General features: G+C 64.4%; 112 protein-coding genes, 2 tRNA genes and 1 pseudogene (2 of these 115 only partly in view). 53 read left to right on the plus strand and 62 right to left on the minus strand.

Annotated elements, in window-relative coordinates:
- Positions 1–668, plus strand: partial view of an MBL fold metallo-hydrolase gene (locus tag FJW06_RS01070; RefSeq protein ID WP_140746694.1) — the 3' portion only. Its footprint begins 238 nt before the window's first position; 668 of the gene's 906 nt are visible here — the last part of the coding sequence; its start codon lies beyond the left edge, outside the window; it ends in the stop codon at positions 666–668.
- Here FJW06_RS01070 and FJW06_RS01075 read toward each other — a convergent pair.
- Positions 665–1,416 (minus strand): annotated as a pseudogene (locus tag FJW06_RS01075) (sulfite exporter TauE/SafE family protein). The gene FJW06_RS01070 and the pseudogene FJW06_RS01075 overlap by 4 nt on opposite strands.
- Before the next feature lie 135 nt (positions 1,417–1,551).
- A complete protein-coding gene (locus FJW06_RS01080; protein ID WP_040997220.1) occupies positions 1,552–2,019 on the minus strand; it encodes an Hsp20 family protein in 468 nt (155 codons plus the stop codon).
- A 516-nt stretch (positions 2,020–2,535) separates the two neighbouring features.
- Here FJW06_RS01080 and FJW06_RS01085 point away from each other — a divergent pair.
- Positions 2,536–3,492 carry an alpha/beta hydrolase gene (locus FJW06_RS01085; protein WP_140746698.1) on the plus strand — a complete coding sequence of 319 codons (957 nt, stop codon included), beginning with the start codon at positions 2,536–2,538 and terminating at the stop codon, positions 3,490–3,492.
- Between the two features lie 45 nt (positions 3,493–3,537).
- Here the strand turns inward: FJW06_RS01085 and hisN are convergent, their stop codons facing one another.
- The gene (hisN, locus tag FJW06_RS01090; protein WP_140746701.1) at positions 3,538–4,311 is read right to left on the minus strand and encodes a histidinol-phosphatase; all 774 of its coding nucleotides are present in this window, start codon (positions 4,309–4,311) and stop codon (positions 3,538–3,540) included.
- 356 nt (positions 4,312–4,667) lie between these two features.
- Positions 4,668–5,561 carry an N-formylglutamate amidohydrolase gene (locus tag FJW06_RS01095; protein ID WP_181178102.1) on the minus strand — a complete coding sequence of 298 codons (894 nt, stop codon included), beginning with the start codon at positions 5,559–5,561 and terminating at the stop codon, positions 4,668–4,670.
- A 213-nt stretch (positions 5,562–5,774) separates the two neighbouring features.
- On the opposite strand from FJW06_RS01095, the gene FJW06_RS01100 reads away from it, so the two are divergent.
- Together FJW06_RS01100 and FJW06_RS01105 are read left to right on the plus strand one after the other, a co-directional pair.
- Positions 5,775–6,137 carry a response regulator gene (locus tag FJW06_RS01100; protein ID WP_006199474.1) on the plus strand — a complete coding sequence of 121 codons (363 nt, stop codon included), beginning with the start codon at positions 5,775–5,777 and terminating at the stop codon, positions 6,135–6,137.
- 118 nt (positions 6,138–6,255) lie between these two features.
- Positions 6,256–6,330 (plus strand) — tRNA-Val (locus FJW06_RS01105).
- Here FJW06_RS01105 and FJW06_RS01110 read toward each other — a convergent pair.
- Entirely contained in the window at positions 6,309–6,647 is a 339-nt protein-coding gene (locus FJW06_RS01110; protein ID WP_140746704.1) for a DUF1330 domain-containing protein, read from the minus strand. The genes FJW06_RS01105 and FJW06_RS01110 overlap by 22 nt on opposite strands.
- 232 nt (positions 6,648–6,879) lie before the next feature.
- Complete coding sequence (locus tag FJW06_RS01115; protein ID WP_140746707.1) at positions 6,880–8,034, minus strand: dihydrodipicolinate synthase family protein; 1,155 nt, start codon at positions 8,032–8,034, stop codon at positions 6,880–6,882.
- Between the two features lie 241 nt (positions 8,035–8,275).
- On the opposite strand from FJW06_RS01115, the gene FJW06_RS01120 reads away from it, so the two are divergent.
- The 14 genes from FJW06_RS01120 to FJW06_RS01185 all read left to right on the plus strand — a co-directional run bounded on the left by FJW06_RS01120 (position 8,276) and on the right by FJW06_RS01185 (position 24,240).
- Positions 8,276–9,319: a LacI family DNA-binding transcriptional regulator gene (locus FJW06_RS01120; protein WP_140746710.1), complete on the plus strand. Its 1,044-nt coding sequence runs from the start codon at positions 8,276–8,278 to the stop codon at positions 9,317–9,319.
- Positions 9,316–10,332 carry a Gfo/Idh/MocA family oxidoreductase gene (locus FJW06_RS01125; RefSeq protein WP_140746713.1) on the plus strand — a complete coding sequence of 339 codons (1,017 nt, stop codon included), beginning with the start codon at positions 9,316–9,318 and terminating at the stop codon, positions 10,330–10,332. Before FJW06_RS01120 ends, FJW06_RS01125 begins: the two co-directional genes overlap by 4 nt.
- A complete protein-coding gene (locus tag FJW06_RS01130; protein ID WP_140746716.1) occupies positions 10,329–11,930 on the plus strand; it encodes an acyl CoA:acetate/3-ketoacid CoA transferase in 1,602 nt (533 codons plus the stop codon). The genes FJW06_RS01125 and FJW06_RS01130 overlap by 4 nt, the downstream gene beginning before the upstream one ends.
- Positions 11,923–12,699, plus strand: a complete 777-nt coding sequence (locus FJW06_RS01135; RefSeq protein WP_140746719.1) for an enoyl-CoA hydratase/isomerase family protein — start codon at positions 11,923–11,925, stop codon at positions 12,697–12,699. Before FJW06_RS01130 ends, FJW06_RS01135 begins: the two co-directional genes overlap by 8 nt.
- 10 nt (positions 12,700–12,709) lie before the next feature.
- Complete coding sequence (locus tag FJW06_RS01140) at positions 12,710–14,221, plus strand: aldehyde dehydrogenase family protein (protein ID WP_140747670.1); 1,512 nt, start codon at positions 12,710–12,712, stop codon at positions 14,219–14,221.
- 57 nt (positions 14,222–14,278) lie between these two features.
- Positions 14,279–15,532 carry an ABC transporter substrate-binding protein gene (locus FJW06_RS01145; RefSeq protein WP_140746722.1) on the plus strand — a complete coding sequence of 418 codons (1,254 nt, stop codon included), beginning with the start codon at positions 14,279–14,281 and terminating at the stop codon, positions 15,530–15,532.
- A gap of 126 nt (positions 15,533–15,658) precedes the next feature.
- Positions 15,659–16,618 (plus strand): sugar ABC transporter permease, encoded by a 960-nt coding sequence (locus FJW06_RS01150; protein ID WP_140746725.1) that lies wholly within the window; start codon positions 15,659–15,661, stop codon positions 16,616–16,618.
- Positions 16,615–17,559: a carbohydrate ABC transporter permease gene (locus tag FJW06_RS01155; RefSeq protein ID WP_140746728.1), complete on the plus strand. Its 945-nt coding sequence runs from the start codon at positions 16,615–16,617 to the stop codon at positions 17,557–17,559. Before FJW06_RS01150 ends, FJW06_RS01155 begins: the two co-directional genes overlap by 4 nt.
- A gap of 24 nt (positions 17,560–17,583) precedes the next feature.
- Complete coding sequence (locus tag FJW06_RS01160) at positions 17,584–18,699, plus strand: ABC transporter ATP-binding protein (RefSeq protein WP_140746731.1); 1,116 nt, start codon at positions 17,584–17,586, stop codon at positions 18,697–18,699.
- A gap of 6 nt (positions 18,700–18,705) precedes the next feature.
- Positions 18,706–20,208: a GMC family oxidoreductase gene (locus FJW06_RS01165; protein ID WP_140746734.1), complete on the plus strand. Its 1,503-nt coding sequence runs from the start codon at positions 18,706–18,708 to the stop codon at positions 20,206–20,208.
- Complete coding sequence (locus tag FJW06_RS01170) at positions 20,205–20,966, plus strand: 3-ketoacyl-ACP reductase (RefSeq protein WP_140746737.1); 762 nt, start codon at positions 20,205–20,207, stop codon at positions 20,964–20,966. The genes FJW06_RS01165 and FJW06_RS01170 overlap by 4 nt, the downstream gene beginning before the upstream one ends.
- A gap of 6 nt (positions 20,967–20,972) precedes the next feature.
- Complete coding sequence (locus tag FJW06_RS01175; RefSeq protein WP_140746740.1) at positions 20,973–22,658, plus strand: GMC family oxidoreductase N-terminal domain-containing protein; 1,686 nt, start codon at positions 20,973–20,975, stop codon at positions 22,656–22,658.
- A complete protein-coding gene (locus tag FJW06_RS01180; protein WP_140746743.1) occupies positions 22,612–22,929 on the plus strand; it encodes a Dabb family protein in 318 nt (105 codons plus the stop codon). The genes FJW06_RS01175 and FJW06_RS01180 overlap by 47 nt, the downstream gene beginning before the upstream one ends.
- A gap of 93 nt (positions 22,930–23,022) precedes the next feature.
- Positions 23,023–24,240 carry an MFS transporter gene (locus FJW06_RS01185; protein ID WP_140746746.1) on the plus strand — a complete coding sequence of 406 codons (1,218 nt, stop codon included), beginning with the start codon at positions 23,023–23,025 and terminating at the stop codon, positions 24,238–24,240.
- Here the strand turns inward: FJW06_RS01185 and FJW06_RS01190 are convergent, their stop codons facing one another.
- From FJW06_RS01190 to FJW06_RS01255, 14 genes are all read right to left on the minus strand, one after another.
- Positions 24,241–25,086: an EamA family transporter gene (locus FJW06_RS01190; protein ID WP_140746749.1), complete on the minus strand. Its 846-nt coding sequence runs from the start codon at positions 25,084–25,086 to the stop codon at positions 24,241–24,243.
- Between the two features lie 6 nt (positions 25,087–25,092).
- The gene (locus tag FJW06_RS01195; RefSeq protein WP_140746752.1) at positions 25,093–26,010 is read right to left on the minus strand and encodes an endonuclease/exonuclease/phosphatase family protein; all 918 of its coding nucleotides are present in this window, start codon (positions 26,008–26,010) and stop codon (positions 25,093–25,095) included.
- A 109-nt stretch (positions 26,011–26,119) separates the two neighbouring features.
- Complete coding sequence (locus FJW06_RS01200; RefSeq protein WP_140746755.1) at positions 26,120–27,670, minus strand: sodium:proton antiporter; 1,551 nt, start codon at positions 27,668–27,670, stop codon at positions 26,120–26,122.
- Positions 27,671–27,794: 124 nt separating this feature from the next.
- The gene (locus tag FJW06_RS01205) at positions 27,795–28,859 is read right to left on the minus strand and encodes an ABC transporter ATP-binding protein (RefSeq protein ID WP_140746758.1); all 1,065 of its coding nucleotides are present in this window, start codon (positions 28,857–28,859) and stop codon (positions 27,795–27,797) included.
- Between the two features lie 29 nt (positions 28,860–28,888).
- Entirely contained in the window at positions 28,889–29,680 is a 792-nt protein-coding gene (locus FJW06_RS01210; protein ID WP_140746761.1) for an ABC transporter permease, read from the minus strand.
- A complete protein-coding gene (locus tag FJW06_RS01215; RefSeq protein ID WP_140746764.1) occupies positions 29,677–30,585 on the minus strand; it encodes an ABC transporter permease subunit in 909 nt (302 codons plus the stop codon). Before FJW06_RS01215 ends, FJW06_RS01210 begins: the two co-directional genes overlap by 4 nt.
- A gap of 61 nt (positions 30,586–30,646) precedes the next feature.
- A complete protein-coding gene (locus FJW06_RS01220) occupies positions 30,647–31,753 on the minus strand; it encodes an ABC transporter substrate-binding protein (RefSeq protein WP_140746767.1) in 1,107 nt (368 codons plus the stop codon).
- Between the two features lie 245 nt (positions 31,754–31,998).
- On the minus strand, positions 31,999–33,171 hold the full coding sequence (locus tag FJW06_RS01225; RefSeq protein ID WP_140746770.1) for an iron-containing alcohol dehydrogenase: 1,173 nt from the start codon (positions 33,169–33,171) through the stop codon (positions 31,999–32,001).
- A gap of 17 nt (positions 33,172–33,188) precedes the next feature.
- Positions 33,189–34,607, minus strand: a complete 1,419-nt coding sequence (locus tag FJW06_RS01230) for an aldehyde dehydrogenase family protein (protein WP_140746776.1) — start codon at positions 34,605–34,607, stop codon at positions 33,189–33,191.
- A gap of 14 nt (positions 34,608–34,621) precedes the next feature.
- Positions 34,622–35,038: a type II toxin-antitoxin system VapC family toxin gene (locus FJW06_RS01235; protein WP_140746779.1), complete on the minus strand. Its 417-nt coding sequence runs from the start codon at positions 35,036–35,038 to the stop codon at positions 34,622–34,624.
- Positions 35,035–35,517, minus strand: coding sequence for a hypothetical protein (locus tag FJW06_RS01240; RefSeq protein WP_140746782.1), 483 nt, complete (start codon positions 35,515–35,517; stop codon positions 35,035–35,037). Before FJW06_RS01240 ends, FJW06_RS01235 begins: the two co-directional genes overlap by 4 nt.
- 55 nt (positions 35,518–35,572) lie before the next feature.
- On the minus strand, positions 35,573–36,943 hold the full coding sequence (locus tag FJW06_RS01245; protein WP_140746785.1) for a glutamine synthetase family protein: 1,371 nt from the start codon (positions 36,941–36,943) through the stop codon (positions 35,573–35,575).
- Positions 36,944–37,029: 86 nt separating this feature from the next.
- Positions 37,030–38,586 carry an amino acid permease gene (locus tag FJW06_RS01250; protein WP_140746788.1) on the minus strand — a complete coding sequence of 519 codons (1,557 nt, stop codon included), beginning with the start codon at positions 38,584–38,586 and terminating at the stop codon, positions 37,030–37,032.
- Positions 38,587–38,606: 20 nt separating this feature from the next.
- Positions 38,607–39,425, minus strand: coding sequence for an N-formylglutamate amidohydrolase (locus tag FJW06_RS01255; RefSeq protein ID WP_140746791.1), 819 nt, complete (start codon positions 39,423–39,425; stop codon positions 38,607–38,609).
- Between the two features lie 146 nt (positions 39,426–39,571).
- Between FJW06_RS01255 and FJW06_RS01260 the strand changes: the two genes are divergently transcribed.
- A complete protein-coding gene (locus FJW06_RS01260; RefSeq protein ID WP_140746794.1) occupies positions 39,572–40,396 on the plus strand; it encodes a MurR/RpiR family transcriptional regulator in 825 nt (274 codons plus the stop codon).
- Positions 40,397–40,543: 147 nt separating this feature from the next.
- Here FJW06_RS01260 and FJW06_RS29985 read toward each other — a convergent pair whose 3' ends face one another.
- The 7 genes from FJW06_RS29985 to FJW06_RS01295 all read right to left on the minus strand — a co-directional run bounded on the left by FJW06_RS29985 (position 40,544) and on the right by FJW06_RS01295 (position 46,630).
- Positions 40,544–40,705, minus strand: a complete 162-nt coding sequence (locus tag FJW06_RS29985) for a hypothetical protein (protein WP_181178103.1) — start codon at positions 40,703–40,705, stop codon at positions 40,544–40,546.
- Positions 40,706–40,772: 67 nt separating this feature from the next.
- Positions 40,773–41,180 carry a GtrA family protein gene (locus tag FJW06_RS01270; protein ID WP_140746800.1) on the minus strand — a complete coding sequence of 136 codons (408 nt, stop codon included), beginning with the start codon at positions 41,178–41,180 and terminating at the stop codon, positions 40,773–40,775.
- On the minus strand, positions 41,177–41,998 hold the full coding sequence (locus FJW06_RS01275) for a ChbG/HpnK family deacetylase (RefSeq protein WP_140746803.1): 822 nt from the start codon (positions 41,996–41,998) through the stop codon (positions 41,177–41,179). Before FJW06_RS01275 ends, FJW06_RS01270 begins: the two co-directional genes overlap by 4 nt.
- Positions 41,995–42,963 (minus strand): glycosyltransferase family 2 protein, encoded by a 969-nt coding sequence (locus FJW06_RS01280; protein ID WP_140746806.1) that lies wholly within the window; start codon positions 42,961–42,963, stop codon positions 41,995–41,997. The genes FJW06_RS01275 and FJW06_RS01280 overlap by 4 nt, the downstream gene beginning before the upstream one ends.
- Positions 42,956–44,122, minus strand: a complete 1,167-nt coding sequence (locus tag FJW06_RS01285) for a glycosyltransferase family 87 protein (RefSeq protein ID WP_140746809.1) — start codon at positions 44,120–44,122, stop codon at positions 42,956–42,958. Before FJW06_RS01285 ends, FJW06_RS01280 begins: the two co-directional genes overlap by 8 nt.
- 223 nt (positions 44,123–44,345) lie before the next feature.
- Positions 44,346–45,383 (minus strand): zinc-binding dehydrogenase, encoded by a 1,038-nt coding sequence (locus FJW06_RS01290; RefSeq protein WP_140746812.1) that lies wholly within the window; start codon positions 45,381–45,383, stop codon positions 44,346–44,348.
- Between the two features lie 5 nt (positions 45,384–45,388).
- Positions 45,389–46,630, minus strand: coding sequence for an acyl-CoA dehydrogenase family protein (locus FJW06_RS01295; protein ID WP_140746815.1), 1,242 nt, complete (start codon positions 46,628–46,630; stop codon positions 45,389–45,391).
- A 115-nt stretch (positions 46,631–46,745) separates the two neighbouring features.
- On the opposite strand from FJW06_RS01295, the gene FJW06_RS01300 reads away from it, so the two are divergent.
- From FJW06_RS01300 to FJW06_RS01325, 6 genes are all read left to right on the plus strand, one after another.
- Positions 46,746–47,561, plus strand: a complete 816-nt coding sequence (locus FJW06_RS01300) for an SDR family oxidoreductase (RefSeq protein WP_140746818.1) — start codon at positions 46,746–46,748, stop codon at positions 47,559–47,561.
- 85 nt (positions 47,562–47,646) lie between these two features.
- Positions 47,647–48,132 (plus strand): MaoC family dehydratase, encoded by a 486-nt coding sequence (locus FJW06_RS01305; protein ID WP_281404875.1) that lies wholly within the window; start codon positions 47,647–47,649, stop codon positions 48,130–48,132.
- Positions 48,129–49,166: a phosphotransferase gene (locus FJW06_RS01310; protein ID WP_140746821.1), complete on the plus strand. Its 1,038-nt coding sequence runs from the start codon at positions 48,129–48,131 to the stop codon at positions 49,164–49,166. The genes FJW06_RS01305 and FJW06_RS01310 overlap by 4 nt, the downstream gene beginning before the upstream one ends.
- Positions 49,167–49,183: 17 nt before the next feature.
- Complete coding sequence (locus FJW06_RS01315; protein WP_140746823.1) at positions 49,184–49,960, plus strand: SDR family oxidoreductase; 777 nt, start codon at positions 49,184–49,186, stop codon at positions 49,958–49,960.
- Between the two features lie 140 nt (positions 49,961–50,100).
- A complete protein-coding gene (locus tag FJW06_RS01320; RefSeq protein WP_140746826.1) occupies positions 50,101–50,745 on the plus strand; it encodes a TetR/AcrR family transcriptional regulator in 645 nt (214 codons plus the stop codon).
- A 167-nt stretch (positions 50,746–50,912) separates the two neighbouring features.
- Complete coding sequence (locus FJW06_RS01325) at positions 50,913–51,146, plus strand: DUF680 domain-containing protein (protein WP_140746829.1); 234 nt, start codon at positions 50,913–50,915, stop codon at positions 51,144–51,146.
- Between the two features lie 181 nt (positions 51,147–51,327).
- Here FJW06_RS01325 and FJW06_RS01330 read toward each other — a convergent pair whose 3' ends face one another.
- The 6 genes from FJW06_RS01330 to FJW06_RS29990 all read right to left on the minus strand — a co-directional run bounded on the left by FJW06_RS01330 (position 51,328) and on the right by FJW06_RS29990 (position 57,124).
- On the minus strand, positions 51,328–51,552 hold the full coding sequence (locus FJW06_RS01330) for a hypothetical protein (protein WP_140746832.1): 225 nt from the start codon (positions 51,550–51,552) through the stop codon (positions 51,328–51,330).
- An 85-nt stretch (positions 51,553–51,637) separates the two neighbouring features.
- A complete protein-coding gene (locus FJW06_RS01335; protein WP_140746835.1) occupies positions 51,638–52,216 on the minus strand; it encodes a sarcosine oxidase subunit gamma in 579 nt (192 codons plus the stop codon).
- Positions 52,209–55,202 carry a sarcosine oxidase subunit alpha gene (locus FJW06_RS01340; RefSeq protein ID WP_140746838.1) on the minus strand — a complete coding sequence of 998 codons (2,994 nt, stop codon included), beginning with the start codon at positions 55,200–55,202 and terminating at the stop codon, positions 52,209–52,211. Before FJW06_RS01340 ends, FJW06_RS01335 begins: the two co-directional genes overlap by 8 nt.
- Entirely contained in the window at positions 55,199–55,495 is a 297-nt protein-coding gene (locus FJW06_RS01345; RefSeq protein WP_140746841.1) for a sarcosine oxidase subunit delta, read from the minus strand. The genes FJW06_RS01340 and FJW06_RS01345 overlap by 4 nt, the downstream gene beginning before the upstream one ends.
- A 72-nt stretch (positions 55,496–55,567) precedes the next feature.
- Positions 55,568–56,821, minus strand: coding sequence for a sarcosine oxidase subunit beta (locus FJW06_RS01350; protein ID WP_040990174.1), 1,254 nt, complete (start codon positions 56,819–56,821; stop codon positions 55,568–55,570).
- A 48-nt stretch (positions 56,822–56,869) separates the two neighbouring features.
- On the minus strand, positions 56,870–57,124 hold the full coding sequence (locus FJW06_RS29990) for a hypothetical protein (RefSeq protein WP_181178104.1): 255 nt from the start codon (positions 57,122–57,124) through the stop codon (positions 56,870–56,872).
- A 46-nt stretch (positions 57,125–57,170) separates the two neighbouring features.
- Between FJW06_RS29990 and FJW06_RS01355 the strand changes: the two genes are divergently transcribed.
- The 6 genes from FJW06_RS01355 (at position 57,171) to FJW06_RS01380 (ending at position 62,222) form a co-directional block, all read left to right on the plus strand.
- Positions 57,171–57,929, plus strand: a complete 759-nt coding sequence (locus tag FJW06_RS01355) for an SDR family oxidoreductase (protein WP_140746844.1) — start codon at positions 57,171–57,173, stop codon at positions 57,927–57,929.
- Positions 57,930–58,037: 108 nt separating this feature from the next.
- A complete protein-coding gene (locus tag FJW06_RS01360) occupies positions 58,038–58,424 on the plus strand; it encodes an SET domain-containing protein-lysine N-methyltransferase (protein WP_140746847.1) in 387 nt (128 codons plus the stop codon).
- 178 nt (positions 58,425–58,602) lie between these two features.
- Positions 58,603–58,869, plus strand: coding sequence for a 30S ribosomal protein S21 (rpsU, locus tag FJW06_RS01365; protein WP_027165252.1), 267 nt, complete (start codon positions 58,603–58,605; stop codon positions 58,867–58,869).
- Between the two features lie 132 nt (positions 58,870–59,001).
- On the plus strand, positions 59,002–59,853 hold the full coding sequence (locus tag FJW06_RS01370) for a tetratricopeptide repeat protein (RefSeq protein WP_140746850.1): 852 nt from the start codon (positions 59,002–59,004) through the stop codon (positions 59,851–59,853).
- Positions 59,854–60,066: 213 nt separating this feature from the next.
- Positions 60,067–60,543, plus strand: coding sequence for a DUF992 domain-containing protein (locus tag FJW06_RS01375; protein ID WP_140746853.1), 477 nt, complete (start codon positions 60,067–60,069; stop codon positions 60,541–60,543).
- Between the two features lie 227 nt (positions 60,544–60,770).
- Positions 60,771–62,222: an MFS transporter gene (locus tag FJW06_RS01380; protein WP_181178105.1), complete on the plus strand. Its 1,452-nt coding sequence runs from the start codon at positions 60,771–60,773 to the stop codon at positions 62,220–62,222.
- A gap of 102 nt (positions 62,223–62,324) precedes the next feature.
- On the opposite strand, the gene coaBC is transcribed toward FJW06_RS01380, so the two are convergent.
- The 3 genes from coaBC to ubiE form a co-directional block, all read right to left on the minus strand.
- Positions 62,325–63,800: a bifunctional phosphopantothenoylcysteine decarboxylase/phosphopantothenate--cysteine ligase CoaBC gene (coaBC, locus tag FJW06_RS01385; RefSeq protein ID WP_210238946.1), complete on the minus strand. Its 1,476-nt coding sequence runs from the start codon at positions 63,798–63,800 to the stop codon at positions 62,325–62,327.
- Positions 63,801–63,874: 74 nt separating this feature from the next.
- Positions 63,875–65,449: a 2-polyprenylphenol 6-hydroxylase gene (gene ubiB, locus FJW06_RS01390; RefSeq protein ID WP_140746856.1), complete on the minus strand. Its 1,575-nt coding sequence runs from the start codon at positions 65,447–65,449 to the stop codon at positions 63,875–63,877.
- Positions 65,450–65,507: 58 nt separating this feature from the next.
- Positions 65,508–66,284 carry a bifunctional demethylmenaquinone methyltransferase/2-methoxy-6-polyprenyl-1,4-benzoquinol methylase UbiE gene (gene ubiE, locus FJW06_RS01395; protein ID WP_140746859.1) on the minus strand — a complete coding sequence of 259 codons (777 nt, stop codon included), beginning with the start codon at positions 66,282–66,284 and terminating at the stop codon, positions 65,508–65,510.
- A gap of 168 nt (positions 66,285–66,452) precedes the next feature.
- On the opposite strand from ubiE, the gene FJW06_RS01400 reads away from it, so the two are divergent.
- The 3 genes from FJW06_RS01400 (at position 66,453) to FJW06_RS01410 (ending at position 68,951) form a co-directional block, all read left to right on the plus strand.
- A complete protein-coding gene (locus FJW06_RS01400) occupies positions 66,453–67,427 on the plus strand; it encodes an adenosine deaminase (RefSeq protein ID WP_140746862.1) in 975 nt (324 codons plus the stop codon).
- A 123-nt stretch (positions 67,428–67,550) separates the two neighbouring features.
- Positions 67,551–68,180, plus strand: a complete 630-nt coding sequence (upp, locus tag FJW06_RS01405) for a uracil phosphoribosyltransferase (protein ID WP_140746865.1) — start codon at positions 67,551–67,553, stop codon at positions 68,178–68,180.
- Positions 68,181–68,384: 204 nt separating this feature from the next.
- Positions 68,385–68,951, plus strand: a complete 567-nt coding sequence (locus tag FJW06_RS01410) for a TIGR02281 family clan AA aspartic protease (RefSeq protein WP_140746868.1) — start codon at positions 68,385–68,387, stop codon at positions 68,949–68,951.
- A 106-nt stretch (positions 68,952–69,057) separates the two neighbouring features.
- On the opposite strand, the gene deoA is transcribed toward FJW06_RS01410, so the two are convergent.
- From deoA to FJW06_RS01440, 6 genes are all read right to left on the minus strand, one after another.
- Positions 69,058–70,374, minus strand: a complete 1,317-nt coding sequence (gene deoA, locus FJW06_RS01415; RefSeq protein ID WP_140746872.1) for a thymidine phosphorylase — start codon at positions 70,372–70,374, stop codon at positions 69,058–69,060.
- A complete protein-coding gene (locus FJW06_RS01420; RefSeq protein WP_140746877.1) occupies positions 70,374–71,177 on the minus strand; it encodes a purine-nucleoside phosphorylase in 804 nt (267 codons plus the stop codon). The genes deoA and FJW06_RS01420 overlap by 1 nt, the downstream gene beginning before the upstream one ends.
- Entirely contained in the window at positions 71,174–71,566 is a 393-nt protein-coding gene (cdd, locus tag FJW06_RS01425; RefSeq protein ID WP_140746882.1) for a cytidine deaminase, read from the minus strand. Before cdd ends, FJW06_RS01420 begins: the two co-directional genes overlap by 4 nt.
- 61 nt (positions 71,567–71,627) lie before the next feature.
- The gene (locus FJW06_RS01430) at positions 71,628–72,599 is read right to left on the minus strand and encodes an ABC transporter permease (protein WP_140746885.1); all 972 of its coding nucleotides are present in this window, start codon (positions 72,597–72,599) and stop codon (positions 71,628–71,630) included.
- Position 72,600: 1 nt separating this feature from the next.
- The gene (locus FJW06_RS01435) at positions 72,601–73,740 is read right to left on the minus strand and encodes an ABC transporter permease (RefSeq protein WP_140746888.1); all 1,140 of its coding nucleotides are present in this window, start codon (positions 73,738–73,740) and stop codon (positions 72,601–72,603) included.
- A complete protein-coding gene (locus FJW06_RS01440) occupies positions 73,737–75,269 on the minus strand; it encodes an ABC transporter ATP-binding protein (protein WP_140746891.1) in 1,533 nt (510 codons plus the stop codon). The genes FJW06_RS01435 and FJW06_RS01440 overlap by 4 nt, the downstream gene beginning before the upstream one ends.
- A gap of 359 nt (positions 75,270–75,628) precedes the next feature.
- Between FJW06_RS01440 and FJW06_RS01445 the strand changes: the two genes are divergently transcribed.
- From FJW06_RS01445 to FJW06_RS30765, 3 genes are read left to right on the plus strand one after another with little or no spacing between them, the layout of a single operon-like run.
- Positions 75,629–75,838, plus strand: coding sequence for a SlyX family protein (locus tag FJW06_RS01445; protein ID WP_040990189.1), 210 nt, complete (start codon positions 75,629–75,631; stop codon positions 75,836–75,838).
- A gap of 22 nt (positions 75,839–75,860) precedes the next feature.
- On the plus strand, positions 75,861–76,142 hold the full coding sequence (locus FJW06_RS01450) for a hypothetical protein (RefSeq protein ID WP_246674490.1): 282 nt from the start codon (positions 75,861–75,863) through the stop codon (positions 76,140–76,142).
- Positions 76,139–76,267, plus strand: coding sequence for a hypothetical protein (locus FJW06_RS30765; protein WP_281404874.1), 129 nt, complete (start codon positions 76,139–76,141; stop codon positions 76,265–76,267). The genes FJW06_RS01450 and FJW06_RS30765 overlap by 4 nt, the downstream gene beginning before the upstream one ends.
- Before the next feature lie 45 nt (positions 76,268–76,312).
- Here FJW06_RS30765 and FJW06_RS30425 read toward each other — a convergent pair whose 3' ends face one another.
- From FJW06_RS30425 to FJW06_RS01470, 5 genes are all read right to left on the minus strand, one after another.
- A complete protein-coding gene (locus FJW06_RS30425; protein WP_246674491.1) occupies positions 76,313–76,531 on the minus strand; it encodes a GNAT family N-acetyltransferase in 219 nt (72 codons plus the stop codon).
- An 8-nt stretch (positions 76,532–76,539) separates the two neighbouring features.
- Positions 76,540–76,770 carry a hypothetical protein gene (locus FJW06_RS30430; RefSeq protein ID WP_246674492.1) on the minus strand — a complete coding sequence of 77 codons (231 nt, stop codon included), beginning with the start codon at positions 76,768–76,770 and terminating at the stop codon, positions 76,540–76,542.
- A 67-nt stretch (positions 76,771–76,837) separates the two neighbouring features.
- A complete protein-coding gene (locus tag FJW06_RS01460; RefSeq protein WP_140746894.1) occupies positions 76,838–77,827 on the minus strand; it encodes a BMP family ABC transporter substrate-binding protein in 990 nt (329 codons plus the stop codon).
- Between the two features lie 239 nt (positions 77,828–78,066).
- Positions 78,067–78,393 (minus strand): hypothetical protein, encoded by a 327-nt coding sequence (locus FJW06_RS01465; RefSeq protein WP_140746897.1) that lies wholly within the window; start codon positions 78,391–78,393, stop codon positions 78,067–78,069.
- Positions 78,394–78,476: 83 nt separating this feature from the next.
- Positions 78,477–79,172 (minus strand): DUF2569 family protein, encoded by a 696-nt coding sequence (locus FJW06_RS01470; protein WP_140746900.1) that lies wholly within the window; start codon positions 79,170–79,172, stop codon positions 78,477–78,479.
- A 463-nt stretch (positions 79,173–79,635) separates the two neighbouring features.
- Here FJW06_RS01470 and FJW06_RS01475 point away from each other — a divergent pair.
- Positions 79,636–79,725: transfer RNA gene (locus FJW06_RS01475), tRNA-Ser, on the plus strand.
- 120 nt (positions 79,726–79,845) lie between these two features.
- Here FJW06_RS01475 and FJW06_RS01480 read toward each other — a convergent pair.
- Positions 79,846–80,055 carry a KTSC domain-containing protein gene (locus FJW06_RS01480; RefSeq protein WP_040997358.1) on the minus strand — a complete coding sequence of 70 codons (210 nt, stop codon included), beginning with the start codon at positions 80,053–80,055 and terminating at the stop codon, positions 79,846–79,848.
- Between FJW06_RS01480 and FJW06_RS01485 the strand changes: the two genes are divergently transcribed.
- The 3 genes from FJW06_RS01485 (at position 80,030) to FJW06_RS01495 (ending at position 82,614) form a co-directional block, all read left to right on the plus strand.
- Positions 80,030–80,770 carry an alpha-ketoglutarate-dependent dioxygenase AlkB gene (locus tag FJW06_RS01485; RefSeq protein ID WP_348644018.1) on the plus strand — a complete coding sequence of 247 codons (741 nt, stop codon included), beginning with the start codon at positions 80,030–80,032 and terminating at the stop codon, positions 80,768–80,770. The genes FJW06_RS01480 and FJW06_RS01485 overlap by 26 nt on opposite strands.
- Positions 80,771–80,852: 82 nt before the next feature.
- Positions 80,853–81,248, plus strand: a complete 396-nt coding sequence (locus FJW06_RS01490) for a hypothetical protein (protein ID WP_140746903.1) — start codon at positions 80,853–80,855, stop codon at positions 81,246–81,248.
- Positions 81,249–81,423: 175 nt separating this feature from the next.
- The gene (locus FJW06_RS01495) at positions 81,424–82,614 is read left to right on the plus strand and encodes an NADH-quinone oxidoreductase subunit D (RefSeq protein ID WP_140746906.1); all 1,191 of its coding nucleotides are present in this window, start codon (positions 81,424–81,426) and stop codon (positions 82,612–82,614) included.
- 185 nt (positions 82,615–82,799) lie between these two features.
- On the opposite strand, the gene FJW06_RS01500 is transcribed toward FJW06_RS01495, so the two are convergent.
- Positions 82,800–83,234, minus strand: a complete 435-nt coding sequence (locus tag FJW06_RS01500; protein ID WP_140747682.1) for a hypothetical protein — start codon at positions 83,232–83,234, stop codon at positions 82,800–82,802.
- Between the two features lie 301 nt (positions 83,235–83,535).
- Here FJW06_RS01500 and FJW06_RS01505 point away from each other — a divergent pair, with 301 nt between their 5' ends.
- The gene (locus tag FJW06_RS01505; RefSeq protein WP_140746909.1) at positions 83,536–83,718 is read left to right on the plus strand and encodes a hypothetical protein; all 183 of its coding nucleotides are present in this window, start codon (positions 83,536–83,538) and stop codon (positions 83,716–83,718) included.
- Between the two features lie 40 nt (positions 83,719–83,758).
- Here FJW06_RS01505 and FJW06_RS01510 read toward each other — a convergent pair whose 3' ends face one another.
- The 7 genes from FJW06_RS01510 to FJW06_RS01540 form a co-directional block, all read right to left on the minus strand.
- A complete protein-coding gene (locus FJW06_RS01510) occupies positions 83,759–84,550 on the minus strand; it encodes a sugar isomerase domain-containing protein (protein WP_140746912.1) in 792 nt (263 codons plus the stop codon).
- 23 nt (positions 84,551–84,573) lie between these two features.
- Complete coding sequence (locus FJW06_RS01515; protein WP_140746915.1) at positions 84,574–85,341, minus strand: GntR family transcriptional regulator; 768 nt, start codon at positions 85,339–85,341, stop codon at positions 84,574–84,576.
- Positions 85,338–86,210: an ROK family protein gene (locus tag FJW06_RS01520; protein WP_140746918.1), complete on the minus strand. Its 873-nt coding sequence runs from the start codon at positions 86,208–86,210 to the stop codon at positions 85,338–85,340. The genes FJW06_RS01515 and FJW06_RS01520 overlap by 4 nt, the downstream gene beginning before the upstream one ends.
- Positions 86,207–86,947 carry a PIG-L family deacetylase gene (locus tag FJW06_RS01525; protein WP_140746921.1) on the minus strand — a complete coding sequence of 247 codons (741 nt, stop codon included), beginning with the start codon at positions 86,945–86,947 and terminating at the stop codon, positions 86,207–86,209. Before FJW06_RS01525 ends, FJW06_RS01520 begins: the two co-directional genes overlap by 4 nt.
- Entirely contained in the window at positions 86,944–87,783 is an 840-nt protein-coding gene (locus tag FJW06_RS01530) for a carbohydrate ABC transporter permease (RefSeq protein WP_140746924.1), read from the minus strand. The genes FJW06_RS01525 and FJW06_RS01530 overlap by 4 nt, the downstream gene beginning before the upstream one ends.
- Entirely contained in the window at positions 87,780–88,712 is a 933-nt protein-coding gene (locus FJW06_RS01535) for a sugar ABC transporter permease (RefSeq protein WP_140746927.1), read from the minus strand. The genes FJW06_RS01530 and FJW06_RS01535 overlap by 4 nt, the downstream gene beginning before the upstream one ends.
- A 115-nt stretch (positions 88,713–88,827) precedes the next feature.
- A complete protein-coding gene (locus FJW06_RS01540) occupies positions 88,828–90,099 on the minus strand; it encodes an extracellular solute-binding protein (RefSeq protein ID WP_140746930.1) in 1,272 nt (423 codons plus the stop codon).
- Positions 90,100–90,409: 310 nt separating this feature from the next.
- Here FJW06_RS01540 and FJW06_RS01545 point away from each other — a divergent pair, with 310 nt between their 5' ends.
- Genes FJW06_RS01545 through FJW06_RS01555 form a run of 3 tightly spaced genes read left to right on the plus strand, consistent with a single transcriptional unit; the run spans position 90,410 to position 93,478 of the window.
- On the plus strand, positions 90,410–91,702 hold the full coding sequence (locus tag FJW06_RS01545) for an extracellular solute-binding protein (protein WP_140746933.1): 1,293 nt from the start codon (positions 90,410–90,412) through the stop codon (positions 91,700–91,702).
- A 28-nt stretch (positions 91,703–91,730) separates the two neighbouring features.
- On the plus strand, positions 91,731–92,621 hold the full coding sequence (locus tag FJW06_RS01550) for a sugar ABC transporter permease (RefSeq protein WP_140746936.1): 891 nt from the start codon (positions 91,731–91,733) through the stop codon (positions 92,619–92,621).
- Entirely contained in the window at positions 92,618–93,478 is an 861-nt protein-coding gene (locus tag FJW06_RS01555; RefSeq protein WP_140746939.1) for a carbohydrate ABC transporter permease, read from the plus strand. The genes FJW06_RS01550 and FJW06_RS01555 overlap by 4 nt, the downstream gene beginning before the upstream one ends.
- 15 nt (positions 93,479–93,493) lie before the next feature.
- On the opposite strand, the gene FJW06_RS01560 is transcribed toward FJW06_RS01555, so the two are convergent.
- Together FJW06_RS01560 and FJW06_RS01565 are read right to left on the minus strand one after the other, a co-directional pair.
- Entirely contained in the window at positions 93,494–93,730 is a 237-nt protein-coding gene (locus FJW06_RS01560) for a hypothetical protein (RefSeq protein ID WP_140746942.1), read from the minus strand.
- A gap of 54 nt (positions 93,731–93,784) precedes the next feature.
- A complete protein-coding gene (locus FJW06_RS01565) occupies positions 93,785–94,978 on the minus strand; it encodes a Gfo/Idh/MocA family oxidoreductase (RefSeq protein WP_140746945.1) in 1,194 nt (397 codons plus the stop codon).
- Positions 94,979–95,190: 212 nt separating this feature from the next.
- Here FJW06_RS01565 and FJW06_RS01570 point away from each other — a divergent pair, with 212 nt between their 5' ends.
- From FJW06_RS01570 to FJW06_RS01605, 8 genes are all read left to right on the plus strand, one after another.
- Positions 95,191–96,090, plus strand: coding sequence for a MurR/RpiR family transcriptional regulator (locus FJW06_RS01570; protein ID WP_140746948.1), 900 nt, complete (start codon positions 95,191–95,193; stop codon positions 96,088–96,090).
- A gap of 165 nt (positions 96,091–96,255) precedes the next feature.
- Entirely contained in the window at positions 96,256–97,038 is a 783-nt protein-coding gene (locus FJW06_RS01575; protein ID WP_140746951.1) for an SDR family oxidoreductase, read from the plus strand.
- Positions 97,035–98,561, plus strand: coding sequence for a mannitol dehydrogenase family protein (locus FJW06_RS01580; protein ID WP_246674493.1), 1,527 nt, complete (start codon positions 97,035–97,037; stop codon positions 98,559–98,561). Before FJW06_RS01575 ends, FJW06_RS01580 begins: the two co-directional genes overlap by 4 nt.
- A gap of 19 nt (positions 98,562–98,580) precedes the next feature.
- The gene (locus tag FJW06_RS01585; protein ID WP_140746957.1) at positions 98,581–99,492 is read left to right on the plus strand and encodes a sugar phosphate isomerase/epimerase; all 912 of its coding nucleotides are present in this window, start codon (positions 98,581–98,583) and stop codon (positions 99,490–99,492) included.
- Between the two features lie 72 nt (positions 99,493–99,564).
- Positions 99,565–100,599 carry an ABC transporter substrate-binding protein gene (locus FJW06_RS01590; protein WP_140746960.1) on the plus strand — a complete coding sequence of 345 codons (1,035 nt, stop codon included), beginning with the start codon at positions 99,565–99,567 and terminating at the stop codon, positions 100,597–100,599.
- A gap of 101 nt (positions 100,600–100,700) precedes the next feature.
- The gene (locus FJW06_RS01595) at positions 100,701–102,245 is read left to right on the plus strand and encodes a sugar ABC transporter ATP-binding protein (RefSeq protein WP_140746963.1); all 1,545 of its coding nucleotides are present in this window, start codon (positions 100,701–100,703) and stop codon (positions 102,243–102,245) included.
- Positions 102,242–103,228, plus strand: coding sequence for an ABC transporter permease (locus FJW06_RS01600; protein WP_140746966.1), 987 nt, complete (start codon positions 102,242–102,244; stop codon positions 103,226–103,228). The genes FJW06_RS01595 and FJW06_RS01600 overlap by 4 nt, the downstream gene beginning before the upstream one ends.
- A complete protein-coding gene (locus tag FJW06_RS01605) occupies positions 103,225–104,211 on the plus strand; it encodes an ABC transporter permease (RefSeq protein ID WP_140746969.1) in 987 nt (328 codons plus the stop codon). Before FJW06_RS01600 ends, FJW06_RS01605 begins: the two co-directional genes overlap by 4 nt.
- A gap of 14 nt (positions 104,212–104,225) precedes the next feature.
- Here FJW06_RS01605 and FJW06_RS01610 read toward each other — a convergent pair whose 3' ends face one another.
- The 4 genes in view from FJW06_RS01610 to FJW06_RS01625 are tightly spaced (at most 17 nt apart) and all read right to left on the minus strand, a layout consistent with a single transcriptional unit that may run on beyond the window.
- Positions 104,226–106,895 (minus strand): nitrate reductase, encoded by a 2,670-nt coding sequence (locus tag FJW06_RS01610; RefSeq protein ID WP_140746972.1) that lies wholly within the window; start codon positions 106,893–106,895, stop codon positions 104,226–104,228.
- A gap of 3 nt (positions 106,896–106,898) precedes the next feature.
- Complete coding sequence (gene nirD, locus FJW06_RS01615; RefSeq protein ID WP_140746975.1) at positions 106,899–107,228, minus strand: nitrite reductase small subunit NirD; 330 nt, start codon at positions 107,226–107,228, stop codon at positions 106,899–106,901.
- A gap of 5 nt (positions 107,229–107,233) precedes the next feature.
- Positions 107,234–109,684, minus strand: a complete 2,451-nt coding sequence (nirB, locus tag FJW06_RS01620; protein ID WP_140746979.1) for a nitrite reductase large subunit NirB — start codon at positions 109,682–109,684, stop codon at positions 107,234–107,236.
- Between the two features lie 17 nt (positions 109,685–109,701).
- A protein-coding gene (locus FJW06_RS01625; protein ID WP_140746982.1) for a nitrate/nitrite transporter crosses the window boundary here: on the minus strand, positions 109,702–110,899 show its 3' portion. The gene runs 104 nt beyond the window's last position; only the last 1,198 of its 1,302 coding nucleotides appear in the window; its start codon lies off the right edge, out of view; it ends in the stop codon at positions 109,702–109,704.

Genomic DNA, 110,899 nt, shown 5'->3' on the forward strand with positions numbered 1-110,899 from the left:
AGGAGGCGGGCGTGACCTCGATACGCGTCGTGCTCAGCCACTGGCATGACGACCATATCGCCGGCAACGAGGTATTTAAGGATTGCGAGATCGTTGCCAACAGCCTCACCGCCGCGGCGCTCGAACGCGGCCGCGCCGGGATCGAAAGCGGCAACCCGCCGATCAAGCCGCTCGTCCTGCCCGACAGGATGTTCGAGGACAGTCTCAGCCTGACGGTCGGAGCCATCCCGATCGAACTGCGCCAGGTCGAAATCCACAGCCACGACGGCACGGTGCTGCTGATGCCCGACGCCGGCCTGCTTCTGGCAGGCGACACGCTCGAAGACTCGGTCACCTATGTCTCGGAGCCGGAGCGTCTGGCGGAACATCTGGTCGACCTCGAGCGCATGGCCGGTTGGCACTTTGACCGGATCCTGCCCAACCACGGTTCCTTCGAGGCGATCGAAGCCGGCGGCTACGACAGGAGCTTCATCGACGCCACACAGGCCTATATTCGCAAGCTGCTCGCCTGTCGGCATGACCCGGACCTGGCAATGCAGGACCTGAAAACTTTCGGCGCCGACATGTTTGCGGCGACGGCAGCCGAATATTTCGCGCCATACGAAGCCGTTCATCGGCAAAACGTCGAGGCTGTCGTCGCGGCAAGTCGCCGACAAGGTTGCGGTTAGGCCAGGAATGCACGCAGCAGCAGCTCGACGCCAAGCAGGATCAGAAAAATCAGGAACCAGCGGCGAAAACTTGCCGGGCTGATTTTCTGGCGCAGAATTTGCCCCAGCCATTGCCGAGCACAGCCGGCAGCACGGCAAGCGAGGACATCGCCAGATGTCCGGCATCGAACGCGCCATGCGAGGCAAGACCCAGCGCTAGGGCTATCGTCGACACGGTGAAGGAAAGGCCGAGCGCCTGGATCAGGTCGTCGCGGCTCAAGCCGAGCGCCTGGATATAGGGGACGGCAGGCACCACGAAGACGCCGGTGCCGCCGGTGACCAAGCCGGTGAGGAGGCCCACGGCCGGAGAAAACCAGCGCTCTGTCCTCGCTGGAACCGACGGCTGCCGCGCCAGCAATGTATAAGCGGCGTAAAGAATGAGCGCGGCGCCGAGGCCGGCGGTCGTCCATCTGACGTCGTCGCTGGCAAGCAGCCGGGCGCCGATGATCGTGCCTGCCAGGATGCCGGCCATCATCAGCCAGAGCCGGCGCAGGACTGCCGAAAAGCTCGGCCCGGCGAAAAGCTGCCAGATATTGGTGACGAAGGACGGGACGATGAGCAGCGAGGCAGCGGTCACCGGCGGCATGATCGTGCCCAAGAGACCCATCGCCAGCGTCGGCAGGCCCATGCCGGTCACGCCCTTGACGATGCCGGCGAGCAGGAAAGTGATTGCGACGGTGAGTGTCGGCGGCAGGGAAAAATCGGACATGGTCCTTCATGATCCGCCGCTGTGTACTTCAAAAGAGCCAGAAAGGCTGGTTGCCGGTGGCACGACGAAAAGCGGCGCCTCGAGGCGCCGCTTCCGTCTCGGGAGGGAGACGTCGTCTGTGATGGAGCTCGCGGATTACGCGGCGGCCTTGGCTTCGATCTGCTTGGCCTTGTCCGAGGACGAGGTGATCGCGATCTTGCGCGGCTTCAGCTCCTCGGGGATGTTGCGCTTGAGGTCGACGAAGAGCAGGCCGTTCTTCAGCGTGGCGCCTTCCACTTCGACGTGGTCGGCGAGCTGGAAGCGGCGCTCGAAAGACCTCGAGGCGATGCCGCGATAAAGCAGCTCCGAACCCTCGCTGTTGTTCTCTTCCTTGCGCTCGCCCTTGACGGTCAGCACGTTGCGGTGGGCTTCGATCGAGATTTCGTCTTCCGAGAAGCCGGCAACGGCCATCGAGATGCGATAGGCATTCTCGCCGGTGCGCTCGATGTTGTAAGGCGGGTAGGTCTGCGCGGTCTCGGGCTGGCCAAGCGAGTCGAGCATGGTGAACAGCCGGTCGAAGCCGACGGTCGAACGATAAAGCGGGGAAAAATCAACGTGACGCATAAGGTGTTCTCCTGTTGAGCAACATGGTTTGCGTATGACCTGGTGCGAAACCCTCGCAAGGCGTCTCGGATAGGCCAGCGGCCCCGACATCGGCGGCCGCAGCCTTCATTTGGGAAGCTCAAAAAGCCATTTCAAGGCTTTCGTGCCGGTCGCAATGCAGCCACGTTGATGAATGGTGGATGAACCACGGTTTCGGCATCCGTTCAGCCAGGCGTCGCTATGTTTTGGTCAAGTCGAGCACTTCCGGGAAAAGCGTGAACCGGTTTTCCGTCCGGAGTTGCCTCGAGACAGAGAGACAAGCGGCGCGCCTTCCCCCTGCGCCGCGACCAGGCCGAACCGGGTGCAACGTCCCTTCCTCCCGGATCGACGAGGCCGGAAGTGCGCCGCAGGCACTTCCGGCCTTCCTCTTCGCGGCTTGCCGCGTAAATCCTCGCAACGCTTTGCTTTTGCCGGCTGGCCGTCTATCACCATGCCGACGCCTCGCCCGTCCGGGCAAAGAACAAGCAACGACGCCGAATGACGGATCTTTTCCATCTGACCGAGGACAATCCCCCGCCGCAGAATGCCTCGGGCGGCTTCTTCACCACACCTGACGGCAAGAAGATCCGCTACGGCGTCTTCGCCGCGGTCGCCCGTCCGCTCCAGGGCACGGTGGTTCTGCTGACCGGGCGCAACGAATGCATCGAGAAATATTTCGAGACCATCCGCGACCTCGCCGATCGCGGCTTCGGCGTCGCCATCCTCGACTGGCGCGGTCAGGGCGATTCCAGCCGCCTGCTGCGCGACCGCCAGCGCGGCTATGTGCGTAGCTTCCGCGACTATACGCGCGACCTCGAGCAATTTTTCGAGGAGATCGTGCTGCCCGACTGCCGCGGTCCCTATTACATCCTCGCCCACTCGACCGGGGCCGTTATTGCGCTGCTGGCTTCGCCGTCTATGGTCAACCGGGTGCGGCGCATGGTGCTGCTCGCGCCTTTTCTGGAAGTGCCGGACCTGCCGGTCTCGATTGCCACGGTGCGACGCGTCTGCGCGATCTTCTGCGCGCTGGGTCTCGGCCGGCTCTACGCCGCGCTCGGCCCGCGGCCGAAAGTGCCGCCGCCTTTCGAGGTGAACAAGGTGACCTCGGACCCGGAGCGCTACCGGCGCAATGTCGGGATCTACGAGGCCTGGCCGCAGCTGGCGCTGGGCGGCCCGACCATCCGCTGGCTGAAGGCGGCGGCCGCGGCCGCGCAAGCCGTCAGCGATCCGGATTTCATGGCGAGGATCAAGGTGCCGATGCTGATCGTCGCCGCCGGCGCCGACCGGGTGGTCTCGACCAAGGCGGTTGAAGCCTATGCCAGGAAACTACGCGTCGGCTCGCTGTTGATGATTGACGGCGCCGAGCACGAGATCCTGCAGGAGAAGGACATCTATCGCGAGCAGCTCCTGGCCGCCTTCGACGCCTTCATTCCCGGCACCGGCGACGCTCCCTGAGCGCGATTGAAATCCCGCGGTGACCAACCCTCGCCGCTGGCCGCATCAGCCGCGCAGCGCCGCCATCGCCGCCGCGTGCAGTTCCGGCGTTGCTGCCGCCAATATGTCGCCGCCGTTTTCGGCCGGCCCGCCTTCGAAAGTGGTGATGACGCCGCCGGCCTTTTCGATGATCGGGATCAGCGCCACGATGTCGTAGGGCTTCAGGCCCGGATCGGCGACGATGTCGATGCTGCCGGCGGCCAGCATGGCGAAGGCGTAGCAGTCGGTGCCGTAGCGGGCGAGCTGGACCTTCGTCTCGAACTGGTCGTAGCGCTTGCGCGCATCGCCCCTGAACAGGGCCGGCGTGGTCGTGAACAGCGTCGCTTGTGCGAGTTCGGTCGTCTTGCGGGTCGCCAGCCTGCGCGGTCCGCCCGGGCCTTCATAGTGCGACCCGGACGCATTGGCGTAGAAAAGTTCGCCGGTGAAAGGCTGCGACATCATGCCGGCGACCGCATCGCCGTCGACGGTCAGCCCGACCAGGGTCCCCCAGACCGGGATGCCGGAAATGAAGGCGCGGGTGCCGTCGATCGGGTCGATCACCCAGACATGCCGGCTGGTGAGGTTCTGGCTGCCATGCTCTTCGCCGAGGATGCCGTGCCCGGGATATTCGGAGGAGATCAGCGCCCGGATCGCGCGCTCGGCCTCGCGATCGGCCTCCGTGACCGGGTCGAAGCTTCCCGCCTCCTTGTTGGCGACTGCCCCCTGGCTGCGGAAGCGCGGCAAGGTTTCCGCGGCGGCGGCATGCGCGATGCGCCGCATGAAATCGGTGCTGATATCCAAGTCGCTCTCCCCATCGCGGCTATTGCCAGCCGCTCTTTCTCGCAGAACAGGCGGTCTGAAAACCGGTCAGGCGCCCGCTTTCTGTTGCCCGATTGCCACATCTGAACCGCCGAAGCGGAATTTCCACATCATATTGAATTAAAAATCCTGCTGTCGATTGACATTTGTGCGACGCACAATAATTTTGTCATCGGACAGGTTTTCTTGTCCGTGCCCTCCTTGGGCGTTTCCTCCCTAGACTTCGACCGTGTCGTGAAAACGATGCGGTCTTTTTTTCGAGCTATTCCGGGAAAAGCGTGAGGCGGTTTTCCGTCCGGAATTGCGCTTGTAAAGAACTCGGCGCCCCGACCGAATGGTCATTCCGCCGCGAGCGGCAAATCGACGAAATGATGGTCGGGCATCGACATCAGGTCGGCCGAAAAGCGGGTCAGGTCGCAGGCCAGGGCGTCGAAGCCGGCCGATTTCTGGAATGTCCGCTCGTCCATGTAAAGCCCGCGATTGACCTCGATTTGCAGCGCATGCAGGTGCCGTGCCGGCCTGCCATAGTGCTCTGTGATGAAGCCGCCGGCATAGGGCTTGTTGTGCGCGACCGTATAGCCCATCCCGACAAGCAGGCTGATCGCCATTTCGGTCAGCGCCGGCGAGGCCGAGATGCCGAACCGGTCCCCGACGATGAAGTCGGGCCGCACGCCATTGTCACCGACGCGGATGGAGGCCGGCATCGAATGGCAGTCGATCAGCACGGCATAGCCGAACCTGGCATGCGTCCTGGTCAAGAGCCGCTTCAGCGTCTCGTGGTAAGGTTTGTAGACAGCTTCGATGCGGGCCACCGCTTCGGCCAACGGCAGGCGGCCGGGATAGATGTCGAGCCCTTCGCCGACCAGTTTCGGCACCGTGCCCAGCCCGCCGGCGACCCGCGCCGAGCGGATGTTGCAGAAGGAGGGCACCGGTTCCGCGAACATGCGCGGGTCGAGCTCCCAGGGCTCGCGGTTGACGTCGAGATAAGCGCGCGGAAAGTTCGCCGCCAGCAGCGGCGCGCCGAGCGGCACGGCGCCGCCGAAGAGCTCCTCGACATAGCAGTCCTCCGACCGGCGGATGGCGTTGCGGTCGAGCCGCGCCATGGCGAGGAAGCGCTCAGGATAGTGGCGGCCGCTATGCGGTGAGTTGAACAGGAAAGGGACGCGCTGTTCGGCGCCCGATCGGATTTCGAAGGGTGGAACGACCGAAAAATCCTCGGCTGCCGTCTTCAATTTTTACGAACCAGGATGAAGCACTGCGTCATGACGCAAAACTTGCCACCTTGCGCCCGGCATGTCCAGCATTTCAGGCGGCGAAACCGTGCTTCGAACCCTATCCGGGATGCCCTTCATTCACTTGATGTTTACCGCCTCCATCTCATATACAGGATGGTTAACGGGCTCGCCCGGCGGCAGGCTTGGGGCGGGTGATTCGGACGGGATATGATGGCACGCATTCTGCTGGCGGAAGACGATGACGATATGCGCCGCTTCCTCGTCAAGGCGCTGGAACGCGCCGGCTACCAGGTAAGCGATTTCGACAATGGCGCCAGCGCCTATGAGCGTCTGCGCGAGGAGCCGTTCTCGCTGCTTTTGACCGACATCGTCATGCCGGAGATGGACGGCATCGAGCTCGCCCGCCGCGCCACCGAGATCGATCCCGACCTCAAGGTCATGTTCATCACCGGTTTCGCAGCGGTCGCGCTCAATCCCGATTCCAAGGCGCCCAAGGACGCCAAGGTTCTTTCGAAGCCCTTCCACCTGCGCGATCTCGTCAACGAGGTCGAGAAGATGCTGCAGGCAGCCTGAGGCCTGCGTCGGGGACCTGCATCGGCAACACTTCGCCGCTGCGACAAACGGAAGCCGTCTTTCCACATTCCCACTATTGACGCGCCGGATCAAAAGTGGTGTATGCGCGGCGTCGGATGGGCGTGTAGCTCAGCGGGAGAGCACTGCATTGACATTGCAGGGGTCACAAGTTCAATCCTTGTCACGCCCACCATCCTTCCAACTCAGAGGTTTCCGCCACTGCCTGACACAAGCGGCGGCGTAAGCAGGCGACGTCTTGACATGAGCGAAACCGCACGCGGCTCGCTGCGCCATCATGGTTCGCCAGCAAGCCTTGGCGAGTTCCAGCGAGGGAAACTCCACGAGGACCATGCGCTTGGCGTCGCGCGCCTCGACGAGCAGCGGTGGCTGCTTTGTCGTGTTGGTGCGTGCCTGGTATTTTTCGCCGATCGGCTTCCAGAGCCGAGCGTACTCGGCCTGCGCCTCCTCGTTCGAAATCTCGGTTCCGACGATGAGCCAATATCCATTCACGCCGAGGCGCTCCCTTATCGATTACGGTCCGGCACCATGAACCCGCCGCCGTTGATGCGCAACAAATGTCCGGTGACGAATTACCCATGTCCGATGCCGGATAGGCAGGCATTGGCAACGTCTTCGGCGGCGCCGAGTTGTCCTGAGCGGCATGGTCAGCTTGCTGTGCGAGTCAGTCGCGATCTCGCGATCCGCCCGCCACGGGGGCCGCACAAGTCTGCACGGGGCCGGATCAGATGCCGGCCATTGCCAGCAGAGTCTTCATCCGTGCGATGGCAAGATCGGGATCGGCCAACAAGCCGGCCTGGTCGGAGAGGCGGAAGACATCGGCATAATGGCATATGCCGCGCGCCGACTGCATGCCGCCGACCATGGTGAAATGGTCCTGATGACCGTTCAGCCAGGCCATGAAGACGATGCCGGCCTTGTAGTATTCGGTCGGCGCCTCGAAGATTTTTCGCGACAGCGGCACCGTCGGCGCCATCAGCGCGTCGTAACCGGCACGATCGCCTTCGGCCAGCTTCGCCAGCGCGGCATTGGCCACCGGCGCGATGGCGTCGAAGATGCCGAGCAGTGCATGTGAATGCCTCTTGCCGTCCCCCCCGATCAGCTCCGGATAATTGAAATCGTCGCCGGTGAACATCACGACGCCCTCGGGCAGCCGGTCGCGCAGCAGCACTTCCTTGTGCGCATCGAGCAGCGATATCTTGATGCCCTCGACCTTGCCCGCATGCCGCTCGGTGATGGCGACGACCGTGTCGAGCGCGGCCTCGAAATCCTGGCTGCCCCAGTAACCCTTGAGCGCCGGATCGAACATGTCGCCCAGCCAGTGCAGGATCACCTTGCCCGACGCCTGGCTTAGTATCCGGTCGTAGACGCGTGCATAATCGTCCGGCCCTTTGGCAATTGCTGCCAGCGCACGGCTGGCCATCATGATCGCCTTGCCGCCCTCGCCTTCGATGAAGGCGAACTGCTCCTCATAGGCATGGACGACATCGTCGAGCGATCTCGCAGCCGCCGGAGCGAGGTGATCCGTGCCGGCGCCCGAAGCGAGATCGGCGCCCGGCACCGTGCGCGCCTCGCCGATCGAACGCCGGATCAATTCCTTGGCGCTCGCCCAGTCGAAACCCATGCCGCGCTGCGAGGTATCCATCGCCTCGGCTATGCGGAAGCCGAGCCGCCACAGATGATGGCGGAACGCCATCGTCGTGTCCCAGTCGACCGCGGCGCGAGACCATGGATCGGTCATGGCGATGGGGTCGGCCACGACATGGGCCGCGGCATAGGCGATGCGCGAAAAACTCGCGCCTTTGATCGGTTCGGCCGGTTTTCCGACGAGCCGGTAGCTGACCAGGTCGCCGTTTTTCGCAGGCAAGGTGATGTCCATCGAACTCTCCCGTTGCGGCCGCTGTAAATGGAACGTTCCAATAAATCAAGAAGCTTTATGATTCAAGGCGCCTTAACTGTTGAAGCACCGTTCCCCTCTTGCAGGACCCTTGCGTTCGTTGGGATTTTGAACCGTATCAATCAATTTTTCAAATCTCGCGGGAATTACGATTGACTCTGATTTGGAACGATGATTAGAACGTTCCAATAAATTTACTCAAAACGCAGAGGACGGAACGGGGATGGCCAGCCGGGCCAAGGCGACGATCCTGGACATCGCCCGCGAAGCCGGCGTGTCCAAATCAACGGTATCGCTCGTGCTGCAGGGCAGCGGACTGATCCGGCCCGAAACCGCGACCAAAGTGCGCAAGGCGATCGAGGATGTCGGCTATGTCTACAACCGCGGCGCTGCCAATCTGCGCAAGGCCCATTCCAACGTCATTGGCATGGTGATCAACGATCTCACCAACCCCTTTTTTGCCGAGCTTGCCGTCGGCATGGAGCGCGTCTTCCAAGCGGCGGGCGTCGTTCCCTTCATCGCCAACACGGCCGAAAACCCAGTGCGCCAGGAAGAGGTGCTGAAGTCGCTGATGGAGCAGGGCGTCGCCGGCCTCATTGTATCGCCGGCGCGCGGCACCGCGCCCGGCGCTTTCCGCCGCATCGAGGCGGCGGGCCTGCCGATCGTCTTCACCATGCGCCGGCTGCCGGAGAGCCGCATTCCGGTGATCGCGCCGGACAATCATCGCGGCGCCGTGCTTGCCACCGAGCATCTGATCCGCAAGGGCCATCGCCGCCTGGCGTTCTTCGGCGGCTCGTCCGACCTCGTCGTTTATCAACAGAGGTTGGGCGGCTTTGTCGATGCTTGCGAAACGCTGGGTATCCCCGCCGCCGACAGAACGGTCGTCGAGGGCGAGACCAGCCGCAAGGGTGGCATGGCTTGCCTGGAGACGGCGCTTGCCTCGGCGCAGCCGCCGACGGCGGCGCTCTGCTTCAACGACGCGGTCGCCTTCGGCGTCATGCTGGCGCTGCGCAAACGCGGCCTAGAGGCGGGGGCGGACTTCGCCGTCGTCGGCTTCGACGACGTCGCCGAGGCCGAGCACTACACGCCGGCTTTGACCAGCGTTGCCGTCGATACCGCGGGCCTCGGCGAGCGCGCCGCCCACGTCATGCTGAAGATGATCCAGTCGCGCACCACGCGCGCCGAGGATCATATCGGCGCCATCAGCCTGGTCGTGCGGGAAAGCAGCGGTCCGGACCGCAACAGCCAAGTGGGGGACGCGGCATGAGCGTGCGATGGGGATTGATCGGCGCCAGCACGATCGCCAGACAGTTCATGATCAATGCCATCCGCGCGCAGGCCGATGGCGAGGTCGCCGCCGTGATGAGCTCAAGCGCCGAGCGTGCTCAAGCCTATGCCGGCGAGAACGGCATCCCTGTCGCTGTCTCGACCCTCGATGCGCTGCTCGGCACCGATATCGACGCCGTCTACATCTCGACTACCAACGAATTGCACCTCGAGCAGGGTCTGGCCGCGATCAAGGCTGGCAAGCATGTGCTGTGCGAGAAGCCGTTGGCGCTGACCAGCGCCGATGCGCGTGAGATGGTTGTCGCCGCGAAAGCCGCCGGCATCATCTTCGGCACCAACCATCATCTGCGCAACGCCGGCGCGCACCGCGCCATGCGCGAGGCGATCGCTGCCGGTCGCATCGGCAAGCCGATCGCGGCGCGCGTCTTCCACTCCGTCTTCCTGCCGGAAAACCTGCAGGGCTGGCGCATCACCAAGCCAGAAGCCGGCGGCGGCGTGGTGCTCGACATTACCGTGCACGATGCCGACACGCTGCGCTTCGTGCTCGGGGACGACCCGGTCGACATTTCGGCTTTCACGCAATCCGCCGGCATGGCCGGGAGCGGTCTGGAGGACGGCGCGATGTGCATCTGGCGCTTCAAATCCGGCGTCATCGCGCAATCGCACGAGGGCTTCACGACGAAATTCGCCGGCACCGGCTTCGAGGTGCATGGCTCGGAAGGCTCGCTGATCGCCACCAACGTAATGACGCAGAAGCCGGTCGGCTCGGTGCTGCTGCGCACCGCGAGCGGCGAGGAAGAATTGAGCTTCGACCGCGAGGACCTCTACACCCGCTCGGTCCGCCAGTTCCATTCCGCGATCCGCGGCGAGGGCCAGCCCGCCGCCACCGGCGAGGACGGCATCTGGTCGCTGGCATCGGCCGAAGCAGCACTTCAATCATCGAAGACCGGCAAGACCGTGGTCATCGATCCGCAACTCGGGAGCCTCGCGTGAGCAAGCTCGTCTCTGCGGCCCATGCCGCCGGCCTGATCAAGGACGGCATGGTCGTCTCGATATCGTCCTCGAGCGGCCTCGGCTGCCCGGAAGCCGTGCTTGCCGCGATCGGCGAGCGCTTCGACGCGGAAGGCCATCCGAAGGCGATCACCACGCTGCACCCGATCGCCGCCGGCGACATGTACGGCATCAAGGGCATCGACCATCTCGCCAAGCCAGGCCTGCTGAAGCGCACGCTCTGCGGCTCCTATCCCTCCGGCCCCTCCTCCGCCGAGCCGCCTCAGATCTGGAAGATGATCGGCGACAATTCCGTCGCCGCCTACAACGTGCCGTCCGGCATCCTGTTCGACATGCATCGCGAGGCCGCCGCCAAGCGGCCTGGCGTGCTGACCAAGGTCGGCCTCGACACCTTTGCCGATCCGCGCCACCAGGGCTGCGCGATGAACGCCGCGGCCAGCGAGCCGATCGTCTCGGTCCAACAATTCGACGGCGAGGAATGGCTCTATTTCCGCGCCATCGTGCCGAACATCTCGATCATCCGCGCCACCTCCGCCGACGAGCGCGGCAATCTCACCTACGAGCATGAGGGCGCCTATCTCGGAGGCCTGGAGCAGGCGCTGGCGGCCCGCAACAATGGCGGAATCGTCATTGCGCAGGTCAAGCGCGTCGTCGAGAACGGCACGCTGAAGCCGCACGACGTGCGCGTGCCCGGCGTGCTGGTCGACCACATCGTGGTCGCGCCCGACCAGTTGCAGACCACGCAGACCTCTTACGATCCAGCGATCTCCGGCGAGATCTTCCGGCCGCTGTCGACCTTCCGCACGCCGGAAATGAACATCCAGAAGGTCATCGCGCGTCGCGTCGCCATGGAATTGCGCGACGGCATGGCCGTCAACATCGGCTTCGGCATCTCGGCCAATGTGCCGCGTATCCTTCTCGAGGAAGGCCAGCACGGCAAGGTTACCTGGGTGATCGAGCAGGGCGCGGTCGGCGGCGTGCCGCTGCTCGACTTCAAGTTCGGCTGCGCCTCGAACGCCGAGGCGATCATGCCTTCGCCGCATCAGTTCATCTATTTCCAGGCCGGCGGCTTCGACGCCTCGCTGCTCTCCTTCCTGCAGATCGACCGCCACGGCTCGGTCAACGTTTCGAAGCTCTCGGCGCGGCCGCATGTCACCGCCGGCGCCGGCGGTTTCGTCGACATCACCGCGCGGGCAAAGAAGATCGTCTTCTCCGGCTTCTTCAATGCCGGCACCAAGCTTTCGCTCGCCAATGGCGCGATACGCATCGAACAGGAAGGCAAGGTCAAGAAGGTAGTCGAGGAGGTCGAGCACATTTCCTTCTCGGGAAAACGCGCTGTCGCTCAAGGGCAGGACATCACCTATGTCACCGAGCGTTGCGTGATGAAGCTGACGCCGGATGGGCTGATGGTCACCGAGCTGGCCCCCGGCGTCGACCTCGAACGCGACGTGCTAGCGCAGGCCGAGATTCCACTCTCCGTCGCCAACGACCTCAAGGTCACGCCTGCAGCGCTCTATCAGGACCGGCCGATGGGCCTGTCGCTCAATGGCGGCGCCTCGCTCGGAGGCGCGCATGGCTGAGCGTCTCGTCACTTTCGAAAGGGACGGTGCCGTCGGCATCGTCACGCTGCGCCGTCCAGAGAAATTCAACGCGCTCGACATTCCGATGCTGCGCGCGCTCGAAACGGCACTCGACGAAGCGGAACTGGCTGAGGGCGTTCGCGTCGTGCTGATCCGCGGCGAAGGCAAGGGCTTCTGCGCCGGCGGCGACGTCGAGGCCTGGGCACAATTAAGCGCCGCCGATTTCCAGGTGCAATGGGTGCGCTACGGCCACCGCGTCTTCGACCGGCTGGCGCGGCTCCGGCAACCGACCATCGCCGTGCTGTCCGGTCATGCGCTGGGCGGCGGACTGGAACTGGCCGCGGCCTGCGATTTCCGCGTCGCCGAAGCGCAGATAAAACTCGGCTTCCCCGAAACCTCGATCGGCATCGTTCCAGGATGGTCGGGCACGCAGCGCGCCGTGCGCCGCTTCGGTGCACAGATCGTGCGCCGGATGGCGGTTGGTGGCGAGATTTTCCTGGCGGCCGACGCGCTCGCGCACGGCATCGTCGACCGCGTGGCCGAAACCGGCAAGGCTTTCGATGAAGCCAAGGGTTGGGCCGAGAAGATTGCCGAGCGCGGCCCGCTAGCGACCGAAGCCGCCAAGCTGATGATCGGCGTTGCCGAGGGCGAGGAAGACGCCGCCGCCGTGGAAGCGCTGGCCAGCGGCTTCATTGCGATGACCGCCGACCTGAAGACCGGCGTCGGCGCCTTCAAGGCCAAGCAGAAGCCAGCCTTTTCGAGATCCTAGAGAAGACATGATGAACGCACCGCTCAACATTGCCATGCCGGCCGAGGCGTCCCGAGCGCCGAAGGCTTACAAACTTCTGATCGACGGCAAGCATATCGAAGGCCGCGACGGCCGCACAATCGAGCGCGCCAGCCCCGGCCACGGCTTCATCGTCTCCCGCTATGCGCAGGCAGGCGCATCGGAAGTCGAGGCGGCGGTGCAAGCCGCGCACAAGGCGTTCGAGACCGGCCCATGGCCGCGCATGAAGGCGTCGGAACGCGCGGCGGTTCTGCTGAAGACGGCCGACCTGATCGAGATGCGACTGGAAGAGATCGCCCGCCTCGATGCGCTGGAATCCGGCAAGCCGATCGCCCAGGCGCGCGGCGAGATCGGCGGCGCGATCGACATCTGGCGCTATGCCGCCTCGCTTGCCCGCACGCTACATGGCGAAAGCTACGCCAATCTCGGCGACGATATGCTGGGCGTCGTGCTGCGCGAGCCGATCGGCGTCGTCTCGATCATCACGCCGTGGAACTTCCCCTTCCTGATCGTCAGCCAGAAGCTGCCTTTCGCGCTGGCCGCCGGCTGCACGGCGGTGGTGAAGCCCAGCGAGATGACGTCGGCCTCGACCTTCGTGCTCGGCGACATCCTGCTGGAGGCCGGCTTGCCGGTGGGTGTCGTCAACATCCTCGCCGGCTACGGCGCCGATGTCGGCGCACCGATGGTCAGCCATCCGCTGGTCGAGATGGTGTCTTTCACCGGCTCGACCCGCGTCGGCAAGACAACGATGGCCGCTGCCTCGAACTCCTTGAAGAAGGTCTCGATGGAGCTCGGCGGCAAGAACGGCCAGATCGTCTTCCCCGATGCCGACCTCGAGGCGGCGGCGGACGCCGCGGTGTTCGGCGGCTTCTTCAACGCCGGCGAATGCTGCAATGCCGGCAGCCGGCTGATCGTGCATGAGGCGATCGCCGACGATTTCCTGGCCGCGGTCAAGGCACTGGTCGAAAAAGTTCGCGTCGGCGATCCGCTCGACGACCGCACCAAGGTCGGCGCGATGATCTCGGCCGATCACATGGAAAAGGTAGCCGGCTATGTAACGGCGGCGAAAACCGACGGGGGCAACGTTTTCGCCGGCGGCGCCCGGCTTCCATCCAATGCCGGGCAATATCTCGATCCGACCATCATCCGTAACGTTACAGAGGATATGGCGATCGCGCGCGAGGAAGTGTTCGGGCCGGTGCTGTCCGTGCTCACTTTTGAAACGATTGAAAAGGCATTGCACATTGCCAACAACACGCCCTATGGTCTGTCTGCAGGGGTATGGAGCGCCGGCGTCGACACATGCATGTCGGTGGCGCGCGGCGTGCGTTCGGGGACGGTTTGGGTGAATACGTTCATGGAAGGTTATCCCGAACTGCCCTTCGGCGGCTGCAAGCAGTCCGGCCTGGGACGCGAACTCGGCAAACGCGCGGTCGAGGACTATACCGAGGAAAAGACCATCCAGTTTCATCGCGGCCAGCGCACCGGTTGGTGGGTCGGCTGAGTTGGGAGACCCCGGCGGACACCGCCGGTTATGTGTATGCAACAAGGGAGGTAGTACATGTTGCGCAAATTGCTTATCGGAACGGCTCTTGCGACGAGCTTTGCGTTCTCGGCGCATGCCGCGGACGTCAAGGAAGTGCAGATGCTGCATTGGTGGACGTCGGGCGGCGAAGCGGCTGCTCTGAACGTGCTGAAGCAGGATCTGGCCAAGGAAGGCTATGCCTGGAAGGACGTGCCGGTGGCCGGCGGCGGCGGCGATGCCGCCATGACCGCGCTGAAGGCTATGGTTGCGGCCGGCAACTACCCGACCGCCTCGCAGATGCTCGGCTACACCGTGCTCGACTATGCCGCCGCCGGCGTCATGGGCGACCTGACCGAGACCGCCAAGAAGGAAGGCTGGGACAAGTCGGTTCCGGCTGCCCTGCAGAAGTTTTCCGTCTATGACGGCAAGTGGGTCGCCGCTCCCGTCAACGTCCACTCCGTCAATTGGCTGTGGATCAACAAGGCGGTGATGGACAAGATCGGCGGCACCGAGCCGAAGACCTTCGACGACTTCGTGGCATTGCTCGACAAGGCCAAGGCTGCCGGCGTCATCCCGCTCGCGCTGGGCGGCCAGAACTGGCAGGAAGCCACCATGTTCGACTCCGTCGTGCTGTCGACCGGCGGGCCGGAATTCTACAAGAAGGCAATGAACGACCTCGACGAAGAGTCGCTCAAGTCCGACACGATGAAGAAGTCGTTCGACAACCTCGCCAAGCTCGTCACCTATGTCGATCCGAACTTCTCGGGCCGCGACTGGAACCTCGCCACCGCCATGGTCATCAAGGGCGACGCGCTGGTTCAGGTCATGGGCGACTGGGCCAAGGGCGAGTTCCACGCCGCCAACAAGACCCCGGGCACCGACTTCCTCTGCTACCGCTTCCCGGGCACCGACGGTTCGGTGATCTACAACTCCGACATGTTCGGCATGTTTAACGTGCCGGAGGACCGCAAGGCCGCCCAGGTGGCACTCGCCACCGCCACCTTGTCGAAGAGCTTCCAGTCGGCCTTCAACGTGGTGAAGGGTTCGGTTCCGGCCCGCACCGACGTGCCTGACACCGACTTCGACGCCTGCGGCAAGAAGGGCATCGCCGACCTGAAGAAGGCCAACGAAGGCGGCACGCTGTTCGGCTCGCTGGCCCAGGGCTATGGCGCCCCGCCGGCCGTCGCCAACGCCTACAAGGATGTCGTGTCCAAGTTCGTCCATGGTCAGATCAAGACCTCCGACGAGGCCGTGACCGAACTGGTCAAGGCGATCGACGACGCCAAGTAAGGTTCGCTTGAACTCAGGTCTCCCCCGCTTCGGCGGGGGAGGTTCTCCTGTCGACAAAAGGTGTGGGACAACCCTGGTGCGTTCTGGCGCCGGGCGGTTTCCGACCAACCGGAACTGGACAAGCCGATGAGCACAGTTGCCGAAACCCAGATCAAGCTGACACCGGAGCATGACGCCCGTCCCGGCGCATCGGTCCGTTCGCAGCTGCAGGATCTGCTGCCGAAGATCGTTTTGGCGCCAAGCTTCGCGGCGACGATCGTCTTCGTCTACGGCTTCATCCTGTGGACGATCTATCTGTCCTTCACCAATTCCAAGACCTTCCCGTCCTACGACATCACCAGCGCCCGCGCCTATCAGCGGCTGTGGCGCTGGACTTTCGAGAGCGACCCGCCGTCGAGCTGGTACACCTCGATCACCAATATGGGCATCTTCGGCTTCCTCTACATTCTGATCTGCCTGGCGCTCGGCCTGTTCCTGGCCATCCTGCTCGACCAGAAGATCCGCGGTGAAGGCGTCTTGAGGCCGATCTATCTTTACCCGATGGCGCTCTCCTTCATCGTCACCGGCGTCGCCTGGAAATGGTTCCTCGATCCCGGCCTCGGGCTGGAGCAGACGCTGCATCAATGGGGCTGGACGAGCTTCCATTTCGACTGGATCAAGAACAAGGATTTCGTCATCTACACGGTGGTGATCGCCGGCGTCTGGCAGGCTTCCGGCTTCATCATGGCGATGTTCCTGGCCGGTCTTCGCGGCATCGACGGCGAGATCATGAAGGCGGCGCAGATCGACGGCGCGTCCACCTTCCAGCTCTACCGCCGCATCGTCATCCCGCTTCTGCGGCCCGTGTTCCTGTCGGCCTTCATCGTGCTCGCGCACCTCGCCATCAAGTCCTACGACCTGGTGGTGGCGCTGACCAGCGGCGGGCCCGGCGGCTCGGCCTGGCTGCCGTCAAACTTCATGTACGAGTTCACCTTCAAGCGCAACGAGATGGCGGTCGGCTCGGCCAGCGCTGTGATCATGCTGATGACCATCACGGCCATCATCGTTCCGTACCTCTACTCCGAGCTCAGGGAGAAGTCGCGATGAGCGCCGTCACTTCACCCGCCCGCCAGGCCACAAGCGGCGTCCGTGCCAGAACGTTCAACCGCATCGTGATCTATGGGCTGCTCTCGCTGTTCGCGATCTTCTATTTGATGCCGCTCTTCGTCATGCTGGTCACCTCGTTCAAGACCATGGACGAGATCCAGAACGGCAACATGCTGGCGCTGCCGCATGCGCCGACTTTCGCGCCATGGATAAAGGCGTGGAGCGAAGTCTGCTCGGGCCTGACCTGCGTCGGCATGAAGGGCTACTTCTGGAACTCCATCAAGATGGTCGTGCCGGCGGTGCTGATCTCGACGCTGCTTGGCGCGTTGAACGGCTATGTGCTGACCAAATGGCGCTTCCGCGGCCACACGCTGGTTTTCGCCATGATGCTGTTCGCCTGCTTCATCCCGTTCCAGTCGGTGCTGTTGCCGATGGCGACCATCCTCGGCAGCCTCGGCCGCTTCGGCGTGACCTTGCAGAACGCGACCGGGTTCAACTTCGGTCTCGGCAATTCGACCGTGAACCTGGTTTTCGTCCATGTGGTCTACGGCCTCGGCTTCACCACCTTGTTCTTCCGCAACTATTACGAGGCCTTCCCGACCGAACTGGTGAAAGCGGCGCAGGTCGACGGCGCGTCCTTCTTCCAGATATTTCGGCGCATCATGCTGCCCAATTCGCTGCCGATCATCGTCGTGACGGTGATCTACCAGTTCACCAACATATGGAACGACTTCCTGTTCGCCTCCGCCTATGCCGGCTCCGGCGACGTCATGCCGATGACGGTGGCGCTGAACAATGTCGTCAACACCTCGACCGGCGTGGTCGAATACAACGTCAACATGGCGGCGGCAATGATTGCCGCGCTCCCGACCCTGATCGTCTATGTCGTCGCCGGCCGCTATTTCGTGCGCGGGCTGATGGCGGGCGCGGTCAAGGGCTGACCCTATTTTCTGAAGGAACCGACCATGGCTTTTCTGGAAATTGATGGGCTGAAGAAGCGCTTTGGGAATGTCGAGATCCTGAAGGGCATCAATGTCGAGCTCGAAAAGGGCGGCTTCCTGGTGCTGGTCGGCCCGTCCGGCTGCGGCAAGTCCACGCTGCTCAACACCATTGCGGGGCTGGAACAGATCACCGAGGGCGAGATCCGCGTCGACGGCCGCGCCATCAACGACCTGCATCCTTCGAAGCGCGACATCGCCATGGTCTTCCAGAGCTACGCGCTCTATCCGAACATGACGGTTGCCGGCAACATCGCCTTCGGCATGGAGATGCGCGGTGTGCCGGCAGCGGAGCGCCAGGCGGCGATCGACAAGGTCGCCAAGATCCTGCAGATCGGCCACCTGCTCAACCGCAAGCCCAGCCAGCTCTCCGGCGGCCAGCGCCAGCGCGTCGCCATGGGCCGGGCACTGGTGCGCGACCCAAAGCTCTTCCTGTTCGACGAGCCGCTCTCGAACCTTGACGCCAAGCTGCGCGTCGACATGCGCATCGAGATCAAGCGCTTGCATGCCACCACCGGCACGACGATCGTCTATGTCACGCACGACCAGATCGAGGCGATGACGCTGGCGACCAAGATTGCGGTCATGCGCGACGGCGAGGTGCAGCAATTCGGCACGCCGGCCGAGATCTACAACAACCCGACCAACATCTTCGTCGCCGACTTCATGGGCTCGCCGGCGATGAACCTGATCCCGGCCAAGATCGACGCCAATGGCAGCGGGCTTTCGGTGGTGCTCGACCGCGAGTCGCGCCAGCCGATCGTGCTGCCGATGCCCGGCGCGCCCGCCGGCCTTTCGGCCTTCAAGGACAAGCAGGTAATCTTCGGTGTGCGTCCCGAAGCGCTGACCGACCCGGAAGGCGCCGAGCGCAACGGTTCGAACATCGCCACCGCCGACTGCCACATCGAAGTGGTCGAGCCGGCCGGCTCCGACACTTTCGCCGTCACCAATCTCGGCGGCAAGGGCGTGGTGGCGCGGCTCAGGGCCGATGCCAGGATCCAGCCCGGCACCAGCACGGCGCTTGCGTTCAACCTAAGCAAGGCGGTGTTCTTCGACCCGGCGACCGAGAAGCGCATTCTTTAAAACGTCATGGCAAACCCGGATATCGTCATCATCGGCTCCGGCATCGGCGGCGCCACGATCGCCTCCGGCTTGGCCGGCAGCGGCGCCTCGATTCTGATCCTGGAGCGCGGCGAGCCGCTGCCGGCGACGCCGCATGCGCGCTCGACACGATCGATCTTCATCGACGAGCACTACCGGCCGAAGGAGATGTGGCGCGAGGCCGGCGGCGCTGCCTTCAACCCCGGCAACTACTATTATGTCGGCGGCAATTCGAAATTCTTCGGCGCGGTCCTGATCCGCTACCGCAAGGAGGATTTTTCCGAGCTCGAGCATTTCGGCGGCGTCTCGCCGGCCTGGCCGTTTTCCTATGACGAATTCGAGCCCTGGTATTCGAAGGCCGAGCAGCTTTTTCGCGTGCGCGGCACACTCGGCGAGGACCCGACCGAACCGTTCCATTCGATCCCATACGCCTTCAGGCCGGTGCCGGACGAGCCGCCGATCGCGCGCGCCCGCGCCGAGCTCAAATCCCTCGGTTTGCATCCCGCCTCGCTACCGCTCGGCGTCGACATCGAGACCTGGCTGAAGGAAGGCAGGACGGGCTGGGACGCCTTCCCCAACACCGGCCAGGGCAAGATCGACGCCCAGACCGGCCCGCTGACGGCAGCGCTCACCGACAAGAACATCCGCCTCGAAACCGGAGCCCATGTCGACTGGCTGGAGACATCGCCGGACGGCAAGGCGATTGCCGCCATCCACTACACGCAAGATGGCGCGCAAAAGACGCTGTCGCCGAAGCTCGTCATCTTGTCGGCCGGCGCAATCAATTCGGCGGCCATCCTGCTGCGCTCGCCGTCGGCGAAAGGCAAAGGCCTTGCCAACAGCTCCGACCAGGTCGGACGCAATTTCATGAACCATAATTCGAGCGCGATGCTGGCGATCGACCCGCGCCGCCGCAACGACAGCGTCTACCAGAAGACGCTGATGCTCAACGACTACTATCTATCGGACGGCAAAGGCGGCAAGCCGCTCGGCAATGTGCAGCTGCTCGGCAAGATCGACGGCAACATGCTCAAGGCCAATGTGAAGACGATGCCGAAATTCGTGCTCGACTTCATGGCCGGCCACGCCGTCGACTGGTACCTGATGTGCGAGGACCTGCCCGATCCCGAAAGCCGTATCATGGTCGACGGCAAGGAGATCGTCATGCAGTGGCGGCGCTCCAACATGCAGTCGCTGGAAGGCCTGACCAAGGTGATGCGAGAGAACCTGCGCGCCTGCGGTTATCCGATCGTGCTGTCGCGCCCCTTCGACAAACGCACGCCCTCGCACCAGTGCGGCACGGTGAAGATGGGTAACGATCCGGCCACCTCGCCGCTCGATCCATTCTGCCGCGCCTGGGATCACCGGAACCTGTTCGTCGTCGACGGCGGTTTCCTGCCGACCTCCGCCGCGGTCAATCCGGCGCTGTCGATCGCCGCCCAGGCGCTGCGGGTTGCCGACTACATCCGCAAGACGGAGCTCGCCGCATGACCCGTCCGGCAGCCATCGTCACCGGCGGCGCGCGCGGCATAGGGCTTGCCTGCGCTGAGGCACTGGCCCATGCCGGTTTCGACATTCTTGTCGCCGATCTTGCCGGGAAACCCGCCGACGGACTGGCCGAAAAGATCACTAGGCGCGACGCGAAGTTTGCCTATGCCGCCTGCGACATCGCTTATCTCGGCGGCCATTCGACACTTGTCGAAGCCGCAATCAACGCCTTCGGCCACATCGATTGCCTGGTCAACAATGCCGGCGTCGGCGCCGTGGTGCGCGGCGATCTTCTGGAATTGAAGCCGGAGAATTTCGATCGCGCGCTGGATATCAACTTGCGCGGCACGGTGTTCCTCAGCCAGGCCGTCGCCAAGGCCATGCTGGCGACCCCTGCCGTTTCGGCCCGGTCGATCATCACTATCACCTCGGTGAGCGCCGCCATGGCTTCGCCGGAACGAGCAGACTACTGCATTTCCAAGGCCGGCCTTTCGATGTGGGTGAAGAACCTGGCGCTGCGGCTGGCACCCGAGAACATCGGCGTGTTCGAGGTCCGGCCGGGCATCATCCGCACCGACATGACCTCCGGCGTTTCCGCCAAGTATGACGCCCTGATCGAGGGTGGCCTGGTGCCTGCCAAACGCTGGGGCGAGGCCGCCGACATCGGCGGCGTCGTGGCCGCGCTCGCCTCTGGCAAATTCGGTTTTTCGACCGGATCGGTCATCGACGTCGACGGCGCGCTTTCCGTGCCACGCTTGTGAGGAACAATGGCTGACTACATCATTGTTGGCGCCGGTCCGGCCGGCTGCGTTCTCGCCAACCGGCTGAGCGAAGATCCATCGAATTCGGTGCTGCTTCTGGAGGCAGGCGGCAAGGACTGGCACCCGTTGATCCACATGCCAGCGGGCTTCGCCAAGATGACCAAGGGCATCGCCTCTTGGGGTTGGTCGACCGTACCGCAGAGAAACATGAAGGACCGCGTCTTCTGGTACACGCAGGCCAAGGTGGTCGGCGGCGGCTCGTCGATCAACGCCCAGATCTACACGCGCGGCAACGCCCGCGACTACGACGCCTGGGAGAAAGAGGAAGGGCTGACCGGCTGGAGCTATCGCGACGTGCTGCCTTATTTCAAGCGGGCCGAGAACAACCAGCGCTTCGCCAACGATTTCCATGGCGACCAGGGCCCGCTCGGCGTCTCGAACCCGATCTCGCCGCTGCCGATCTGCGAGGCCTATTTCCGCGCCGGTCAGGAAATGGGCATCCCCTTCAACCCGGATTTCAATGGCGCGAGCCAGGAGGGCGTCGGCTATTATCAGCTGACCCAAAAGAATGCGCGGCGCTCATCGGCCTCCGTCGCCTATCTGAAGCCGATCGGCGCCCGCAAGAATCTGACGGTCAGGACCGATGTGCTGGTCACCCGCGTCGTCGTCGAGAAAGGCCGCGCCATCGGCGTGGAGATGGTCGACCGGCCGGGCGGGCAAAAGTCTATCCTGCGCGCCGAACGCGAGGTGATCGTCTCGTCGGGCGCCATCGGCTCGCCGAAGCTTCTCATGCAATCGGGTATCGGCCCGGCCGACCATTTGAGGTCGGTCGGCGTCACGCCGATGCATGACCTGCCCGGCGTTGGCTCCAACATGCAGGACCATCTCGATCTGTTCGTGATCGCCGAATGCACCGGCGACCACACCTATGACAACTACGCCAAGCTGCACCGCACGCTATGGGCTGGTCTGCAGTATCTCTTGCTCAAGAAGGGTCCCGTCGCCTCAAGCCTGTTCGAGACCGGCGGCTTCTGGTACGCCGACCCGACGGCCGCCTCGCCCGACATCCAGTTCCATCTCGGCCTCGGCTCCGGCATCGAGGCCGGCGTCGAGAAGCTGAAGAATCCGGGCGTGACGCTCAACTCCGCCTTCCTGCGCCCGCGCTCACGCGGCACCGTGCGATTGAAGAGCGCCGACCCGGCCGACCATCCGCTGATCGACCCGAACTATTGGTCCGATCCCTATGATCGCGACATGTCGATCAAGGGCCTCAGGCTGGCGCGCGAGATCATGCGGCAGAAGGCGCTGCAGCCCTATGTGCTGCGCGAGGTGCTTCCGGGCCCGAACCTGCAGAGCGACGCCGACCTTTTCGATTATGCCTGCCGCACCTCCAAGACCGATCATCATCCCGTCGGCACCTGCCGTATGGGCCACGACGCGATGGCCGTGGTGACGCCGGATTTGAGGTTGCGCGGCATCGACGCCTTACGCGTCTGCGACGCCTCCGTGATGCCGCGCGTCCCCTCCTCCAACACCAATGCGCCCACCATCATGGTCGGCGAAAAAGGCGCCGACCTGATCCTCGGCCGCGAGCCGCTGCCGCCGGCCGTGTTCAAGGGCAACCAGGCGGCACGAGGCATCAACGATGATCCGGCACTGCGTCTTTGCCCGCTTTCGCGGCGACGTTCCTGAAACCGAGCGCGCGGCGATCCACGCCGATCTCGAAGCGCTGCGGACCGTCATCGACGGCATGAGCCAAGTGCATTTCGGCGTCAATGTCAGCCCCGAGCCTTTCGCGCGCGGCTTCACGCAAGGTTTCACCATCGATTTCCGCGATGCCGCCGCGCGCGACGCCTATCTGGTGCACGAGGCACATCAGCGCGCCGGCGCGCGCCTTGTCGCCGCCCTCGATGGCGGCACCGAGGGGCTGATGGTCATCGATCTCGAGGTGACGCAAATGTGACCGCTCACCGCTTAAAACCGGCCGGCGTCCGGTTCTCTTTTGCCCTCCCGTGAACATATCGTTGCTTTTGGGGGATTGAAAAGGAGGACCGCCTTGAACCTCACCACTGAACAGAAGAAAACCGTAGTCGCATCGTTCCTCGGCTGGACGCTCGACGCTTTTGATTTCTTCCTTCTGACATTCCTGCTCACCGATATTGCCGCTGAGTTCCAGACCGACGTGCCGGCGGTCTCCAAAGCACTGTTCCTGACATTGGCGACGCGCTTCATCGGCGCGTTCTTCTTCGGCATGCTTGCCGACAAATACGGTCGCAAGCCAATCCTGATGCTCAACATCGTCAGCTATTCGGTGATCGGGGCTTTGGCCGCCTTCTCGCCCAATCTCGGCATATTCCTGGCGTTGCGCGCGCTGTTCGGCATCGCCATGGGCGGCGAATGGGGCCTGGGCAGCTCGCTCGCCATGGAGTCCATTCCGCCGAGCGCGCGCGGCACGGTCTCCGGCATCCTGCAATGCGGCTATCCGGCCGGCTATCTGCTGGCTGCGGTGGTCTATGGCCTGCTCTACGGCCAGAAGATCGGCGACTTCACCTTCGGCTGGCGCGCCATGTTCTTGCTTAGCTTCGTGCCGGCGCTGATCGTGCTCTTCATCCGCTCGCATGTGCCGGAATCGCCGGCCTTCGTCGAAGGCCGCGCCCAGGCGCGGCCTGGCCTCCTCGAAACGCTGCGGAAGCACTGGGGCGTCGCGCTCTATGCGGTGGTGCTGATGATGTTCTTCAACTTCTTCAGCCATGGCACGCAGGACCTCTATCCGACCTTCCTGAAGAAGCAGCACGGCTTCGACACGCACACGGTGAGCTGGATCACCATCGTCGCCAATATCGGCGCTATCGTCGGCGGCCTGGCCTTCGGCGCGCTGTCGGAAAGGATCGGCCGCATCAACGCCATCACGCTCGCTTGCGTGATCGCCCTGCCGGCAATTCCGCTCTGGGCCTATACGACCACGCCCTTCATGCTGGCGATCGGCGCCTTCATCATGCAGGTGGCGGTGCAGGGCGCCTGGGGCGTCATCCCGGTGCATCTCAATGAATTGTCGCCGGGCTCGGTGCGGGCGACCTTGCCCGGCTTCATCTATCAGGCCGGCAATCTGGCGGCCTCCTATGGCGGCCCCTACCAGGCCGGCATCGCCGAAGCGCCAGGAGGCAGCTACGGCTATGCGCTGGCCCTGTTTGCCGGCGTGGTCGCGGTCTGCATCATCGTCGTCATCCGCTTCAGTCCGGAAAAGCGCGGCCAGGTGATGACTGTGCTCGGCTGATTAGCCCATCCTGAGCGCCGCGACGCCGGCGACAATGCCAAGCGCCGCGGCTGCACGCCAGGCCGTCATCTTTTCGCCCAGCGCCAGCACCGAGATCAGCATGGCGAACAGGATCGAGGTCTCGCGCAGCGACGCGACCGAGGCGATCGGCGCCTTGGTCATCGCCCACATCACGATCCAATAGGCCGCGCCGCTGAGCACGCCGGTGAACAGCCCGGCCTTCCAGTCGCGCGCCAGCACCGGAAGCGACCTCGGTCCGCGGAAGGCAATGCACAGCACGAGCGCCCACGCCGCATCGCAGACGAACAGCCAGGCGGCGTAGCTCGTCGCCGTCGCCGCCAACCGCGCGCCGCTGCCGTCGGAGAGCGTGTAGCTGGCGATGAAGATCGACGTGCCGAGCGCGAGACCGACGGCGCGCGGATTGACCTTCTCCAGATGCGCGCCGCCCCGGAACGACATGACCAGCGTGCCAGCCGACAGAAGCACGATGCCGAGGATGGCGAACGGCGCCGGAACCTCGCCGACCATGACGATGCCGCCGAGCGCCGAGAGCAGGGGCGCGGTGCCGCGGGCCAGCGGATAGGTCTGCGCGAAATCGCCCGCCTTATAGGCGCCGATCAGAAATGCCCGGTAGCCCATGTGGAAGAAAACCGAGGCGAAGATGAATGGCCAGACCTCCGCCTGCGGCACTTCGACGAAGGGCAGCACCACGAGCGCCGCGGCGCCCATGCCGAGCGTCATCAGCGTGATCGACAGGAAGCGGTCGAGATGCACCTTGACCAGCGCGTTCCAGATCGCGTGCATGGCAGCCGCCGAGAGCACCGCCAGGAAGACGAACAGTGTCATCCCGCCTCACCTGCCCGTCAAGTCTGAGCCGATACCTGGCGTTTCCAGATCGATATCGACTCGAAGCGGGAAATGGTCGGAAGCCACTTCGCCGATATCGGCGCTGACCGAACGCACGCGCCCGGCCAGCATGCCGCCGACGAAACAATGGTCGAGCCGTCGTTTGGCCAGACTGCCGTCGATGATCTTTTCGTGCGTATGGAAGTCCGGTCCCGACTCGGTGGCGACGGAAGCGGCATCAACGAATCCGTCTATATAGGCGGCCCCCCGATGGTAGGGGGTATTGCCGACGATGCGCCGGTATTCGGCGCTGCCCGGCTCCATGTTGAAATCGCCCAGCCAAATCGCCGCCACCGGGTTTTCAGGCTCCGGTTGGCCGTTCGACCAGTTGCGCTGCGGCTCGTCGTCGACACCGCTCCAGGGGCCGCCCTCGGATGGCGCGCGGCGATGCTCGGCATTGAGATAATCGATCTGCTCCAGCCGCTCCTCGGCCGCGATATGCGCCAGATGCAGGGAAAGCACCCGCACCGGTCCCGCCGGCGTGCGGATCATGCATTCGAGTGCAGCGTTGCGCGTGTTGAGAGGCCTGAGCGTTCGCTTGAGCGGCAGCGTGTGCAGGCGAGACCAGACGATCGGCAGCTTCGACAGCACCATCGTGCCGAACTGCCGCCTAAGGTTGACGACGCGGCCGCCGCGCTTCTCGCTGGCATCCATGTCGAAAGCCGGGCCGTAGACCCGGTAATAGTCAGGCAGCAAGCTCGACAGGATCTCGGGCTGGTCGTCCTCATTGGTGCGCCGCCAATGCCGCTCGACCTCCTGCAACGCGATGATGTCGGCGCCGTCCACCAGCCTGGCGGCGCGGGAAAGATCGTAGCGCCCATCGCTGCCGAAGCCGTATTGGATGTTGTAGCTGATCAGCTTCATTGATTAACCGGCTCACTTCCGAAGTTCGCAGTAGCGTGCCACCCGTGACGTTGCAATGTGCCGCGCAGGCAGGCGAAATGGTCCAGCCGAGAGTCGGCGAAACGGCCTATCAGGTCGTAAGCGGCTGGAAGCTTCCGGCGGGAGCCGCCGCCAGTTCCGACCAGTCGATCTCCTCTTCCAGCCGATGATAGGCCTCGTCGCCGATCGTGCCGTTGCTGCGCAGTTCCTCCAGCGTGTCCCGCTGCCGTTTGATGGCGTAAAGACGCAACCGGTCGTATTCCGTCGCGGCTTGCGCGTCGTCGGGGTTTTCGGCGATCCGGCGTTGCGCCTCGTATTGTTCGCGCACGACCGCGGCAGCGGACGAGGTCTTGCGGCTCAGCACGTCGAGCGCGGCCTGCATGATGGCCACCCGCGCCTCGGCCACCTCGCGGTCGATCGAGGTGTCCCGCTCGAAGTTGAGCCGGCGCAGCAGCGGCTTCAGGCTCATGCCCTGCAGCACAAGCGTTCCGAGGACGACGGCGAAGGCCGCCAGCACGATCGGGTCGCGGCCCGGAAAGTTGGCGGGCAACGCGATCGCCACCACCAGCGTCACCAGCCCGCGCATGCCGCACCAGCCGACAAGCACCGCACCGCGAAATGTCGGCGCATCCCGCTTCTGCCCTTGGCCGTCGAAGGGTGTGAACTGCCTTATCACCGCAACGTAACCCATCACCCAGACGAGACGTGCCACAATGACGACAGCCAGCACGGTCGCGGCGAAGAGAAAGGCCCCGCCTTGCCCGTCGCCGGAGAGCCTGCCAACGATCGACCGCGCCTGCAGGCCCATCAGGACGAAAGCCAGCACGTTGAGCACGAACACCGCCGATTCCCAGACCGAATAGGTGCTGACGCGGCGTCTCGCCGACATCCGGCGCGGTGCGGTGCGCGCGATGGTGATGGCATAGACGACGATGGTGATGATGGCGGAAAGGCCGAGCTTGTCGGCAATGATCCAGACGGCGAAGGTTCCGGCGAACTGCACCACGGTGCTGCTTGCCGCATCCTCGATGCGCGTCAGCGTGAGCAGCGACACCCGGCCGAACAGGTAGCCCGCGACGACGCTGCCGACCGTCGCAAGCAGGATGACGGGCACCGCGTCCTTTAGCATGAGCGAGCCGATGGCCGCGGAAACCGCGATCCGGTAGATCAACAGCGCCGTGGCGTCGTTGAGCAGGCTCTCGCCCTGCAGGATCGCGGTGAGGCGGTGCGGCACCTTGAACTGACTGAGCACTGCGCTTGCCGCCACCGCGTCCGGCGGCGCAACGATGGCGCCCAGCGCGATCGCCGCCGCGATCGGCAGCCCAGCCATTTTCCAGCCCACGAACGCAACCACCACGGTGGTGAAGGCGACGGCGCCGAGCGCCAGGAGCACCAGCGACAGCCGGTACCGCTTCAGGTCGCGCAGCGAGGTGTCATAGGCGGCATCGAGAAGCACCGGCGCGATGAACAGCGCCAGCGCAAGTTCCGGATCGATCTCGATCACCGGCGCGCCCGGCACGAAGGCCAGCGCAACGCCCGCAAGCGCCAGCAATGAAGGATAGGGAACCTCCAGCCTCCGCGACAGCGCCGTCAGCGCGACAGCAATCAGAAGCAGGATGAGGGTGAGCTCGAAGAGGGCCATGGCTCATCGTAGCGATGGAGCCAGGTGTTTGGCACTGAAAAGTGAATGGTCATCATCGGAAGATTTCGAGCACGTAAAGTGCCGATCGCCACTCACCATCTATTATTCGCCATCCGCTATTTCTCTAATGCAATACCAGCATGTCGCCGGACGAGAAGGAGATGTCCGCCTTGTCCCCAACGACCGGCGGTGGCGTGGTCGAGTTGTTGAAGGTGTCGAGCGACACCGTGTTGTCGCCGATGCCGACGCGCACGCGGATGACCGAGCCCAGGAAATGCACTTCGGCGATCTCGCCCGACAGGCTGGTGTCGTGGCCGGGCTGGCGCGCCAGCGAGATCGCTTCCGGGCGCAGCGCCAGCGACAGCGTATCGCCGGACTTCGAGCCGTTGAGCTTGCCCTTGAGCGAGACTTCCTGGGCGTTGACCTGCACCTTGCCCGTGGCCGCGTCGGTGACCTTGCCTTCCAGCACGTTGAGCGTGCCGACGAAATTGGCGACGAATTTGGTGGCCGGGCGGTTGTAGATCTCGAACGGCGTGCCGACCTGCTCGGCCTTGCCGCCATACATCACCGCGATGCGGTCGGAGATCGACAGCGCCTCTTCCTGGTCATGCGTGACGAAGATGGTGGTGATGCCGAGCTTCTTCTGGATCGAGCGGATCTCCTCGCGCAGCGACACGCGCACCTTGGCGTCGAGCGCCGACAGCGGCTCGTCGAGCAGCAAGAGCTTCGGCTTCGGCGCGATGGCGCGCGCCAACGCGATACGCTGCTGCTGGCCGCCGGACAGCTGGTAGGGATAGCGATCGGCCATCTGCGGCAGCTTGATCATCTCGAGCATCTCGGCGACGCGCCTGTCTGTGTCCTGCTTCGACATGCCGGCCACCTTGAGGCCAAAGGCGATGTTCTGCGCCACCGTCAGGTTCGGGAACAGCGCATAGGCCTGGAACACCATGCCGACATTGCGCTGGTTAGGCTTCAGCCTGGTGATGTCCTTGCCGCCGACCACGATCTTGCCGGCCGAAGGCTCCTCGAAACCGGCGACCATGCGTAGCACCGTCGTCTTGCCGCAACCGGACGGGCCGAGGAAGGAGACGAACTCGCCAGGCTCGACGTCGAGGCTAAAATCCTGCACCACGGTGTTGGCGCCAAAGGACTTTCGCACATGCTGGATGGAGAGGAATGGCTCGGCCATGGCTTTTTCTTCCGATCGGTATTTTTCGCTCAATTCGGGCGGCTCGCCGATTTCGGCGCGAAGCGGGACAGGACCTGGATCAGCGACATACAGCCCCAGGTGATGGCGAAGGCGATGATGGCAAGTGCCGCCGGCTCGTAGGCACGGTTGGCGCCCATATTCTGCAGATACGGACCGAAGGCCGGCCGGTTGAGCAGGCTGGCCACGGTGAACTCGCCGATGACGATGGCAAAGGTCAGGAAGGCGCCGGACAGCACGGCGATCAGCACGTTGGGCAGGATCACGCGTCCGATGATCGTCGTCCAGCCGGCGCCGAGGATCTGCGCCGCTTCGGTGAGCGTCCTGACATCGATGGTGCGAAGCCCGGTATCGACGGCCCGGTACATGTAAGGCAGCGCCAGCGTCGCATAGCCGATGACGAGCAGCGCATTGGTGCCGAAGCCGCTGGCGAGGAACGGCAGCGGCGAGTTCGAGCCGTACATGCGGATGTAGCCGAACACGATGACGATGGCGGGGATGACCAGCGGCAGGAGCGTGACGAATTCGACGACCGGCCTGAGCTGGGGCAGGCGAAGCCGGATCCAGTAGGCGGTGGGCACCACCAGAAGCACGCCCAGGATGATGGTGAAGATGGCGGCCACCACCGAGAAGGTGAAGGATTCCTGGAAGCGCGCATCGCCAAGCACGACCCGGTACGCCTCAAAGGAATATTCGCCGCGCTTCATGCGCATGGAGAATTCCAGCGTCGCGATCAGCGGAATGAAGAAATAGGCGGCGCCCAGGACGAACGTGACCCAGGCCCAGAACTTACCCGACTTCATTTGAGCCACCTCTCCGAACGGGTCCGGAACCAGATGTAGAAGACATTGGCGAGGCCGGTGATGAAGATCATGCCGAAGGCAATCGCATAGCCGAGATTTGCGTTGTGCAGCACGTCGCCGCGAATCTGCGCATAGAGCACGATAGGCACGATGTTGAGCGACGAGCCGGTCAGCGCGTAGGCGGTTGCGATGGCGCCGAAGGCATTGGCGAAAAGCAGGATGAAGGTGCCGAGGAAGCTCGGCCACAGGACAGGGATGACGACCATGCGCCAGTACTGCCACTGGGTGGCGCCGAGCGTGGCGGCGGCCTCGCCCCACTCCTTCTTCAGGCCGTCGATCGCCGGCACGATGATGACGACCATCAACGGTATCTGGAAATAGAGGTAGGTCAGCGTCAGCCCCCAGAAGGACAGCACGTTAAAGCCGTGCTGATAGAGGTCGAAGCCGATCGAGCGCAAAAGCACTGTGAGCAAGCCGAGGCGGCCGAGCGTCGCCAGGAACGCGAAGGCCAGCGGCACGCCGGCAAACTGCGATGCCACGCCCGAGAAGGTGAGCGCTGCCGAACGCGTCCAGTTGGGCAGGCCGCCGCGCACGATGGCGATGGCGATGGCGAGGCCGATGAAGGCGCCAAGCAGCGACGAGGCGACGGAAACCTTGATCGAGATCCAGTAGGCGGCGACGATGGTCGGCTGCGCGAGATCGGCGATGTTCTGCAGCGTGAAGGCACCGTCGGCGTTCTGGAACGCGCCGATGATGAGATAGAGTGTCGGCAGGATCAGGAACATCAGCGCGAAGATGATGAAAGGCGCGACGCCCAGCCATTGCGTGGGCAGGCGCATCGCGCGCGCCGCAGGCGGAATGGTCTTGCCGGCGGCAGACGATCCTGAAAGGCTGATATCGGTCATGCCTGACTGCCTTCAACAATGGGAATCCGGGCGGCGCAAGGCCGCCCGGAAAAGCATGGACTTACTTGACGTTGGCGCCGACGACCGAGTCCCAGCCCTTGGTGATCTCTTCCTTGGCAGCGCCCTGCTCGTCGAGCGACGGGAACACGGCCTTGGCATAGGCGTCTGCCGGCGGCAGCTTGTCGAGCAACTCCTGCGGAACCTTGCCGTTCTTGGCGAGGTCGTTGAAGCGGATCGGGTGGCAATAACCCTTGAGCCAGCCGATCTGGCCTTCGTCGGAATACAGGTATTCCATCCACAACTTGGCGGCGTTCGGGTGCGGCGCGTAGGCGCTGATCGCCTGCACGTACACGCCGGCGACGACACCGGTCTTCGGGATGACGATGTCGGTCGGCGGATTGCCGTTCAGCGTATCGCGGCCCGACAGGTTGTTGTAATCCCAGTTGATCAGGATCGGGGTCTGGCCCTGCGCCAGCGTCGCCGGCTTGCCGATGACCGGAACGAAATTACCGGCGGCGTTGAGCTTCTTGAAGAAGTCGAGGCCGGCTTCGCCGGCGGCCTTGCCAGCGGCGGCACCGGTCGAAAGGCCAGCGGCATGCACGGCCTGGATCGCCTGGTTCGACGCACGCGGATCGCCGGCGAGAGCTACCGAGTTGGCGTATTCAGGCTTCAGCAGATCGGCCCAGTCCGTCGGAACGTTCTTGACCAGATCCTTGTTCACCATGAACGACAGCACACCGTAATAGTCGCCATACCAGGCGCCGTCGGCATCCTTGGCGCTGTCCGGGATCGAATCCCAGGTCGAGACCTTGTAAGGCTGGATCAGCCCGTCTTTCTTGGCCGAGGGGCCGAAAGCCAGGCCGACGTCGATGACGTCGGGCGCCTGCGGGCCCTTGTTGTCCTTGTTGGCCTTGATCGCCTCGACCTCGTCGCCCGAGCCGGCGTCGGGGTTGAGTTCGTTGACGGTGATTCCTGGATACTTAGCCTTGAAAGCGTCGATCACTGCCCCGTAGCCGCACCAGTCATGCGGAAGCGCAATCGTGGTGAGCTGGCCTTCAGCCTTCGCGGCCTTGACGAGATCGTCCAGCGAATCCGCAGCCGAAATCATCGTCGACGCAAAGAGCGCCGCGGCCGAGAGGGAAAGCACTTTCCCCGTGAACTTGAACATGTGTTCTCTCCGTTGAACTGGCGCGTTTAAGCGCCTGCGATGCGGGTATCGTTTTCCTGTGACAGCCAGATGAAGGCTTTTTGAAACCGGAGCCCCGCGGCACAAAAAGTTAACTCTTTTTAACGGACCGTAGCAATTAGCCCGCGCTTAATTTTCCGGCTAATGGTTAGCTGCCTTGTTTTTTGCCCCGCTCCTCCTCCAGCTGGTCGCCCCTTCTTCAACTCTTCGGCGTTGAAAGCCGGCTCTCATACGGAGCCGGCAATTGCGTTTTCGAGCAGCGTCAGCGCTGCTTTCTTGGTGAGCTTCACGGGGTTGCCTCCAGCCGTCGGATCGACCACCGCCATGTCGGCGATCAGGGTCTTGCGCTTCTTGTCCATGTCGAGCCCCTTGATCAGGCCGGGCAGCGCGTGCGGCACCTTGAGCTCTTTGCGCAGCTTGATGATGGCCTTGGCGAAGCCGTCGAAGCCGCCCTTTATGCCGCAATAGGCGGCGAGCCTGGCGATACGGTCCTCGATCGCCTCGCGATTGAAGGCGAGCACATAGGGCATGAAGACGGCATTGGTCATGCCGTGATGAGTATCGTAGAGCGCGCCGATCGGATGCGACAGCGAATGGATGGCGCCAAGCCCCTTCTGGAAGGCGGCAGCACCCATGGCGGCGGCGCTCATCATATGGGCGCGGGCCACCAGGTCCTTGCCGTTGGCGAAGGCCTTGGGCAGGTTCTCGAACACCAGCCTTATGCCTTCCACCGCGATGCCGTCGGCCATCGGATGGTAGCCAGGCGCGCAATAGGCCTCGAGGCAATGCGCAAGCGCGTCCATGCCGGTGCCGGCGGTGATGAAGGCCGGCATGCCGACCGACAGCTCCGGATCGGCAATGACGATCGCCGGCAGAAGCTTCGGATGGAAGATGACCTTCTTGGTGTGGGTCTCCTCATTGGTGATGACGCCGGCGCGGCCGACTTCCGAGCCGGTGCCCGCCGTTGTCGGCACGGCGATGATCGGCGCAATCGCATCGGAATTGGCCCTGGTCCACCAGTCGCCGATATCCTCGAAATCCCACACGGGCCGTGTCTGCCCGGCCTGGAAGGCGATCAGCTTGCCGAGGTCGAGCGCCGAGCCGCCGCCGAAGGCAATGACGCCGTCATGCTTGCCCTTCCTGAACACGGCGATGCCGGCGGTGAGGTTGGACTCGACCGGGTTCGGCTTCACCTCCGAAAACACGCCATAGGGAACCTTGGCGTCGTCGAGGATCTTCAGCGTCGAAGCGACGACCGGCAGTTTCGCCAGGCCCGGATCGGTGACGAACAGCGGGCGCTTGATGCCGGCGGCAGCCAGCGCATCCGGCAATTCCTTGATGCGGCCGGCGCCGAAACGGACGGTGGTGGGGTAGTTCCATTTGGAGATGAGCTTGGACATTTTTGTCTTTCGAAAGGTCAGATCGTTTCGCGCAGGTGATAGGATTTCGGCCGGGTCAGATTGTCGTAGCCGATGGCCGAGAGCGCCGCGCCCTTGCCGGTGTCCTTGACGCCGGTCCAGACCAGCGCCGGATCAAGATAGTCGCAGCGGTTCATGAACACGGTGCCGGTCTCGACGCGGTCGCCGATGGCTATCGCGCGCTCGGTGTCGCGCGTCCAGATCGAGGCCGTCAGCCCGTAGGGGCTGTCGTTCATCAGCGCGATCGCTTCCTCGTCGTTGCGCACCTTCATGATGCCGACGATCGGGCCGAAACTTTCCTCGCGCATGACGCTCATCTGGTGATCGACATTGGTCAGCACTTCCGGCGCCAGATAGGGCGAGCCCGGCTTGTCGTTTTCGACCTTCATGTTGATATGCGCGGTCGCGCCCTTGCGCAGCGCCTCGGCCTTCTGCTCGCGGATCAGGTCGGCGAAGCGCGCCTGCGCCATCGGTCCCAGCGTCGTCGCCTGCTCCAGCGGATTGCCGACGACGTAGTTCTTGGTCTCTGCGATGAAACCTTCGACGAACTCGTCATAGACCTTCTCATGCACATAGACGCGCTCGATGCCGCAGCAGCATTGGCCCGAATTGTAGAAGGCGCCGTCGACCAGATTGGCGACTGCGTGGTCCAGCTTGGCGTCGGGCAGCACATAGGCCGGGTCCTTGCCGCCGAGTTCGAGGCCGAGCGTCATGAAGGTGCCGGCCGCCGCCTTTTCGATGGCGCGGCCGCCGCCGACCGAGCCGGTGAAGTTGACATGGTCGATCTTGCCGGAGCCGAGCAGCTTCTCGGTCTGGGCATGGTTCATGACGAGGTTCTGGAACAGGCCTTTGGGCAGGCCGGCCTTGTCGAAAGCCTGTTGGAAGCGCTCGCCGACCAGCAGCGTCTGCGCGGCATGCTTGAGGATGACGGCGCTGCCCGCCATCAGCGCCGGCACGATGGTGTTGACCGCCGTGAGATAGGGATAGTTCCACGGCGCGATCACCAGCACGACCCCGAGCGGCACCTTCTTCACATAGCGTCGGAAACCGTCCTTCGGATTGGAGGCCATGACCGGCTTCAATGCCTGCTCGGCGATCTCCACCATGTAGTTGGTGCGTTCCTTGACGCCGCCGAACTCGCCGCCATAGCGCACCGGCCGCCCCATCTGCCAGGCGATCTCGGGCACGATCTCGTCGGTCATGGCGACCAGCGCCTCAAGCATCGCCAGCATGTATTTGCCGCGCTCGACGACCGGCGTCTCGGCCCACTTCTCCTGCGCCGCCCTGGCGCGCTCGACCGCCGCATTGATCGCCTGGTCGCTCGCGACCGGCCGTTCGGCATAGATCGAGCCGTCGATGGGGGATTTGAGTTTTACGGTTTCCAAGAGGATGTCTCCATATACGGCAGGGCACAGCATTCGGCAGCAAAGTGTCAGCAGGCAAGGGCGCGGACGTGGCCCGATCTTGCATAGTCCAGTATCAACTGGTCGCGCGTCACGAGCGTTAAATCGAACGCGCGGGCCGTCGCAATCAATATCCGATCCGCCGGATCGCTGTGAAGCGACCCTGGCAGGAAGGACGATTCGATCAGCACCTCGGGCGAGAGGGCCTCAACCTTAACGCCCGCGGTGGCGATCACATCCCCAAAAATGCTCGTCGGCGACCTCGCCGCCGCCAAGCGGCCTCTCGCGCACAACAGACCCAACTCCCAAGCCGAAATGGGCGAAACCCGAACCTTTTCATCAGCCGCCAAGGCGGCCCTCAAGGCAATCCGCGCTTCCGGCCTGATCGGCTGGTCCAGCGCTATCCAGATGATCGCGCAAGTGTCGAGCAGCAGCCTGGGGTTCACAGCGGCAAGTCTGGCTCAAAGGCCGGCTTGGTATAGTCATGGTCTAGGCTAAGGGTGACCTTGCCCACCCATATGCCGAAAAGCGGATGGTCCGCATCCGCCGGTACGGGCCCGGACCTTGCGTCCTGCAGCAACTCATAGTCCGCCTGCGCTGCCTCAGCCATTCCCCGGCGCCGTTCGACAAGTGCATCCATGTCGAATTTTCGATAAGCCTCCGACCATCCTTCCAAACTGAAGTCCACCTGCTCATTCGCAAGGTCTATGCGCGATGCTCGATAGCTGGCGCGCATCCAGGCGCGCGCCTGGCTATGACCGCTTGGGCTATTTGCCCACCACTCCTCGCGCTGCCGCGCCGACGGCGGCAAACGAGCGCCGATCACCTCCTCGATCTCGGCAAAACTCATCGTCAGATGGCCTTGGCCTGAGAACAGCAGATGCTCGAACAGCGGGTGGTATTTGGTTCCTTCCGTCATCTGCAACGATTAGTTTGGTCGCCGTTCCGAGTCAAGGTAGCTATAGTATACTACTACCTTTCTAGTACCGCTCGAAGCCCCGATGCAGCTCCCAATCCGTAATGCGGCGGTCATATTCGAACTGTTCCCAGCGGGCGGTGTGCACATAATGCTCGATCACCTCCTCGCCGAAGGCCTGCTTCAGCATCTTCGACCTCGCCAAGGTCTCGGTGGCGTCGCGCAAGGTCTTCGGGATCTCGGGCAGACGCGAGGCCTGATAGGCGTCGCCGACGAAGGGCTTTTGCAGCTCCAGCTTCTCGTCGATGCCGGCTAGGCCCGACGCGATCAGCGCTGCGAAGGCGAGATACGGATTGAGGTCGGCGCCGCCGATGCGGCACTCCATGCGGATACCTTTCGTGCCCTCGCCGCACAGCCGGAAGCCGGCGGTGCGGTTGTCCTCGCTCCACATGATCTTGGTCGGCGCGAAGGTGCCGGCCTGGAAGCGCTTGTAGGAATTGATGTAGGGCGCCAGGAACCAGGTGAACTCCTTGGCGTATTTGAGCTGGCCGGCCGCCCATTGCTGGCCGAGACTGGACAGCGTCCAATCAGCCTTCTTGTCGAAGAACAGCGGCGTCCTGCCGTCGGCGCTCCACAGCGAATTGTGGATGTGGCTCGAATTGCCGGCGAGGCCGTAATTGTACTTGGCCATGAAGGAGATGGCCTTGCCCTCGGAATCGGCGATCTCCTTGGCGCCGTTCTTCAGGATGACGTGGCGGTCGGCCATGTCGAGCGCTTCGGCATAGCGCACATTGATCTCTTCCTGCCCTGGACCCCACTCGCCCTTGGAGTTCTCGATCGGGATGCCGGCGGCCTCCATCTCGTTGCGAAGCCGGCGCATGACGCCTTCTTCCTTGGTGGTGATGCCGATCTGGTAGTCGCCGATATAGGGCGAGGCGCTGTCGAGCCCCTGCCAGCGCTTCTTGCGGGCGGATTCGTAGGTCTCGCTGAACAGGTAGAATTCGAGCTCGGAGGCGAAATAGCCTATGTAGCCGCGCTCCTTGAGCCGCTGCACCTGCTTCTTGAGGATGGCTCGGGGCGAATGCGCGAGATCGTCATGCGTGTGGTGGTCGAGCACATCGCAGATGACCAGCGCCGTTTTTTCCAGCCACGGAATGCGCCGCAGCGTCGACAGGTCCGGCTTCATGACGAAATCGCCATAGCCCTTCGACCAGCTCGCCGCCCTGTAGCCCGGCACCGGCTCCATATCGATGTCGCAGGCGAGCAGATAGTTGCAGCCATGGGTCTCGCCATGCGCGGAATCGACGAAATACTGAGCCAGGAAGCGCTTTCCCGCGAGCCGGCCCTGCATGTCGACGATGCAGGCCAGCACCGTGTCGATCTCGCCGCTGGAGACCGCTTTCTTCAACTGATCGAACGAGAAATTCCCGGCCATTCCTTTGGCGCTCCAGTGCTTGTCGATTTAAGGGAGAAACGAGACCATGGCCGGCATTGCGCCGGCCATAGCCGTGAAGCGAAGTCTCAGTGGCCGGTCTCGCCGACCGCCTGTTCGGCCGCCTTGATCGCCGCCTGGCGAGCCGCGATGATGTCGCCGAGCGGCGGGCCCTGGAAGCGGTTGCGCTCGAAGGCGAACCAGACGATCGCCGTCAGGATGAAGAAACCGACGGTGATGTAGAGCGCCCAGTCGTTCGGCGGCTGGATGCCGATGACGAAGATCAGGATCATCGACACGATCGACAGGAAGGCGAACAGCATGAAGATGCCGCGCCCCATGTTCCACGGACCCATCTTGTCCCACTTCGGCGTTCCCCAGGCCATCATGCCGAGCACGATCGGCACGGTGAAGGAGAGGAACAGGAAGATGACGGTGCAGGACACCACGATCGTATAGGCCGAGGTGCCGGCGACCGAGACCACCGACGAACCCCACACGAACAGCACCGACAGTATCGAGGCGGTCCAGATCGCCGCCACCGGCGTGCGGTAGGTCGGGCTGACCTTGGCAAGCGCCGCCGAGCCGGGCAGGCCGCCGTCACGCGAGAAGGCGAAGATCATGCGCGAGGCGGAAGTGACGGTCGCCAGGCCGCACAGGAGCTGCGCCAGGAACACGACCAGGTAGACGAACTCCTTGAGGCCGGACGGGACGCGCTGGTCGAAAGCCCAGAAGAACACGTTCCAGCCCTGCTTGGCCGCGTCGTCCATGTTCGGGATCATCAGCACGAAGGCCGCCAGGAACAGATAGCCGAACAGCGCCGACCAGATGACCGACATCACCATCGCGCGCGGTACGGAAGACGCCGCCTTGATGGTTTCCTCCGAAGTGTGCGCGGAAGCGTCATAGCCGGTGATCGTGTAGATCGGCAGCAGCAGGCCGAGTGCGAAGACCCAGGCGTTCGACACTTGCGGCCACACGCCGCCGCCGGCGTCGCCGGAGTAGTTGTGGAAGGTGAAGAGGCGGCTGAAGTCCCAGGTTTGGGCAAACAGCAGGCAAACCACCGCGATCAGGATCGATCCGAAGAAGATCAGATAGCCGGAGAAATCGGTCAGCTTCGCCGTTAGTTTGATGCCGAGATGGTTGATCAGCGCCTGGGCGCCGGTGATGATGACCAGGAAGATCATCTGGTTGGTCAGCGTGCCCTCGATGCCGAGCGCCGGACCGAAGGCGCCGACGAAGAAGGTCCAGGTGCCGACATTGATGGCGCCGAGCACGGTAATCAGGCCGAGCAGGTTGAGCCAGGCCGTCACCCAGCCGGTGCCGCGGTTGCCGAGGATCGAGCCCCAGTGATAGAGGCCGCCGGCCGTCGGATAGGCCGAGCTGATCTGCGACATGGCGACCGCGAAGGTGAGCGACACGAAACAGCCGACCAGCCAGCCGATGCCGATGCCGATGCCGCCGGCGCCCGACGTCGCCTGCGCCAGCGAGTTGATGCCGCCGGACAGGATGCAGATGATCGAGAAGGAAACCGCGAAATTCGAAAAGCGGCTGAGGCGCCGCTCCAGTTCCTGGGCGTAGCCCATGCTGTGAAGGACCTGAATATCCTTCGCCTTATCGACTTCGGTATAGTCGTCTGCTGCCATTTGGAAGTCCCCTTAATTTCTTAGCTGGCCGATTGTACTGACTTTCCCATTGCGCTTCGTCGGGAGCCCTTGGCCTCCTCGGGCTCCAGATTCGAAAATATGCCTGTGAGCAGATCCGCCCATTTCCGCTGCCCGGTCTCGCCGGCGATTTCGTCGTTGCGGATTTCGATCATCGCGCAGGCAAGGCCGCGCGAACGCGCGTGCCGTTCCAGCGTGAAATAGACGCGGTCGGCCGGGGAATAGGGTTCGTTGACGCCGACGGTGACGCCGGCAAGCCGTCGCAAAGCCGCGACCAAGGGCTTCGCCAGGCGGCGGTCGTCATCATGGATGATGCCGATATGCCATGGCCGGCTCTTGCCCTTGTAGACCGGCGTGAAGGAGTGCACCGACACCAGACGCGTCTCTTGGCCGTGTGCCAGCCGCCGCTCGACGATCTGAGCGATCGTGTCGTGGAATGGGTGCCAAGCTAAATCGACGCGCGCGGCGCGCTGCTTGTCGGAAAGACCGGCATTGCCGGGAATGACCGTCGTCTCGCTGACCGGCGGCACGAGGTCGGGCGCGTCGAGCGGCCTGTTGCAGTCGATGACGAGTCGCGACACACGGGTCTCGACCAAGGTGGCGTCGAGCGCCTCGGCCATGCGGCTGGCAACGGGAAGCGCGCCGGGATCCCAGGCGATGTGGCGGGAAAGGCCTTCGATTGGCAGCCCGAGCGTGCCGAATTCGGCGGGCAGAAAGTTCGAGGCGTGATCGCAGGTGAAGACGAAGGGGCTCGATCCGCCAGGGTTGGTCACCCTAACGGTCTCCGACGGTGCAAGGGTGGCAGGCCGTGCTTTCTCCATAGTGCCGTCCCCTCGGGAGCGCTGTATCTTATGTTACGTATTTTGCCTCATTGCGTCCCGGTGAATGATTTCATACAGTTTAAACGGCTTTGTCAAACGCGAATTCGGGAAAACGGCGGCGGCGGGTCAACAGGCGGGGGAAAACCATGATTTCCAGCATTGCCGAACTGATCTCGGACCGCATCGGCGCGATGCCGGCCGGCGAGCGCCGCGCCGCCCAGACGCTGATCGCCAACTATCCGCTGACCGGGCTGAAGACGGTCGCCGAATTCTCGGCCGCAGCCGGCGTGTCCTCGCCGACGATCCTGCGCTTCGTCGCCAGGCTCGGCTTCCAGAACTATCCCGAGTTCCAGTCGGCGCTGCAGGATGAGCTGGCGGCGCAATTGCAATCGCCGGCTTCGCGCACGCTCGATCCAGGCTCGGCCGGCGGCGCCGTTTCGCCGATGCTCGAGGCGACGCTCGACAACATGCGCGAGACCTTCCGCCACCTTAGCGACAAACAGCTCGCCGACATAGCCGCGCGGCTTGCCGAGCGGCGCGGCAAGACCTTCCTCATCGGCGGTCGTTTCACCGATCCGCTGGCGCGCTACATGGCCGCCCATCTCGCCATCATCCAGCCGGATGTCTATCACCTTGCCGGCCAGGAGAGCATCTGGCGCGACCGCCTGATCGACATGGGCAAGCGCGACGTCCTGGTGATCTTCGACATCCGCCGCTACCAGGACAGTCTCGTCCGCTTCGCCGAGAAGGCGCATCACCGCGGCGTGCAGATCATTCTCTTCACCGACCAGTGGCTTTCGCCGATCGCCCGCTTCGCCCGCCATGTGATCGCCGGGCGCACCGCCGTGCCTTCGGCCTGGGATTCGTCGGCCGCTCTATTCGTTGTCGCCGAAACCCTGATCGGCGCCGTGACGAGGCAATTGGAAGCGGCCGGCGCCAAGCGCATCCGCGACTTGGAGAGCTTGCGATAGCCTACGTCGAAGCGAGTTGGCGTCAGCAAAAGGCAAGGTCCGAACACGTTCGGACTTCACGTTACCGAGATTTAATGTCCAGGTTTGCGTGATAATTGCCATAGCCGCTGATAGTAGGGTCCGGGCGCAACCGCGCCGGCCAGGTCGTCACCATCGTCGCCTCGCCGGCGGCACCGCCACCGTCAAGGACAGGCTGCAGGCGATCGGCACCGGCCGCGCGAACGCAACCGTCACCGTCAATCCATATTCGTCTCTACCCTGTTCCTTGCTTATCTCCTGCTCGGCCGCTTCGTCACGCCGAAGGCGCATGAGGAAGCGCGCCTGAAGCGCAAGCTTGAGGAAGCGGCCTACATCGAGGCGGAGCCGGCCGAGTAGACTATCTCAGCAACCGGCCTTCGATCGACCAGCGTGCCGCCAGAAAATTCAGCACGGCCGCCATCACGACGCCGATGATCTTGGCCGGCCACACACCGACGGTCCCGGCCAGGGCGGCGATCGACAGGCTGGATACGCCAAGTGAAATCAGCGCTCCGAGCGAGACGAACCGCAGGAAGGAATGGTGCAGCCGGATGTTCGGATCCCGTTCGAACGACCAGAAGCCGTTCGCCACGAAGGAGAAGAGCACGGCGACGAACCACGCACAGACATTGGCGGCCAAAGCCGGCACCGCGAGCTTGAGCAGCAGGAAGAAGGCGACGAGGTCGATACCGGTGTTGACCAGCCCGACCAAGGCGAAACGGACGATCTTGTTGCCGGTCGAACGCTGCGGCTGGCCGGCGCTCATGCTTTGCCGTCCATCACGCGCGCTCCGGCCTCTTCGAGGCTGGCGCCGAAATCCTCGGAACTCAGAACCGTGAACTCGACCTCGCGCGCGCCCTGCATCGGGTCCCGCGCCCGCAAAATGTCGTCGACACGGCCCGGATGGCACATGAAAAGACCTTGTTCCGGCAAGGTGTCGACCGCGCCGCGCAGCGTCGAGGCGAATTTCTCCGGCTGCCGCCAGTCATAGATGCCGGAAAGCGGCATCATGACGCTGAAGCCCGCCTGTCGCATCGTGCTGTTGAAGCCGGCGGCCAGAGCGGCGATCGCCGCGATCTTGGCCGCCGCTGCATCCAGGCCGGGAAACCCGGGCGCGCCGCGCAGCGCCGGCTTGCGTGTGCTCCCCGCAAACCGAGCGAGCAACCAATTCCGTACCACGGGAAGAAAATGCACATGCTGGTGTCCGTCGATATGGTCGGGCGGGCCAGCCAGCGCTTCGGTGAAGCGGTCATATTGCGCGTCGAGCTCTGCATGAATGTTCCGCTCGTCGATGCGCCCGCGCCGCACCGGCAGCGCAAGGGCGGCGAGCCCGGGCAACTTTCCTTCCGGCGCCAGGCTGGACGAACCGGTCGCGGCGATCTGATCGGTGAGGGTCAGGTGCAGTCCTATGGCCGCCCGTCGGCGGAACGGCCTGATGCGCGCCGCCGCCTCTTCCCATTCGGGAAAGCCGGTCATGCAACTGGTCCCGGTCAGACGGCCGCGCTCGATGAGATCGAGGATCGCTCCCGACACCCCCGGGGCCAGGCCGTAATCGTCGGCGATCAGGCGGATCGATCTGGTCATCTGTTGGGAGCAACCTGCTCGGCGGCATTGCCCTGCAGCACGTCGCGCACGATGTAGACGGGCCGGTCCTTGCTTTCGCTGAGCGTGACCCAGACATATTCGCCGATCAGGCCGAGCAGCGCCAGGTTGAGGCCGCCAAAAAGCACGACGGCTACCATGATGCTGGGATAGCCAGGCACGGCGATGCCGTAGAACAGGACCTCGAAGAGCACCTTCACGCCATAGGCGAGACCGGCGAATGCCGCCAGCAATCCGATAAGGCTGATGACGCGCAGCGGGATCACGGAAAACGAGGTGAACCCTTCAAGCGAGAACGCGATCAGGTTGAACCTGGTCCATTTCGACGTGCCGCCGGCGCGGTTTTCCGGCGAATAAAGCACCGCTTTCTGGCGGAAGCCGGCCCAGGCGAACAGCCCCTTGTTGAAACGCCGCTTGTCGCGCACGCTGGTCAAGGCGCGCGCCACCGCGCCGCGCATGACGCGGAAGTCTCCGGCATTTTCCGGGATATCGAAGCGCTGGCTGCTGTTGATCAGCTTGTAGAACAGCCGCGCAAGCTGGCTGCGCCGCCAGCTCCCCTGGCGCCGATCGTTCTGCGCATAGACCACGTCTATCTGCGGGTTCTCGACCAGCTCGCCGATCATCTTGAGACTGATGTCCATGGAGTGCTGGAGATCGGAGTCCATGATCAGGACCATGTCGCCGCGCGAATGGTCGAGGCCGGCGAGCACAGCCGCTTCCTTACCGAAATTGCGGCTCAGCCGCACGATCTCCCAAGAGCCCGACAATGCCGCGGCGAATGTCTCGGCGCTGCCGTCGCGGCTGCCGTCATCAACGAGTATCTTGCGGACCGTCATGCCGAAGCGCTCCACCACGGCCGCTTCCAGCCTCTCGAGCAGCCCGACAAACGCGATGGCGGATTCGGCCTCGTTGAAGAACGGCGCAATGATGTCGAGCATCTCAGCCATGCGCGACGGCTCCGGCGGCAGGCGCCTTGCGTCTATCTTGCGTCCAGAACCAGCCGACGAGCACCAAAGCGACGATGCTGATGCTGATCGGCCGGAACCACGGGTGGAAAAGAGCGTGCAGCCGGCCATCGATGCTGGTCAGTCCGGTGACGAAGAGGAGCGCCGCCAGTGACCAGAGCACGGCCCCCGCTCCCTTCTCCCGCCAAAGCAAGGCGATGGAGAGACCGGCAGGCACCGCCACCATGACATAGGTGTTCTGCTCGACCCGCGGATTGAAGACGCACATGTAAAAAGCCGCTGTGAGGAAGATGGCGAGCCCGCTGGCGCTCGGGTCCAGTCGACGGTCGAACTGAAGCACCACCCAAAGCGTAAGCAAGCCGGCGACGACGCGCACGATCGTCGCCACGGATTCAGGGATCGGCACCCCAAGCCGCGTGAAAGGCGCCGTGAAGTCGGCCGGGACGAAGGGCCCGGTTGGGTCGACCGCCATCGAAGTCAGCATCCGGAAGAAATCGTGGTACTGGGCGTTGATATAGCCCGTGGGCGCAAAGCCATAGGGGATGGCGAGCACGACAAGAACCGCCAGCGCCAGCACCGGTATCAGCCTGGGACGCAGCGCTCCCGCCAGAAACAGCATGATGATCGCAGTGGGCTTGGCAATGATCGCGAGTGTCGCCCAGAAGAAGCTTTCGGCCCGGCGCTCCTCGAGGGCCGACAGCGTGAGGAACCAGCAAGCCCCGGTGAGCAGGATCGTCGCCTGGCCGTTGCGAAGCGCCGCCAGCGACACCGGCAAGGCAAGGAAGAGGCCGAAGGACAGCAGCCATGTCTGCTCCTCGCCGCCAAGCTTGCGCACCTGACGCATCGCGGCAAGGGTCAGGACGCCGAAGCCCAGCACGTGCCACAAAATATTGCTCAGATATGGCCCGAGCTTCAACAGGGGAACGTAGAGGACGGCGAAGGCGGGAGCGTAGAGATATCCCATGGCGACTTCGACCTGATACAGCGGCTGGCCGCTCAGAAACGCTTCGCTGCCATGTCCATAGATATGGACCACCGAACGCGCGGTGGGCGACCATAGCACTAGGCCGAGCACGACCAGAAACGACCCGACCCATAGCCAAAACCCCAAACGGTCGAAAACCGGCTTGGTTATCATCATAGTGCACCCCGCGTTCCGGCCAGGACGGCTTTCCCATCGCCGCTTGGCCTTAAGCGCCGGCCAGATATCACAATGAAATGAAACATCCGAGTGTAGCTGCAGCCGGCGCGATGGAAAGGACGTTGGAACAGCGACATTTTTCCGCCGCCCCACCGTCGATCACGACTTTGTGTTCGAAGGCGGTGGCTCCGATCCGACCCGTTGCCATCGGCCGCCGGGTTGTTCAGGGTTTGATGAACACCTTTCCGTTGGGCTTGGCGAGCTCGGCCGGTAGCCGCGCCATCGCCTCGGCCAGCGGCACGACCGCGGTGACGTCGGTCGACCAACGTCCGTCGGAAAAGCGCTTCTGCGCTTCCAGGACCGCCGGGCCCAGCCTGTCGCGGAATTGCCGCATCCATTCGGCCAGCCAGAAGCCCTCGACGCGCTTGTGCTGGAAGATCAGTTGGCCGGGCTCGCGGATCACCGTCGGCTCGGCGTCGAGCCTTCCATAGACGATCCAGCGCGCACGTTTCGGCATGGCGGCGAAGATGGCGGACGCCAACGGGCCGGTGACGGCGTCGAGGAAAATGCGCGGCTGCTCGGCCTTCATCGCCTCGCGTAGCGCCACCTCGAAATCCCCCGCCTTCTCGTTGAGCACATGGGCGGCGCCGAGCCCCTTCAACAACGGGATCTGCTCGTCGCGGCGCACCGTGACGATCGGCCGGAAACCTGCCTCCTTCGCCAGTCCGATGATCAGCTTGCAGAGCTGGCTGGCGCCGGCCGTCATGATGAAAGCCTTTTCGCCTTCCTCCCTGACGATGTCGAACATGGCCAAGGCCGTCAGCGGATTGACGATCATCGCCGCGCCATCCTCGTCGCGCACCGTATCGATGAGCGGGATGCAGGACGCCGCCTCGGCGACGGCATAGTCCGCCCAGGCGCCCCAGTTCGACACGCCGGTGGCGAAAGCGACGCGCTTGCCCACAAGGCTTTTTGCGTACGGGTCGTCCCCCGTGGCGACGACAATGCCGACCCCCTCGAAGCCCGCCGGCCGGCCCTTGACCCGCGGCTGGCCGTACTGACCCTTGATGAAGGCGATGTCGGACGGATTGATCGAAGCGAGGCTGACCTTGATCAGCGCCTGGGTCGGCCCAGGCGCCGGCACGCCTATGGTGCCGGGCTGGAGGTAAGGCTCCATCGCTTCGAGCGCTGCCGTCGAAGGCGTCCTGGTGTAGCCGTCGCCGACAAGCAGCAGGCCCTGCATTTGCGATGGAAGCGTCATGGCCGTCAGAGCTTTTCCTGCGTGTATTTCTTCAGTTCCGTGCGAGCCACCTGGCGCCGGTGCACGGCGTCCGGCCCGTCGGCGAGCCGTAATGTCCTCAGATGCGTCCAGGAGCGGGCGAGCGGCGTGTCCTGGCTGATGCCTTGCGCGCCGAACATCTGCACCGCCTCGTCGGTGATCTTCAGCGCGATGCGAGGCGCCACCACCTTGATCTGGCTGATCCAGGGCGCGGCCGCACGAGCGTCTCCCTGGTCGATCATCCAAGCGGCCTTGAGGCACAAGAGCCGCGCCATCTCGATCTCCATGCGGCACTCGGCGATGATGTCGAAATTGGCGCCGAGCTTTGCCAGCGACTGGCCGAAGGCCTCGCGCCGGACCGAGCGCTGGCACAGCATCTCCAGCGCCATCTCCGCCTGGCCGATGGCGCGCATGCAATGGTGGATGCGGCCGGGGCCGAGCCGTCCCTGCGCGATCTCGAAACCCCTGCCCTCGCCGAGGATCAGATTCGCCGCCGGCACCCGGACATCGTCGAATCTCAGATGCATATGCCCATGCGGCGCGTCGTCGTCGCCATAGACCTGCATCGGCCGCAATTTGGTGATGCCCTTGCTGTCGGAGGGCACCAGGATCATTGAATGCCGGCGATGCTGCGGCTCCTCGTCCGATCCGGTCCTGACCATGGCGATATAGATGGCGCAGCGCGGATCGCCGGCGCCCGATGCCCACCATTTCTCGCCATTCAGGACATAATCGTTGCCCTGACGCTCGCAGCGCATCGATATGTTGGTGGCGTCTGAGGACGCCACGTCCGGCTCGGTCATCAGATAGGCCGAACGGATTTGTCCCTCGAGCAGCGGCTCCAGCCAGTCCCGCTTATGCGCTTCCGAGCCATAACGCTCCAGCACCTCCATATTGCCGGTATCGGGCGCCGAGCAGTTGAAGGTCTCGGCCCCGAGATGAGCCTTGCCCATTTCCTCCGCCAGATAGGCGTATTCCACGGTGGAAAGGCCGTAGCCGCGCTTGGAGCCGGTCAGCCAGAAGTTCCACAGGCCGCGCTCGCGCGCCGTCTTCTTCAAGCCTTCCAGGATTTCCGTCTGCCTGGCCGTATAGGCCCAACGGTCGCCGCCTTTGCCGACTTCGGCGAGGAACTCTTCGCCGAGCGGGGCGATCTCGTCGCGCACCATCGCCGCCACGCGCTGGTGGATCGGCTTCAGCCGTTCGGTCATGCCGAGATTCATGTCCGCCATCGCCTTTAGCCTTTCCGAAGATAAATCTTTACCCGTGGCAAGGATGACCGTACTTCGGCTAGCCTTGTCAACGCGAGTCACTCGCCGGTTCGGTCGAGACGTGCGGAGAAACACGATGAGCTATCTGGACAAGCTGTTCTCGGTCGCCGGCAAGACCGCGCTGGTGACGGGCGCGGCGACCGGCATCGGCCGCATGGTGGCGACCGGGCTGGTGCGCGCCGGCGCTCATGTGATGATCGCCTCGCGCAAGGGCGAGGATTGCGCCAAAGTCGCCAACGAATTGAACGCGCTCGGCGGCTCCGGCCATGCCGAGGGCTTTGCTGGCGACGTGTCTAGCGAGGCGGGGATCGCCGCTCTCGTCGCCGAGGTCAAGGCGCGTGCGGAGCGCCTGCACATCCTGGTCAACAATGCCGGCATTTCCTGGGGTGCGCCGTTGCAGGATTTCCCTTACCACGCCTGGGCCAAGGTGTTCGGCGTCAACGTCACCGCCGTCTTCCATCTGACACGGGAGCTTTTGCCGCTGCTCGACGCCGCGGCGAGCGACGAGGACCCGGCCCGGGTAATCAATCTCGGCTCGGTGATGGGCACCCAGCCACTGGCCGACGACGCCTATTCCTACGCGGCGTCGAAAGCGGCGGTGCATCATTTGACGCGCACGCTGGCGATCGAGTTCGCCGCTCGCCGCATCACCGTCAACGCCTTTGCGCCGGGCCCTTTCCAGAGCCGCATGACGGCCTTCGCCACCGCGACAGAGGAGCAGGCGAAACATGTTGGTAACCATGTTCCGCTCGGCCGTATCGGTGTGGCGGATGACATTGCCGGCGCAACGCTTTATTTGTGCAGCCGTGCCGGAAGCTATGTCACCGGCGCCATCCTGCCGATCGATGGCGGCCAGTCGGTGCAGCATGGAATGACATTGTTCAAGGAATAGGCGCCCGATTGAAAGAATCGGGCGGGGTTCAAGGAATAAGGCGTCCGGTTCAAGGAATCGTAATCCGGGCGGGGGTGCGGAGGACATCAGCGTGGAACCGATCAGTCTCGATACGCTTCTGGCAAGCGTCGGCAAGGAGGTCGGCGTCTCGCCCTGGCGAACGGTCACGCAGCGCATGATCGACCAGTTCGCCGATGCGACCGACGACCACCAGTTCATCCATTGCGATCCCGAGCGCGCCAAGCGCGAGACGCCGTTCGGCGGCACCATCGCGCACGGCTTCCTGTCGCTGTCGCTTTTGTCGGCAATGACCTTCGAAACCATGCCGCCGATCGAAAACACCAAGATGGGCGTCAACCATGGGTTCGACACGCTGCGCTTCCTGGCGCCGGTGAAGACCGGTTCTCGCATCCGTACCCGCTTCGTGCTGGCGGACGTCAAGGTGCGGCCCTCCGGCTGGGTGCAGACGGCGCATGACGTGACCATCGAGATCGAGGGTTCGAAGAAGCCGGCGCTGACGGCGCGCTGGCTGACTTTGACGTTGATCGAGCGCCAGCCCGAGAACGCATGAGCGGCGAGGCCGGTGCCATAGACCAGGCGGCGCTTGCGCCCTATCTCGAGGCGCATGTCCCGGGTTTCGCCGGCCTTTCCGCGATTGAAAAATTCAAGTCCGGCCAGTCCAATCCGACCTGTCTTTTGACTGCCGTCAGCGGCCGCTACGTGCTGCGAGCCAAGCCGCCGGGGCAATTGCTGAAATCCGCGCATCAGGTCGACCGCGAATTTCGGGTGATGCGGGCGCTTGCCGGCACGGCGGTGCCGGTGCCGCGCATGCTGCATCTGTCGGGCGAAGACTCCCCGATCGGCCGCATGTTCTACGTCATGGAATATCTCGACGGCCGCATCTTCTGGGATCCGTCGCTGCCGGACGTTTCCGGCAACGAAGAGCGCGCCGCGATCTACGACGCGATGAACGCGACGCTTGCCGCGATGCACGACGTCGATATCGACGCCGTCGGCCTTGGCGATTTCGGCAGGCCCGGCAGCTATTTCGAGCGCCAGCTTACGCGCTGGGCCGGCCAGTACCGCGCCTCCGAAACCGAAACTATAACCAATATCGACAGGCTGATTGCGTGGCTCGAAACGCATATGCCAGCCGATGACGGCCGCGTCTCGCTTGTCCATGGAGACTACCGGCTGGACAACGTGATGTTCGCGCCGGACGCGCCGAAAGTCATCGCGGTGCTCGACTGGGAGTTGTCGACGCTCGGCCACCCCTTCGCCGACCTCGCCTATCAATGCATGCAGTGGCGTCTGCCGCACGCCTCGGGTTTACGCGGCCTTGGCGATGTCGATCGCGTGGCTGCCGGCCTGCCTTCCGAGGAGGCCTATGTCGCAGCGTATTGCAAGCGGCGCGGCATCGGGAAGATCGACAACTGGACCTTCTTCCTCGCCTTCTCCTTCTTCCGCCTGGCGGCGATCTGCCAGGGCGTCTATCGCCGCGCGCTGGACGGCAACGCCTCCAATCCGGAAAAGGCAAGGACCTATGGTGAGGCAGTAAAACTGCTTGCCCACCTTGCGGTCGAACTGATCGACGATAATCGCTGAACAAAGAGAGCCGAGCTATGGGCCGTTTCGATGGGATGACCGTGCTGATCACCGGCGCGACCGGTGGCCTCGGCAGCGGCGCGGCGAAGGCCTTCGCCGCTGAGGGGGCGCGGCTGGTGCTCTCCGATCTTGACGAGGCAGCACTCGGCGATTTCGCCGCAACGCTCGACGCCGAGACGGCTCACCTTGCCGGCAACATCGCCGACGAAAAGCTCTCGGAGGATCTGGTGAAGCTGGCCGTGCAAAAGTTCGGCCGGCTCGACATCGCCGTCAACAATGCCGGCATCGTCCACTCCTTCGTACGCCTGCCGCAGGTCACCTCGGAGGAAGCGCGCCGCGTGGTGGAGGTCGACCTGCTCGGCGTCTTCTATGCCATGAAAAACCAGATTCCTCAGTTGGAACGGCAATTCAGGGAAAGCGGCAAGGGCGGCGTCATCGTCAACATCGCCTCGGTCGCCGGCCTCTCAGGCGCACCGAAGCTTTCGGTCTATGCCGCCGCCAAGCACGGCGTCGTCGGGCTGACGCGCTCGGCTGCCGTGGAATATGCCAGCAAGGGCATACGCATCAACGCGGTCTGCCCGGCCCACACCCGCACCGCGATGGTCGACGGCTTCGTGCGTTTCACAGGGGCGCCCGAAGCCGAAGCGCTTGCCGAACTCACGCGCGGCGTGCCGATGAAGCGGGTCGGCGAGGTCGACGAGATCATCACCGGCATCCTGTTCCTTGCCGACCCTGGCAACTCGTTCATGACCGGCCACACGCTGGCGCTCGATGGCGGCATTGGCGCGATCTGAGCATGCCGGGAGCGGCTTGCGCCCGCAACCGCGTTAACCGAAGAGTTCGAACGGACGTAGCGGAACCGGAAGGCTCGCTTGTCCGTTTCCGTACAGCGTATATAATTTCATCAGGCAACCAACGACAAAGGCAGCGGACATTGACGCTGAGCGTTCAGAAACGCCGCGAGAAACAGAAGGCGGAGCTTCGCTCGGAACTCGTCGCGGCGGCGCACAAGCTGGTGCAGGAAGAGGGCTACGAGGGCCTGACCATCCGCAAGCTGGCCAAGCGGGTCGGCTATGCGCCGATGTCGGTCTATTCCTACTTCGCCGACAAGCAGGACATCCTCTTCGCGTTGGCCGAGGATGCCTTCGAGACGCTCGCGCGGCGCATCGAGGGGCACCCCGCCGACGATCCGGTCGAGGCGCTCAAGGCGGTGATGACCGAATATGCCGCCTTCGGGCTCGGCAACCCCAATGAGTACCGCACCGTCTTCATGACCGAGAAGACCAGGCTGCCGGAAGGCCGCAGCTATGAGGACATGGAGGAGGGCAATCCGGCGATGAAGGTGCTGATCAAACGCGTCGAGGCGTGCGTTGCCGCCGGCAAGCTCAAGGGCGACCCGCGCGCTATCGCGACCATGCTGTGGACCGTCGGCCACGGCACGATTTCGCTCTTGATCACCTTCCCCTTCTATCCTTTCGGCGATCCCCAGGCCTATGTGAGACGGATGTGCGACTTCATGCTGGCCTCATTGTCGGCGCAGGATATCCCTCCGCTCACCGAAACCCCGATCGATTGCTGATCGCCACAGCCGTTTTTGCGCCCCCATCGGCTTGATTCGCCGCGGCGAGTTCTTACGTTCAAAAAAGTTGTCGTACACGTACAGATTTCGTCTTGAATTCCACCTCCAGTCGTCGTATGTGTACGCTATATTGTACATGTACGAAATGAGATGACTGGAGACGGAAAATGAAGAAGATAATCCTCGCCCTCGCCGCCGTGCTGGCTTTCTCCGGCGCCGCTTTTGCCGGTACGCATCAGCCGGCCAAGCACGCCCCGGCGGCCTGCGTTCAGACCAATACCAATGTGGTTCTTGATTGCACCGCGACCGGCTCGGTCGAAAAAGCGGACGCCAACAAGACCCAGACCAAGAGCCCGCGCCTCGGCATCGACGTCAGCCCCTGGTTCGTGCCCGGCCTGTAAGCACTGGAGCAATTCAAGGAAAAGTGTGAGCGGTTTTCCGTTCGGAATTGCGCCAAAACAAAGCGATAGAGCCGTTTCCGTGAAACGGTGAAACGCCCTATCGGCAGAATCAACGAAAACGGGCGGCGCTTGGCCGCCCTTTTTCGTTCTGCCTGAACTCCGATTGCCTTCTGCGACGACGCTACTTCTTGCGCGACTTCATTCCAGGCACGGCCTTGGCCTTGCCGGGCTCTGCCGGCCCGCCGGGGATGGAAGTGCTGGTGATCGATACTGGATCGCTGGCCGGAAACGTGTCTTCGAGGCCTTCCTCGAGTTCCTCTTCCTCGACCTCGCGATGCCTTTCGTGCTCCAGCGAACGGACTGCCGCTGTCTTCTTGGCTGACTTCGGCGCGGATTTGGACGGCATCAGCAATCTCCCTCGCGAGCTGCGGAAACGGCCAGGGTCGGCGATGGTTCCTGCTGCGCTGCTTTCCGACGGCGCAGTGTGGAGATCAGTTCGCCGCGTCGCCTGCCGCTTCCGACAGCAAAGTAAACACATAGTCCGAGAAGGAACGCCAGCATTCCACGCGGAACGCGTCGGCCGCGGTGCGCAACAGCACGATCTCGGATTTGCCGAGAATGGTGCGCGAGGCCGCACCCACCGGGAAAGCCTCGAGCGACAGGTCCTGCGGACAGCCCGAATTGACCGTCACCGCGGCGGCAGGTCCGACAACGGAAATCCCGACATTGCGGTGCGAGATGCCGACCGCCGAATGCAGCACCGTCACCTTGGCGCAATCGGCGAGCGGGTCGATGCCGGCCTCGTCGATGATCAGCCATTCGTCCGGCCCGAGCCACAGCGCCGTGCGCCCGTCTTTCGAAGCCGAGGTCTTCGGCTTTGCCGGCAGCGTGAGACCGAGCGCCTTGGAAAGCGCGGCAAGCGACGCCTGTGGCGCACGCAGCGAGATGCGGTCGGCCGGCGGCAGGATCTCGACCTTGACGCCCGGCGCCGACAGCGTGCGGCCGGCAAGCGCGGGACGCCGCTCGACCGAGGCCTCGGCGGCTTTTGTCTTGGCGGCGGCCTTAGCCATTGAGGCGTTCTCCCTTCTCGTCGACGAACACCATGCCGGTGACTTCCACCTCGATCGTGCCGTTCGGCATCGGCACATAGAGCGTCTGGCCCATGCGGTCGCGCCCGCCGGCGACCAGCGCCAGGGCGATCGAACGGCCGCAATTCTCCGACCAGTAGCTGGAGGTGACGTGGCCGATCATCTTCATCGGGATCGGCTGCTTCGGATCGGCGACGATCTGCGCGCCCTCCTCCAGCACCACCTTGGGGTCCTTGGTCTTCAGGCCGACGAGCTGCTTGCGACCCTTGGCCACCAGGTCTGGCCGGGTCAGGCCGCGAATGCCGACGAAGTCGGTCTTCTTCTTGCCGACCGCCCAGTCGAGCCCGGCATCGTTCGGCGTCACCGTGCCGTCGGTATCCTGGCCGACGATGATGTAGCCCTTCTCGGCGCGCAGCACGTGCATCGTCTCGGTGCCGTAGGCGGTCGCGCCGTGCTTCTGGCCTTCGGCCCACAGCGCTTCCCACACCGCCTCGCCGTAATCGGCCGGCACGTTGACCTCGAAGCCGCGCTCGCCGGTGAAGGACATGCGGAACAGTCTTGTCGGCACACCGCAGATCCTGCCCTCGCGGACCGACATATGCGGCATTCCCTCGTCCGACATGTCGATGCCTTCGACCAGCGGCGCGATGATATCCCGCGACTTCGGCCCCTGCACCGCGATCACCGCCCATTGTTCGGTGATCGAGGTCAGCCAGACATTGAGATGCGGGAACTCGGTCTGGAGGTAATCCTCCATGTGGTTCATGACGCGCGGTGCGCCGCCGGTAGTCGTCGTCACGTGGAAGCGGTCCGGCGCCAGCCTGCCGACGACGCCGTCATCATAGATGAAGCCGTCCTCGCGCAGCATGATGCCATAACGGCAGCGGCCTGTTTCGAGCTTCTCCCACGGATTGGTGTAGAGCAGTTCCATGAACTTCGCCGCGTCCGGCCCGACCACCTCGATCTTGCCGAGCGTCGAGGCGTCGAACAGCCCGCCGACCTTGCGCACCGTCACGCATTCGCGGTTGACGGCGGCATGCATGTCCTCGCCCGCCTTGGGGAAATACCAGGCGCGCTTCCAGTTGCCGACATCCTCGAACACCGCGCCCTGGCGTGCAGCCCAGCCATGGGTTGCCGTGCGCCGGGTCGGGTCGAACAAGGCGCCGCGCGCGTGGCCGACGATCGACCCGAAGGTCACCGGCGTGTACGGCGCGCGGAACGTGGTGAGGCCGACCTGCGGGATCGGCTTGCCGAGTTCCTCGGCGGCGATCGCCAGGCCATGCATGTTCGACGTCTTGCCCTGGTCGGTCGCCATGCCGTTGGTGGTGAAGCGCTTGACGTGCTCTATCGAGTGCATGCCTTCATGCACCGCCTGGCGGATGTCCTTGGCGGTGACATCGTTCTGGAAGTCAACGAAAGCCTTCACCGTCGTGCCCGGCCCGGCGCCAGGCGCGGCGCCCAGCATGCCGCGCGACCAGCTCTCGCCTGCATCGACTTTCGGCTTGGCGGCCCTCCCGGCCTTGCCGCCAGCCTCCTTCGCCGCTTTGGCGCCGGCCGCATAGGCCTCGTCGATCGTCGCGTCCAACCCGTCCGTGCCGTTGCAGGCGCCGACCGAGACGCAGTCCTGCGCATAAGTGCCGGGCACGAAGCGCTTGGTCTCGTCGTTGAAGGCGACCTTGCCGCGCGACTGCGAGAACAGATGCACCGACGGCGTCCAACCGGCCGACATCAGGATCGCGTCGACCGGGATGGTCCGCCCGCCGCCGCCATTCTTCGGCTGCACGGTCATCGACGACACGCGCAATTTGCCGCCGGCGCTGACCACCGCGCGGCCGAAATTGATCTCGATGCCGAGCGCCCTCGCCTCATCGATCACCGCCCCCGAGGGATTGTCGCGAAGGTCGACGATCGCCGCGACATTGACGCCCGCTTTCTTGAGGTCGATCGCGGCGGCATAGGCGGAATCGTTGGCCGTATAGACACCGACATTCCTGCCGACCGCGACGCCATAATGGTTGAGATAGGTGCGCGCGGCCGACGCCAGCATGACGCCCGGACGGTCATTGTTGGCGAACACCATGTGGCGCTCGATGGCGCCGGTGGCGATGACGACGCGATTGGCCCGGACCTGCCACAGGCGCTCACGCGCCAGCTCGCGGCCGGGATTCTTGAGATGGTCGCTGACCCGTTCGACCAGGCCGACGAAGTTCTGCGCGTAATAGCCGAAGGCCGTGGTGCGCGACAGTACGCGCACATTATCCATCGCCATGAGCTTCGCGATCGCGCCTTGAGCCCAGGCATAGCCGTCCTGGCCGTCGATCCTGGCGCCGCTCTCGAAGCGCAGGCTGCCGCCGAATTCGGCCTGCTCGTCGGCAAGGATCACCCGCACGCCGGTTTCGGCCGCGGCAAGAGCAGCGGCAATGCCGGCGGCGCCGCCACCCAGCACCAGCACCTCGCAATGCGCGTAGCGCGAGGCATAATGGTCCGGATCCGGCTTTTCGGGCGAAACGCCGAGGCCGGCCGCGGCGCGGATCTTCGGCTCGTAGATATCCTTCCAGGCCCATTTCGGCCACATGAAGGTCTTGTAGTAGAAGCCGGCCGAGAACATCGGCGATGCAAGGTCGTTGACCGCGCCGACGTCGAAGGCGAGCGACGGCCAGCGGTTCTGCGAATTGGCCGACAGCCCGTCATAGAGCTCCTGCACGGTGGCACGCACATTCGGCGTCTTGCGCGCATTGTCGCGCACGATCTGGACCAGCGCGTTGGGCTCTTCCGCGCCGGCCGACAGGAAGCCGCGGGGGCGGTGATATTTGAACGAGCGGCCGACCAGATGCACGCCGTTGGCGAGCAGCGCCGAGGCAAGCGTATCGCCCTGGATACCGGTGTAGGACTTGCCGTCGAAGCTGAAGGAGGCGGTTCTGGCCTGGCTGAGGCGACCGGCGCCGGAAATGCGGAAGGCGGCGTTCATTTCGAGGCTCCAGGCAGCTTCGCGGGCTTCGGCTCGCCGGCCTTGTAGGTCATGATGAACTTGTCGGTGACGGTGTCGCGAACCGCGTTGAAGAAGCGCGCGCAGCCATGGATGTGCCGCCAGCGCTCATAGATGACGCCCTTCGGGTTCGCGCGGATGAAGAAGAATTTTTCGAAATCGTCGTCGCTCTCGCCGGCAATGTTGGCCGAGCGCACGACATGCGCCTCGCCGGCATTGCGGAACTCGAGTTCCGGGCGCTCTTCCTCGCAATAGGGGCAGCGGATGAGAAGCATCTGGGTGATCCTAAAACTTGCCGTGACCGGCGCTCACGCCGGCCGGTTGATCGCAAAACAGCTGAGCCGGCATCAGTGCGCCACCGCCGCCGCCGCCGCCTCGTCGATGAGACGGCCGGTGCGGAAGCGCTCGAGCGTGAAGGGCGCGTTGATCGGGTGCGGCTCATCTTTGGCGATCGTGTGCGCGAAGACATTGCCCGAGCCGGGCGTCGCCTTGAAGCCGCCCGTGCCCCAGCCGCAATTGACGTAAAGCCCCTTGACCGGCGTCTTCGCCAGGATCGGCGAGCGGTCCGGCGTCACGTCGACGATGCCGCCCCAGGAGCGCAGCATCTTCATGCGCGTGAAGATCGGGAACATTTCGCAGATGGCGTCGAGCGTGTGCTGCAATATGTGCAGGCCGCCGGTTTGCGAATAGGACACATACTGGTCGGTGCCGGCGCCGATCACCAGCTCGCCCTTGTCGGACTGAGAGATATAGGCGTGCACCGTGTTCGACATCACCACGCATGGCACCACAGGCTTGATCGGCTCCGACACCAGCGCCTGCAGCGGATAGCTTTCGAGCGGCATGCGCACGCCGGCCATGTTCATGATGACGGAGGAATGGCCGGCCGCGACCACGCCGACCTTCTTGGCGCCGATGAAGCCGCGCGTCGTCTCCACGCCGCTGACCGCGCCGTTCGCCGCCCGCTTGATGCCGGTGACCTCGCAATTCTGGATGATGTGCACGCCGCGCGCCGAGGCGCCGCGCGCATAGCCCCAGGCCACCGCATCGTGACGCGCCGTGCCGCCGCGCCGCTGCAGCGCCGCGCCCATCACCGGATAGCGCGCCTCCTTGGAGATGTTGAGCGGCGGGCAGAATGCCTTCGCCTCTTCCGGCGTCAGCCATTCATTGTCGATGCCGTTGAGGCGGTTGGCATGGATGTGGCGTTTGAACACCTGCACGTCATGGACGTTGTGCGCCAGCATCATGACGCCGCGCGCCGAATACATGACGTTGTAGTTGAGCTCCTGGGAGAGCCCGTCCCACAACTTCAGCGCATGATCGTAGATGCCGGCGCTTTCGTCATAGAGGTAGTTGGAGCGGATGATGGTGGTGTTGCGGCCGGTGTTGCCGCCGCCGAGCCAGCCCTTCTCCAGCACCGCGATGTTGGTGATGCCGTGCTCGCTCGCCAGATAATAGGCCGTCGCCAGGCCATGCCCGCCGGCGCCGACGATGATGACGTCGTATTCTTTCTTCGGCTCGGGCGAGGTCCACTGCTCTTCCCAGCCCTTGTGGCCGCGCATCGCCTCGCGGGCAATGGCGAATACCGAGTATTTCTTCACGTTGTAGCCTCGCGCCAAAAATCGCGGATGTCGTTCGGGCCTCTCCCGTCACGCGAGGTGTATCACTAGCGAAACCGCGGTGTCATCCTTGCGCTGTTTGCGACGACGGTTGCCGCTTTGCGCCACGGTGAAAACGAAGCCCCGGCTCTGGCCGGTCACGCGGCCATCGGCATCGTCATGGCTCTGCTGATTGCCCTCAGCTACGCCTTCTCGGTGAACAGGCTGGCTTGGCTGTTGCGGCAGTAGGACAATGATGGCCGGTGCCGGTTTCGGGTGGCCGCGGCAATCCTCATCTGCGACCAAGCGTCCATTCGCCGGCAAGCCCGGCACAAAGGAAGGATGCAGAGACATGTTCACCCTTACAAACAAGGTCGCAATCGTCACCGGCGCAAGTTCCGGCATCGGCCGCGCAACCGCGAAGCTGTTTGCCGAGCAAGGCGCAAGCCTGGTCGCCGCCGCTCGGCGTCAAGCCGAGCTCGACGCGCTCGTCGGCGAGATCGAGGATACCGGCGGTACGGCGGCCGCGCTTGCAGGCGATGTAAGGGACGAAGCCTATGCCCAGGCTTTGGTGGAGCTCGCTGTAACGCGCTTCGGCGGCCTCGACATCGCCTTCAACAACGCCGGCGCCGTTGGCGCGATGGGGCCAGTGCCCGACATGGCGCCGGCGACCTGGCATGAGACAATGGACACCAACCTGACCAGCGCCTATCTCGCCGCCAGGCACCAGATACCGGCGATGCTGGAGCGCGGCAGCGGCTCGCTGATCTTCACCTCGAGCTTCGTCGGCTACACCGCCGGGATGCCGGGTATGGCTGCCTATGCCGCGGCCAAGGCCGGCCTGATCGGGCTGACGCAGGTGCTGGCCGCCGAATACGGCCCAAGAGGTTTGCGCGTCAACGCGTTGCTGCCCGGCGGCACCGACACGCCCGGCGCGACCACGACCACGCCCGAGGCGCGCGCTTTCGTCGAAGGCATTCACGCGCTGAAGCGCATGGCGCAGCCGGAGGAGATCGCACGCTCTGCGCTCTATCTCGCCTCGGATGCCTCGAGCTTCACCACCGGCACCGCCTTGTTTGCCGATGGCGGCGTCTCGATCAACCGGACGTGATCCATCTGACCGCTGGAAAAAGGTCCATCCGCTGAAATGTAGCGGTGCGGCCTTGCATTTCGGCACAAATTGACGATTTCGTTTCCCGTCGAAAATGGACGGGAAACGATGCTGCTGATCAGAACCTATGTTGCCCAGAGCGCTATCGAAGGCGTCGGCGTGTTCGCCGCCGAGCCGATCCGCAAGGGTACTTCGATCTGGCGGCTCGACCCGGATTTCGACCGGCTGATCCCGATGGATAAATATGAGGCGGCGCCGCCGCATCTGCGCGAGTTGCTCGACCGCTACGCCTATCCGAGCCCCGACAAGCCCGGCTTCATGGTCTATGAGGTCGACAATGGCCGCTTCATGAACCACTCCGAGCGGCCGAACACCGATTTCTCGCAATATGGCGGCGCCACCGCCATTCGCGACATCGCCGCCGGCGAGGAAATCACCTGCGACTATGGCGAGTTTTTCGAGGACTTTGCGCGCCTCCATCTGACGACCGCGTAGGGCGAACAAATGTCCGGGCGCAGCGCTCGGGTTTTTGATAGCTGTTCCGGCAATCAGAGGTGGACATGCCAGCCTGATTCTGCTATCAGCCGCCACAATTCGCGGTGCAGCTCGCCGCGGAGGCATGTCAGCTATGGCTGTTTGCCTAACGATTTCAAACCCGAAGACAGGATTGCCCGTGCAGGTACTCGTCCGCGACAACAACGTTGATCAGGCGCTTCGCGCGCTGAAGAAGAAGATGCAGCGCGAAGGAATTTTCCGCGAAATGAAGATGCGCGGTCATTACGAGAAGCCGTCCGAGAAGCGTGCCCGCGAGAAGGCGGAAGCCGTGCGCCGCGCCCGCAAGCTGGCCCGCAAGCGCGCCCAGCGCGAAGGCCTGCTGCCGATGACCCCGCGCCCGGCTCCGGCTGGTGCTGCCGGCGCATCGCGCTCGCCGCGCTCATAACGCCAATTTTTCGTCCTTTTCGAAGGATACCGAGGGTGGCGCGATGCGAAATCGCCGCCACCTTTTTGTTTATAGATTCGAGCCGGTTCGGAGAGGGAACGGACTGACGGCGCCGCGGCAGTGAGGACAAAGATGAACGCTATTACCGTAGAGCGCGGAACCGCTTTTCGCGGCTTCGCACTGACGGCGGCCCTGCTTTCGGGTCTGGTGCTTGCAGCATGCCAGACGACCCCGACAGGTGAGTTCAACTCGATCGACAAGGCGCAGGCGTCGAGCGAGAACATCTCCTCGCTTTCGGCGGTCATCCAGCGCAATCCGCAGGATCCCGAGGGATACAACGTGCGCGGTTCGGCCTATGGTCGCGGCGGCCAGTACCAGGCGGCGCTGAAGGACTTCAACCAGGCGATCCAGCTCAATCCGAACTTCTATCAGGCCTATTCGAACCGCGCGCTGATCCAGCGCTTCCTCGGCAATCAGCAAGCCGCTTTGGCCGACTACAACCGCGCGATCCAGATCAACGCCAACTACGATGCCGCCTATATCGGCCGCGGCAATCTCTACCGCAAGGCTGGCCGCACGCAGGACGCCTTCAACGACTTCCAGAAAGCGATCCAGCTCGACACCACCGATGCCCGCGCCTACCACAATCGCGGTCTGATCTATCAGAGCCAGGGTCAGCACAAATTCGCCATCGAGGATTTCTCGACCGCGATCTCGCTGGCGCCGGACGCTGCCGAGCCCTACAACGGCCGCGGCCTCTCCTATCTGGCGACAGGCGACGAGGACAACGCCTTCGCCGACTTCAACATGGCCATCAAGCTCGACGGCAAGAACGCCGAGGCCTGGGCCAACCAGGCGCTGATCTACGAAAAGCGTGGCGACAAGGCCAAGGCTTCCAAGTCCTATCGCGAGGCCATCCGTCTCAACCCCGGCTATCAGCCGGCCAAGGACGGCCTGTCGCGCGTCGGTGGCAGCGCCAGCTGATCGGAAGCCGACGCCGCAAGAACGGGCGAATTGCAGGACGTTCGGTCGCCGCCGGCGCCTATAATCTTGTGCCGTGGAGACGCCGATAGCGATCCGTTAACCGCCCAGCGCAATGCGTTAACCTCTGCCATGTTCGCGCCAATTTTTCGGCGGAACGCTCGACGCACCTCGATCGTTTAAGCGGGGCCCAATTTTCGCGAAAGGACCTTTCCAATGATCAAATCCCTTGCCTGTGCCGCTGCCGCGCTTGCCGCGACGGTCCTCGCTTCTCCGGTAAGCGCCGGCACGCTCCGGCTCGGCACGCTCGATTGCAGCATCGACGGTGGCGTCGGCTACGTTATCACCTCGAACAAGGGTGTCTCCTGCGTCTTCCGCCCCTCCCATCACGGCCCGGCTGAGATTTATACCGGGATGATCTCCAAACTCGGCGTCGATGTCGGCCAGACACATCAGGGCCAGCTCGTCTGGGCGGTGCTCGCCGCAACGCGCCATCGCGACGCGGGCGACCTTGCCGGCAGCTATTACGGCGTCAACGCCGAGGCTTCGGTAGTAACCGGCGGCGGCGCCAATCTCCTGGTAGGCGGTCTCGACGGCGCCTTCATGCTGGAGCCGCTCAGCGTGCAGGCGCAGACCGGCCTCAACCTGGCCGTCACCGTAGCGTCGCTGGATCTCGTCCACTCCTATAAATGAGCCTTCGGCTTTTCAAATTCGCTACGCAGCCACTCGGCCCGGAACATTTGTTCCGGGCCGAGTGCTTTGGAAAGCCGATTCCTTCGGCGCCAGTGGTGGCTTGCCCCGAAATCGCGAAAAAGCCTGTTGAGCTCAACCGCGCTTGAGGTTCTACAAGCCGTACCGAACTGGATCTTGCCCCTCGTTCGCAACGCGGATGAGGTGCGCAGAACAAGCAGGAGATCGGCGTGACGGCAGCGAGCGGCAAAAAGGTGGCCAGCAACAGGATCGACTGGAGGGCGTTGTGGGCGAGCGGCGACCTGGCGCGCTTCTGCTTCGTCAGCCTCGGCATCCTGCTGCATGCCACCAACGAGACGATGGTGGCGACGGTGATGCCGGCCATGGTCGGCGACCTCGCGGGCGTGCAGCTGGTCGGCTGGTCGCCGGCGATCTATGAGCTCGGCGCGATCGTCGCCGGCGCCGCCGCCGGCCGGCTGGTCAGCTATGTCGCCCTGCGCTCCAACATGATGGTCGCCGCGCTGCTCTACGCGATCGGCGCGCTGATCTGCGCCGCAGCGCCCTCCATGCCGTTGTTCCTCGCTGGGCGCCTTGTCGAGGGGCTTGGCGGCGGCGCGCTTGTGTCGCTCGCCTTCGTGTCGGTCGAGCGCCTCTTTGCGCGCAACATCTGGCCGCAGCTCTTCGGCATCATGTCCGCGATCTGGGGCGTCGCGGCCTTCAGCGGCCCGATGCTCGGCGCGCTCATGACCGAGTTCCTGTCATGGCGCTGGGCTTTCGGCATCTTCACCTTCGGTGGCGCGGCGATGGCGCTGGCGAGCTTCATCGTGCTCGACACGCCCGAGGCGAGGAAGCCGCAGGTGGTCGGCGGCAAGGCGCCGCCCTTCCCCTATCCGGCGCTCGCCTGTCTCGCTCTCAGCGTCGTGCTGATCGCCGCTGCCGGCATCGACATTGCCCTGTTGCGCTCGTCACTGCTGCTCCTCCTCGGCCTGATCGGCTTGGCGCTGTTCTTCCGCATTGATGCCCTCAGGCCACGATCGCGGCTCTTTCCGTCGCCTTTGTTTTCATGGCGCTCGCCGCTTGGCAGCGGCATGACCATGGTTGCGGCGTTCTCCGTGGCAACCTGCACCTTCACCATTTACGGGCCGCTGCTTCTGACCACCCTGCACGGCATTCCGATCCTGACCACCGGCTACATCATCGCCGCTGAATCGATCGCCTGGTCGATCCTGTCGATCCTCATCGCCAATGCTCCGCTGGAGCGCGAGAGACTGATCATCGTCGTCGGTGCCCTGATGATCGCTTCCGGCCTCGCCGGCTTCGCCTACACCATCCCGGCAGGCTCGATCCCGCTCATTCTGCTGTGCGCCCTGCTGCAGGGCGGCGGCTTCGGCGTTTGCTGGCCCTTCCTTACGCGCGTCATCGTCGCCTCGGCGCGCGACGGCGAGCAGACGATCGCCTCCGCAGCCGTGCCGACCATGCAGCGCATCGGCTACGCGGTGGGCGCGGCGCTTGCCGGCATCGTCGCCAATGCCAGCGGCTTCTCGGAAGGCCTGACCCGTGAAGCCGCAGCAGGCGTTGCCGGCTGGCTGTTCCTCGCCTTCGTGCCTCTGGCTGTCGTGGGATGCATCGCCGCGCTGAGGACCGCGCTGCCGACGCTGCGGCCTCAGCAAGCGACCGGCTAGAGCAATTCGAAGAAAAGTGTGAGCGGTTTTCCGTCGGGAATTGCGTAAACACAAAGAGATAGAGCGGTTCGCCGTTTCCGTGAAACGGTGAAACGCTCCAGGCTAAACCACGATGGTCTGCCGCAGACGCTCCGCGATCAGCGCGGCGAGCCGCGCCGCCACCTCATCCTTGCCCATTTCCGGCCATTCCTCGACGCCGCTCCTGGAGACGATGCGCACCTTGTTGCGGTCGCCGCCCATCACACCGGACGGACCGATCCCGCTTTCATGCGAGACGTCATTGGCGACGATGAAGTCCGCGCCCTTTTTCTTGAGCTTGGCCTCGGCATTGGCGATGAGGTCTTGCGTCTCGGCGGCGAAGCCGACGACAAGGCCCGGCCGCTGCGCATGATGGCCGATACCGGCAAGGATGTCGGGATTTTCGACCATCTGCAGCGAAGGCGGCCCCTCGCCCGCCACTTTCTTGATCTTCTCGCCGGCGGCGTTTGCCGTGCGCCAGTCGGCCACGGCGGCGACGAACACGGCGGCATCCGCCGGCAGCAGGCTTTCGACCGCCTGCTTCATCTGGGCGGCCGTTTCGACATGGGTGGTCGCGACACCGGCCGGATCGGCGATGGTGACCGGACCGGAGACCAGCCGCACATCGGCGCCGAGCTTTGCCAGCGCGGCCGCAATGCCGTGGCCCTGCTTGCCCGACGAGCGGTTGGCGATGTAGCGCACCGGGTCGATCGGCTCATGCGTCGGCCCGGAGGTGACGATGATCCTGCGGCCGGCTAGCGGCTTCGGCTTCTCGTCGAGCATCGCCTCGATCGAGGCGGCGATCTCCAGCGGCTCGGCCATGCGGCCCTCGCCCGCTTCGTTGCTCTCAGCCATCTCGCCCTTGGCAGGCCCGACAAAGGCGATGCCGTCCTTCTGCAAGATCGCCCGGTTGCGGCGCGTGGCGGCGTGCGCCCACATCTTCGGGTTCATCGCCGGCGCCATCAGCACCTTCTTGTCGGTTGCCAGAAGGACCGTCGAGGCAAGGTCGTTGGCGTGGCCGTTGGCAAGTTTCGCCATCAGGTCGGCGGTGGCGGGCGCCACCACCAACAGATCGGCCTCGCGCGACAGCCTGATATGGCCGACATCGTGCTCGTCCTTGCGGTCGAACAGGTCGGTGAAGACATGGTCCGCCGAAAGCGCGCCGACCGACAGCGTGGTGACGAATTCCTGCGCGGCCGGCGTCATCACCGCCCGCACCGAGGCGCCGCGCTCGCGCAGCCGTCGGATCAGGTCGAGTGACTTATAAGCGGCAATGCCGCCGCCGATGATGAGCAGGATGCGCTTGCCGGAGAGAGAACCCCGAGAAATTGATTTGGCGGACGCGGCGACAACCGGCGCCGCCTGCTCCTTCGAACCTGTCAGCGCACGCAGCGTCTTCTCGATCTCGCCAATGCGGTCGGCCTGCCCTGCCCTTCCTTCGACCGCGGCGCGTATCATTGCCCGTGCCTGCTCTTCCATCGAGCAGCCGTTTTCGGCGGCAAGCTGCCGCAGCAGATCCTTGACCGCGTTATCCAGATTGCGGATCGTGATGCTGGCCATGTGATTGCACTCGCTCCAGATAGCGCGCCTGCAATGATAGCAATGCAATCAATCAGCCGCAAGCCGCATGGGCATCAGAGCAATTTCCACGCGATGTAGATCAGCGTCAGCGCAATCACCCACAGCGCCACGCGGCCGGAGCGGGTGTGGCGCGCTTCGGCCCTGCCTATCGCGCGCGCGGTCGCTTCGTCGAAGCGCAGGCCATTTTCCGCCATCAAATCGATCTCGCGCGACAGCCGCTCGGCGCGCGCCACGAGATCGGGCGCCTGCCTTGCCAGCGATACAAGGGCTCTGCCAGCGTCCCGCGCGTCGGCGAGCATGCCGCGCGGACCGAGATTGCCCGCGATCCAGTCGCTGACCACGGGCTCGGATGTCTTCCACATGTTGAAGGCCGGATCGAGCGTGCGCGCAACGCCTTCCACCACCACCATGGTCTTTTGCAAAAGCACCAGCTCGGTCCGCGTCGCCATGTCGAACAGCTCGGTGACTTCGAACAGCAGCGTCAGCAACTTCGCCATCGAAATGGTCTCGGCAGACTGGCCGTGGATCGGCTCGCCGATGGCGCGGATTGCTTGCGCAAAGGCCGAGACATTGTGCTGGCGCGGCACATAGCCGGCCTCGAAATGCACCTCGGCGACGCGCTGATAGTCGCGCACGATGAAGCCGTAAAGGATCTCGGCGAGGAAGCGCCGCTCCTTCTTGCCGAGCCGGCCGGCAATGCCGAGATCGACCGCGACGATTGTGCCGTCCGCTTCGACGAACAGGTTGCCCGGATGCATGTCGGCGTGGAAGAAGCCGTCGCGCAACGTGTGCCTGAGGAACGACTGGACCACATTCGCCGCAATCGCCTTGAGGTCGTAGCCGGCGGCAGCGAGGCCGGCCAGATCGTTCATCTTGATGCCGTCGATCCACTCCATTGTGAGCACGTCGCGGCCGGTCCGCTCCCAGTCGACCGCTGGCACGCGGAAGCCCGGATCGTCCTTGGTGTTCTCGCCGAGTTCGGAAAGCGCGGCTGCCTCGAGCCTCAGATCCATCTCGATTCTGGTGGTCTGCGCCAGCGTCTCGGTCACCTCGACCGGGCGCAGGCGACGCGACGCGGGGATGTATTTCTCCTGCAGGCGGGCAGCGAGGAAATAGCTTTCAAGGTCCTGAAAGAAGCGGCGCCGCACGCCGGGCCGGATAACCTTCACCGCCACCCGCGAAGCGGCGCCTTCGCGCGCGACTTCCGCGCTGTGCACCTGCGCGATCGAGGCCGCCGCCACCGGTTCGCCGAAGCTCGAATAGAGATCGTCTATCCTGCGCCCGAGCGAGGCTTCGATCGCATGCACGGCCTCCGCTTTCGGGAAGGTGTGCATCTTGTCCTGCAAGAGCGCGAGGTCGAGCGCCATGTCGTTGCCGACGACATCGGGCCGCGTCGCCAGGAACTGGCCGAGCTTGACGTAGGAGGGCCCGAGCCGCACCACCGCCCGCGCCAGCCTGTCGCCGCGCTGGTAGCTCAGCGCACGGCGGCGGGTGAAAAGCCGCGCCACCCGCCAGCCGAATTTCGGCATGCCGGAGAGTTCTTCGCCCGGCAGCGCCGCGACGACGCCCTCGCGGACCAGCACCCAGCCGGCCCGGGCGAGCCTGAAGGCGGCGGCGATGCTGCTCATTGCCCTGCCTGTTTCAAGGAGGCCTTGGTCAAAGGGGCTCGCTTCAAGGGATCCCGCCTCAAAGCTTCCAGCCGGAATGAAGGGCGGCAATGCCGCCCGAATAGTTGCGGAAGGTGACGCGGTCGAAGCCGGCGCGGGCGATCATCGCCGCGAAATTCTGCTGGTTGGGGAATTTGCGGATGGATTCGACGAGATAGAAATAGGGTTCACCGTCGCCGGTCACCGCCTTGCCGATCTTGGGGATCGCGTTGAACGACCATGCCTCATAGGCCTTGTCGAGCAGTGGCATCTCGACCTCGGAGAACTCCAGGCACAGAAACCGTCCGCCGCGCTTCAGCACCCGATAGGCTTCGGCAAGTGCGACCTCGATGCGCGGCACGTTGCGGATGCCGAACGCGATCGTATAGGCATCGAAAGTGTCGTCCTCGAACGGCAACGCCTCGGCATTGGCCTCGACGAAATCGGTGTTCGCGGCAAGGCCCAGCTTCCCAGCGCGGTCGCGGCCGACGGTCAACATCGAGCCGTTGATGTCTAGCACGGTCGCATGGGCCTGGCGCTGGCTGGCCTCGACGATGCGGAAAGCGATGTCGCCGGTGCCGGCGGCGACATCGAGCACCTTCCAGCCCGGCCGCTTCGGCGGATTCAGCCAGGTGACCATCGCGTCCTTCCACAGCCGGTGCAACCCGGCCGACATCAGATCGTTCATCAGGTCGTATCGGTTGGCCACCTTATGGAAGACGTCGTTGACCAGGGGCTGCTTCTCGCCTGTCCCGACCTTCCTGAAACCATAGGAGGTTTCCATGCCGCCCGCGGCCGTGGTTCTCTCAACTGACATTATTTTGATCCGTCATAAAACCGGCGGGACCATAGCCGATCGATGGTGCCGACGCTATTGTCCAAGGCGCGGTTTTCGGCCGCGCTTTCAAAACCCGGCCGGGAAGGGTGTTGCATGATTTTCCGGCCAGCACCTGTGCGAGAGCAGCATACCGGACGGGATGACCGAATGATTTTGAAGGCCGAACTGCACTGCCACATCGAAGGGGCGGCAGCGCCCGAGCTCGTCGTCGCCCAGGCCCGCAAATACGGCAAGGATCCTTCGCCCTATATCCAGAACGGCTCCTTCGTCTGGCACGATTTCACCTCCTTTCTGGCCGCTTACGATTTCGCATCCGACCTGTTCCGCAGCGAAGAGGATTATGCGCGCCTCGCCGACCATTATCTGACCAGCCTCGCTCGCGACGGCGCCATCTATTCCGAGATCTTCACCTCGCCGGACCATGCCAAAAAGGCCGGGCTGTCGCCAAAAGCCTACACGGATGCGCTGGGCGAAGGCATGTCCCGCGCCAGGGCCAAGACCGGCATCGAAGGCCGCATGATCGTCACCGGCGTGCGCCATGTCGGCGTCGAGGCGATCGAGCAGGCGGCGCGCTTCGCGGCGCGTTGCGGACATCCGCTGGTGACCGGCTTCGGCGTCGCCGGCGACGAGCGCATCGGCGATTTCGAGGATTATGTACGCGCCTTCGAGATCGCGCGCGAAGCGGGTCTCGGCATCACCATCCATGCCGGCGAGCTGATGGGCTGGGAAAGCGTCAAGGCGGCCCTCGACCACATCCGCCCGTCGCGCATCGGGCATGGCGTTCGCGCCGTCGAGAACCCCGACCTCGTCCGCCGCATCGCCGACCAGGGCGTGGTGCTGGAATGCTGCCCGGGCTCCAACATCGCGCTGAAGGTCTTCGACAGTTTCGCCGACCATCCTTTTCCGGCGCTGCGCACCGCAGGCTGCAAGGTGACGCTCAACTCCGACGACCCGCCCTATTTCTGGACTTCGCTGAAGCGCGAATACGACATCGCCGCCGAGCATTTCCGCATGGACGACAAGGCGCTCACCGCCGTCACCAGGACAGCCATCGAGGCGGCCTTCGTCGACAAGAAGACCAGGGCCGCCCTGCTTGCCCGCGTCAACGGCGGCGGCCGCTGACTCTCTGCTGGATTCGTTCTTGTTCTGGATTTAAGGCAAAAGCTGTGGTGGATGGCCGCCGGGCGGTTCCTTGGCCGGCGCATTGTCGCTAGGGTCGCTTCAAGCGAGCTTAAGGAGATCACGATGCAGGGCGTCACCGTCGTCGACCACCCCCTTGTCCAGCACAAGCTGACCATCATGCGCAAGAAGGAGACCTCGACGGCCGGTTTCCGGCGGCTGCTGCGCGAGATTTCGCTTCTGCTCGGCTATGAGGTGACCCGCAATCTCGAGCTGACCACGACCATGATCGACACGCCGATCGAGGAGATGGAAGCGCCGACGCTGGAGGGCAAGAAGCTGGTCTTCGCCTCGGTGCTGCGCGCCGGCAACGGCCTGCTCGAGGGCCTGCTCGACCTAGTGCCGGCCGCCCGCGTCGCCCATATCGGCCTCTATCGCGACCATGAGACGCTGGAAGCGGTCGAGTATTTCTTCAAGGCGCCGAGCGATCTTGCCGACCGTCTGGTGATCGTCGTCGATCCGATGCTGGCGACCGCCAATTCGGCGATCGCGGCGATCGACAAGCTGAAGGGGCGCGGCGCCACCAACATCCGCTTCCTGTGCCTGCTCGCCGCCCCCGAAGGCATCGAACGCTTCACCAAGGCGCATCCCGACGTGCCGATCTTCACCGCCTCGATCGATCGCCAGTTGAACGACAAGGGATACATCATGCCCGGCCTCGGCGACGCCGGTGACCGCATGTACGGGACAAAGTGAGGAACTTCTTTACCACCTGTTTACGCAGACAAGTGGTTGCGGGACGCATTAAAATCGCGAACACCATATCGGCATAAGGATGCAGGCCTTCGGGAGCAATTCCAGGAAAAGTGTGAAGCGGTTTTCCGTTCGGAATTGCCCCAAAACAAAGGGATAGAGCGGTTCGACGTTTTCGTGAAACGGTGAAACGCTTTAGGGGCATCCATGCTGCGCAAGCTTCTCATCCTCGGCATCTTTGCCGGAACTTCGGCTTCGATTCCGATCGTCTATCAGGCTAACCCGCATCTGGTGGATGGCCTCCTGAAATCGGCCGTCGCCCCGCAGCCGACAGCCCCGGAGGCTCAGCCCCAGGTCAATCTCGCTTCGGTCCCGAACAAACCAGCCGCGCCGATGCCGCTCGGCCGCCAGGTGCTGGTCAACGCCGATGCGCGCGGCCACTTCACGTCGCAGTTCAAGCTCAACGGCCGCCAGATCGACGGCATGATCGACACCGGCGCGACGCTGGTCGCCATCAACACCTCGACAGCGCGCCGGATCGGCATCTCGCTCAACCCGTCCGACTTCAATCGACAGGTGAACACCGCCAATGGCGCGATCAAGGCCGCCGTGGTGACGGTCGAGCGCCTGCAGATCGGCAAGATCTCCATCGACAGCGTCCAGGCGATGGTGCTCGACGACAAAGCCCTGCAGACCAACCTGATCGGCATGAGCTTCCTGCAGCGGTTGCAGAAATACCAGGTTCAGGACGGCGCTCTGCTGCTCGTCCAGTGAGGCCGCATAAGCAATTCCAGGAAAAGTGCGCAGCGGTTTTCCGTCCGGAATTGCGTCAAAAATAAAGGCTAGATCAGTTCATCCTTTCCACGAAACGATGACTGATCTATCGCGGCAATATTCGCCTGAGCACGGTCTTCTCGGCCGGCGGCTTGGAACCCCCGATCGTGTAAGCGGCACGCACGGCGGCCGCTGCCGCCTCGGCCTCAGCATTGGTGCGGGCATGGACCAGCGCCAGCGCCTCGCCTGAATGCAGTTCGGCACCGACCGGCAACAGTCCGGTCAAACCAACGGCATGATCGATTTTATCGTCCGGATGGGAACGCCCTCCGCCGAGCGTCACAACGGCAAGCCCGATATCGCGCGTGGCGATGCCGGTCACGAACCCGTCCTGATCCACTTTCACGGCCAGTTCGACCGGCGCCGCCGGCAGGTACTTTTCCGGTTTCTCGATGAAATCGCCTGGACCGCCAAGCGCGGAAACCATCCGCGCGAAGACGGCCGCCGCCCGGCCGCCGGCGAGCGCTTCGGTGGCGCGCCTGATGCCGTCCTGGTTGGACGAGACGAGCCCGGCCGACTGCAGCATCTCGGCTGCCAGAGCCAGCGTCACGTCCTCCAGACGGCGGTCCCGGTAGCGGCCGGTGAGGAAATCGACGGCATTTTTCACCTCAACGGCATTGCCGGCTGCCGAGGCCAGTGGCTCGTTCATGCCCGTCACCAAAGCGGATGCGCTCAGGCCTGCGCCATTGGCGACCTCCACCAGGCTGTTTGCCAAGACGGCCGCGTCGCGCGATTTTTCCATGAAGGCGCCGTTGCCGACCTTGACGTCGAGCACCAGCGAGCCCAAGCCCGCGGCAAGCTTCTTCGACAGGATCGAGGCGGTGATCAGCGGGACTGATTCGACCGTGCCCGTCACGTCGCGGATCGCGTAGAGCCGGCGGTCGGCCGGCGCGAGATTGGCGGTCTGGCCGATGATGGCGCAACCGGTCTCGAGCACCGTCTTGCGGAAAAGCGCCACGTCCGGCTGGCTGGCATAGCCGGGGATCGCATCCATCTTGTCCAGCGTGCCGCCGGTGTGGCCGAGGCCGCGGCCCGAGATCATCGGCACATAAGCGCCGCAGGCGGCGACGATCGGCGCCAGCATCAGCGAGACATTGTCGCCGACGCCGCCGGTCGAATGCTTGTCGGTGACGGGGCCGGGCAGGTCGGACCAGTCGAGCACGTCGCCGGAATCGCGCATGGCGATCGTCAGCGCCACGGCCTCCTCGCGGCTCATGCCGTTGAGGAACACGGCCATGGCGAAAGCGCCGACCTGGCCCTCGGAGATGCTGCCGGCCGTCAGCCCGGTGATGAAGGCCGCGATCTCGTCGGCCGAGAGCTTGTAGCCATCGCGTTTGCGGCGGATGATCTCCTGCGGCAGCATCAGTCGGGCAAGCCGTCCTGGAAGACGCGCCGCAGGATCGTCGCCAGCCGCGCGCCGCCGACCGGCGCCATGTCCTTGGTTTCCTGATGCGAGAGTTCCGCACCGGTCATGCCGGCCGCCAGATTGGTGATGACCGAGCAGGCGGCGACCTTGAGCCCGAGGAAGCGGGCGAGGATGACCTCCGGCACGGTCGACATGCCGACCGCGGTCGCTCCCATGACGCGCGCCATGCGGATCTCGGCCGGCGTTTCGAAGCACGGTCCCGAGAACCACATATAGACGCCTTGATGCAGCGCGGTTCCCGTAGCCTTTGCCGCTTTCTCGATCGCGCCGCGCAGGCCCGCGTCATAGGCCTCGGTGAGGCCGACGAAGCGGCGGTCGCTCGGCTCGCCGATCAGCGGGTTGGAGCCGGAGAAATTGATGTGGTCGGTGATCAGCATCACCGACCCAGGTCCCATTTCAGGGTCGACCGACCCGGCGGCATTGGTGAGGATCAAATGCGAGATGCCGATGCCGGCAAGCACCTCGAGCGCCGGACGCATCGCGGCGGCATTGCCATGCTCGTAATAATGCGCCCGGCCGGAGAGCATCAGCACCGGCGTACCGGCGAAATGCCCGGCCACCACCTCGCCGGCATGGCCCGAAACACCACTTCGCGGAAAGCCCGGCAACTCGGCATAGGAGATGCGCCTGGCATCCTTGACCTGGTCGACCAGGCCGCCGAGCCCCGAGCCCAGCACGAGCGCCGCCGTCGGCGCCAGCCCGTCCAGCTTTTCGACCAGATGATCCAGCGCTTCCTTCATTTCAGGATGTCGCCCCTGAAGCCGTGGGGCAGCATGTCGCCCATGGTGACCGTCTCGGCCACGCCGCTGTTGTCGCACAGATAAAGCTTGGTGTCCGGCCGGCAGAATTCCGCCAGCCGCTGCCGGCAGCCGCCGCAAGGCGAGCATTTGGCCATGCGTTCGGCGATCACCGCGATCTCGACGATCTTGCCGCCGCCGCCCATGATGTAGTGACCGAGCGCCGTCGTCTCGGCGCACCAGCCTTCCGGATAGGACGCCACCTCGATATTGGCCCCGGTGAAGACGCGCCCGTCCTCGGTGCGCAGCGCGGCACCGACCGGGAACTTCGAATAGGGCGCATAGGCCTTGGCCATCGCCGTCTTCGCCGCCTCGAATAGATCATGCGACATCCGGTTCTTCTCTCCCACGATCTTGTTCAAATGCCGGTCGCCCCCGGAGGAAAATCGCGTCTCAGCGTTCCTTCACATAGGGCACGCCGCCGGCCCGCGGCGGGACCGCCTTGCCGATGAAGCCGGCGAGCAGGATAACGGTGAGAACATAGGGCAGCGCCTGCATGAGCTGCGCCGGCACCTTGCCGACAAGAGGAAGCGGCGAACCCTGCAAGCGGATCGAGGCCGCGTCGAGGAAGCCGAACAGAAGGCAGGCGAACATGGCGTTGACCGGCTTCCATTTGGCGAAGATCAGCGCCGCCAGCGCGATATAGCCCTTGCCCGCCGTCATATCCTTCACGAAGCCGCCATTCTGCACCATGGAAAGATAGGCGCCGGCGACCCCGGTGAGGATGCCGGTGCAGATCAGCGCGCGGTAGCGCAGCCAGGCGACCGAGATGCCGGCGGTGTCGACGGCGGCCGGATTTTCACCGACGGCGCGCATCCTTAGCCCAAAGCGGGTGCGAAACAGCACCCACCAGGTGAACGGCACCATGGCGAAGGCGAAATAGACCAGGATCGAATGGCCCGAGATCAACTCGGCATAAATCGGGCCGATGACCGGCACATCCTTGATCGCGTCGGCGCCGGGCCAGATGATCGCCTCGAACCGCTCGCCCGGCTGCAGCGCCGGCGTGCGCCCGCCTTGGCTGAACCAGGCCTGGCCGAGGATGATGGTCGATCCGGCGGCGATGAAGTTGATCGCCACGCCGGAGACGATTTGGTTGCCGCGATGCGTGATCGAGGCGAAGCCGTGCACCAGCGCGAAGGCGACCGAGATCAGGACGGCCGTGCCGAGGCCGATCAGCGCCGAATGGAAGACGGCAGCGGCGGAAGCCCCGGCAAAGGCGCCGACCAGCATCTTGCCTTCGAGCCCGATGTCGAAAATGCCGGCCCGTTCCGAATAGAGGCCGGCCAGGCAGGCGAGCAGCAACGGCACCGAAAGGCGGATCGTCGAATCGAGCACCTGGATGACTGCGTTGAAACTGTCCATCTCAGGCCCCCTTCCCGTTCACCGCCTGCATGCCGACCGACTTCGGACTGACCGAGGCGAACAGCGCCTGGATGTAAGGCCGGAACATGTGTTCCAGCGCGCCGGCAAAGAGGATGACGAGGCCCTGGATGATGACGATCATGTCGCGGCTGATCGCCGGCATCTCGAAGGCAAGCTCGGCGCCGCCCTGGTAGAGCATACCGAACAGGATTGCCGCCAGCACGATCCCGACAGGATGCAGCCGGCCCATCAGTGCCACCGCGATGCCGACAAAGCCGGCGCCGGAGACAAAATCGATCGCGACATTGTGCTGGTCGCCCATCACCGGGTTGAGCGCCATCATGCCGGCCAGCGCGCCTGATATCATCATGGCGGTTATGATGATGCGCGTTTCCGAAATGCCCGCGTAGCGCGCCGCCTTCGAGCTGTGGCCATAGGTACGCATCTCGTAGCCCAGCCTGGTCCGCCAGATCAGCAGCCAGACCAGGAAGGCCATGACCAGCGCCAGCAGGAAGCAGATGTTGAGCGGCGCCGAGCGGATCTTGGCGCCGAACAGTTCGATCATCCAGTTGAGCTTCGGCAGTTCGGCGCCGGAGAGGAAATTGCGCGTCTGCGGCGCCTGCGAGCCGGCCGGCTTCAGCGGGCCGACCAGCAGATAGACCATCACCGAGGCTGCGATGAAGTTGAACATGATGGTGGTGATGACGATGTGCGAGCCGCGCTTGGCCTGCAGATAGGCGGGGATGAAACCCCAGGCCGCGCCGAACGCCGCCGCGGCGACGATCGCGATCGGAAAGATCACCCACCAAGGCAGCACGCTGTCGAGGCTGAGGCACACGAGCGCGATGCCGAGGCCGCCTATATAGGCCTGGCCCTCGGTGCCGATATTGAACAGGCTGCAGTGCGCCGCCACCGCCACCGACAGTCCGGTGAAGATGAAGGTCGTGGCGTAGAACAGCGTGAAGGCTATGCCCGTGCCCTTGCCGAAAGCGCCTTCGACCAGGATGACGGCGGCGCGGAACGGATTTTCGCCGACCAGCATGACGACGAAGCCGGCGACGATGAAGGCGACCGACAGGTTGATCAACGGAATCAACCCATAATCGGCCCAGGCCGGCAGCTTGGCGTAAGGCGTGCTCATTCGGCGGCCTCCTGGCGCTCGACGCCGGCCATGAGCAAGCCAAGCTCGCCTTCGGTCGCGTCCGGGCCGCGCTCGCCGACGACACGGCCCGCGAACATCACCAGGATGCGGTCGGAGAGCGAGCGGATCTCGTCGAGCTCGACCGAGACCACCAGCACTGCCTTGCCCTGGTCGCGCATGGCGATCAGCCGCTTGTGGATGAATTCGATCGCGCCGACGTCGACGCCGCGCGTCGGCTGGCCGACGATCAGCACGCCGGGATCCTGCTCCATCTCCCTGGCCAGCACGATCTTCTGCTGGTTGCCACCGGAGAAATTGGCTGTCTTCAGCCGCGGATTGCCGGGGCGGATGTCGTATTTCTCGATCTTGTCCTTCGCGTCGGCCATGATGGCGTCGATGTCGAGGAACGGCCCCTTCAGATAGCGCTCGTCGTCATGATAGCCGAGGATCGAATTCTCGTTCTCCTCGAAGGCGAGCACCAGCCCGACATGGTGGCGGTCCTCGGGCACATGGGCGAGCCCGCGGTCGCGCAATTCGCCGGGATCGGCCTTGCCGGTGAGATCGATCGGCTTGCCCTCCAGCATCACCTCGCCGGAGACCGCATGCCGGATGCCGGAGATCGCTTCGAGCAGTTCCGACTGGCCGTTGCCGGCAACGCCGGCGATGCCGACGATCTCGCCGCCGCGCACGTCGAAGGAGACATTGTCGACCATGGTGACGCCGCGCTGGTCCTTCACCGTCAGGTTCCTGACCGAGAGCCTTATCGCGCCGGCTTCCGACTGGCCCTTCTCGACCCGGAGCAGCACGCGCCGGCCGACCATCAGCTCGGCCAACTCGCCGACCGTGGTTTCCTTGGTCACCCGGGTCGCCACTATCGTGCCCTGTCGCATCACCGAAACCGTGTCGGTGATCGCCATGATCTCGCGCAGTTTATGGGTGATCAGGACAATCGTTTTTCCTTGATCCTTCAATTGCTTGAGGATGCGGAAGAGGTGGTCGGCCTCGGCCGGCGTCAACACGCCCGTCGGCTCGTCTAGGATCAGGATCTCGGCGCCGCGATAGAGTGCCTTGAGGATTTCGACACGCTGCTGCAGGCCAACCGGCAGCTCCTCGATGACGGCGTCGGGATCCACCTCGAGGCCGTATTCGCGCTCCAGCCGGTCGAGCTCCGAGCGCGCCTTGGCAATGCTGCTCTTCAGCAGCGCATCGTTCTCGGCGCCGAGGATGACATTTTCCAGCACTGTGAAATTGTCGACCAGCATGAAATGCTGATGCACCATGCCGATGCCCAGCGCGATGGCGTCGTTGGATGTGTTGATCGACACCGGCTTGCCGCCAACGCGGATTTCGCCGCTGTCGGCTTGGTAGAAGCCGTAGAGGATCGACATCAGCGTCGACTTGCCGGCGCCGTTCTCGCCGACAATGCCGTGGATGGTGCCGCGCGCGACTTCCAGGTTGATGTCGCGGTTGGCGCGCACGGCGCCAAAACTCTTGTTGATGCCTATAAGCTCGATTGCGGCTTGCGCCATGCAGCCTGTCCCACTCGTTATTTTTTTATCGCTTGGTAAAAACGCCTAGCATGATGCCCCGCTTATGCCAATCGGCCGTTCACTCTCGACAAATCCCCGCGCCCTTGTCAATTTCGAACCTGAGCAGGTTCCGCAAAAGCGTCCCAACGGTTTTGCGATCGGACCCTGCGAGAACCACAGAGCATGAGCAGCTAGTCGTGGGCATCCCATGAATATCTGCCTAGAGCATGATCCCGAAAAGTGGGAACCGGTTTTCGGAGAAGATCATGCTCCAACGAAGAATTAGATCGTGTCGGCGATTCAACGAAACGCCATCACGATCTGGGTGAAGGCTTCACATTCGCAAGGGGCGGTTTTGCATGGCTATGCCTGACGATCGGCTGACGACGCTCGAAATCCGCGCCGCCGAGCAGGAAAAGACCATCGAGGAACTGTCCGGCCAGATCGCCGAGCAGTGGAAGGTGATCGAACGCATGGAGCGCAAGCTCGCCGCCCTGACGGACCGGTTCCTGGAGTTGGAGGAGCAGACCGCACCCGATGTTCCGGTGACCAAGCCGCCGCATTGGTGAGACGCCATGGGGGAAGATGGCCATGTCCAGTGAAAGCGACCGTGTCGCCAGGGCCGGCGACTATGTCTTTGGCCTGATGAACGACAGGGAACGCGCCCGCGCCGAGCGCGACCTTCAGGTCGATCCCGCCTTTCGCGACACGGTGCTGCGGCTGGCCGAACGCTTGCGCGCCTTCGATCCAGCGGTATCCGAAGGGCGCGACAACCGCTGGAGCTGGTCACGCAACGCCTTGCCGAACTGCCGCAGATGCAGACGCGGCTGGCCGCCGTCGCCGCTCCCGGGACGGAAACACCGCCGCCGATGATCCACCGGCTCGAGCGCAAGCCCTATGGCGTCGGCCTGCACTCGCTTGGCGGCAGGCTTGGCTTCGTCATCGCGCTTGCCTTGGTGGCCGCCTTTGCGCTCGGCTATCTCGCCGGCACGCTTTAAAAGCAATTCCAGAAAAGTGCCGGCGGCTTTCCGTCCGAAATTGCGTCAAAGCAAAGACTTCGACATCAGAAGCGTCGGCGCGCCGACCTGCTCGAAAGTCTCGACTGCCGACCATCCGAGCGCTTCGTAAAACCCGCGCGCTTGCCAGGTGTAGAGGTAGAGCGTGCCGATGCCGGCCGACGCGGCATGGGCCTCGACGGTTCTGACCAGCGCCGTGCCGACACCCCCGCCTCGATAGGTTTCCTCGACGACCAGACCGGCCAACCATGGCGTCAAATCGTGCGGCGAGTCGATCTCGTGCGAACGAGCAGGCAGCTCCCGATCGGCCGGCCACGCTGGCGGGCAACGAAAGCCGCCTCGAACCCATCGCCGGCGATCAGCCCGCGCAGCCCGGCCATGTCTTCGTCGAGCGTCCGATCCGTGCCCTCGAAGAAAGCTTTGACCCGAAGCCGCGCCATTTGTTCGATGTCGTCCTCGGCCATCGCTTCGATTATCGGCCTCATCGCCATGTCTCCAAAATGAAACCGCCGGGCCATGGCCCGGCGGTTCAAAGCTTGGTTCAACTGCCGATCAATACGGGCAATTGTTGTCGGCGGTGTAGTCGTGCACCTGCACCTTGCCGGCGATGATGTCGGCCTTGGCCTTTTCGACGGCCGCCTTCATCTCGTCGGTCACCAGCGCCTTGTTGTTGTCGTCCATGGCATAGTCGACCCCGCCTTCCTTGAGGCCGAGATTCTGGACGCCGCCCTTGAAGGTGCCGTTCTTGCCGTCCATGAAGGCGTTGTAGACGGCGACGTCGACACGCTTCATCATCGAGGTCAGCACCTTGCCGGGCTGAAGGCCGTTCTGGTTGGAATCGACGCCGATGCCGAGCTTGCCGGCATCCGCCGCGGCCTGCAGCACGCCGACGCCGGTGCCGCCGGCGGCGGCATAGACCACGTCGGCGCCCTGGTCGATCTGCGTCTTGGCGATCTCGCCGCCCTTGGTCGGGTCGTTCCAGGCGGCCGGCGTGTCGCCGGTCATGTTCTGGATGACGTCGGTCGCGCCGGCCGACTTGGCGCCGCCGACATAGCCGCATTCGAACTTGCGGATCAGCGGGATGTCCATGCCGCCGACGAAGCCGACCTTCTTCGACTTCGACGCCATCGCCGCCAGGATGCCGACGAGGTAGGAGCCTTCATTCTCCTTGAATACCAGCGAGCGGACATTGGGCAGGTCGACGGCATCGTCGATGATGGCGAAATTCAGGTCGGGATAATCTTTCGCAACCGCTTTCAGCGCGTCTTCCCAGGCAAAGCCCGCCATGACGATCGGGTTGCGGCCGTCCTCGGCGAAGCGGCGCAACGCCTGCTCGCGCTGCGAGGCGTTGGAGACCTCGAATTCGACATAAGCCACGCCGGTTTCGGCCTTGAACTTCTCGGCGCCGTGATAGGCGGCCTCGTTGAAGGATTTGTCGAACTTGCCGCCGAGATCGTAGAGGATGGCCGGCTGCACATCCGCGGCGAAAGCCGGAAGAACCATTGCGGTTGCGGCCAGAAGGCCGAGAACGATACGTTTCATGTGATCCACACCCTGTCGGTTATTTTTTCCGTTTTTGCACCGCCTGCCCGCCCGGCTCTCCGGCAGGCTGGCGACGTCAGGCAGGAAGTGTTTTTCCCCTCCCGCTCGCGGTCAATCTGGCACGGCGCGAAACAAAATTCACGTGGAATTTTGACCTGTTGGAAAAAGCGGTTACCGGCGGTTGGGCTCGGCGCCTTCGCCGCATCCTTCCGTCTGCGATTGCGTCAAAACAAGAGCCTTCACGGGCTTGGAGCGAATTGCGCGCCGCGGCGCCTGCGCCGGTAACCGATGGCGTAGAGCAGGAAGGCAAGCACCGCGAACACCGCGAAACCGGGCTGCGCGAGCACCCAGGCGACGACGCCATCCCAGACCAGCGGACTGGCCTTGGCGCGCACGAAAGTCTCGAAGGCCGCGCGGGTATCCGGCGAAACCGCCAGCCAGCTTGCGTTGAGCGGCGTCATCACCAGCGAGGAGGCGGCGACCGAGCGTGTCGTGTCGATCACCGCCATGATGACGGCAATCGACAGCGCAACCATGGCAGCCAGCCGAAAGATAAAACGCAACATCGACGCTCTCCCCGGGAACGCTCCGTCTACCCCGCAACCGACATAGAGCTTGCGTGGTTCCCGCGCAATCGCGGGCCGTGAAATTAGCGAGCCCGCGCCGGCCTGCGCCGGTTCACCCGCCAGATGGCGAAGATGCCGCCGGCGATTACGCCGACGATCAGCCCGCCCAGGCCCACGAAAGCGGCGAAAAACCCGCAGGCGCCCTCGAAACAGCTCATATGCGTCAACTCGGCGATCAGCGAACCGGCGAAAAACCCGCCGAATGCGCCGACTGCGCCGCCAAGGATGATGCCGAGCAGCGCGGCAAGGATCGAGACAAAGACCGGCGGCCGCTCGGTCTCCGGATTGGCATAGACGGTCTCGGACCCCGCGCCGTTGCGCAGAAGGTAAATGCAGAGCAGGCCGATGGCGATCTCGGCCACGGTGAAGCCCAGCGCCTCGACCGAGAAGACGAAGGCATAGGACACATAGGCCTGGCGCAGGATGAGCCAGATGATGATGGCGATCTGCCAGATCGTGTAATGGCGCGGGAAGCGGGCCGAGCGGTTGAAGGCAAGGCCAAGCAGGTACAATCCCCACAGGATGGTGACCACGCCGCCGGTCAAGCCGCCATAGACGAGCAGGAATGCATTTTCCGGCAGGTTGAAATCGCCGATCAGCCGCCAGTTTGCGATCAGGCCGTAGGCCGACAGCCCCATGACGATGAGGAGCCAGGCCACCGGGATCAAGGAAAGCCCGCTGTCAGGCCGCCCCGCGGGTTGCCGGTCGATCGATGCCATGCCAGGACGATGCCCCTCGCCCAAGCAGTTCCAGGAAAAGCATATCGCGGCTTCCATCAGGAACTGCGAAAAACTGAACCGGCAACTCCAGGGAAAGCTCGCAACCGCTCCAACCGGAATTGCATGAAAACAAAGAATTCGGGCAGTCGACAGCCGCGCGGAACCGAAGTCAAGCACAGCCAGCCGGAGGCGGCCGGCCTGTGCACATCATTCGAACGCATCACCCTCTTCCGGACCCGGCTCCTGCAGCCATCCACGGCAAAAGCCTTTGCAATGCCATTATGGCTTGGCATTCGCTTTCGGATCGACTAGATGAGCCCCGCGCCTGTTTGCCTAGACGGCTATGGGCGCAGGGAAGGGTTGCCTGCCGGTTGAAGGCACACCACATATCCGTTGAGGACTTCCCATGGGAGCATCTCCCCAACCCGCGCGGCGAGACCGGCCGACGCGAGATGTCAAGGACGGAGAGGTGGCCGAGTGGTTGAAGGCGCACGCCTGGAAAGTGTGTTTACGGGAAACCGTAACGCGGGTTCGAATCCCGCTCTCTCCGCCAGTCTCGCATCGGGGGCCTAAGGCGCTGAATAAGTGCTTTTGTGGCCGTGGCCAACGGCGGGCCCGCGCGCCGGAACCGACTGCGTCGCTACGACGCCGCTCGATTGGCAAAGCCCCCACCTCAGTCACCACGTTCGACCCGACGATATTTGAAACGATCGCGCACGAATTTGTTGAAGAATCGCCCTTTTGAGGACGCTTCCTTGAAACCCGAATAAATCTTGGGCCCGACACCCTCGTAGTCGTAGCGCTCGCCGCTTGGAACAAACCACACGGAAAGAATCCGCCTCGACGGATCGTAGCGAATGTTCTGGATCGCGGTGGAAGGCATATACCGACATCCTGCTTCCAACTCTCAATCCGCAGCGCGCTGCCAGGTTCCGCGGTGTGGGGACCGGCCTTGCACGGCTGTTGCGATTGCCTATCTGAGCCGCATGTCATCAGCCAAAAGCCGAACCACGGGGAGCTCCTTCCAGGGCGACCTCTTCGGCGCGCCCGCAAGCCCGCCGACCGTGCCCGAAGGCTTCTCCTACCAGCCGGACCTGATCGCCCGCGAAGAGGAGCGCGAACTGGTTCGTCATATTCAGGACCTGGATTTCAAGCCGTTCGATTTCCACGGCCATCTTGCCAACAGGCAGGTCGTCGGTTTCGGCCTGCGCTATGACTATGAGCGCCGCCAGGTGCTCGAAGCGCCGCCGATTCCGGACTTCCTGCTGCCGCTTCGCGCCAACGTCGCCGCCTTCGCGGGCGTCCCGGCAAGGGAATTCGTGCAAGTGCTGATCAACGAGTATCGCCCGGGCGCTGGCATAGGCTGGCACCGGGACAAGCCGCATTTCGAGCTCGTGGCGGGCGTTTCCCTGCTGGCACCATGCAGCTTCCGGCTGCGCCGCAGGAATGGCGCGTCATGGGACCGTGAAACGATCGAGGTCGAGCCCAGGTCCGTCTATCTCATGGCCGGGCCGGCGCGGAACGAGTGGGAGCACTCTATCCCGCCTGTCGAACACCATCGCTATTCGGTGACGCTGCGGACGATGCGGGCTCTTTGAGCAGCCGCACCGGCAGCCATCCGGGAACCATCGCCTGACCCCGGGGTTGTGTCGTCAGATTTCGACATCGAAAGGAAAGACGATGCGTATGTTGACGATGGTCCTGACGCTGTCGGCAATGGCATTGGCGCAGCCGGCTTCCGCTCAACGCGCCTATCCGCAGCCGCCGCAAATCCCGCCCCCTGCCCAGGAGCCCATTCCCAGCCAGCCCCAGCCCGGCCAGGATGGTGCCGCCCAGAATGTCACCAATATCGTCGTGGTGGCGATGGAAGACCTGCCTGCGGAAGTGAAGGCGCAGGCCGAAGCCATAGTCACGAGGACGACCGCCAAGGAACTGGCCAAGTTGCAAAGCTCGGTCGAAGCCTCGCCGGAGGCGACGTCGGTCCTGCATGCGAACGGGCTGAATTCCTCGCAGGTCGTCGCCGCCAACATCGACGGCGACGGCACGCTGACGCTGATCATCCAGACGACGGCATGACCTAAAGCATGTCTCCCGAAAGTGGGAACCGGTTTCGGGACAAAGACATGCGTAAAATCAAGAACCTAAAGCGCAGGGAGCGAATCTGAAAGATCGCGACGCGCTTTAGGGCCATGACCCGGCCGAACGGCGGCCGGCGGGCCGCGGTTCGATCCTCACTCTTGCGGAGGCCGTCATGACCGAAGCCGCAGTCCGCAACTTCACGCTCAATTTCGGGCCGCAGCACCCCTCGGCGCATGGCGTGCTCAGGCTGGTGCTGGAACTGGACGGCGAGATCGTCGACCGCGCCGACCCGCATATCGGCCTGCTGCATCGCGGCACCGAGAAGCTGATCGAATACAAGAACTATCTGCAGGCCCTGCCCTATTTCGACCGGCTCGATTATGTCGCGCCGATGAATCAGGAGCATGCCTTCTGCCTCGCCGTCGAAAAACTGCTTGAACTGCCCGTGCCCCGGCGCGGCCAATTGATCCGCGTGCTGTTTTGCGAGATCGGGCGGCTGTTGTCGCATCTTCTCAACGTCACCACGCAGGCCATGGACATCGGCGCGCTGACGCCGCCGCTCTGGGGTTTCGCCGAACGCGAGAAGCTGATGGTTTTCTACGAGCGCGCATCCGGCGCCCGCATGCACGCGAATTATTTCCGGGTTGGCGGCGTGCATCAGGACCTGCCGGAAGAGCTGCTCGACGACATCTGGGATTTCTGCGATCCGTTCCTGAAGGCCTGCGACGATCTCGACAGCCTGCTTACCGGCAGCCGCATCTTCAAGCAGCGCAATGTCGATGTCGGCGTGATCTCGCTCGATGAAGCCTGGGGCCTGGGCTTCTCCGGCCCCATGGTGCGCGGCTCGGGCGCCGCCTGGGACCTGCGCAAGGCACAGCCCTACGAATGCTATGCGGAGATGGATTTCGACATCCCCATCGGCAAGCACGGCGACTGTTACGATCGCTATCTGGTGCGCATGGAGGAGATGCGCCAGTCGGTGCGGATCATGCGGCAATGCCTGGATAAGATGCGTTCGGCCGATGGCCGCGGCCCGGTCGCCGCGCCGAACCGGAAGATAACCCCGCCGCCGCGCGCCACCATGAAGCGCTCGATGGAAGCGACCATCCAGCATTTCAAGCTCTACACCGAGGGCCACCGCGTGCCGCCAGGCGAAGTCTACGCGGCAGTCGAGGCACCCAAGGGCGAATTCGGCGTCTATCTGGTCTCGGACGGCAGCAACGTTCCCTATCGCTGCAAGATACGCGCGCCCTCCTTCGCCCATCTCCAGGCGATGGATTTCCTCTCGCGCGGGCATATGGTGGCGGATGTCGCGGCAATCATCGGCTCGCTCGACATCGTCTTCGGCGAAATCGATCGCTAGAGCAATTCCAGGAAAAGTGTGAGCGGTTTTCCGTCCGGAATTGCATAAAAACAAAGAGCTAGAGCGGTTCGCCGTTTCCGTGAAACGGTGAACGCTCTAAAGAGGGAGCGCAGAGACCCGGTCAGGCCTCCACCGCTCCCATCGAGGTCTTGATCGATCGCGATTGCATGCATCGCGGGCCGTCGCTAATGCATGAACACCGCTCTCAACCAGGCAAGGATACCCGCGCCCGGAGAGATCGCCGCGCGCACGCGCGATGCCGCCCAGCGGGCCGGCATGTTGGCGCCGACATGGCAATGGCAGACGACCTCATGCAGTTGCCAGTCGCTCATCTCGAAGAAGCGCTTGGCTTCACCGTAGGTATCGTCCCGCAATCCCTGCGCGCGCAAGATCGGATCCTCGAAAGCGACGGTGATCGCCGATCCGTCCGTACGCATTCTTTGACGAACGTCGGGCGTCGCGTATTCGGTGCCCGTCAGCGCCGTGAGGCGACGGCCGGGGTTTTGTTCGAGAAGTTGCGCCCAGCGCTCGAGGCGCTGGGCGCGATTGGCGATAAGAGCCGGTGCTTCGGCATGAACGTCGGCAACGGCGTTGATTTGTTCAAGGGTTTGGTGCTTCACGGCCGTCTCCTGTATCGGCACAATTGGCCACCCGCTGGCAATGGAACTAAGGCACGGCCAGTCGCCGGCAAGAGCCGAAACAGGCGCGCGGAATCATTTGATCGCCACTCGCCGTCGTCGCGCGGCGCCATCGTGTGGGAACCATCCGCGGGCGTGGCCGTTCTGCCAGCTTGCGCTGCCGATCGCTCCCGGCGAAGCTTCTGAACGGGCGGCGATCACACCATCGTTTCAGGTCGGGCAGCAGGTCCCGGTTTCTGGATCGCAGCAAAGCCTGCCGGGCACAGAGCGGAAGGAAAACGCGATGGCCATTCTCCCCAATCCGGACCCATCCCCCACCCCGGTGCCCACGCCGCCGCCGATCCCGGAGCCGAAGCCGGTGCGCGAGCCGGATCCTGACCGGTTGCCCGACGAGGAGCCGATCCCCAATCCCGACGAGAATGACGCACCGCCCAAGCATTCCGCAACCGGACGGCGCCGGCATTGACAGGCATGCGGGAGGCGGCGAACGCCCTCCCGCGCCACTGTCATTCCCCGCGCATCGTCGCCTGGAAGGTGGGCAGGTGCTTCTTCTGCGCCTCGATCATGCGCTCGCGGTAGACGCCGTAGATGACGTCGGTGTCGTGCAGCGTCACGCCCGCGATGGTCGGCGAGGCGAAGACCGGCAGCTCGATGCCGCGCTTCGACAGCTGCTCGGCGGTGCGCGCAAGCAGCTCATGCGCCATGATCATCGCCAGCACCGTCGACGATCCCGCCACCGGGCGGCTCCAGCCTTCGACCGGCACCACCGCATCCTCGATCGGCGAGCAGGTGTCGATGACGAGGTCGGCGGCGTCGGCCAGCCTTTTGCCGGACGAATGCGTGGCCGGCTTGTCTAAATTGTTCTTGCTGGTGACGGCGACGACGAAGATGTCGCGCTTCTTGGCATAGAGCGCGGTGTCGATGCCCGACGAATTGCGGCCGCTATGGCCGAAGATGATGATGGAATCACCCTCGTTCAGCGGCTGGTGGTCCAAGAACTTCTCGGCATATTTCTCCGTCCGCTCCAGCCACAGAAGCTCGCGCACGCCGCCGGCGCCGAGCACATTGTGCCACATCACGCGCGGGTCGGTCAGCGGGTTGAAGCCGACGAAGCTGCCGTAGCGCGGGAACATCTCCTGCGCCGGCAGCACCGAATGGCCCGAGCCGTAGAGATGGACCAGCCCGCCATTTTGCAGCGTGTCGGCGAAACGGCTCGCCGCCTGGCCGAAGGCTTCCGAATTGGCCTTCGATGCCTGTTCGATGAGAGCGACGAGACGGGGGATGTAAAGATCGGACACTTCGGTACTCCTGTTTGATCGTGTCAGCTTCTGGTGTTCGGGAGGCGGCCGGCGCGCAGCGTCGAGCGTATCTCGTAGCGGTCGCCGCGCATGACGGAGACGGTGAATTCGAACGGGCCGCGTTCGTCGATGGTGATGCGCTCGACGACGAAGGCCGGGCTGCCCGCGGGTAGGTCGAGCAATTCGGCGTCCGCCGCGCTGACGGCGCCGACGCGGTAGTTCTCGCGCGCCTCGACCGGCACGATGCCGTATTGCCGCTCCAGCGCTTCATAGAGCGAGCCCTTGAGCAGGCCGGCATCAAGGAAGCCCGGCACGCGTGCGGCCGCCAGTTGCGCCGTCTGGATGCCGATCGGCTCGTTGTTGCCCAGCCGCAAGCGCCGGATCCGCACGATGGGATCGCCCTCCTCGATCTCCAGCGCGCCGGCCGCCGCCGCGTTCGCCGTCGTCAGGCTGCAATCGAGCAGGCGCGAGCCGGCGACCACGCCGATATTGCCCATTTCCTGCGTGAAGGAGGTGAGCTCGCGCGTGCCAGCGACCAGCGTGGCCGAGCGCACGAAGGTGCCTCTGCCGTGCTCGCGCCTGAGCAGCCCGCTTTCCTCCAGATTCCGCAGCGCGTGGCGCAGCGTGATGCGGCTGACGCCGAACAGCGCGCAGAGCCGGTCCTCGGCCGGGATCTGGTCGCCGGTCGCCCACTCGCCGCTCTTGACGATGGCGCGGATCGCCTCCTCGACCTGGTACCAGAGCGGCTCCGGCCGCCTGCGGTCCGGCTGTTGAAAGCTCGCTTCGCTCATCGGATCTGCCTCCACCCGCTTCCCGCCTGCCCGGCAAGCGCGGCACCCACCAGGCCGGCGCGGGAGCCGAATTTTCCTGGCCTAAGTTCGATGCCGCGCAGATGCGGCGGCAATTGACGCCGCAGCGCAGCAAGCAATGGCGGCGCGATCACATCCAGCGCGTCCGCCAGGCCGCCCGAGACGAGGATGACACCCGGATCGAGCAACCCCACGGCGCCGGCGAGCGCCGTGCCGAGCTGGCGCGCCGGCACCTCGAGCAGCGACTGCGCGGCAAGCTGGCCTGCTTTGGCGGCTGCGATCAGTTGGCGGGCGTCGGCCAGCCCGATCTGTGCGGCAAGGGCGTCCAGCGCGCGCCCGGAGGCGACACGTTCCAGCCAGCCGCTGCGCTCCTCGCCATGGTCCTTGATGTCGGCGCTGGCCCAGCCGAAGGAGCAGGCGCCGCCATGCGCGCCGGCGACGATGCGGCCATTGGCCAGCACCGCCGAACCGATGCCGGTGCCTATGGCCAGCAGGATCGCGTCGGACACGTCCTTGGCCGCGCCCTCGGCCGCTTCCGCCAGAAGCGCGATCTGCGCGTCGTTGCCGACCGCCACACTCATGTCTGGGAACAGCGCGGCGACATCGACCCCATCGAGCCAGGGCAGGTTCGGGATCCAACGGCAGTTCGACCCTTCGGTCAGACCGGGGACCGCAAGCCCGAGAGCTTTGGCTTCGCCGGCGGCCGCAAGTGCGCGAACGCGCGCGGCGAAGGCGTCGAGGCTTGCCGGTGCCGGCTCGTGGACTTGCGGTGCAAGAGCGCCGAGATCGCCCGTATGGACAGCGGCGCGCAGATTGGTGCCGCCGAGATCGATGGCGAGAACCCGTGTCATCTCTCGCTGCTCCGACCGGCAGGCGGCGCGAACAGGCCGCTGCCGGCATTCCAGGAATGCGAGGCCGCCGCGAAGGCCTGCGCGTGGCGCGTGCCGCGCAGGCAGCCGCGCAGCCGGTAGAGCGCGCTGTAATAGTCGACATAGGGAAAGCTGCTTAGGCCCCGCGCCAGCTCATACTCCATCACCGCCTCGTGCCAGGCGTCGAAGCCGGCGCTGACGTCGACGAGATGCTCGGGCCGGAAGCCCTCGTCGTCCTCCCAGTTCTCGCCGAAGAGCAGGAGCTGCGGCGTATGCGCGGGATGGGCACGCTTCAGCGTCGGCAGAGCCGAGAAGAAAATGCCGGTCTGCGTGAGATGCGCGGCCGCGCGATGATCCTTGTGCCAGCTGCCGTGCCAATGCGTGATGACGACCTCCGGCCGCAGCTCGCGGATGACATCGCAGACCTGGAGCGCGGTCGCATTGTCATTGGGCAGGAAGGCGTCACGCAGCTTCATGTTGCGCATGGAAACGCCGAGCCGCGCCGCTGCCTTCGCCGCCTCGTCCTCCTTCTGCGTCGAATAGTGCTCCGGGATCAGGCAGGGATGGCCCTGCTCGCCCATCGACAGATGCAGGAAGGTGACCTGGGTTCCATTCTTGGCGGCGGCCGCCGCAAGAGGCCCGGCGATGACCTCGGCGTCGAAGGCATGCGCCCCGACGACCAGGATCGAGCGCGCGGCATAGATCTTGTCCTCGATCATTTCATGCCTCCCCCGGCGCCGACGCCCTCGCGAATCTGGCGCGCCAGCAAACAATACATGATCAGGATCGGCGCCATGGAGATCGCCAGCGAGGCGAACACCAGGCCCCAATCGGTGCGGAACTGTCCGACGAACACGCTGATTGCCAGCGGCACGGTCTTGTAGCGGTCGTCGAAGATGAAGATCAGCGGGAAGAAGAAATCGTTCCACACCGCGATCGCCGTGAAGATGGCGACGATCGACACCGCCGGCTTCACCATCGGCAGCACGATCTGGAACAGGATGCGGGTCTCTCCGGCGCCGTCCATGCGCGCCGCCTCGTCGAGCTCGGACGGCAAAACGCGCATGAAACTGGCGAAGATGAAGACGGCGAAGGGGATGCGGATCGCCGAATAGACGAGGATCAGCCCGGTGAGGGAATCGAGCAGGCCGAGGCCGCGCATCAGCGTGAACAGCTCCACCGAGGCGAGCCTGATCGGCAGCATGATGCCGGACAGGAAGAGGCCGAGCATGATACCGTTCCAGCCGAGCCTGTAGCGGCTGAGCGGATAGGCGGCCATCGCCGAGACGACGATGGTGAGGGCCACCGCGCCGCCGGTGACGATCAGGCTGTTGATGAAGTTGTGGCCGAGATCGGCGCGCGTCCAGGCGCGCACGAAATTGTCGAGCGCCCAGCTCCGCGGCAAGCCGAGGCGGTTGTCGTAGATCTCCGCTGTCGTCTTGAAGCAGGAGACGACCAGGACGTAGAGCGGCAAGAGCACGGCCGCCGTCCAAACCAGCAGGACAATCCAACCAGGCAGCCGCGCCAGCTTCTGTGGAATGGCGAGTGTGGTCATAGCTCGACCGTCCGCTTATCGAAGAAGCGCAGCATCAACAGCGTGCCGATGCTGAGGACGAGGAACAGCATGGTGCCCAGCGCCAGCGCCAGGCCGATGTCGGTGATGCCCACAGCCCCTTCCGCGCCGAAGGCCAGCCGGTAGAAATAAGTCACCAGCGTGTCGGTCGCGTAGCTCGGATTGCCCTGCACGCCCTGCATCACGTAGACGATGTCGAACTGGTTGAAGGTGTTGATGAAGGAAAGCGTCGTCAGCGTGCCGAGCGCCGGCATCAGCAAAGGCAGCGCGACGGAGAACAGCATGCGCGCATTGCCGGCGCCGTCGAGTTTCGCCGCCTCGAACACCTGCGGCGAAATTTGCCGCAAGCCTGCCGTGTAGATCAGCACCGGCAGCCCCATCCAGTTCCAGGCATCGACGGCGATCAGCGTGCCGAGCGCGGTGTGGCTGTTGCCGAGCACGGTCAGGCTGCCCTGATGCAGGCCAAGGCCGTTCAGCGCCCACTCGACGATGCCGCCGGGCGCGAGCAGCAGCCGCCACAGCGCGCCGACGATGACGGGGCTGAGTACGGCGGGGAAGAAGAACACCGACTGGAAGAAGGCAGCGCCCCTGCCGCGCAGGAAAAGCAGCCAGGCGAACAAAAGCCCGAGCCCGTTCTGCAGCAGTATGATGCCGAAGAACCATGCGACATTGTGCCAGAGCGCGCCGTAGAGCCGCGCGCCGCTCGGGAACACGAACAGCCGGGAGAAGTTCGCGAGCCCCGCGAACTCCTGCATGCGCAGCCCCTTCCAGGTGAAGAAGCTGCCCCACAGCGACAACAGGAGCGGATAGAGCACGAACAGCCCGTAGATGGCCAAGGCCGGCAGGATGAACAGCACCGCCATGCGCTGCTGCGTGTGCTGGAGGCTGGTCGTGCGGCGAAGCTTGGTCATGCGCTGCGTTCTGTGGGGCAGAGATGCCGGCCGGCTGGGGCATGATGCCGAAAAGTGTGAAGCGGTTTCGGACAACATCATGCTCCTGCTTTTTGACAAGAGCGGCCGGCGCTCCTTACTGCTTGGGCTTGAACCAGGTGGCGACGGCGGCCTGCATGTCGGCCGCCAGCTTTTCGGGCGCGACATTGCCTTCGACCATGTCGATGATCTCGGACTGCAGCACCGATGACGCGGTCGGCGTCTGCCAGCGGAAGCCGACCAGCGTGAGATACGGCGTCGAGTTCTTCGCCATCTCCATCATCCTGGCAAGCACCGGATCCTTCACCGTGACGTCGGTGCGGGCCGGCGGCCAGCCGAGCTCGTCGGCGAAGGCCTGCGCGAATTCGGCCGAGGCCATGTAGTTCAGCACCTTGATCGCCGCCGCCTTGTTCTGGCTTTCCGACACGAGGCCGTAGGAGCCGTCCGAGAAAGCCGAGGTGTAGAGCTTGGTCGAGGCGTCGTCGGCCGGGAATGGGAAGATCGAGAACTTCAGCTTCGGGTTCTGCGACTTGAAGCTGCCGTTCTCGAACGAGCCGCCGAAGAACATCGCCGCCTTGCCGCCGATGAACTGCTGCGTGGCGGTGGTGTAATCGATGCCGGCGAAACCGTCGGAATAGTATGGCTTCAGCTCGGCGAAGCGCTTCAGCGCCGCGACATAGCGCGGATCCTCGAAGGTCGCCTTGCCGCTCATCATCTCGTCATAGAAGTCCGGACCGTAGAGCGTCGGCCCGATAACGCCGACACCGATCTCCAATTCCCAGGCCGAGCCGTTGGCGCCGCCATTGGCGATCGGTGTGATACCCGCTGCCTTGAGTTTCTCGCAGGCGGCGACGAAGTCCTTGTAGGTCTTCGGAATCTCGATGCCTTGCGCGGCGAAGATATCCTCGTTGTAGAAGACGCCCATCATCGGCACCGAATAAGGCACGCCGTAGAGCTTGCCGTCGGCGCGGCCGCGCGCCCCGCCAAGGGCGGCGTCCGGCATGTTCTTCAGTTCCGCCACGCTGTCGTCGAGCGCGTCGAGATAGCCGCCTTCGATGAAAGGCTGCAATTCGCCATAGGCCTTGAGCTGCGCGATATCGGGTCCGCGCCCGCCGCGCAGCGCCGTGCTCAGGCGGTTCTGGTAGTCGGCGTCGGGCGTGAACTGGATGTCGACCTTGATGCCGGGATTCTTCTTCTCGAACGCCTCGAAGATGCGATGCATGGCGGCCTCGTCCTCGGTGCGCCAGCTCCATAGCGTCACGGTGGAGTCGGCGCGGGCCGGCAGCGTCGAAAGCGCGCCCGCGCAAGCAGCGGCGAGGCCGCCGATCAGGCCGAGCGCCGCGCGCCGGTGGATTGAAAGCATGCTCATTGCCAGTTCTCCCATTTTTCTCGGTTCTGAGGCATTCAAGAGAGTCGTCTGCTTTTTCGAAAAGTCATTATAACGACATGATGCATATCGCAAGGGCTTTAAAGCCGCGAGCGATTGCACGCCACTGGCCGGTCAATGCGTTATCGAGATGTAAATATTTAATTTCAAACGTAAATTGGCCACCTTTGACCATGGTGGGGAATCTTCGACTGTACAGGTCCGACGGAGCGCTCGCAGGTTAGGGCTTGCGCCAACGTTTAGAGTTGTCATAACGTCATCGCTCGTGTCGCGGCCTTTGTGGAGGATGCCAATGTCGCTTGCCCGGATCTCGAAGCTGGCTCTCGCCGCGGCGCTCGTCGCGCTGCCCGCGACCGGCTGGGCGCAATCGGTGAACATCTCCTACCTGACCCACTGGTCGCCGGAGACGGTGGCCTTGCTCGAAGCGGCGGCGAAGGATTTTTCCACTACTCATCCGAATGTCGCCGTAACCGTGCGCGCGGTTCCTTTCGGCGATCTCTTGACCACGCTGCGCTCACAGGGCGGCTCCTCCGACGGCCCGACGATCGGCGGCATCTACGATCTGTGGCTGCCGGAACTGGCGAGGGACAAGCTGGTCGCCCCTGCCCCCGACGCTGTCGCCAATGAGGTGAAAAGCGCCTGGCCGGCCGGCGTCGTCAGCGCCGCTTCTGTCGGCGGCACGCTCTACGGCATCCCGAACGAAATCGACGTCTACGCGCTGAACTACAACAAGGAACTGTTCAAAAAAGCGGGCATCGCCGCCCCGCCCAAGACATGGGCCGAATTCAAGGATGCCGCCGCCAAGCTGACCGACAAGGACAAGGGCCAGCAGGGTTTCGGCATGATCAACTCATGGGCGGCGGGCGTGGTCCATCCTTTCGCCTCGTTGCTCGTCTCCAATGGTGGCAACCTGGTCAAGGACGGTAAGCCGGCGCTGGACAGTCCCCAGGCCGGCGAGACCTTCGCGCTCTATGAAGACTTGATAAAGTCCGGCGTGAGCAATCCGGCGATGGCGACGGCAGACGCCAACACAACCGGTCCGTTCCTCGACAATTTCGTCTCCGGCAAGACCGGCATGATCATCATGGCCAATTGGTGGGAAAGCGCGCTGAAGACCGGCATGGGCGACAAGTTCTCACAAGTCGCCACCGCGCCGATCCCGGTCGGCCCGAGCGGCGACAAGCCGCATTCGATCTCCTATTCCTGGATGACGGTCGTCAATGCCAAGGCCGGCGAGGCCGAGCAGAAAGCGGCCTGGGAATTCCTGGCCTGGCTGAACAGCCCGAAATCGGGCAAGAACGGCGCATCGGCCATGTCCGACATTTTGATGTCGATGGGCATCCTGCCGTCGCGCACTTCCGACATCGAGGCGCACAAGGACAAGCTCGGCTCGGAGTTCCTGTCCGGTTATGTCTCCGTGCTCGCCGATGCGCGGCCTTTCCCGGTCGTGCTCGGCGGCCAGGAGTTCTCGGAATCCCTCCAGCAGACGCTTGAGGCGTTGCAGTATGGCCAGGTCTCGGCCAAGGATGCGCAGGCGAACGCTCAGGCCGACGCCACGTCGATCCTGGAGCGCGCCGCCAAGTAAGTTCGGGTCGCTGACCGGAAGCAGGTGAATGGCCAAAGCTTTTCGTGCCTCGGCGGGCATCATGCTTGCGCCCGCCGTGACATTGATCGGCGTGTTCGTGCTGTTGCCGATGCTGCTCACCATCTGGCTGTCCTTCCAGGACTGGTCGACGCAGACGCCCTTTTCCGAGGCCAGCTTCGTCGGCCTCGGCAATTTCCACGAGATCTTCGGCCCCACCTCGGTCGGCCGCGACTTCAAGACGGCGCTCCTCAACACCGCGATCTACACCGCGCTGTCGGTCGTCCTCATCCTGCCGCTGTCGGTCGTCTTCGGGCTGCTGGTCTATCAGCGCGAGGTCGCCGGCGGCACGGCGCTGCGCACGGTGCTGTTTTCGACCTACATGGTGCCGATGATCGCCGTGGCGCTGGTCTGGTCGAAGCTCTATGCGCCGAGCGAAGGCCCGCTCAACCAGTTGCTCGGGCTGGTCGGCATCGGCCCGCAACCCTGGCTCTCCTCACCCCGTTCGGCTTTGATCTCGATCGTGCTGCTCAATGTCTGGCAGCAGGTCGGCTATTTCACCGTGCTCGCCATCGCCGGGCTGACGCAGATCCCGGGCAGCCTCTATGAAGCCGCGACGCTCGACGGCGCCAACGGCCGCGAGCAGTTCCGCTTCATCACCCTGCCCCTGCTTCGCCGCACGCTTCTCTTCAGCGCCGTCATCGCCATCATCAACGCGGTGCAGGTGTTCGAGCCGGTGGCGCTGATCACCCAAGGGGGGCCGGTCGGCTCGAGCAATGTGCTGACCTACCACATCCGCCGCGTCGGCATCGAACGCGCGCAGGGCGGACTAGGCTCGGCCATGGCCGTGATGCTGATGCTGTCGCTGATCGTCTGCGTCTCGGCGCTGTTTGCCTTCGTCAACCGCAAGGACAGCGAATGAGCGCGGCTGCCCGATCGCTGTCTCGCAAGCGTCCTTCGGGCCGCAAGGCGCTGCTTGCCACCGCAATGCTTCTGGTCGCCGTCGCCTCCGCCTTCCCGCTCGCCTGGATGGTGCTGTCCAGCCTGAAGACACCGGCCGAGACCATGCAGGTGCCGCCGGTCTGGATCCCGCGCACGCCGACGCTCGAGGCCTACGAAAAGGTCGCCGGCGTCGTCAATGTCGAACGCTCGATGTGGAATTCGCTTGTCATCGCCACGGTCACCACCGCCGGCATCCTGGTGACGAGCATGATGGCCGGCTACGCCTTCGCCAAATACTCCTTCCCCGGCCGGTCATTGCTCTTCTCTGTGCTGATCGCCACCATGTTCCTGCCGCCGATCGTGACGCTGATCCCGCTTTACCGTATGGTCGGCTCGATCGGCTTGAGCGCCAGCCTCGCCGGCATCATCGTGCCCAACCTCGCCAACGCCTTCGGCATCTTCCTGATGCGCCAGTTCATCGCCGGCGTGCCTGACGACCTCATCGACGCCGCGCGCATGGACGGCGCGTCCGAGCTCCTCATCCTGTTCAAGATCGTCGCGCCGAGCGTTGCGCCGGCGATCGCGGCGCTTGCGCTCTTCGCCTTCGTCTATCACTGGAACAGCTATCTGTGGCCGCTCACCGTGCTCCAGGGCAATGCCGACGCCTATCCGATCGTCATCAGCCTCAGCCGGCTGCTCAGCTACAACCGCGGCGCCGTCAACACCGGCCTGGTAATGGCCGGCGCCACGCTCGCGGTGCTGCCGCCGCTGGTGCTCTTCGTCTTCCTGCAGCGCTTCTTCGTGGATTCGATCGTCGGGTCGGCGATCAAGGGGTAGCGCGATCGAGCACCATCAAGCCTCGGGCTTGGTTCCGCCGCATATCAGATAATAACACTTGTCGTAGCGGATATACTCAGGAGCACCCGCATCTGGCCAATCGCCGGTGTCGCTGAAGGTTTTGATGAGGCGCGTGCATTGCGCCACTTCCTTGGCATTGTTGCCCCGAAAAGCTTGCGGCGCCGCGAACGCAGCGGCCGCAAGAGCAAGGCATCCTAAGCTGGCGGCAAGGAAGACGTCGGATTTGTTCATCGTCGTCGAATACAGTCGGGCGAATGTCCTGCCAATCGACAATCGATACTATCATTAACGTGTCTGCGCCAATCTGGCCGGCATCCAAGCCCCTCCCGCCGCGTTCGACTCCACCGCCGCGGCGACGAACTTCACGCCGCGCGCGCCGTCGACAACGTCGGGAACTTGTGCTGCCCGCGTTGCATCGACCGCACCGCCCGCGCGATGCGCGCGGATGATGTCCGCTGCGTCGCGGTAGAAATTGGCGAAGGCCTCGATATAGCCTTCGGGGTGCGCTGCCGGCATGCGCGAGACGCGCCTCGCTTCCGCCGTCGAGCCATGGCCTCCGCGCACCAGCGTGCGCGTTTCCTCGCCATAGGGCGAGAAGCGCAGTTCCTCCGGCCGCGACCCTGACCATTCGAGCCCGGCTTTCTCGCCATAGATACGCACCGAAAGGTCGTTGTAATGGCCGGGCGAGGTCTGGCTGGCGAGGATGGTTCCGCGCGCGCCGCCCGCCCAGCGCAGCAGCACATGCGCGTTGTCGTCCAGCCGCCGTCCCGGGACGGCGGTGAACAGATCGGCGGAAATCGCTTCGGCCTCGAAACCGGACACGAAGCTTGCCAGATTGAAGGCATGCACGCCGATATCGGCGAGCACCGCCGACTGGCCGGCGCGCGCCGGATCGGTGCGCCATTCGGCCTGCTTCTGGCCCTCGGCGTCGATCGGCTTGGTCAGCCAGTCTTGGATATAGGCGCCATGCACCGACACGATCCGGCCGAGTTCGCCCGCCGCCGCCATTTCGCGCGCCTGGCGCACCATGGCGTAGCCGGTGTTGTTGAGCGTGACGACGAAACGGCGCTTCCTAGCCTTGGTCAGCGCCACCAGCGCTTCAGCCTCGGCAAGCGTCGTCGACAGCGGCTTGTCGCAGATGACGTCGATGCCGGCCTCGAGGAAGGCGGTAGCGATCGGCGCGTGCAGGTGGTTGGGCGTGACGATGACCACCGCCTCGATGCCGTCTGGCCGTGCCGCTTCGGCCCTCGCCATGACGTGGTAGTCGGCATAGCTGCGCTCCGGCGCGATGCCGATCTCCGCCGTGGAGGCCGCGGCATTCTCCGGATCCGAGGACAATGCGCCGGCGACCAACGCGATCTGGTCGTCGAGCCGCATGGCAAGGCGATGCACAGCGCCGATGAAGGCGTTGCGGCCGCCTCCGACCATGCCGACCCGCAGGCGTTGACGCGACGTACCATCGGCGGTTGCATAGACCATGATTGCGATTATCCTTCCCAAGGTTCGGTATGCCGGTCGGTGCGGATGCCATGGCCGGCGATGGTTGTCTTCGAATGATATTTCTATTTTTTATTTTGTAAAACGATTGTGCCGCGTTAGCTTTTTACGCTCGGTCCATCTGATGGGCCGGGGCCGGAGGGCAGGGATCGGATGACGCATCCGATGGTTGGGGTCACGATGAGGCATATCCTATGAGCGGCCGCGGCAAGGCGGCCGACGAGCCGTCCACGCATAGCCTGGAGACGGCGGCGAGAAAGCGGAGCCGATCACTGGCAGCACTTGGCTATACAAAGCCGCAAACCTACGAGGAGCTGCGGGCGGTGCTTGCGTCGGGAACCGTGCATTTCCCGAAACGGCTTCGCCAGGTGGCGATCTTCCTCTGGCAGCATCCGAGCGAGGTGGCGCTTGGCACGATCGCGCAGGTGGCGGACCAGGCCGGCGTGCAGCCCTCGACCCTTGTGCGCTTCGCGCAGATCTTCGGCTATTCCGGCTTTTCCGATTTCCAGCTCCTGTTCAAGGACCGCATGAAGGGCTCCTGGCCGGATACGCAGGGCACCCAGGACAAGGTCGGGGAGCCGAATGCAAACCTGCATTTTCTCAACGGCATGATCGGCGCCTGCCAGGCCTCGCTCGGCCGCATCGGCAACGATCTCGATATCGCCGCTTTCGAGACGATGGTCGATCATCTGGCGGCCGCGGAGCTGATCTATGTCATCGGCAGCAAGCGCGCCTTCCCTGTCACCACCTATCTGTCGCTGACGCTGTCGCAGCAGGGCGTGCGCAACGTGCTGGTCGACAATGTCGGCTCGACCGCGCTCGACCAGGTCGGCTGCATCACGCCGCGCGACGCGGTGCTGGCGGTCTCCTTCAGCCCCTATAATTCGATCACGCCCGACCTCGTCGCCGTCGCGCATGAGCGCAAGGCGCGCATTCTCGCCATCACCGACAGCACCTTCTCGCCGCTGGCAAAACTCTCCGACACCTGGCTAGAGGTGGTTGAGCAGGATTTTGGCGGTTTCCGCTCGCTTGCCGCCTCGCTCGCCGTCGGCATGGCCTTGGTCCACGGCGTCGTCGCGCACCGGACAGGCTGACAAGAGCAATTCCAGGAAAGCGGTTTTCCGTTCGCAATTGCGAAAGATAAGGCGATAGCGCGGTTCACCGGTTCCATGAAAACGGTGAACCGCCCTGGGACGATTGACTAAAGAGAACCATCGTTCCATATTCGAAAAAATGGAAACTTTGTTCCGGGAGGAGGAATGGAGGTTCGTCTTGACGGTAAGGTGGTGCTGGTCACCGGCGCGACCCAAGGCATCGGCCGGGCGATCGCCGAGATCGCCGCGCGCTCCGGCGCCGCCGGCCTGCTGATCACCGGGCGGGACCAGAAGCGCGGCGACGCGGTCGCTGCCGAGCTGGCGGCCATGGGCACCCCTGCCGCCTTCGCTGCTGCCGATCTCGGCGATGCCGAAGCTCCGGCGCGGCTGGCGCAAGGCTGCATCGAGCGCTTCGGCCGCATCGACGGCTTGGTCAACGCCGCCGGCCTGACCGACCGCGCTTCCTTCATCGATGCCAGCCTCGACGATTGGTCGTCGCTGTTCGCCGTCAATGCCCGCGCCCCCTTCTTCCTGATGCAGGCGGCGATCGCCGACATGAAGAAACGCAGACAGGGCGGCTCGATCGTCAACATCCTGTCGATCAACGCGCATTGCGGCTCGCCGGAGCTGGCCGTCTATTCCGCCACCAAGGGGGCGCTGGCGACGCTGACCAAGAACGCCGCCAATGCCCACCGCTTCGACCGCATCCGCGTCAACGGCATCAATATCGGCTGGACTGATACCCCGGCCGAACGCATCATGCAGGCCGAGACGCTCGGCCAGGGTCCGGGCTGGCTCGACGCGGCCAACGCGACACAGCCCTTCGGCCGGCTTTTTTCCGTCACCGACATAGCCAACCTGGCCGTCTTTCTGCTTTCCGACGCGGCCGGCCCGATGACCGGCGCGCTGATCGACCAGGAGCAATGGGTGATCGGAGCCAACCGGTGAGCGCCGAGGAGCTCAGCCCTGCCCTGCTCGGCCGATTGCCGTCGGAGGTGCGCAAGCCGGGTTACGACCGCGCCACGCTGAAGCCTGGGATCGCCCATATCGGCGTCGGCGCCTTCCACCGTTGCCATCAGGCCGAATACACCGACGACCTGCTGGCGAAGGATTTCGGCCACTGGGGGCTGGTCGGCATCAACATCCGCCCTCCCTTGCTGACCGACACGCTGGGACGCCAGGACGGCCTCTACACGCGTCTCATCCGCCAGAACGACGAGCTCGAAGCGCGTGTTGTCGGCAGCATCGTGCGCGTCGTCGACAGCCAGGAAAGTGCCGCGCCGGCGCTGGAAGTGCTCGCCTCGCCCGAGATCGAGATGGTCACGATGACGGTGACCGAGAAAGGCTATTGCCACATCCCCTCGAGCGGCGCGCTCGACCTCGGCCATCCCGATATCGTCCACGATCTCTCCAACCCTGAGACGCCGCGCAGCGTACCCGGCATTCTGGCGCGCGCGCTGGAATTGCGCATGCTCGCGCAGGGCCGGCCGGTGACGCTGCTATCCTGCGACAACATCCCCAGCAACGGCATCATCCTCGGCAATGTCGTGCGCGCATTCGCCAAACGGCGCGGCGGGAAGCTGGCGGACTGGATCGAGGCTAACGTCGCCTTCCCCTCGGCTATGGTCGACCGCATCGCGCCGGCGACGACCGAGGCCGATATCGACACGGTCGAGCGGCGCTTCGGATACCGCGACGGCGCCGTGGTGGTGGGCGAGCGCTTCCGCCAATGGGTGATCGAGAACCGCTTCGCCGGCCGCGTGCCGCGCTGGGATCTTGTCGGCGCGACCTTCGTCGACGACGTCACGCCATTCGAGCATCTCAAGATGCGCGTGCTGAACGGCGCCCAGACGACGCTCAGCTATCTCGGCGTTCTGGGCGGCTTTGAGCATACGTTCGAGACGATCGCCGACCCGCTTCTGGCCCGTTTCGTCAGCCGCATGCTGACCGAGGAAACATTGCCGACGTTGATGCCTGTGCCGGGTGTCGCGCCAGCCGCCTATGTCGAGCAGAGCTTGTCGCGTCTCACCAATACCGCGATCCGCCACCGCAATCACCAGATCGCCACGGACGGTTCGCAGAAGATCGTGCAGCGCCTGCTCAACCCGATCCGCGATCGCCTGGCGAAAGGCGAGAGCATCGCGCTCCTCTCGGTGCCGGTCGCCGGCTGGATGGCTTATCTGATCAAGGCTTCCACCCGCTTCGGCCGAGGCTGGCAGGTGTCCGATCCGTTTGCCGACAAGATCGCTGCCATTGCCGACCGCATCGGTTCGGACAGCAAAGCGCTCGCCGATTCGATCCTCGCCATCGACGCTGTCTTCGACCCGTCCTTGACCGCCAACGCGACATTCCGGGCGCATGTCATCGCCGGGCTCGATGGCCTGCTCTCGAACGATCCGATGGGCTTTGTCGGACAAGTCTGCGCTGGGCCAACCGATGCGCGGTTGAAGCAGCCGTCGCGATCTGCATAGTTAGGAACTGGGAGGGATCATGAAGCTTGGACTGCTGACAGCACCGTTTCCGGATACGCCGCTCGGCGAGGTCGCCGACTGGGCGCGCTCGGCCGGCTTCGAAGCGCTGGAAATCGCCTGCTGGCCGAAGATCTCTGGAGCAAGTCGTCGCTATGCCGGCACCAGCCATATCGACGTGGACGTCTCGGCCGCTGAGGCCAAGGACATTGCCGCCGGGCTTGCCGGCAAGGGCCTGGCCGTCTCGGGCCTCGGCTTCTACCCCAATCCGCTCCATCCCGACCGGGCGCATCGCGAAGCGGTGATCGACCATCTGAAGAAGGTGATCGTGCTGGCGAGCCGCATGGGTGTCTCCCTCGTCAACACCTTCTGCGGCGGCGATGCTTCGAAGACTATCGACGCCAACTGGGAGAACGCGCAGAAGATTTGGCCGGCGATCATCGCCCATGCCGGCGAGCATGGCGTGAAGCTCGCCTTCGAGAACTGCCCGATGATCTTCAGCTATGACGAATGGCCGGGCGGACATAACATCGCCTACTCGCCCTATGTCTGGCGTCGCATCCTGGAAGCCTGGGGCGGCGATGTTGGCATGAATTTCGACCCCTCGCATCTCGTCTGGCAGATGATCGACCAGGAGCGCTTCATCCGCGAGTTCGGCGCAAACATGCTCCATGTGCATGCCAAGGACCTGATGATTGATCATGATGGTTTGTACGAGCGCGGAATCCTTTCGGCTGGCATAGGCTGGCAGGTGCCGCGCATGCCGGGACTTGGGGACATCGATTGGAGCAGGATTTTTTCGGGCCTCTACCGGGCCGGATATGACGGGCCGGTCATCATCGAGCATGAGGACCGGCGCTTCGAGGGGACGGACGAAAAGGTCAAGCGGGGCTTTCTGCTTGCCCGCGACGTGCTGCGCCCCTTCATCAAATGACCAAAAGCTTGGCTCCGACCGCGTCGGAGGCCTGGAACTGAACTGAAAAGATCAATGTGGAGGAGTACTGAAATGAAAAGACAACTGACCGCGGCCTCGCTTCTTGCCGGCGCTGCCCTGCTTGCCTCGGTGGGCGCCTCAGTCGCCGCCGGCAAGTACACGATCGGCATTTCCAACACCGTGCAGGGCAATGGCTGGCGCGAGGAGATGATCTGCGCCATGAAGGCGCAGGCGCTGGCTTCCGGCGAGGTGGCGAAGCTCAACATCGCCCACCGCAACACCGACGCCGCCGGCCAGCTCGAGGACATCCGCAACCTGATCAGCGCCAAGGTCGACGCCATCGTCGTCAACCCGGCCGATCCGGCGGGCATCAAGGCAGGCCTCGAGGAAGCCACCAAGGCCGGCATCGTCGTCGTCGCCGTCGACCAGGCGGTGACGGAGCCGTCCGCTTACATCATCTCCAACAACCAGGAGCAATATGCCTATCTCGGCGCCAAGTGGCTGTTCCAGCAGATGGGCGGCAAGGGCGAGGTGTTCTACATGCGGGGCGCGGCCGGCGCTTCGGCCGACAGCGACCGCGACAAAGGCTTCAAGAAGGCGCTTGCCGAATTCCCCGACGTGAAGGTCGCGCAGGAAGTCTTCACCGGCTGGCAGCAGGACCAGGCCAAGCAGCAGATCCTGTCCTTCCTCGCCACCGGCACTCCGATCAACGGCATCTGGACCTCCGGCATCGACAATGTGATCGTCGATGCGCTGGTCGAGCAGCAGGCGCCGATGGTGCCGGTCGTGGGCGCCGACAATGCCGGCTTCGTCGGCCAGTTGAGCTCGGTCAAGGGCCTGGTGGGTGCGGCCGTCACCAATCCCGGCTCCATCGGCGGCGCCGGCGTGACCCTGGCGCTGCAGATCCTCGACGGCAAGAAGCCCGCGCAGCACACCGTTCTGGTCCAGCCGCAGCTCTGGGAGAACGCCACCGAAGAAGGCAAGGCCAAGCTGAAGAGCGTCGTCGACCCTTCGCTCAGCCCCGAATGGCCGGTCTCGATCTCGATCCCGGATTGGACGACCTACACCAAGGAGCAGATCGTGGCCTGCAAGGGCCCGGGCGAATAAGCGCCTGATCCGCACGCAAGCGCGAGGACGCTGGACCAAGGTCTGGCGTCCTTGCCATTTGATTTGGCACGCATAATTTGAGCCATTAGATCGAGAGCGCTTTGACCACCAATCCCCTCCTCGACGCCACCGGCGTTGCGAAGAACTACGGCGCTGTCGCCGCGCTGCGCAACACCTCGCTGTCCGTGCTGCCGGGCGAGGTGCATGCGCTGATGGGCGCGAACGGCGCCGGCAAGTCGACGCTGGTGAAGATCCTGACCGGCGCCATCAAGGCGGACGCCGGGCGCATCCTGATCCGTGGCCAGCAGCTCGATGTCCGCTCGCCCGCCGCCGCCCGCCGCGCCGGCTTGCTGCCGGTCTACCAGGAACCTTCGCTGATCCCCGACCTCGACGTCCTGTCCAACTTGCGGCTGACCGGCACGCCGGTCGAGCCCTTCCGCCGCTGGGTGCGCGAGCTCGGCATTCCCGACCTCGACATCCGCGAGACCGCCCGCCATATCCCTCTCGCCATCCTGCGCGTGCTCGATCTCGCCCGCGCGCTCGCCGTCGAACCCGACGTGCTTCTGCTCGACGAGATGACGGCGGCACTGCCGGCGAACCTTGCCGAGAAAGTGCTGGAAGTCGTGCGCCGCCAGGGCGACGCCGGCCGCTCCGTGATCTTCATCTCGCACCGTTTCGTCGAGATCTCGGCGCTTTGCGACCGCGCCACCGTGCTGCGCGACGGCTCCACGGTCGGCGTCGTCGACATCGAGCCGGGCGTCGAGGAAAGAATAGTCGAGATGATGCTCGGCACCCGCATCGAGAAGACACGCGTCGCCGCGCGCGCAGCAAACGATGTGGGGATTGCCGGCGGCGGCCGTCCGCGACTGTCGGTCCGCAACCTGCAGCTCGGCACCAAGCTCAACGACGTCTCCTTCGATCTCGCCAATGGCGAGGTCGCCGGCGTCTTTGCCCTCGAGGGCCAGGGCCAGGACGAGCTCTTCGCAGCGTTGGCCGGCTCGATCCGCCCGAGCGGCGGCAGCATCGAGGTCGACGGCGCGCCGGTGAAATTCTCGCATCCGAGCGACGCCATCCAGGCCGGCATCGCCTATGTGCCGGGCGACCGCACCGAGGCTTTGGCCATGCAGCGTTCGGTGCGTGAGAACATCGCTCTGCCCTTCAGCGCCGCGCTGCGCAAATGGGGGCCGATCCGCATGCGCCGGGAGCAGGTGGTGGTTTCCGGCGCCATCGGCAGATTGCAGATCGACACCCGCGCCCAGGGCGAGGTGCAGCGCCTTTCCGGCGGCAACCAGCAGAAGGTAACCATCGCCCGCTGGATCGCGGCCAACGCCCGCACCATCCTTTGCTTCGATCCGACGCGCGGCATCGATGTCGGCACCAAGCAGGAGATCTACAAGCTCCTGCGCGAGCTCGCCGGGCAGGGCAAGTCGATACTGTTCTACACATCCGAGATGGAAGAGGTGCAGCGTGTCTGCGACCGGGTCATCGTCATCTTCGGCGGCCGCGTGGTCGACACTTTCCCGGTGGAAGAAGCCGACGAAGCGGCCTTGATGCGGGCCGCCTATGGCCTGCCGCGCGGCGCGAAGGCGGACGTCGGCATCCTTGCCGAGGTCAAACCCGGATCCAGCGCGGAGGCCGCGTCATGAGCCGCTTCCTCCGCAATCAGGGCTGGGTCGCAGGTCTCTTCGCCCTGCTGATCTTCCTTTTCGTCGTCACCAAGCTGATCCAGCCCGGTTATGGCAGCGGCGACTTCGGGTCGCTCGCGCGGGCAGTCTTACCCTATGCATTCGCCGTCGCGGCTCAGACCGTCGTCGTCATCGCCGGCGGCATCGACCTTTCGGTCGCCGCCATGATGGCGCTGACCAGCGTCACCGCCGCCTCGATGATGAACGGCGCCAGCGAGGAATACGCGCTCTTCGTCGTCCCCTTCGTGCTGGCCTTGGGGCTGATGCTCGGCGCGCTGAACGGGGTCCTTATCGTCGTCACGCGGGTCCCCGACATCGTCGTCACCCTGGCAATGCTGTTCGTGCTGCAGGGCGCGGCGCTGCTCGTGCTTGAAGCGCCTGGCGGCGCCGCCGCCGAATGGCTGAAGGCAAGCGTCATCGGCACCGTGCCGATCCCCGGCCTGCCGGATTGGGCCGATGCTTGGGTTCCGAAGGCGCTGGTGCTGCTCCTCGTCTGCCTCTGCATCGTATGGATTCCGCTCCGGCGCTCGCGGCTCGGCCTCTCCATCTACGCTATCGGCAGCAACGAGCTCGCCGCCTTCCGCAGCGGCGTGCCGGTGGCGCGCACCAGAATGCTCGCCTATGCGCTCTCCGGCCTGTTCGCCGCGCTCGGCGGCCTGTCGCTGACCATCAGCACCGGCATCGGCGCGCCCATCCCCGGGCCTTATCTGCTGGCCAGCGTCGCCGCCGTGGTGCTGGGCGGCGTCGCGCTCGGCGGCGGCAAGGGCGGCCTGCTCGGCCCGATCATCGCCGTCTTCGTGCTGAGGCTGGTGCGCACCGACCTGACGCTTCTGGCCATCGATCCGAATGTCACCGCGATCATCGAAGGCGCGATCATGGTCGCCGTCGTGATGTTCGGCGCCTTCATCACCATGCGGAGCCGCCCGGCGGGAGCAACGTCATGACCGACATCGCGACCATGCCCCAGCCTGTCTCGTTCGGCCGCCGCCTGAAGCGTTTCATGGCGGACCGCCCGCTCATCCCGCTCATCATCCTTTTGATCATTCTCGTGGTGATCCTGCAGATCCTGCGCCCCGGCATCGTCAACGAGCGCTGGATCGCCAACACGGCGAAATTCGCCATCCCACTGGCGATCCTCGCCGGCTGCCAGACCATGACGATGCTGACCGGCGGCATCGACCTTTCCGTCGGCACGGTGGCGACGATGAGCGCCTTCATCATGGCCACCCAGATCGTCAACCAGGATCCGGCGGTGGCGTTCCTGCTGGCCATGCTGCCCGCCCTGCTGATCGGCCTCGTCAACGGCATCGGCGTCGGCGTGTTCCGCGTGCATCCGCTGATCATGACGCTCGGTACCAGCCTGATCGGCACTGGCTTCCTGCAGGTCTATCAGCGCACGGTGATCGCCTCCGGCGCGAAAATCCCGGATTTCCTCAACTGGCTGGGCACCGGCCTCACCTACGGCTTTCCCAACGCGCTCTTCCTGTTCATGCCGGTGGCGGTGCTGATCGTCTTCATGCTGAACCGCACCGGCTTCGGCCGCCTGCTCTATGCCGTCGGCGACAATGAGCGCGCTGCGCGCTTGTCAGGCGTGCGCTACTGGCAGGTGATCACGGCGCTCTACGTCCTATCCAGCCTGCTCGCCGGCATCACCGGCCTGCTCTATATCGGCCTTATCAAGGCGCCATCGCTGTCGCTCGCCGAACCGCTGGTGCTGCCTTCGGTGGCCGCGGCCGTCATCGGCGGCACCTCGATCTTCGGCGGCCGCGGCGGCTATACCGGCACCATCATCGGCGCGCTGATCCTGACCGTGCTGACGACGCTGCTCACCATCCTGCAGATGCCCGAAGGCGGCCGCCGCATCCTGTTCGGCTTCATCGTGCTGTTCGTGACCGCGGCGTATCTGCGGATCGTCGAGGAGCGGTAGAGCCGGCGCACGGCTCACTCCGCCGCTTGCATCGGGCGGGCGTCGATGATCGCCCTGATCTCCGAGCGGCAGGAGCCGCAATTGGTGCCGGCGCGCAGTGTCGAGCCGATCGCTTCCAGGCTATCGCATCCAGAAGCGACTGCCGAGGCAAGCTGGTTGGCGCCGATGTGGAAGCATGCGCACACGATACGGCCGAGAGCCGGCATCGGCACGGGAGAGCGCCCCGATAAAAGCGCATGGCGATCCGTCACCGACAGCTTCTGGCGCGTGGCGAGCAGCGACACCAGCCAGTCACGCGCCGGCAACTGGTCCGGGGCGGCGACCAGCAGAGCTTCGGCCATGACGCCGCCGTCGTCGACGGCCGCGGCGCGATAAGCGAGGCCGCGGCGATCGGTGTATTCCAGGAGCTGATCCCGCCGCTGGACGCCGAGCAGCTTGCGCGCCAGGAGGATGCCCTGGTCCGGCGGCTCGGTTCCGGTCAGTTCGTAGACCCAGCCGCCCTCGACCGCATGCCGGCTCCAGTGGACGAAACCTGTCGGCCTGAGATCACGGCGGGTGATGAGCACGCCGGCCCAGCCGGTCTCTTCCCGCACGATCCGGACCGGAACGTGCTTGAGCTCCGGCTGGCCGGAATGCGGATCGGTGACCGGCGAGGACAACAGGCCCGCCGCGGCCTTGGCAGCGAACTGCCCGCTCCAGTGCATGGGCATGAAAGCATGGCCGCGCCGCTGCGCCTCGGTCACACGTATTTTTGCACGGACGAAGCCGAAGCGGGTCGAAAGATGAGCGAGGTCGCCATCCTGGAGACGGTGCGCGGCCGCATCCGCCGGATGAAGATCGACCGCCGGCTCCGGCGCGTTCGCCATCAAACGCGGCACGTTGCCGGTGCGCGTCATGGTGTGCCACTGGTCGCGCAGCCGGCCGGTGTTCAGGGCGAGCGGATAGTCCGCATCGACGGTGAAAGCCGTCGCTTCCTGCCGCACCGGCACGAAGCGCGCACGTCCGTCTTCTGTCGCAAAACGACCGTCGGCGAACAATCTCGTCTGCTGCTCGCACCGCTCCGATGCGGGCCAATGGCGCGGCGCAAAGGCGGAATAATCTTCATCGCTGAGATCAGCCACGCCGCCAAGGTCGAACAGGCGCTTGCCGTCATTCTCGAAGGCGGACAGCGCTGCATGCTCGCGGAAGATCGCGGCTGGCGTCTGGTAGGCGAAGGCCTCGCCAAAACCCATGCGCGTGGCGACCTCGCAGATGATGCGCCAGTCGGCTTTCGCCTCGCCGGGCGGCGGCACGAACGGCCGCTGGCGCGAGAGACGCCGCTCCGAATTGGTGACCGTGCCGTCCTTCTCGCCCCAGGCGGCGGCCGGCAGCAGCACGTCGGCATAGCGCATGGTGTCGGTCCTGGTCACATCGGAGAGGACGACGAAATCGCATTTGGACAAGGCGGCGCGGACGCGCGAAGCGTCCGGCATCGAGACGGCGGGATTGGTGCCCATGACCCACAGCGCCTTGATGCGCCCGTCGGCGACCGCCTGGAACATGTCCACGGCCTTCAGGCCGGCACGGCGCGCGACATTTGGCGCGTTCCAGAAGCGGGAGACCCGGTCGATATCGGCCTCATCCGCGAAATCCATATGCGCGGCAAGCTGGTTGGCCAGGCCGCCGACCTCGCGGCCGCCCATGGCGTTCGGCTGCCCGGTGACCGAGAACGGTCCCATGCCGGGCCTGCCGATGCGGCCCGTGGCGAGATGGCAGTTGATGATGGCGTTGACCTTGTCGGTTCCATGCGCCGACTGGTTGACGCCCTGGCTGTAGACGGTGACGGTCCGCTCGGCCTCGGCAAATAGCTCATAAAAAGCCTGAACATCGGCGGCCGCCACTCCGCATCCCTTCGCGACGCGGGCGATCGACGGTGCGTCGGCGCCGGCCAGCGCGGCCGCGGCATCGAAGCCCGACGTATGCTCGCGGATGAAATCGGTATCGATCTTCCCGGCCTGGACGAGATGCGCGAGCAGCCCGTTGAACAACAGCACATCCGTGCCGGGATCGAGCGCCAGATGAAGATCGCATTCGTCGGCGGTCGCGGTGCGGCGCGGATCGATGACGACGATTTTTGTCCCATGCTCTCTGCGCGCCGCAAGAATGCGCTGGTAGAGCACCGGATGGCACCATGCGGTGTTGGAGCCGGTGAGCACGATGAGACCGGCGCACTCGAAATCCTCATAGACGCCCGGAACGATGTCCTCGCCAAAGGCGCGGCGGTGGCCGGCGACGGACGAGGCCATGCAAAGCCGCGAATTGGTGTCGATGTTGGCCGAGCCGATAAAACCCTTCATCAGCTTGTTGGCGACGTAATAGTCCTCGGTGAGCAACTGGCCGGAGACGTAGAAGGCGACAGAATCCGGGCCGTGCTCGGCGACAGCCTGCGAGAATTTCGCAGCCACTAGGTCAAGCGCCTCGTTCCAACTCGCCGGCTTGCCGAGAATTTCCGGCCGCAGCAAACGGCCTTGGAGGCCGAGCGTCTCGCCAAGGGCGGACCCCTTCGAGCAGAGCCGCCCGAAATTGGCAGGATGCTCGGGATCGCCGCGGACGGTCGTCGTGCCGTCCGCGGCGACCTTGGCCAGCACGCCGCAGCCCACCCCGCAATAGGGGCAGGTCGTCCTCACCTCGCATGCTTCTTCCATGCCTCAGGCCGCTTTCGAGGCCAGTGCTTCGAGCGCGATGAAGAGCATTTCGCCCTCGACCTTGACGGGGAGCGTCCGCACCGAGCCCTCGTCCGCGCCGAGCGCCTTGCCCGTTTCCAGCGAGATCACCCAATTGTGCAGCGGGCAGGTCACCGCAGCGCCGTGGACAATGCCCTGGCTGAGTGGCCCGCCTTTGTGCGGGCAATGGTCCTCGATGGCGAAGACCTGGTCGTTCGCGGTGCGGAAGACGGCGATCTTGCCTTGCGGGGTGGCCACGCAACGCGCGCCGCGCCGCGGGATGTCGGCGATGGAGCCGATGGCGATCCAGGTCATGGTGGTTACTCCGCCGCCTCCGCGAACCCGACCGACGCCATCGGCCTGAACTCATGCTTGTCCTTGCCGGAGACGCGCTCCGACCACGGATCGACCTGCGCGAATTTCTGGCTGAAGACGAAGCGCTCGAAATAGGCGCGGCGCTTCTCGGCGTCGTCCAGGGTCTGCTTCTTGATCTCGGCGGTGCCGACGCGCTTCGCCCATTTGTAGATGCGCTCCAGATAGCGCGCCTGCTCGCGATACATCTGGACCAGCGCCACGATCACCTCCAGCGCCTCGTCCTCGGTCTTCACGAGACCCAGCACCTCCGTGCCCTTGATATCGAGGCCGGCGGCACCCGCGAAATGGATCTCGTAGCCGGAGTCGACGCACACGACGCCAACATCCTTGCAGGTCGCCTCCGCGCAGTTGCGCGGGCATCCCGACACCGCCATCTTCACCTTGGCCGGCGTCCAGGAACCCCACATGAACTTCTCGATGCGGATGCCGAGCCCGGTCGAATCCTGCGTGCCGAAACGGCACCAGTCGGAGCCGACGCAGGTCTTCACTGTGCGCAGACCCTTGGCATAGGCATGGCCGGAGACAAAGCCGGCCTTGCCGAGATCGGCCCACACCGCCGGCAGGTCTTCCTTGCGGATGCCCAGCATGTCGATGCGCTGACCGCCGGTCACCTTCACGGTCGGGATGCGGAACTTGTCGACGACGTCGGCGATGGCGCGCAATTCGCCGGCGCTGGTCACCCCGCCCCACATGCGCGGCACCACCGAATAGGTGCCGTCCTTCTGGATGTTGGCGTGCACGCGCTCATTGATGAAGCGCGACTGGTAGTCGTCGGCATATTGGTCCGGCCAATCGCAGATGAGATAGTAGTTGAGCGCCGGCCGGCATTTTGCGCAGCCGCAGGAGGTCTTCCATTCGAGCTCCTGCATGATGGCAGGGATCGTCTTCAGGCCCTTCGCCTTGATCAGACGCCGCACGTCGTCGTGGCCGAGGCTCGTGCAGCCGCACATAGGCTGTACCGCCGCCGGATTGTAGGCCTCGCCCAGCGTGAGCTTCAGCAGCTGCTCGACGAGACCCGTGCACGAGCCGCAGGAGGCCGCGGCCTTGGTGTGGGCGCGCACGTCGTCGAGACCGGTCAGCCCCTTCGCCGTGATCGCGCCGGTGATCTTGCCCTTGCAGACGCCGTTGCAGCCGCAGATTTCCGCATCATCCGCCAGTGCCGCAACGGCCGCCGAAGGGTCCGAGGAAGCGCCTCCCTGGAACGCCTGGCCGAAGATCAGCGTTTCGCGCATCTCCGAAATGTCGATCGCCTTCTTCTTCAGATCGTTGAACCACGCCCCGTCGGCGGTCTCGCCGAACAGCACCGTGCCGATGATGCGCTTGTCCTGCAGCACGACGCGCTTGTAGATGCCGGCGGATGCGTCGCGCAGGATGATCTCCTCGCGATCCTCGCCGTCGGCGAAGTCGCCCAGCGAATAGAGGTCGATGCCGGTGACCTTGAGCTTGGTCGGGGTGTCGGAGTGAACGAAGCGCTTGTCCTCGCCGTCCGACAGCCTGGCTGCCGCGACGCGGGCCATCTCGTAGAGCGGCGCGACAAGTCCATAGACATGGCCGCCGACCTCCGCGCATTCGCCGAGCGCCATGATGGCGGGGTCAGAGGTCTGCATGCGGTCGTCGACGACGATACCGCGATTGACCTCGAGCCCTGCGTCCTTGGCCAAGGCGCTGTTCGGATGGATGCCGACCGCCATCACCACCAGCGTTGCCGGGATGATCGTGCCGTCCATCAGCTCGACGCCCTCGACCTTGCCGTTGCCGACAATAGCCTTGGTGTTGGCCTTCGTCACGACCTTGATGCCGCGCGCCTCGACAGCCTTCTGCAAGAGGTAGCCGGCGGCGGGATCGAGCTGGCGCTCCATCAGCGTCGGCATGACATGCAGCAGGGTGACGTCCATGCCGCGCTCGTTGAGCCCGGCAGCGGCTTCGAGCCCGAGCAGGCCGCCGCCGATGACGATCGCCTTGGCATGCGACTGTGCGGCGAGCAGCATGGCGTTGACGTCGTCGAGGTCGCGGTAGCTGAGCACGCCGGGCAGGTCCTTGCCCGGCACCGGAATGATGAAGGGCACCGAGCCGGTGGCGATGACCAGCCTGTCGTAGCTCTCGATCACGCCATGATCCGAGGTGACGGTCTTGGCGTCCCTGTCGATGGCGACGATCCGGTGGCCCTTATAGAGGGTGATGCCGTGCTTGATGTACCAGCCGTCGCCATGGATGACGATTTCCTCGAATTCCTTCTCGCCCGAAAGCACCGGCGACAGCATGATGCGGTCGTAGTTCACGCGCGGTTCGGCGTTGAAGATGGTGACGGCGTAGCGGTCGGGCGCTTCTTCCAGAAGGTGCTCGAGCATCCTGCCGGGCGCCATGCCGTTGCCGATGATGACAAGTCTTTCGCTCATGTCCGTTCTCACCCGATCTATTCGGCGGCGTAGGAAAGGGACGCGGGCTTGACGGCGGCCGCGCGCTCCATCCGGCGGATGGTGACGTGCATCCAGACGAGGCACGAGACGACGATGAGGAAGAGCAGCATGAAGCAGCTCGACCAGACGCCGGTGAGGTCGTTTAGCGCGCCGAAGGCGATCGGCAGGATGAAGCCGCCGAGGCCGCCGATCATGCCCACAACGCCGCCGACCGCGCCGACGCTCTGCGGATAGTGGACGGGGATATGCTTGTAGACGGCGGCCTTGCCGAGGCTCATGAAGAAGCCGAGCACGGAGGCGACGGCGATGAAAGCGAGCGGGCCGATCTCGAAGTGGAACGGGATCGGCCCGCTGATGCCGCGCACGACATAGTCTGCCGAGGGAAGAGACAGAACAAGCGTCGCGACGGCACAAACGCTGAAGGTCCAATAGAGCACGGTGCGAGCGCCGATGCGGTCGGAGAGCACGCCGCCATAGGCGCGGAAGATGCTTGCCGGGATCGAATAGGCAGCGCCGATCATGCCGGCGGTGGCGATGCCGAAACCGTAGACGCCGATGAGATAGCGCGGCAGCCAGAGCGACAGCGCCACGAACGCGCCGAAGGCGAAGAAATAATAGAAGGCGAAGCGCCAGACCTGCAGGGTCTTCAGCGGCGCGAATTCCTGCCAGAAGCTTCTCGCCGGCGCCGCCTTGCCGGCACGGCGCTCACGGATGACAGGATCATCGCCGGTGGTGAACCAGAAGACGGCGGCCATCACCACCAGCGCCGCCGCCCAGATCAGCGCCACCGACTGCCAGCCCCAGGCAAGCAGCACGAGCGGCGCCAGGAACTTGGTGACCGCGGCGCCGACATTGCCGACGCCGAATATGCCGAGCGCCGTGCCCTGCTTTCCGGCGGGGAAGAAGCGCGAGACATAGGCGACGCCGACGGCGAAGGAGCCGCCGGCGAGCCCGACGCCGAGCGCGGCGGCCAGCATCTGCTCATAGCTATGCGTGAAGGCGAGCAGGAAGGTCGCGACCGCGGCCGCGAGCATCGTCATGGTGTAGACCAGGCGTCCACCATAGCGGTCTGTCCAGACGCCGAGCACCATGCGCACGAGTGAGCCGGTGAGGATCGGCGTACCGACTAGCAGGCCGAACTCGGTCTCGTTCAGCCCAAGCTCCTGCTTGATGCGCACGCCGATGATGGAAAAG

Origin of the sequence: Mesorhizobium sp. B4-1-3 (assembly GCF_006439355.1) — a bacterium.
In the GTDB taxonomy this organism is placed as follows: domain Bacteria; phylum Pseudomonadota; class Alphaproteobacteria; order Rhizobiales; family Rhizobiaceae; genus Mesorhizobium.

What these genes read in the sequence shown, in the direction of transcription:
- FJW06_RS01360 (WP_140746847.1), top strand. Translation starts at nt 58,038, where the DNA reads ATGCTGCTGATCAGAACCTATGTTGCCCAGAGCGCTATCGAAGGCGTC.
- FJW06_RS01255 (WP_140746791.1), bottom strand. Translation starts at nt 39,425, where the DNA reads ATGGAGAAAGCACGGCCTGCCACCCTTGCACCGTCGGAGACCGTTAGG.
- FJW06_RS01355 (WP_140746844.1), top strand. Translation starts at nt 57,171, where the DNA reads ATGTTCACCCTTACAAACAAGGTCGCAATCGTCACCGGCGCAAGTTCC.
- FJW06_RS01220 (WP_140746767.1), bottom strand. Translation starts at nt 31,753, where the DNA reads ATGTTCAAGTTCACGGGGAAAGTGCTTTCCCTCTCGGCCGCGGCGCTC.
- FJW06_RS01115 (WP_140746707.1), bottom strand. Translation starts at nt 8,034, where the DNA reads ATGGACATCACCTTGCCTGCGAAAAACGGCGACCTGGTCAGCTACCGG.
- FJW06_RS01490 (WP_140746903.1), top strand. Translation starts at nt 80,853, where the DNA reads ATGCGTATGTTGACGATGGTCCTGACGCTGTCGGCAATGGCATTGGCG.
- FJW06_RS01375 (WP_140746853.1), top strand. Translation starts at nt 60,067, where the DNA reads ATGATCAAATCCCTTGCCTGTGCCGCTGCCGCGCTTGCCGCGACGGTC.
- FJW06_RS01315 (WP_140746823.1), top strand. Translation starts at nt 49,184, where the DNA reads ATGGGCCGTTTCGATGGGATGACCGTGCTGATCACCGGCGCGACCGGT.
- FJW06_RS01480 (WP_040997358.1), bottom strand. Translation starts at nt 80,055, where the DNA reads ATGCCTTCCACCGCGATCCAGAACATTCGCTACGATCCGTCGAGGCGG.
- FJW06_RS01195 (WP_140746752.1), bottom strand. Translation starts at nt 26,010, where the DNA reads ATGAAGCTGATCAGCTACAACATCCAATACGGCTTCGGCAGCGATGGG.
- upp (WP_140746865.1), top strand. Translation starts at nt 67,551, where the DNA reads ATGCAGGGCGTCACCGTCGTCGACCACCCCCTTGTCCAGCACAAGCTG.
- FJW06_RS01460 (WP_140746894.1), bottom strand. Translation starts at nt 77,827, where the DNA reads ATGAAACGTATCGTTCTCGGCCTTCTGGCCGCAACCGCAATGGTTCTT.
- FJW06_RS01555 (WP_140746939.1), top strand. Translation starts at nt 92,618, where the DNA reads ATGAGCGCGGCTGCCCGATCGCTGTCTCGCAAGCGTCCTTCGGGCCGC.
- FJW06_RS01515 (WP_140746915.1), bottom strand. Translation starts at nt 85,341, where the DNA reads ATGAGCGAAGCGAGCTTTCAACAGCCGGACCGCAGGCGGCCGGAGCCG.
- FJW06_RS01530 (WP_140746924.1), bottom strand. Translation starts at nt 87,783, where the DNA reads ATGACCACACTCGCCATTCCACAGAAGCTGGCGCGGCTGCCTGGTTGG.
- FJW06_RS01100 (WP_006199474.1), top strand. Translation starts at nt 5,775, where the DNA reads ATGGCACGCATTCTGCTGGCGGAAGACGATGACGATATGCGCCGCTTC.
- ubiB (WP_140746856.1), bottom strand. Translation starts at nt 65,449, where the DNA reads ATGAGCAGCATCGCCGCCGCCTTCAGGCTCGCCCGGGCCGGCTGGGTG.
- FJW06_RS01290 (WP_140746812.1), bottom strand. Translation starts at nt 45,383, where the DNA reads ATGACGCTTCCATCGCAAATGCAGGGCCTGCTGCTTGTCGGCGACGGC.
- FJW06_RS01170 (WP_140746737.1), top strand. Translation starts at nt 20,205, where the DNA reads ATGACCCGTCCGGCAGCCATCGTCACCGGCGGCGCGCGCGGCATAGGG.
- FJW06_RS01270 (WP_140746800.1), bottom strand. Translation starts at nt 41,180, where the DNA reads ATGAGCGCCGGCCAGCCGCAGCGTTCGACCGGCAACAAGATCGTCCGT.
- FJW06_RS01210 (WP_140746761.1), bottom strand. Translation starts at nt 29,680, where the DNA reads ATGAAGTCGGGTAAGTTCTGGGCCTGGGTCACGTTCGTCCTGGGCGCC.
- FJW06_RS01330 (WP_140746832.1), bottom strand. Translation starts at nt 51,552, where the DNA reads ATGCCGTCCAAATCCGCGCCGAAGTCAGCCAAGAAGACAGCGGCAGTC.
- FJW06_RS01410 (WP_140746868.1), top strand. Translation starts at nt 68,385, where the DNA reads ATGCTGCGCAAGCTTCTCATCCTCGGCATCTTTGCCGGAACTTCGGCT.
- FJW06_RS01335 (WP_140746835.1), bottom strand. Translation starts at nt 52,216, where the DNA reads ATGGCTAAGGCCGCCGCCAAGACAAAAGCCGCCGAGGCCTCGGTCGAG.
- FJW06_RS01505 (WP_140746909.1), top strand. Translation starts at nt 83,536, where the DNA reads ATGGCCATTCTCCCCAATCCGGACCCATCCCCCACCCCGGTGCCCACG.
- FJW06_RS01545 (WP_140746933.1), top strand. Translation starts at nt 90,410, where the DNA reads ATGTCGCTTGCCCGGATCTCGAAGCTGGCTCTCGCCGCGGCGCTCGTC.
- deoA (WP_140746872.1), bottom strand. Translation starts at nt 70,374, where the DNA reads ATGCTGCCGCAGGAGATCATCCGCCGCAAACGCGATGGCTACAAGCTC.
- FJW06_RS01340 (WP_140746838.1), bottom strand. Translation starts at nt 55,202, where the DNA reads ATGAACGCCGCCTTCCGCATTTCCGGCGCCGGTCGCCTCAGCCAGGCC.
- FJW06_RS01155 (WP_140746728.1), top strand. Translation starts at nt 16,615, where the DNA reads ATGAGCGCCGTCACTTCACCCGCCCGCCAGGCCACAAGCGGCGTCCGT.
- FJW06_RS01550 (WP_140746936.1), top strand. Translation starts at nt 91,731, where the DNA reads ATGGCCAAAGCTTTTCGTGCCTCGGCGGGCATCATGCTTGCGCCCGCC.
- FJW06_RS01275 (WP_140746803.1), bottom strand. Translation starts at nt 41,998, where the DNA reads ATGACCAGATCGATCCGCCTGATCGCCGACGATTACGGCCTGGCCCCG.
- FJW06_RS01525 (WP_140746921.1), bottom strand. Translation starts at nt 86,947, where the DNA reads ATGATCGAGGACAAGATCTATGCCGCGCGCTCGATCCTGGTCGTCGGG.
- nirD (WP_140746975.1), bottom strand. Translation starts at nt 107,228, where the DNA reads ATGACCTGGATCGCCATCGGCTCCATCGCCGACATCCCGCGGCGCGGC.
- FJW06_RS01080 (WP_040997220.1), bottom strand. Translation starts at nt 2,019, where the DNA reads ATGCGTCACGTTGATTTTTCCCCGCTTTATCGTTCGACCGTCGGCTTC.
- FJW06_RS01430 (WP_140746885.1), bottom strand. Translation starts at nt 72,599, where the DNA reads ATGGACAGTTTCAACGCAGTCATCCAGGTGCTCGATTCGACGATCCGC.
- FJW06_RS01085 (WP_140746698.1), top strand. Translation starts at nt 2,536, where the DNA reads ATGACGGATCTTTTCCATCTGACCGAGGACAATCCCCCGCCGCAGAAT.
- FJW06_RS01565 (WP_140746945.1), bottom strand. Translation starts at nt 94,978, where the DNA reads ATGGTCTATGCAACCGCCGATGGTACGTCGCGTCAACGCCTGCGGGTC.
- FJW06_RS01260 (WP_140746794.1), top strand. Translation starts at nt 39,572, where the DNA reads ATGATTTCCAGCATTGCCGAACTGATCTCGGACCGCATCGGCGCGATG.
- FJW06_RS01150 (WP_140746725.1), top strand. Translation starts at nt 15,659, where the DNA reads ATGAGCACAGTTGCCGAAACCCAGATCAAGCTGACACCGGAGCATGAC.
- FJW06_RS01135 (WP_140746719.1), top strand. Translation starts at nt 11,923, where the DNA reads ATGGCTGAGCGTCTCGTCACTTTCGAAAGGGACGGTGCCGTCGGCATC.
- FJW06_RS01190 (WP_140746749.1), bottom strand. Translation starts at nt 25,086, where the DNA reads ATGACACTGTTCGTCTTCCTGGCGGTGCTCTCGGCGGCTGCCATGCAC.
- FJW06_RS01215 (WP_140746764.1), bottom strand. Translation starts at nt 30,585, where the DNA reads ATGACCGATATCAGCCTTTCAGGATCGTCTGCCGCCGGCAAGACCATT.
- FJW06_RS01120 (WP_140746710.1), top strand. Translation starts at nt 8,276, where the DNA reads ATGGCCAGCCGGGCCAAGGCGACGATCCTGGACATCGCCCGCGAAGCC.
- FJW06_RS01420 (WP_140746877.1), bottom strand. Translation starts at nt 71,177, where the DNA reads ATGAAGGAAGCGCTGGATCATCTGGTCGAAAAGCTGGACGGGCTGGCG.
- nirB (WP_140746979.1), bottom strand. Translation starts at nt 109,684, where the DNA reads ATGAGCGAAAGACTTGTCATCATCGGCAACGGCATGGCGCCCGGCAGG.
- FJW06_RS30430 (WP_246674492.1), bottom strand. Translation starts at nt 76,770, where the DNA reads ATGAGGCCGATAATCGAAGCGATGGCCGAGGACGACATCGAACAAATG.
- FJW06_RS01200 (WP_140746755.1), bottom strand. Translation starts at nt 27,670, where the DNA reads ATGGCCCTCTTCGAGCTCACCCTCATCCTGCTTCTGATTGCTGTCGCG.
- FJW06_RS01125 (WP_140746713.1), top strand. Translation starts at nt 9,316, where the DNA reads ATGAGCGTGCGATGGGGATTGATCGGCGCCAGCACGATCGCCAGACAG.
- FJW06_RS01465 (WP_140746897.1), bottom strand. Translation starts at nt 78,393, where the DNA reads ATGTTGCGTTTTATCTTTCGGCTGGCTGCCATGGTTGCGCTGTCGATT.
- FJW06_RS01600 (WP_140746966.1), top strand. Translation starts at nt 102,242, where the DNA reads ATGAGCCGCTTCCTCCGCAATCAGGGCTGGGTCGCAGGTCTCTTCGCC.
- FJW06_RS01140 (WP_140747670.1), top strand. Translation starts at nt 12,710, where the DNA reads ATGAACGCACCGCTCAACATTGCCATGCCGGCCGAGGCGTCCCGAGCG.
- FJW06_RS01250 (WP_140746788.1), bottom strand. Translation starts at nt 38,586, where the DNA reads ATGGCAGCAGACGACTATACCGAAGTCGATAAGGCGAAGGATATTCAG.
- FJW06_RS01230 (WP_140746776.1), bottom strand. Translation starts at nt 34,607, where the DNA reads ATGCTGTGCCCTGCCGTATATGGAGACATCCTCTTGGAAACCGTAAAA.
- FJW06_RS01540 (WP_140746930.1), bottom strand. Translation starts at nt 90,099, where the DNA reads ATGAGCATGCTTTCAATCCACCGGCGCGCGGCGCTCGGCCTGATCGGC.
- FJW06_RS01205 (WP_140746758.1), bottom strand. Translation starts at nt 28,859, where the DNA reads ATGGCCGAGCCATTCCTCTCCATCCAGCATGTGCGAAAGTCCTTTGGC.
- FJW06_RS01435 (WP_140746888.1), bottom strand. Translation starts at nt 73,740, where the DNA reads ATGAGCACGCCTTACGCCAAGCTGCCGGCCTGGGCCGATTATGGGTTG.
- FJW06_RS01440 (WP_140746891.1), bottom strand. Translation starts at nt 75,269, where the DNA reads ATGGCGCAAGCCGCAATCGAGCTTATAGGCATCAACAAGAGTTTTGGC.
- FJW06_RS01445 (WP_040990189.1), top strand. Translation starts at nt 75,629, where the DNA reads ATGGCTATGCCTGACGATCGGCTGACGACGCTCGAAATCCGCGCCGCC.
- FJW06_RS01325 (WP_140746829.1), top strand. Translation starts at nt 50,913, where the DNA reads ATGAAGAAGATAATCCTCGCCCTCGCCGCCGTGCTGGCTTTCTCCGGC.
- FJW06_RS01520 (WP_140746918.1), bottom strand. Translation starts at nt 86,210, where the DNA reads ATGACACGGGTTCTCGCCATCGATCTCGGCGGCACCAATCTGCGCGCC.
- FJW06_RS01225 (WP_140746770.1), bottom strand. Translation starts at nt 33,171, where the DNA reads ATGTCCAAGCTCATCTCCAAATGGAACTACCCCACCACCGTCCGTTTC.
- FJW06_RS01590 (WP_140746960.1), top strand. Translation starts at nt 99,565, where the DNA reads ATGAAAAGACAACTGACCGCGGCCTCGCTTCTTGCCGGCGCTGCCCTG.
- FJW06_RS01280 (WP_140746806.1), bottom strand. Translation starts at nt 42,963, where the DNA reads ATGGCTGAGATGCTCGACATCATTGCGCCGTTCTTCAACGAGGCCGAA.
- FJW06_RS01485 (WP_348644018.1), top strand. Translation starts at nt 80,030, where the DNA reads ATGTTCTGGATCGCGGTGGAAGGCATATACCGACATCCTGCTTCCAAC.
- FJW06_RS30765 (WP_281404874.1), top strand. Translation starts at nt 76,139, where the DNA reads ATGATCCACCGGCTCGAGCGCAAGCCCTATGGCGTCGGCCTGCACTCG.
- FJW06_RS01450 (WP_246674490.1), top strand. Translation starts at nt 75,861, where the DNA reads ATGTCCAGTGAAAGCGACCGTGTCGCCAGGGCCGGCGACTATGTCTTT.
- coaBC (WP_210238946.1), bottom strand. Translation starts at nt 63,800, where the DNA reads ATGGCCAGCATCACGATCCGCAATCTGGATAACGCGGTCAAGGATCTG.
- FJW06_RS29985 (WP_181178103.1), bottom strand. Translation starts at nt 40,705, where the DNA reads ATGCGCCTTCGGCGTGACGAAGCGGCCGAGCAGGAGATAAGCAAGGAA.
- FJW06_RS01370 (WP_140746850.1), top strand. Translation starts at nt 59,002, where the DNA reads ATGAACGCTATTACCGTAGAGCGCGGAACCGCTTTTCGCGGCTTCGCA.
- FJW06_RS01560 (WP_140746942.1), bottom strand. Translation starts at nt 93,730, where the DNA reads ATGAACAAATCCGACGTCTTCCTTGCCGCCAGCTTAGGATGCCTTGCT.
- FJW06_RS01575 (WP_140746951.1), top strand. Translation starts at nt 96,256, where the DNA reads ATGGAGGTTCGTCTTGACGGTAAGGTGGTGCTGGTCACCGGCGCGACC.
- FJW06_RS01605 (WP_140746969.1), top strand. Translation starts at nt 103,225, where the DNA reads ATGACCGACATCGCGACCATGCCCCAGCCTGTCTCGTTCGGCCGCCGC.
- FJW06_RS01345 (WP_140746841.1), bottom strand. Translation starts at nt 55,495, where the DNA reads ATGCTTCTCATCCGCTGCCCCTATTGCGAGGAAGAGCGCCCGGAACTC.
- FJW06_RS01285 (WP_140746809.1), bottom strand. Translation starts at nt 44,122, where the DNA reads ATGATGATAACCAAGCCGGTTTTCGACCGTTTGGGGTTTTGGCTATGG.
- FJW06_RS01300 (WP_140746818.1), top strand. Translation starts at nt 46,746, where the DNA reads ATGAGCTATCTGGACAAGCTGTTCTCGGTCGCCGGCAAGACCGCGCTG.
- FJW06_RS01245 (WP_140746785.1), bottom strand. Translation starts at nt 36,943, where the DNA reads ATGGCCGGGAATTTCTCGTTCGATCAGTTGAAGAAAGCGGTCTCCAGC.
- FJW06_RS01310 (WP_140746821.1), top strand. Translation starts at nt 48,129, where the DNA reads ATGAGCGGCGAGGCCGGTGCCATAGACCAGGCGGCGCTTGCGCCCTAT.
- FJW06_RS01160 (WP_140746731.1), top strand. Translation starts at nt 17,584, where the DNA reads ATGGCTTTTCTGGAAATTGATGGGCTGAAGAAGCGCTTTGGGAATGTC.
- FJW06_RS01570 (WP_140746948.1), top strand. Translation starts at nt 95,191, where the DNA reads ATGAGCGGCCGCGGCAAGGCGGCCGACGAGCCGTCCACGCATAGCCTG.
- FJW06_RS01585 (WP_140746957.1), top strand. Translation starts at nt 98,581, where the DNA reads ATGAAGCTTGGACTGCTGACAGCACCGTTTCCGGATACGCCGCTCGGC.
- FJW06_RS01470 (WP_140746900.1), bottom strand. Translation starts at nt 79,172, where the DNA reads ATGGCATCGATCGACCGGCAACCCGCGGGGCGGCCTGACAGCGGGCTT.
- FJW06_RS01145 (WP_140746722.1), top strand. Translation starts at nt 14,279, where the DNA reads ATGTTGCGCAAATTGCTTATCGGAACGGCTCTTGCGACGAGCTTTGCG.
- FJW06_RS01400 (WP_140746862.1), top strand. Translation starts at nt 66,453, where the DNA reads ATGATTTTGAAGGCCGAACTGCACTGCCACATCGAAGGGGCGGCAGCG.
- FJW06_RS01180 (WP_140746743.1), top strand. Translation starts at nt 22,612, where the DNA reads ATGATCCGGCACTGCGTCTTTGCCCGCTTTCGCGGCGACGTTCCTGAA.
- cdd (WP_140746882.1), bottom strand. Translation starts at nt 71,566, where the DNA reads ATGTCGCATGATCTATTCGAGGCGGCGAAGACGGCGATGGCCAAGGCC.
- FJW06_RS01165 (WP_140746734.1), top strand. Translation starts at nt 18,706, where the DNA reads ATGGCAAACCCGGATATCGTCATCATCGGCTCCGGCATCGGCGGCGCC.
- FJW06_RS01175 (WP_140746740.1), top strand. Translation starts at nt 20,973, where the DNA reads ATGGCTGACTACATCATTGTTGGCGCCGGTCCGGCCGGCTGCGTTCTC.
- FJW06_RS01495 (WP_140746906.1), top strand. Translation starts at nt 81,424, where the DNA reads ATGACCGAAGCCGCAGTCCGCAACTTCACGCTCAATTTCGGGCCGCAG.
- FJW06_RS01295 (WP_140746815.1), bottom strand. Translation starts at nt 46,630, where the DNA reads ATGGCGGACATGAATCTCGGCATGACCGAACGGCTGAAGCCGATCCAC.
- ubiE (WP_140746859.1), bottom strand. Translation starts at nt 66,284, where the DNA reads ATGTCAGTTGAGAGAACCACGGCCGCGGGCGGCATGGAAACCTCCTAT.
- FJW06_RS01535 (WP_140746927.1), bottom strand. Translation starts at nt 88,712, where the DNA reads ATGACCAAGCTTCGCCGCACGACCAGCCTCCAGCACACGCAGCAGCGC.
- FJW06_RS01610 (WP_140746972.1), bottom strand. Translation starts at nt 106,895, where the DNA reads ATGGAAGAAGCATGCGAGGTGAGGACGACCTGCCCCTATTGCGGGGTG.